General features: G+C 56.8%; 93 protein-coding genes, 3 tRNA genes and 2 other RNA genes (1 of these 98 running past the window's edge). 57 read left to right on the forward strand and 41 right to left on the reverse strand.

The features are described 5' to 3' along the window. Positions 1-169: 169 nt before the first annotated feature. A complete protein-coding gene (locus CHR62_RS02615) occupies positions 170-451 on the reverse strand; it encodes a Maf family protein (RefSeq protein ID WP_123659951.1) in 282 nt (93 codons plus the stop codon). A gap of 31 nt (positions 452-482) precedes the next feature. Next, on the reverse strand, positions 483-1,148 hold the full coding sequence (locus CHR62_RS02620; protein ID WP_233574840.1) for a trimeric intracellular cation channel family protein: 666 nt from the start codon (positions 1,146-1,148) through the stop codon (positions 483-485). 95 nt (positions 1,149-1,243) lie between these two features. Here CHR62_RS02620 and CHR62_RS02625 point away from each other — a divergent pair, with 95 nt between their 5' ends. Continuing rightward, positions 1,244-1,609 (forward strand): hypothetical protein, encoded by a 366-nt coding sequence (locus CHR62_RS02625; protein WP_093970569.1) that lies wholly within the window; start codon positions 1,244-1,246, stop codon positions 1,607-1,609. A gap of 107 nt (positions 1,610-1,716) precedes the next feature. Here CHR62_RS02625 and CHR62_RS02630 read toward each other — a convergent pair whose 3' ends face one another. Next, positions 1,717-1,989: an SWIB/MDM2 domain-containing protein gene (locus CHR62_RS02630; RefSeq protein ID WP_093970570.1), complete on the reverse strand. Its 273-nt coding sequence runs from the start codon at positions 1,987-1,989 to the stop codon at positions 1,717-1,719. 172 nt (positions 1,990-2,161) lie between these two features. On the opposite strand from CHR62_RS02630, the gene pyrC reads away from it, so the two are divergent. Beyond that, positions 2,162-3,226 (forward strand): dihydroorotase, encoded by a 1,065-nt coding sequence (gene pyrC / locus CHR62_RS02635; RefSeq protein WP_093970571.1) that lies wholly within the window; start codon positions 2,162-2,164, stop codon positions 3,224-3,226. 35 nt (positions 3,227-3,261) lie between these two features. On the opposite strand, the gene CHR62_RS02640 is transcribed toward pyrC, so the two are convergent. Continuing rightward, complete coding sequence (locus CHR62_RS02640; protein ID WP_123659952.1) at positions 3,262-5,097, reverse strand: ATP-binding cassette domain-containing protein; 1,836 nt, start codon at positions 5,095-5,097, stop codon at positions 3,262-3,264. Positions 5,098-5,200: 103 nt separating this feature from the next. Here CHR62_RS02640 and rnpB point away from each other — a divergent pair. From rnpB to lpxC, 16 genes are all read left to right on the forward strand, one after another. Next, positions 5,201-5,608, forward strand: an RNA gene (gene rnpB / locus CHR62_RS02645) — RNase P RNA component class A. Positions 5,609-5,978: 370 nt separating this feature from the next. Beyond that, positions 5,979-6,407 (forward strand): division/cell wall cluster transcriptional repressor MraZ, encoded by a 429-nt coding sequence (gene mraZ, locus CHR62_RS02650; protein ID WP_093970573.1) that lies wholly within the window; start codon positions 5,979-5,981, stop codon positions 6,405-6,407. Between the two features lie 8 nt (positions 6,408-6,415). Beyond that, positions 6,416-7,489: a 16S rRNA (cytosine(1402)-N(4))-methyltransferase RsmH gene (gene rsmH / locus CHR62_RS02655; RefSeq protein ID WP_123659953.1), complete on the forward strand. Its 1,074-nt coding sequence runs from the start codon at positions 6,416-6,418 to the stop codon at positions 7,487-7,489. Then, positions 7,486-7,791, forward strand: a complete 306-nt coding sequence (gene ftsL, locus CHR62_RS02660) for a cell division protein FtsL (RefSeq protein WP_093970575.1) — start codon at positions 7,486-7,488, stop codon at positions 7,789-7,791. Before rsmH ends, ftsL begins: the two co-directional genes overlap by 4 nt. Continuing rightward, complete coding sequence (locus CHR62_RS02665; RefSeq protein WP_093970576.1) at positions 7,788-9,527, forward strand: penicillin-binding protein 2; 1,740 nt, start codon at positions 7,788-7,790, stop codon at positions 9,525-9,527. The genes ftsL and CHR62_RS02665 overlap by 4 nt, the downstream gene beginning before the upstream one ends. After that, a complete protein-coding gene (gene murF, locus CHR62_RS02670; RefSeq protein ID WP_123659954.1) occupies positions 9,524-12,316 on the forward strand; it encodes a bifunctional UDP-N-acetylmuramoyl-L-alanyl-D-glutamate--2,6-diaminopimelate ligase MurE/UDP-N-acetylmuramoyl-tripeptide--D-alanyl-D-alanine ligase MurF in 2,793 nt (930 codons plus the stop codon). Before CHR62_RS02665 ends, murF begins: the two co-directional genes overlap by 4 nt. Beyond that, positions 12,306-13,481 (forward strand): phospho-N-acetylmuramoyl-pentapeptide-transferase, encoded by a 1,176-nt coding sequence (mraY, locus tag CHR62_RS02675; RefSeq protein WP_093970578.1) that lies wholly within the window; start codon positions 12,306-12,308, stop codon positions 13,479-13,481. Before murF ends, mraY begins: the two co-directional genes overlap by 11 nt. Before the next feature lie 4 nt (positions 13,482-13,485). Further along, the gene (murD, locus tag CHR62_RS02680) at positions 13,486-15,012 is read left to right on the forward strand and encodes a UDP-N-acetylmuramoyl-L-alanine--D-glutamate ligase (RefSeq protein WP_123659955.1); all 1,527 of its coding nucleotides are present in this window, start codon (positions 13,486-13,488) and stop codon (positions 15,010-15,012) included. Further along, positions 15,009-16,202, forward strand: coding sequence for a putative lipid II flippase FtsW (gene ftsW, locus CHR62_RS02685; protein ID WP_093970580.1), 1,194 nt, complete (start codon positions 15,009-15,011; stop codon positions 16,200-16,202). The genes murD and ftsW overlap by 4 nt, the downstream gene beginning before the upstream one ends. Beyond that, complete coding sequence (gene murG, locus CHR62_RS02690; RefSeq protein ID WP_093970581.1) at positions 16,199-17,272, forward strand: undecaprenyldiphospho-muramoylpentapeptide beta-N-acetylglucosaminyltransferase; 1,074 nt, start codon at positions 16,199-16,201, stop codon at positions 17,270-17,272. The genes ftsW and murG overlap by 4 nt, the downstream gene beginning before the upstream one ends. Continuing rightward, positions 17,269-18,675 carry a UDP-N-acetylmuramate--L-alanine ligase gene (gene murC, locus CHR62_RS02695; protein ID WP_123659956.1) on the forward strand — a complete coding sequence of 469 codons (1,407 nt, stop codon included), beginning with the start codon at positions 17,269-17,271 and terminating at the stop codon, positions 18,673-18,675. The genes murG and murC overlap by 4 nt, the downstream gene beginning before the upstream one ends. Continuing rightward, positions 18,672-19,619, forward strand: a complete 948-nt coding sequence (locus tag CHR62_RS02700) for a D-alanine--D-alanine ligase (protein ID WP_123659957.1) — start codon at positions 18,672-18,674, stop codon at positions 19,617-19,619. The genes murC and CHR62_RS02700 overlap by 4 nt, the downstream gene beginning before the upstream one ends. A 10-nt stretch (positions 19,620-19,629) precedes the next feature. Then, positions 19,630-20,418, forward strand: a complete 789-nt coding sequence (locus CHR62_RS02705; RefSeq protein WP_093970584.1) for a cell division protein FtsQ/DivIB — start codon at positions 19,630-19,632, stop codon at positions 20,416-20,418. Between the two features lie 6 nt (positions 20,419-20,424). Further along, positions 20,425-21,651, forward strand: coding sequence for a cell division protein FtsA (gene ftsA, locus CHR62_RS02710; protein ID WP_123659958.1), 1,227 nt, complete (start codon positions 20,425-20,427; stop codon positions 21,649-21,651). A 161-nt stretch (positions 21,652-21,812) separates the two neighbouring features. Beyond that, positions 21,813-22,985, forward strand: coding sequence for a cell division protein FtsZ (gene ftsZ, locus CHR62_RS02715; RefSeq protein ID WP_093970586.1), 1,173 nt, complete (start codon positions 21,813-21,815; stop codon positions 22,983-22,985). Between the two features lie 243 nt (positions 22,986-23,228). Beyond that, a complete protein-coding gene (lpxC, locus tag CHR62_RS02720) occupies positions 23,229-24,152 on the forward strand; it encodes a UDP-3-O-acyl-N-acetylglucosamine deacetylase (protein ID WP_093970587.1) in 924 nt (307 codons plus the stop codon). 80 nt (positions 24,153-24,232) lie between these two features. On the opposite strand, the gene CHR62_RS02725 is transcribed toward lpxC, so the two are convergent. After that, entirely contained in the window at positions 24,233-24,715 is a 483-nt protein-coding gene (locus tag CHR62_RS02725; RefSeq protein ID WP_123659959.1) for a DciA family protein, read from the reverse strand. An 18-nt stretch (positions 24,716-24,733) separates the two neighbouring features. On the opposite strand from CHR62_RS02725, the gene CHR62_RS02730 reads away from it, so the two are divergent. Together CHR62_RS02730 and secA are read left to right on the forward strand one after the other, a co-directional pair. After that, complete coding sequence (locus CHR62_RS02730) at positions 24,734-25,729, forward strand: M23 family metallopeptidase (protein WP_233574842.1); 996 nt, start codon at positions 24,734-24,736, stop codon at positions 25,727-25,729. Between the two features lie 47 nt (positions 25,730-25,776). Next, complete coding sequence (gene secA / locus CHR62_RS02735) at positions 25,777-28,518, forward strand: preprotein translocase subunit SecA (protein ID WP_123659960.1); 2,742 nt, start codon at positions 25,777-25,779, stop codon at positions 28,516-28,518. A 128-nt stretch (positions 28,519-28,646) separates the two neighbouring features. Here secA and mgtE read toward each other — a convergent pair whose 3' ends face one another. The 3 genes from mgtE to CHR62_RS02750 are packed head-to-tail and all read right to left on the reverse strand — an operon-like array spanning position 28,647 to position 32,221. Continuing rightward, on the reverse strand, positions 28,647-30,134 hold the full coding sequence (gene mgtE, locus CHR62_RS02740) for a magnesium transporter (protein ID WP_123659961.1): 1,488 nt from the start codon (positions 30,132-30,134) through the stop codon (positions 28,647-28,649). Positions 30,135-30,149: 15 nt separating this feature from the next. After that, complete coding sequence (locus tag CHR62_RS02745; protein WP_123659962.1) at positions 30,150-31,346, reverse strand: M20 aminoacylase family protein; 1,197 nt, start codon at positions 31,344-31,346, stop codon at positions 30,150-30,152. Beyond that, positions 31,343-32,221 carry an inositol monophosphatase family protein gene (locus tag CHR62_RS02750; protein WP_093970592.1) on the reverse strand — a complete coding sequence of 293 codons (879 nt, stop codon included), beginning with the start codon at positions 32,219-32,221 and terminating at the stop codon, positions 31,343-31,345. The genes CHR62_RS02745 and CHR62_RS02750 overlap by 4 nt, the downstream gene beginning before the upstream one ends. 80 nt (positions 32,222-32,301) lie before the next feature. Between CHR62_RS02750 and CHR62_RS02755 the strand changes: the two genes are divergently transcribed. The 3 genes from CHR62_RS02755 (at position 32,302) to CHR62_RS02765 (ending at position 36,704) form a co-directional block, all read left to right on the forward strand. After that, positions 32,302-34,107 carry an FAD-dependent oxidoreductase gene (locus CHR62_RS02755; RefSeq protein ID WP_123659963.1) on the forward strand — a complete coding sequence of 602 codons (1,806 nt, stop codon included), beginning with the start codon at positions 32,302-32,304 and terminating at the stop codon, positions 34,105-34,107. Between the two features lie 172 nt (positions 34,108-34,279). Next, a complete protein-coding gene (locus CHR62_RS02760) occupies positions 34,280-36,493 on the forward strand; it encodes a glycoside hydrolase family 31 protein (RefSeq protein ID WP_123659964.1) in 2,214 nt (737 codons plus the stop codon). Between the two features lie 135 nt (positions 36,494-36,628). Then, a tRNA-Lys gene (locus tag CHR62_RS02765) sits at positions 36,629-36,704 on the forward strand. Between the two features lie 208 nt (positions 36,705-36,912). Here CHR62_RS02765 and CHR62_RS02770 read toward each other — a convergent pair. From CHR62_RS02770 to CHR62_RS02780, 3 genes are all read right to left on the reverse strand, one after another. After that, complete coding sequence (locus CHR62_RS02770; protein ID WP_123659965.1) at positions 36,913-37,617, reverse strand: hypothetical protein; 705 nt, start codon at positions 37,615-37,617, stop codon at positions 36,913-36,915. A gap of 89 nt (positions 37,618-37,706) precedes the next feature. Beyond that, positions 37,707-38,414 (reverse strand): N-acetylmuramate alpha-1-phosphate uridylyltransferase MurU, encoded by a 708-nt coding sequence (gene murU / locus CHR62_RS02775; protein WP_093970597.1) that lies wholly within the window; start codon positions 38,412-38,414, stop codon positions 37,707-37,709. After that, a complete protein-coding gene (locus CHR62_RS02780) occupies positions 38,414-39,466 on the reverse strand; it encodes an aminoglycoside phosphotransferase family protein (RefSeq protein ID WP_093970598.1) in 1,053 nt (350 codons plus the stop codon). The genes murU and CHR62_RS02780 overlap by 1 nt, the downstream gene beginning before the upstream one ends. 139 nt (positions 39,467-39,605) lie before the next feature. On the opposite strand from CHR62_RS02780, the gene CHR62_RS02785 reads away from it, so the two are divergent. From CHR62_RS02785 to rsmA, 3 genes are read left to right on the forward strand one after another with little or no spacing between them, the layout of a single operon-like run. Then, positions 39,606-42,026 carry an LPS-assembly protein LptD gene (locus tag CHR62_RS02785; RefSeq protein ID WP_370318035.1) on the forward strand — a complete coding sequence of 807 codons (2,421 nt, stop codon included), beginning with the start codon at positions 39,606-39,608 and terminating at the stop codon, positions 42,024-42,026. Further along, positions 42,023-43,507 (forward strand): peptidylprolyl isomerase, encoded by a 1,485-nt coding sequence (locus tag CHR62_RS02790; protein ID WP_370318037.1) that lies wholly within the window; start codon positions 42,023-42,025, stop codon positions 43,505-43,507. Before CHR62_RS02785 ends, CHR62_RS02790 begins: the two co-directional genes overlap by 4 nt. Positions 43,508-43,524: 17 nt before the next feature. Next, positions 43,525-44,295, forward strand: a complete 771-nt coding sequence (gene rsmA, locus CHR62_RS02795) for a 16S rRNA (adenine(1518)-N(6)/adenine(1519)-N(6))-dimethyltransferase RsmA (protein WP_123659966.1) — start codon at positions 43,525-43,527, stop codon at positions 44,293-44,295. A gap of 98 nt (positions 44,296-44,393) precedes the next feature. Here the strand turns inward: rsmA and CHR62_RS02800 are convergent, their stop codons facing one another. The 7 genes from CHR62_RS02800 to glyQ are packed head-to-tail and all read right to left on the reverse strand — an operon-like array spanning position 44,394 to position 51,280. Then, entirely contained in the window at positions 44,394-45,623 is a 1,230-nt protein-coding gene (locus CHR62_RS02800; RefSeq protein WP_123659967.1) for a nucleoside recognition domain-containing protein, read from the reverse strand. A 35-nt stretch (positions 45,624-45,658) separates the two neighbouring features. Further along, positions 45,659-46,054, reverse strand: coding sequence for a lactoylglutathione lyase (gloA, locus tag CHR62_RS02805; RefSeq protein WP_093970602.1), 396 nt, complete (start codon positions 46,052-46,054; stop codon positions 45,659-45,661). Between the two features lie 11 nt (positions 46,055-46,065). Continuing rightward, entirely contained in the window at positions 46,066-46,986 is a 921-nt protein-coding gene (locus CHR62_RS02810; protein WP_123659968.1) for a M48 family metallopeptidase, read from the reverse strand. Beyond that, complete coding sequence (locus CHR62_RS02815) at positions 46,973-47,701, reverse strand: 1-acyl-sn-glycerol-3-phosphate acyltransferase (RefSeq protein ID WP_123659969.1); 729 nt, start codon at positions 47,699-47,701, stop codon at positions 46,973-46,975. Before CHR62_RS02815 ends, CHR62_RS02810 begins: the two co-directional genes overlap by 14 nt. A 2-nt stretch (positions 47,702-47,703) precedes the next feature. After that, positions 47,704-48,240 carry a D-glycero-beta-D-manno-heptose 1,7-bisphosphate 7-phosphatase gene (gene gmhB / locus CHR62_RS02820; protein WP_123659970.1) on the reverse strand — a complete coding sequence of 179 codons (537 nt, stop codon included), beginning with the start codon at positions 48,238-48,240 and terminating at the stop codon, positions 47,704-47,706. Continuing rightward, positions 48,237-50,378 (reverse strand): glycine--tRNA ligase subunit beta, encoded by a 2,142-nt coding sequence (glyS, locus tag CHR62_RS02825; protein ID WP_123659971.1) that lies wholly within the window; start codon positions 50,376-50,378, stop codon positions 48,237-48,239. Before glyS ends, gmhB begins: the two co-directional genes overlap by 4 nt. Next, positions 50,375-51,280, reverse strand: a complete 906-nt coding sequence (gene glyQ, locus CHR62_RS02830) for a glycine--tRNA ligase subunit alpha (RefSeq protein WP_093970607.1) — start codon at positions 51,278-51,280, stop codon at positions 50,375-50,377. Before glyQ ends, glyS begins: the two co-directional genes overlap by 4 nt. 237 nt (positions 51,281-51,517) lie before the next feature. Here glyQ and CHR62_RS02835 point away from each other — a divergent pair, with 237 nt between their 5' ends. Together CHR62_RS02835 and CHR62_RS02840 are read left to right on the forward strand one after the other, a co-directional pair. Further along, positions 51,518-52,285: a crotonase/enoyl-CoA hydratase family protein gene (locus tag CHR62_RS02835; protein WP_093970608.1), complete on the forward strand. Its 768-nt coding sequence runs from the start codon at positions 51,518-51,520 to the stop codon at positions 52,283-52,285. An 81-nt stretch (positions 52,286-52,366) separates the two neighbouring features. Next, complete coding sequence (locus tag CHR62_RS02840) at positions 52,367-53,890, forward strand: fumarate hydratase (RefSeq protein WP_093970609.1); 1,524 nt, start codon at positions 52,367-52,369, stop codon at positions 53,888-53,890. Positions 53,891-53,908: 18 nt separating this feature from the next. Here the strand turns inward: CHR62_RS02840 and folK are convergent, their stop codons facing one another. From folK to hda, 3 genes are all read right to left on the reverse strand, one after another. Then, positions 53,909-54,397 (reverse strand): 2-amino-4-hydroxy-6-hydroxymethyldihydropteridine diphosphokinase, encoded by a 489-nt coding sequence (gene folK, locus CHR62_RS02845; protein WP_123659972.1) that lies wholly within the window; start codon positions 54,395-54,397, stop codon positions 53,909-53,911. A gap of 64 nt (positions 54,398-54,461) precedes the next feature. Continuing rightward, a complete protein-coding gene (pcnB, locus tag CHR62_RS02850) occupies positions 54,462-55,823 on the reverse strand; it encodes a polynucleotide adenylyltransferase PcnB (RefSeq protein WP_123659973.1) in 1,362 nt (453 codons plus the stop codon). Positions 55,824-55,905: 82 nt separating this feature from the next. Next, complete coding sequence (hda, locus tag CHR62_RS02855; protein WP_123659974.1) at positions 55,906-56,610, reverse strand: DnaA regulatory inactivator Hda; 705 nt, start codon at positions 56,608-56,610, stop codon at positions 55,906-55,908. Positions 56,611-56,688: 78 nt separating this feature from the next. On the opposite strand from hda, the gene purM reads away from it, so the two are divergent. Continuing rightward, positions 56,689-57,738, forward strand: a complete 1,050-nt coding sequence (gene purM, locus CHR62_RS02860) for a phosphoribosylformylglycinamidine cyclo-ligase (RefSeq protein ID WP_123659975.1) — start codon at positions 56,689-56,691, stop codon at positions 57,736-57,738. A 1-nt stretch (position 57,739) separates the two neighbouring features. On the opposite strand, the gene miaA is transcribed toward purM, so the two are convergent. Genes miaA through tsaE form a run of 4 tightly spaced genes read right to left on the reverse strand, consistent with a single transcriptional unit; the run spans position 57,740 to position 62,455 of the window. Next, a complete protein-coding gene (gene miaA / locus CHR62_RS02865; protein WP_123659976.1) occupies positions 57,740-58,696 on the reverse strand; it encodes a tRNA (adenosine(37)-N6)-dimethylallyltransferase MiaA in 957 nt (318 codons plus the stop codon). Continuing rightward, positions 58,693-60,594: a DNA mismatch repair endonuclease MutL gene (gene mutL / locus CHR62_RS02870; protein ID WP_123659977.1), complete on the reverse strand. Its 1,902-nt coding sequence runs from the start codon at positions 60,592-60,594 to the stop codon at positions 58,693-58,695. The genes miaA and mutL overlap by 4 nt, the downstream gene beginning before the upstream one ends. 11 nt (positions 60,595-60,605) lie before the next feature. Beyond that, entirely contained in the window at positions 60,606-61,967 is a 1,362-nt protein-coding gene (locus CHR62_RS02875; RefSeq protein WP_123659978.1) for an N-acetylmuramoyl-L-alanine amidase, read from the reverse strand. After that, positions 61,901-62,455 (reverse strand): tRNA (adenosine(37)-N6)-threonylcarbamoyltransferase complex ATPase subunit type 1 TsaE, encoded by a 555-nt coding sequence (tsaE, locus tag CHR62_RS02880; protein ID WP_123659979.1) that lies wholly within the window; start codon positions 62,453-62,455, stop codon positions 61,901-61,903. Before tsaE ends, CHR62_RS02875 begins: the two co-directional genes overlap by 67 nt. Positions 62,456-62,656: 201 nt before the next feature. Here tsaE and CHR62_RS02885 point away from each other — a divergent pair. Then, a tRNA-Arg gene (locus tag CHR62_RS02885) sits at positions 62,657-62,731 on the forward strand. 113 nt (positions 62,732-62,844) lie between these two features. Here CHR62_RS02885 and CHR62_RS02890 read toward each other — a convergent pair. The 3 genes from CHR62_RS02890 to xerD all read right to left on the reverse strand — a co-directional run bounded on the left by CHR62_RS02890 (position 62,845) and on the right by xerD (position 68,773). Next, positions 62,845-66,144 carry an autotransporter domain-containing protein gene (locus CHR62_RS02890; RefSeq protein ID WP_123659980.1) on the reverse strand — a complete coding sequence of 1,100 codons (3,300 nt, stop codon included), beginning with the start codon at positions 66,142-66,144 and terminating at the stop codon, positions 62,845-62,847. A gap of 120 nt (positions 66,145-66,264) precedes the next feature. Continuing rightward, complete coding sequence (locus CHR62_RS02895; protein ID WP_123659981.1) at positions 66,265-67,824, reverse strand: diguanylate cyclase domain-containing protein; 1,560 nt, start codon at positions 67,822-67,824, stop codon at positions 66,265-66,267. Between the two features lie 34 nt (positions 67,825-67,858). Next, positions 67,859-68,773, reverse strand: a complete 915-nt coding sequence (gene xerD, locus CHR62_RS02900; protein ID WP_123659982.1) for a site-specific tyrosine recombinase XerD — start codon at positions 68,771-68,773, stop codon at positions 67,859-67,861. A 47-nt stretch (positions 68,774-68,820) separates the two neighbouring features. Here xerD and CHR62_RS02905 point away from each other — a divergent pair, with 47 nt between their 5' ends. The 6 genes from CHR62_RS02905 to recR all read left to right on the forward strand — a co-directional run bounded on the left by CHR62_RS02905 (position 68,821) and on the right by recR (position 78,201). Beyond that, complete coding sequence (locus tag CHR62_RS02905; RefSeq protein ID WP_233574844.1) at positions 68,821-71,538, forward strand: PD-(D/E)XK nuclease family protein; 2,718 nt, start codon at positions 68,821-68,823, stop codon at positions 71,536-71,538. Continuing rightward, entirely contained in the window at positions 71,531-74,860 is a 3,330-nt protein-coding gene (locus tag CHR62_RS02910; protein WP_123659983.1) for an exodeoxyribonuclease V subunit beta, read from the forward strand. The genes CHR62_RS02905 and CHR62_RS02910 overlap by 8 nt, the downstream gene beginning before the upstream one ends. A 22-nt stretch (positions 74,861-74,882) precedes the next feature. Then, positions 74,883-74,980, forward strand: an RNA gene (ffs, locus tag CHR62_RS02915) — signal recognition particle sRNA small type. Positions 74,981-74,999: 19 nt separating this feature from the next. Continuing rightward, positions 75,000-77,180 carry a DNA polymerase III subunit gamma/tau gene (locus CHR62_RS02920; protein ID WP_123659984.1) on the forward strand — a complete coding sequence of 727 codons (2,181 nt, stop codon included), beginning with the start codon at positions 75,000-75,002 and terminating at the stop codon, positions 77,178-77,180. 63 nt (positions 77,181-77,243) lie between these two features. Continuing rightward, positions 77,244-77,570 (forward strand): YbaB/EbfC family nucleoid-associated protein, encoded by a 327-nt coding sequence (locus CHR62_RS02925; protein ID WP_093970621.1) that lies wholly within the window; start codon positions 77,244-77,246, stop codon positions 77,568-77,570. A 22-nt stretch (positions 77,571-77,592) separates the two neighbouring features. Next, positions 77,593-78,201, forward strand: a complete 609-nt coding sequence (recR, locus tag CHR62_RS02930) for a recombination mediator RecR (protein ID WP_123659985.1) — start codon at positions 77,593-77,595, stop codon at positions 78,199-78,201. Here recR and tal read toward each other — a convergent pair. After that, positions 78,198-79,157: a transaldolase gene (gene tal, locus CHR62_RS02935; RefSeq protein ID WP_123659986.1), complete on the reverse strand. Its 960-nt coding sequence runs from the start codon at positions 79,155-79,157 to the stop codon at positions 78,198-78,200. The genes recR and tal overlap by 4 nt on opposite strands. 166 nt (positions 79,158-79,323) lie before the next feature. Here tal and carA point away from each other — a divergent pair, with 166 nt between their 5' ends. From carA to CHR62_RS02950, 3 genes are read left to right on the forward strand one after another with little or no spacing between them, the layout of a single operon-like run. Next, positions 79,324-80,478 carry a glutamine-hydrolyzing carbamoyl-phosphate synthase small subunit gene (gene carA, locus CHR62_RS02940; protein ID WP_370318036.1) on the forward strand — a complete coding sequence of 385 codons (1,155 nt, stop codon included), beginning with the start codon at positions 79,324-79,326 and terminating at the stop codon, positions 80,476-80,478. A gap of 9 nt (positions 80,479-80,487) precedes the next feature. Beyond that, entirely contained in the window at positions 80,488-83,715 is a 3,228-nt protein-coding gene (gene carB / locus CHR62_RS02945; protein WP_093970624.1) for a carbamoyl-phosphate synthase large subunit, read from the forward strand. Positions 83,716-83,733: 18 nt separating this feature from the next. After that, positions 83,734-84,498: an SDR family oxidoreductase gene (locus CHR62_RS02950; RefSeq protein WP_093970625.1), complete on the forward strand. Its 765-nt coding sequence runs from the start codon at positions 83,734-83,736 to the stop codon at positions 84,496-84,498. Here CHR62_RS02950 and CHR62_RS02955 read toward each other — a convergent pair. Next, positions 84,495-84,917: a YchJ family protein gene (locus CHR62_RS02955; RefSeq protein WP_123659987.1), complete on the reverse strand. Its 423-nt coding sequence runs from the start codon at positions 84,915-84,917 to the stop codon at positions 84,495-84,497. The genes CHR62_RS02950 and CHR62_RS02955 overlap by 4 nt on opposite strands. A gap of 103 nt (positions 84,918-85,020) precedes the next feature. On the opposite strand from CHR62_RS02955, the gene CHR62_RS02960 reads away from it, so the two are divergent. Continuing rightward, the gene (locus tag CHR62_RS02960) at positions 85,021-86,337 is read left to right on the forward strand and encodes a solute carrier family 23 protein (RefSeq protein ID WP_123659988.1); all 1,317 of its coding nucleotides are present in this window, start codon (positions 85,021-85,023) and stop codon (positions 86,335-86,337) included. Positions 86,338-86,527: 190 nt separating this feature from the next. Further along, on the forward strand, positions 86,528-87,004 hold the full coding sequence (gene greA / locus CHR62_RS02965) for a transcription elongation factor GreA (RefSeq protein WP_093970628.1): 477 nt from the start codon (positions 86,528-86,530) through the stop codon (positions 87,002-87,004). A gap of 121 nt (positions 87,005-87,125) precedes the next feature. On the opposite strand, the gene CHR62_RS02970 is transcribed toward greA, so the two are convergent. After that, on the reverse strand, positions 87,126-87,740 hold the full coding sequence (locus CHR62_RS02970; RefSeq protein WP_123659989.1) for a YhbY family RNA-binding protein: 615 nt from the start codon (positions 87,738-87,740) through the stop codon (positions 87,126-87,128). A gap of 17 nt (positions 87,741-87,757) precedes the next feature. On the opposite strand from CHR62_RS02970, the gene CHR62_RS02975 reads away from it, so the two are divergent. From CHR62_RS02975 to CHR62_RS02995, 5 genes are all read left to right on the forward strand, one after another. Continuing rightward, a complete protein-coding gene (locus tag CHR62_RS02975) occupies positions 87,758-88,393 on the forward strand; it encodes an RlmE family RNA methyltransferase (protein WP_123659990.1) in 636 nt (211 codons plus the stop codon). 99 nt (positions 88,394-88,492) lie between these two features. Then, positions 88,493-90,418: an ATP-dependent zinc metalloprotease FtsH gene (gene ftsH / locus CHR62_RS02980; protein ID WP_093970631.1), complete on the forward strand. Its 1,926-nt coding sequence runs from the start codon at positions 88,493-88,495 to the stop codon at positions 90,416-90,418. A gap of 27 nt (positions 90,419-90,445) precedes the next feature. Next, on the forward strand, positions 90,446-91,285 hold the full coding sequence (folP, locus tag CHR62_RS02985) for a dihydropteroate synthase (RefSeq protein ID WP_093970632.1): 840 nt from the start codon (positions 90,446-90,448) through the stop codon (positions 91,283-91,285). Next, on the forward strand, positions 91,282-92,631 hold the full coding sequence (gene glmM / locus CHR62_RS02990) for a phosphoglucosamine mutase (protein WP_123659991.1): 1,350 nt from the start codon (positions 91,282-91,284) through the stop codon (positions 92,629-92,631). Before folP ends, glmM begins: the two co-directional genes overlap by 4 nt. 65 nt (positions 92,632-92,696) lie before the next feature. After that, positions 92,697-93,476: a GNAT family N-acetyltransferase gene (locus CHR62_RS02995; RefSeq protein WP_093970634.1), complete on the forward strand. Its 780-nt coding sequence runs from the start codon at positions 92,697-92,699 to the stop codon at positions 93,474-93,476. Positions 93,477-93,593: 117 nt separating this feature from the next. On the opposite strand, the gene CHR62_RS03000 is transcribed toward CHR62_RS02995, so the two are convergent. Next, positions 93,594-95,075: a Ppx/GppA phosphatase family protein gene (locus CHR62_RS03000; RefSeq protein WP_093970635.1), complete on the reverse strand. Its 1,482-nt coding sequence runs from the start codon at positions 95,073-95,075 to the stop codon at positions 93,594-93,596. A 207-nt stretch (positions 95,076-95,282) separates the two neighbouring features. Between CHR62_RS03000 and ppk1 the strand changes: the two genes are divergently transcribed. From ppk1 to pstB, 5 genes are all read left to right on the forward strand, one after another. Next, positions 95,283-97,367, forward strand: a complete 2,085-nt coding sequence (gene ppk1, locus CHR62_RS03005; RefSeq protein WP_123659992.1) for a polyphosphate kinase 1 — start codon at positions 95,283-95,285, stop codon at positions 97,365-97,367. A 103-nt stretch (positions 97,368-97,470) separates the two neighbouring features. Further along, the gene (gene pstS / locus CHR62_RS03010) at positions 97,471-98,514 is read left to right on the forward strand and encodes a phosphate ABC transporter substrate-binding protein PstS (RefSeq protein ID WP_093970637.1); all 1,044 of its coding nucleotides are present in this window, start codon (positions 97,471-97,473) and stop codon (positions 98,512-98,514) included. 139 nt (positions 98,515-98,653) lie between these two features. Beyond that, a complete protein-coding gene (gene pstC / locus CHR62_RS03015) occupies positions 98,654-99,592 on the forward strand; it encodes a phosphate ABC transporter permease subunit PstC (protein WP_093970638.1) in 939 nt (312 codons plus the stop codon). 27 nt (positions 99,593-99,619) lie between these two features. Beyond that, positions 99,620-100,480 (forward strand): phosphate ABC transporter permease PstA, encoded by an 861-nt coding sequence (gene pstA / locus CHR62_RS03020; protein ID WP_093970639.1) that lies wholly within the window; start codon positions 99,620-99,622, stop codon positions 100,478-100,480. Between the two features lie 3 nt (positions 100,481-100,483). After that, on the forward strand, positions 100,484-101,260 hold the full coding sequence (gene pstB, locus CHR62_RS03025; RefSeq protein ID WP_093970640.1) for a phosphate ABC transporter ATP-binding protein PstB: 777 nt from the start codon (positions 100,484-100,486) through the stop codon (positions 101,258-101,260). 74 nt (positions 101,261-101,334) lie between these two features. Here pstB and CHR62_RS03030 read toward each other — a convergent pair whose 3' ends face one another. The 5 genes from CHR62_RS03030 to CHR62_RS03050 form a co-directional block, all read right to left on the reverse strand. Further along, a complete protein-coding gene (locus CHR62_RS03030; protein WP_123659993.1) occupies positions 101,335-102,201 on the reverse strand; it encodes an alpha/beta hydrolase in 867 nt (288 codons plus the stop codon). Between the two features lie 263 nt (positions 102,202-102,464). Continuing rightward, on the reverse strand, positions 102,465-103,235 hold the full coding sequence (locus CHR62_RS03035) for an ABC transporter permease (protein WP_093970642.1): 771 nt from the start codon (positions 103,233-103,235) through the stop codon (positions 102,465-102,467). Next, a complete protein-coding gene (locus CHR62_RS03040; RefSeq protein ID WP_093970643.1) occupies positions 103,236-104,021 on the reverse strand; it encodes an ABC transporter ATP-binding protein in 786 nt (261 codons plus the stop codon). A 33-nt stretch (positions 104,022-104,054) separates the two neighbouring features. Next, entirely contained in the window at positions 104,055-105,062 is a 1,008-nt protein-coding gene (locus tag CHR62_RS03045; RefSeq protein ID WP_123659994.1) for an ABC transporter substrate-binding protein, read from the reverse strand. Positions 105,063-105,254: 192 nt separating this feature from the next. Beyond that, positions 105,255-106,055 carry a metallophosphoesterase gene (locus CHR62_RS03050; RefSeq protein WP_093970645.1) on the reverse strand — a complete coding sequence of 267 codons (801 nt, stop codon included), beginning with the start codon at positions 106,053-106,055 and terminating at the stop codon, positions 105,255-105,257. Positions 106,056-106,174: 119 nt separating this feature from the next. Between CHR62_RS03050 and CHR62_RS03055 the strand changes: the two genes are divergently transcribed. Then, entirely contained in the window at positions 106,175-106,507 is a 333-nt protein-coding gene (locus CHR62_RS03055) for a multidrug efflux SMR transporter (RefSeq protein ID WP_093970828.1), read from the forward strand. 25 nt (positions 106,508-106,532) lie between these two features. Here CHR62_RS03055 and CHR62_RS03060 read toward each other — a convergent pair whose 3' ends face one another. From CHR62_RS03060 to CHR62_RS03070, 3 genes are all read right to left on the reverse strand, one after another. Then, positions 106,533-107,321, reverse strand: coding sequence for an HpcH/HpaI aldolase/citrate lyase family protein (locus tag CHR62_RS03060; RefSeq protein WP_123659995.1), 789 nt, complete (start codon positions 107,319-107,321; stop codon positions 106,533-106,535). 136 nt (positions 107,322-107,457) lie between these two features. Continuing rightward, positions 107,458-107,534 (reverse strand) — tRNA-Pro (locus CHR62_RS03065). A 53-nt stretch (positions 107,535-107,587) separates the two neighbouring features. Continuing rightward, entirely contained in the window at positions 107,588-109,480 is a 1,893-nt protein-coding gene (locus CHR62_RS03070) for an LTA synthase family protein (protein ID WP_123659996.1), read from the reverse strand. 102 nt (positions 109,481-109,582) lie between these two features. Between CHR62_RS03070 and CHR62_RS03075 the strand changes: the two genes are divergently transcribed. From CHR62_RS03075 to CHR62_RS03095, 5 genes are all read left to right on the forward strand, one after another. Beyond that, positions 109,583-110,071, forward strand: a complete 489-nt coding sequence (locus CHR62_RS03075) for a MarR family winged helix-turn-helix transcriptional regulator (RefSeq protein WP_093970648.1) — start codon at positions 109,583-109,585, stop codon at positions 110,069-110,071. 255 nt (positions 110,072-110,326) lie between these two features. Next, complete coding sequence (locus CHR62_RS03080; protein WP_093970649.1) at positions 110,327-111,535, forward strand: ABC transporter substrate-binding protein; 1,209 nt, start codon at positions 110,327-110,329, stop codon at positions 111,533-111,535. A gap of 67 nt (positions 111,536-111,602) precedes the next feature. Next, positions 111,603-113,513 (forward strand): ABC transporter permease, encoded by a 1,911-nt coding sequence (locus CHR62_RS03085; RefSeq protein WP_093970650.1) that lies wholly within the window; start codon positions 111,603-111,605, stop codon positions 113,511-113,513. After that, positions 113,510-114,286, forward strand: coding sequence for an ABC transporter ATP-binding protein (locus CHR62_RS03090; protein WP_093970651.1), 777 nt, complete (start codon positions 113,510-113,512; stop codon positions 114,284-114,286). Before CHR62_RS03085 ends, CHR62_RS03090 begins: the two co-directional genes overlap by 4 nt. Continuing rightward, positions 114,283-115,032 carry an ABC transporter ATP-binding protein gene (locus tag CHR62_RS03095; protein WP_093970652.1) on the forward strand — a complete coding sequence of 250 codons (750 nt, stop codon included), beginning with the start codon at positions 114,283-114,285 and terminating at the stop codon, positions 115,030-115,032. The genes CHR62_RS03090 and CHR62_RS03095 overlap by 4 nt, the downstream gene beginning before the upstream one ends. A gap of 82 nt (positions 115,033-115,114) precedes the next feature. Here CHR62_RS03095 and CHR62_RS03100 read toward each other — a convergent pair whose 3' ends face one another. Then, a protein-coding gene (locus CHR62_RS03100; RefSeq protein WP_123659997.1) for a c-type cytochrome crosses the window boundary here: on the reverse strand, positions 115,115-115,343 show its 3' end. 2,597 nt of this gene lie beyond the right edge of the window; the window shows 229 of its 2,826 coding nt (coding positions 2,598-2,826); its start codon lies beyond the right edge, outside the window; it ends in the stop codon at positions 115,115-115,117.

Consider the following 115,343-nt stretch of genomic DNA (forward strand, 5'->3'; position numbering starts at 1 on the left):
GTCTGTGAAAGTAGGTCATCGTCAGGCTTTTATTCTAAAACGCCCCGCAAATAACTTTGCGGGGCGTTTTTCTTTGTGCGCTACATTCGCGAAACGCGATTCCCCAGTAATATGCCACTATGTCGTTGAATCGAGCCGGAAATCGCTCTGTGATGCGTACCGTAGACCGTCACTCCTGGACTGCGACAGGCTGCGTAAGCAAGCCGTGTGCCTTGAGCAGCTGCGCGGTCTCGAATACCGGCAGCCCCATCACGCCGCTATAACTGCCCGCGATACGCTGGATAAACATCGACGCCTTGCCTTGGATGCCGTAGCCGCCTGCCTTGCCCCAAGGCTCCGCGCTCGTGCAGTACACTTGGACTTCGGGTGCGCTCAGCGGTGAGAGGGTGCGTTCAGCGGTGAGAAAGTGACTGTAGTGGTTGGCCCGGACAGTAGGTAGAGCAGTAGGCAAAGATCAATGGGTAAAGATCAGTGGGTAAAGATCATTCCCAGCGTTGCTGGTACGAAAACACAGGCAAACGCCAATGGAAACGGATGGCCAACATGCGAAACGCCACACCGCAGCCAAAACAGACCAGCATCGTGATGTTCTCGCCAACGCCTACCCATTGCATGAGCAAGAATAGAACACATACAAACAACGACACACTGGCGTAGAGTTCGCGGCGAAACACTACCGGTACCTGGTTGCACAATACATCGCGCATGACGCCGCCGCTAATGCCTGTCAGCATGCCCGAAATAATGACAACCACAATGGGGTAGTCGAGCGTCAGCGCAATGGTGCAACCAATAACCGAAAATGCAACCAGCCCTAAAGCGTCCAGCATCAGAAACAATTGCTTGAGCCGAAGCATGTATCTTGCAACTAGCGTCGTCAGCAGTCCTGCTGACAGCACGATATAGACATACTCGGGGTGTTGGGTCCAACCTATGGGGTAGTTGCCCAACGTAACGTCGCGGATAGTCCCGCCGCCTAAGGCGGTCACAAAAGCAATTACCGCTACACCAAAAATGTCCATACGTCTGCGCCCTGCGGCCAGCGCACCCGACATTGCTTCGGCAGTAATCGCGATCAAATAAATGATCAACATCATATTGATGTCGAGATTGCTAAAAGGGTGCAGCGCGCTGGATAGACTGTCCATGAGGGTTCTGGGTAAGTTGACGAGTATCAGGCCCGTAATAGAAGGGCAGGTTAAAATATACTGAAATTAATTGCTACTGATGATTTGGAGGGTCTATGACCGAAGCACTACCGCCGGAAGAAAACAAAGGCTTGTCACTCAAGTGGCTGACGCACATTATTTATGGCTTGTTCGCCTTGGGTGTGCTTAGTGCCGGTTTTATCGGTGTAGCTACAATCGCGGCCATGGTGCTGGCTTATCTAAAGCGCAGTGATGCCGCAGGCACAATTTATGCCGTGCATTTCGACTGGGTCATTAAAACATTCTGGTGGGGTCTGCTCTGGGTCATTGTCAGTGCTTTGCTGACCTTTGTTTTTATCGGCTGGCTTACTGGCCTGGCTGCTGTGATTTGGGTGGTTTATAGGCTGATTAAAGGCTGGCTGGCCCTCCTTGAAGGCACTGCCCCCAGTCCCGAAATCTAACGCACTTTTTGGCCCCAAAAAAACTTCACCCCAAAGGTTGGCATAATGTCCAACGTTTGGGGTGAAGTTCGTGGTGCAGGCTTGTTAACGCAAACCTGTGCCGCTGTTTACTTCAAATGGGCGCTGACCAGCTTGGTCATTTCGAACATAGAGACCTGGTCTTTACCAAAAATAGGGCGCAGTTTGTCATCGGCATTGATGTTGCGACGGTTTTTGGGGTCTTGCAAATCGTTCTTTTTGATGTAGTCCCAAAGTTTTTTAGTAACTTCGGTACGCGGCAACGGTTCGGCGCCAACAACAGCAGCCAAAGTAGCGCTGGGGGTAAGGGGCTTCATGAATGCTGCGTTGGGTTTACGCGCGGTTTTTTCGGTGGTTGCCATATGTTATTTGCTCCTGTTAGTAAAGGTCAGGCACGAGCATAACGCTTCTTGAGCCCGACAGCAAAAGTGTTTGTACCTTATTTTTCTGAATTGCGCATCGGGAAATTCTTTTGGTTAGCCCCTGCAACGTTACCATACGCGGTGCTTTCGACTAAATATTAACGAGGTTTTCATGAGTTCCGACATTTCGACATTGACCATTACACGTCCCGACGATTGGCACTTGCATCTGCGTGATGGCGAGATGCTGCAGTCGGTGGTGGCCGATAGTGCCCGCCAATTTGCGCGGGCCATTGTCATGCCGAACCTTACTCCGCCTGTGACCACAGTGGCTGCTGCTCGGGCTTACCGCGAACGCATACTCCAGGCGCTAGCGGCAAACGGCTTGTCTGGCGACGCTTTCCAGCCGCTCATGACGTTATATCTCACGGACAATACCTCACCCGAAGAGATTCGTCTTGCAGCCGATAGTGATGTTGTGTTTGGTGTGAAGCTGTACCCGGCTGGTGCAACGACCAACTCTGATGCCGGTGTTACCGATTTGCTGGGCCATTGCGTTAAGGCGCTGGAAGCGATGCAGGACAAGGGGCTGCCGTTGCTAGTGCATGGCGAAGTCACTGATCCGTCTGTCGATATCTTTGATCGCGAAGCTGTCTTTATTGACCGCGTCATGATTCCGTTACGCAAGGCGTTTCCGCAACTTAAGGTGGTGTTTGAGCACCTGACGACGCAACAAGGCGTTGAGTACGTTCGCGATGCCGAGGGCCCGGTCGGCGCCACAATTACGGCGCACCACTTGCTCTACAACCGCAATGCGCTTTTCCGGGGCGGTATGCGCCCGCATTGGTATTGCTTGCCGGTTCTCAAACGCGAGCAGCACCGTTTGGCGCTTTTGCAAGCCGCGACAAGCCAAAGTAATCGTTTCTTTTTGGGTACCGACAGCGCACCTCATGCCCGAGGCCTGAAAGAAAACGCTTGTGGTTGTGCTGGCTGCTACACCGCTTTGCATGCCATGGAGCTTTACGCGATGGCTTTTGACTCGGTTGGCAAGCTCGACCGTCTTCAGGCTTTTGCCAGCGAAAACGGCCCAGCGTTCTACGGCTTGCCGCAAAACAAGGGCACGCTGACACTTAGGCGCGAAGGGTTTACGGTGCCCGAAGCCTTGCCGGCCGCGGGTACAAGCCTGGTACCTTTGGCGGCGGGTGAGCAACTGTCTTGGTCAGTCGCCTACGAATAAGGCGCGGCCACGCCGCGGCCTCATCGGGGTCGTGATTATTCAGAACCGGCCTGTTTGGCTTCGAGCGCTTCCCAACGCTCGAAGCTTTTACTAAGTTCGGCTTCGATGGTGGCCAGTTCTGTATTAATGTCGTGTACGCGGTCAGGATCTTTTGTATAAATCTCGCCGTCGGCTAATGCCTCTACCAGGGTGCTTTGGCGGCTTTCCAGAGCGGCAATGGTCTCGGGAAGCGCATCCAGCTCTTTTTGCTCCCACGATGTAATACGACTTGCTTTGGCGGGTTTGGCGCGCGATGCCGGCTTGTCTGCGGGCTTCGCTGCCGAAGCGTCGCGCTCTGCACCCGATTTAGACTCATCATGGGAAAAGACGGGTACCGCAGCTGGGCGTTGCTCGAGCCAGTCGTCGTAACCACCCGCATATTCGCGCCATAGGCCATCCCCTTCCCAGGCCAGTGTCTGGGTGACCACATTATTCAAGAAGGCTCGGTCGTGACTGACCAGCAAGACGGTGCCCGGGTAGTCTTGCAGCAACTCTTCAAGTAGTTCCAGGGTTTCGATGTCAAGGTCGTTGGTGGGTTCGTCGAGCACCAGAATATTTGTAGGTCGGGCAAACATTCGGGCCAGCACCAGCCTGGCTCGTTCGCCACCCGACAAACTGCTGACCGGCGAACGTGCGCGCGCCGGTGGAAACAGGAAGTCTTCGAGGTAGCTCATGATGTGCTTGCGTTGGTCGCCGATTTCGACCCATTCGCTGCCGGGGCTGATCGTGTCGGCCAAGGTTGCGTTTTCGTCTAGCTGCGAGCGCATCTGGTCGAAGTAGCCAATAGTGAGGTTTGTGCCTAGCTTCACGATGCCTTCGTTGGGGTCGAGCTTGCCCAGAATGATCTTGAGCAGTGTTGTCTTTCCGGCGCCGTTGGGACCAATCAGGCCAATGCGGTCTTTGCGCAGGATGACAGTCGTCAGATCGTTGATGAGGCGTTTGTCGCCGTACCCGTGTGACACGTGCTGGAGTTCGGCAACCAGTTTGCCCGAACGCTGGCCTTCGACAACGGCCAAATTGACATTGCCGGACCGTTCTCGGCGTGCGGTGCGTTCGCGTCGCAGTTGTTCCAGTCGGCGGACCCGACCTTCGTTACGTGTCCGGCGGGCTTCGACGCCTTTCCGGATCCAGACCTCTTCTTGTGCCAGGAACTTATCGAATTTTGCGTTTTGTTCTTTTTCGGCTTCTAGCCATTCGGCCTTGCGTTGTTGCCACTGCGTGAAGTTACCCGGAAAACTGAAGAGTTTGCCGCGATCGAGTTCGACGATGCGCGTGGCGACGGCGTCAAGGAAGCGGCGGTCGTGCGTGATGATGACCACGCTGCATCGGGCGTTCTGCAGTAACTTTTCGAGCCAGGCGATCCCGATGAAATCAAGGTGGTTGGTAGGCTCATCAAGCAAAAGCAAATCGGGTTCGTCGGCGATTGCTTTGGCCAGGGCAACGCGCTTGCGTGTGCCGCCCGAAAGTCCGGCGATGAGCGCGTCGGCGTTCAGGCCAAGCTCGGTGATCAGGGCTTGTGCGCGCGCTGGCCGTGCCCAGTCTTCGGTTTCTAGGTAGTCGGCGCACAGGACATCGAGTACGGTCGAGTCGGCTGGAAGGTCGGGCTCTTGCTCGACGGTGGCTATTTTTAGGCCGCCTACACGCATGATGTCGCCGTCATCAGGTGCATTGCGTCCGTCAATTAGTTTTAGCAGCGATGACTTGCCAGCACCGTTGCGGCCGATCAGTCCGACGCGTTCGCCGGTTGATAGCGTGAGGTCGGCATGATCGAGCAAGGGATGATGGCCATAGGCCAGTTGAATCTGGGTAAGGGTAACTAAAGGTGTGGCCATATATTTACTGCGCAAAAGAGCTCAAAAAGAAACAACAGCTATTGTCGCAGTTTGTGGCGATTTGTTCAGTGACCATGGGTTAAAGGGGCTACAATGCCGTGGCGGGGCAGGCTGGGCAATCGCGGTATCGTGTATATCGAGGAAGGTCCGGACTCCACAGGGCAGGGTAGCGGCTAACAGCCGTCCGGCAAGCGGGCGTGAAAATGCCTTCAAGCCGAGGAACAGGGCCACAGAGACGAGTCTGTTGCATGGGCGTGCATTGCACGCACCGATACGGCAACTTCCGTATGGCGCGGTCGGGTAACCGTTCGCAATGCAGCAGGGTGAAACGCGGTAACCTCTATCCGGAGCAACACCAAATAGGCATACGACGAGCTTTCGGGCTCACAGGGCGGCCCGCCCGAGTATGCGGGTAGGTGGCCAGAGCGCGTCAGCAATGGCGCGCCCAGATGAATGATTGCCCGCCGGGTTTCCCGGCGTACAGAATCCGGCCTACAGGCCTGTCCCGTCTCTTTGCATTTTTCTGCATCTAGTCCCGCAGCCAAAGACACGCGCGCGTGTCTGCGCGTCGGGTTACGGTGTAATTTCCCGCGTTCATATCGTCGGCCCCCGCTGGGTCGGTCTGCTGGCGCGTCCATATCCGCCATGTTTTGCTAAATAGCCGTCTTGCGTTCTTATCTGCACGAAATTTCCGAATAAACCACTTCCAGTTGCAGCTGCAATCTATTGATTTAACGGACTATTTTTTTCAAAGGAATTCTTCTTTTTGGCTCTAAGTGCTTGTTGTCATTGAAAAAAATGCAATTTAGCGCTTGACCGCCCCTGTTTGATGTCGTAGAGTGGGAAAAAGTAGGATAATGTGCAAAAAAGTGGGGTAAAACGTGTTCCAGGGTTGTAGCGCACTTACGCTCGATGCTAAAGGGAGGGTCTCTATACCCACCCGGCATCGTGACGCGCTCGTTTCCCAGGAAGGCGGCAGCCTTACGCTGACGCGTCACCCCGACGGCTGTTTGCTGGTCTATCCTCGTAGTGTTTGGGAAGCTCGTCGCGAGCAAATCGCGCGGTTTCCGATTTCGGCGCGCGCCTTGCAGCGTTTGCTGTTGGGTAATGCGCTTGATGTCGACATGGATGGCTCGGGGCGCATTTTGGTGTCGCCCGAATTGCGCCAGGCCGCGGGCTTGACGCGCGAGGTCATGCTGCTCGGTATGGGCAGTCATTTCGAGTTGTGGGATGCCGAAGCCTGGGCACGGAATGAGGCCGAGGCGTTGTCTAAGGGCATGACCGATGCCCTCGATGACTTCTCTTTCTAAGGGCCGCTATGACATTTGTCCACCTGCCCGTGTTGCTCGAACCCACGGTCGATGCGCTCGTTAGCGAGCCCTTCGGTCGCAAGGGGCGCTCGTCGGTTCAGGTGGGTACGCGCCCGGCGTGCGCCAATGGCATTTTTGTTGACGGCACATTCGGGCGTGGCGGGCACAGCCGGCTGTTGTTGTCTCGTCTTGGCCCCGACGCCCGACTTATTGTTTTTGATAAAGATCCCCTTGCTATCGAGACGGCGCTGACGCTGCAGCGCGAAGATGCGCGCGTAACCGTCGTTCACCAGGGGTTTGCGTCTATGGCGCAGGCGTTTGCCGAACTGAATATCGACCACGTTGATGGGGTCATGCTCGATCTCGGGATTTCTTCCCCGCAAATCGACGACGCCGGGCGTGGTTTTTCTTTTATGCGCGAAGGTCCTCTGGACATGCGCATGGATACGAGCAGGGGCTTGACTGCTGCTCAATGGCTGGCGCAAGTCAGTGTTGAAGAACTTAAGGAGGTCATAGCAAAATATGGCGAAGAACGGTTTGCTTTCCAGATTGCAAAGGCGGTTGTTGCTCGCCGCGAATCCAGGCCGCTGCGCACAACGCTCGACCTCGCCGAGCTCGTCGCCAGTGTCGTCCGCACGCGCGAAAAGGGTCAACATCCGGCCACTCGCACCTTTCAGGCTATACGGATTCACATCAACCAAGAGCTTGAAGAACTCGCGTGCGCCCTCGAGGCAGTTTTAACCTTACTGGCACCAGGTGGTCGCCTCGCGGTGATCAGTTTCCATTCGCTCGAAGATCGAATGGTCAAGCAGTTCATCACTGCCGCTTCTCGTCCTCCCGAAGCGACGGCCCGATTGCCTATTCCTGAAAAAGATATGCCGCAGCCCGTGTTGGTGTCGCTCGGGCGTGTGTTGCCATCCGACGAAGAAGTGGCAGCCAACGCGCGTTCGCGTTCAGCGGTATTGCGTGTGGCCCAACGCACAGAAACGCCCGTTTTGCCGGGTGAAGCTGCCGGGTACGTCAAGGCGTTGCGCCTTTCTACTAATGACAGTGGCTCGTCTCATAAACGGAGGCGGGCATGAATCGTTTGTCATTGTTGTTTGCCGTCGTCTTGATGTTGTCAGCCATTTCCTTGGTGACGGCGCGCTATCAATCGCGGCAGTTGTTTATTGCCTCCGAGCGGTCCACCGCGCGAACACAAGAGCTGGATATCGAGTGGCGGCGTCTGCAACTCGAGCGTGCCGAGCTGGCGCGCAATGCCCGTGTTGACGAACTTGCCCGGCACGATCTGCAAATGGTGGTGCCCCGTCCCGTAGGCACCATTTATATTAAAGAGAACCGGGTAGTGGCGAACCCCTTCATGAAAAGCGGGGCCAAGCCATGAAACGCTTCCGCTTTTACGATAGCCCTGTCCTGAACATTCAGATGCCTCTGTGGCGATCGCGTTTGGTGCTGGTGTTGATGCTGCTGGGTTTTGTGGCCCTGATCGCCAAGGCTTTGTATTTGCAGGGCTTGTCTAATGACTTTTTGCAGAAGCAGGGCGAGCGACGCTACGAAAAGACGCTCGTGTTGCCTGCCATGCGCGGCAAGGTGTTTGATCGAACAGGTAAGGTCGTACTGGCCTCCAGTGTGCCGGTCAAGGCCATCTGGACAGTACCTGAAGACGCCCAAAACGTGCGTCCCGAGCAGCTGGCGCAAATGGCGACATTGCTCGATATGCCGGTGGTCGACATCAAGGCTCGCCTTGCCAACGTCGACAAGAATTTTGTGTATATCAAGCGTCAGGTGGCCCCCGACGTTGCCGAGAAAATTCGTCAGCTGAAAGTCCCCGGTATCTATTTACAGGACGAAGTGCGCCGCTTTTACCCCGAGGGCGATATGACCGCCCACGTACTGGGCTTTACAAACATCGAAGACCGCGGCATTGAAGGTATCGAGCTGACGTTCAACGATGCGCTTTCCGGGCAGCCAGGTAGCCGTCGTGTAATCAAAGACCGTTTGGGGCGTGTCGTCGAAGATGTGCAGGCAGCCGTGCCGCCCATGCATGGCAAAGACCTGTTCTTGTCGCTCGATGTTGGTCTTCAGTTCGATTTGTACTCTGCGTTGAAAAGTGCAATGCAAGAGCACAAGGCAACGGGTGCGGCGGGCGTGGTCATTGATGTGCGTACGGGTGAAATTCTGGCGCTGGCCAACTTGCCGGCGTATAACCCGAACGATCGCGGCAGCCGCTCAGGGAACGAGTTGCGTAACCGAGCCATTGTCGATACGTTCGAGCCGGGCTCGATCATGAAGCCGTTCACCGTGGGGCTGGCGCTCGACCTGGGGCGTATTCGCACTACCACCCAATTTGATACCGGCGATGGTAAATATCGCTATCACGGTGCAACTATTTCTGACGTGTCCCGTAATGGGGTGATTGATGTGGCCGGGGTGTTGCGCCGCTCAAGCAATATCGGAATGACGATGATTTCCGAGAAGCTAAGCTCGCAAGAAATGTGGACCAAGTTCACGCAATTGGGCTTTGGGCGCGCGCCGGACGCAAATTTTCCGGGTGTTGCCGCAGGTCGGTTACGTCCCTGGGAGCGCTGGCGCCCGATCGAACGGGCCACCATGTCCTACGGATATGGTCTGTCGGTGTCGTTACTTCAAATTGCGCATGCTTACAGCGCATTTGCTCGTAATGGCGATATGGTTTCAATGACCCTTTTGCGTCGTCAGGGCAAGCAGCCCACCAGTGTTCAGGTATTTACCCCTGAAACGGCTAAGTCGGTTCGAGCCATGCTCGAGGCAGCAGCCGGCCCCGATGGGGCGAAACTGGCGCAGGTGCAAGGCTACCGTGTGGCGGGCAAAAGCGGTACGGCGCGCAAAATTGTGAACGGCAAGTACAGCACCAAGCAGTACCGCAGCTCGTTTGTCGGTTTTGCGCCGGTTTCAAATCCGCGCATTGTGGTGGCGATTTCTATCGATGAGCCGCAGTCGGGTGTTTATTACGGTGGGCGTGTTGCCGCACCGGTGTTTGCTAATGTAGTGGCCAGCAACTTGCGTCGTATGGGGGTGCAGCCCGATGCACCAATCGATTCCTTGGTAGCGGTAGGCCCGAAAGAAGGAGCCGCCCGATGATCGCCCAGGATCTCGTCAAACAACTCAAGTCTATTGCCGGCGACCAGGCACATCTTTGCCTCGATTCGCGTCAGGTAGGCGCAGGCGATATTTTCTTTGCCTGCCCGGGTCGTGCTTCCGACGGGCGCCAATTCGTGAGTCAGGCCGTCCAGGCAGGTGCGGCCGCCATTGTCGTTGCCGATGTGTCCAGCGACGCCTATGCCGGCTACAAGGTCCCAGTCATTACAGTGCCTGACGTGCAAGATATGCTGGGGCAGATCGGCCACGAATGGTACGGGCAAGCGTCTGCTGCGCTGACGGTTGTCGCAGTGACCGGTACCAATGGAAAGACCTCAACGGTTCAGTGGTTGGCCCAAGCCTTAAATGCCGAGGGTGTAGCTTGCGGCACGATTGGCACATTGGGCGTGGTGTTGCCCGATGGCACCAATTTGGGGGCCACGCTGACGACGCCTGATGTCTTGTCCGTCCATCGCTGCCTCGCGGCGTTGCGCGATGCTGGCGCTCGCGTTGTGGCAATTGAGGCCTCGTCGATTGGGCTCGAGCAAGGCCGATTGCAGTCGGTTTGCATCGAAATTGCGGCCTTTACGAATTTGTCTCATGACCACCTCGATTACCACGGTACCGTCCAAGCCTACGCCGCGGCCAAGCAGCAGCTTTTCGCCTGGCCCGGTTTGCGCACTGCCGTTATTAACGCCGACGATGCTGTAGGCAGGCAGTTTGCCCAGTCGTGCCGGGCGCCGCAAATTGAGACCTACTCAATTGAAGGGGATGTCGCTGCAAGCCTGCGTGCCACTGATATACAGACGGGTTCGCACGGGGTGATTTTCAATCTGGCGCTGGCGCATGGCGTTGCCCAGATCATGACGCGTTTGGTGGGTCGACATAATATTTCGAACTTGCTGTTGGTGGCTGGCGTTTTGCAGGCGCTCGGCTGGCAGCTGTCAAAAATTGCCCGGGTGTTGGGGCAGCTTAAATCCGTTGAAGGTCGTTTGCAGTTGGTCGAGCCACATAACTGTGGGGCGCCCGAGATGGCTTTGCCCATGGTGGTTGTCGACTACGCACATACGCCCGACGCTTTAACACGCGCGCTGGATGCGCTTCGCGATGTCGCGAAAACGCGTTCAGGCAAACTTGTCGTGGTGTTCGGTTGCGGTGGCGACCGTGACCGTGCCAAGCGTCCTATGATGGGCGACATTGCCGAGCGACTGGCCGATCACGTCATCCTGACCAGCGACAATCCGCGCACCGAGTTGCCCGGGCAAATTCTCGAGGCGATTGCATCGGGTATGCGGGATCGGCCTGTCATTATTGCCGATCGGGCCGATGCCATTTTGTCGGCAGTCTGGCAGGCGAACGCAGCCGATGTTGTCTTGTTGGCAGGTAAGGGCCATGAAACTTATCAAGAAATTGATGGTGTCAGGTTGCCGTTCGATGACCGGGAGTGGGCGCAGGCGGCCTTGGCATTGCTGCAGGGAGTCTCAGTTTCGACTGACTCGCGCGCTATCGAACCCGGGCAGCTTTTCGTAGCGCTTAAAGGCGAGACCTTTGACGCACATGATTATCTGGACCAGGTTGCGCGGGCGGGTGCCTGCGCGGCAATTGTCGCTGTTCGCCGGGCTGACCTTGCCATACCGCAGATTGTGCTGGGCGACACTCATGCGGCGCTTACGCGCCTGGGCCGTGGCTGGCGTCGTCGCTTTAACTTGCCTGCAATTGCGGTTACCGGCAGTAATGGCAAAACCACGACCAAAGAAATGGTCGCCTCGATTCTACGGGCCTGGGTGGGTAATGACGATGCGCTGGCAACGTCGGGTAACTACAACAATGACATTGGCGTACCTTTAACGCTCTTGCGTTTGCGTGCCAATCATAAGGCTGCCGTTTTCGAGTTGGGGATGAACCATCCGGGCGAGATTGCGCATCTGGCCGAATTAGCCCAGGCGGACGTGGCGCTGGTCAACAATGCACAACGAGAACACCAAGAGTTCATGCATACGGTCGAAGCTGTTGCGCGTGAAAACGGTGCGGTGATTCAGGCGTTGCCGGCTGATGGCGTAGCCGTTTTTCCGGGCGATGACGCGTACAGCGCCTTATGGTCGGAGTTTGCCGGTCAGCGCCGCAGCTTGCAGTTTGGCTTGGCCGATACCTTTGAGGTCTACGCTGACCATATTCATGCCGAGCCGGCTGGAACGCGGTTTACCTTGCACACGCCGGGCGGTACGGCGACGGTCCAGCTGTCGGCGCCGGGTCGCCATAATTTGAGTAATGCTTTGGCAGCTGCAGCATGTGCTGTTGCGGCCGGTGCAGGGCTTGATGCGATAGTAGAGGGCTTGCAAGCGTTCAATCCGGTCAAAGGACGTATGCAACCCCATCTGCTACTCGATGGTCATCAGCTTATCGACGACAGTTACAACGCGAACCCCGACTCGGTGCGTGCCGCCATTGATGTGCTTGCCAGTTTGAAGGGGGGCAAGGTGCTCGTCTTGGGTGGAATGGCCGAGGTCGGCGAGAACGGACCCGCAATGCATGCTGAAGTTGGCGCATATGCACGGTCGCAAGGTATTGAGCATTTGCTGACACTGGGTGGTGCCGCACGTGACTGTGCTATTGCGTTCGGGTCGGGTGCAGAAACGTTCGACAACGTCGACGACTTGGTCTCACGTTTGGTGGCGCTGACGCCAGCGCATGTGCTGGTCAAGGGGTCGCGCAGCAGCCGCATGGAGCGGGTTGTTCAGGCATTTCAAAAACAAAAAGTATCTGTAAACGAGGGATCTGATCATGCTGCTTGAGCTTGCACGCTGGTTGTCCGAGTCGCCGCACTTCCGTGCCCTTGGTGTTTTCGAATACATCACTCTGCGTGCCTTGTTGGCTTGCGCCACGGCCTTGTTGATCGGCCTTGTCGCCGGGCCGGCAGTAATTCGCAAACTTACCGCACTGAAAATCGGGCAGGCCGTCCGTAGTTATGGGCCCGAAACCCATCTGGTTAAGACAGGCACCCCCACCATGGGCGGCGCCTTGATTCTGATTTCAATCGCTGTCAGTACCTTGTTATGGGCCGACTGGACGAACCGTTTTGTATGGGTCGTGCTGTTGGTGACTTTCGGCTTTGGCTGGATAGGTTGGGCGGACGACTATAAAAAGGTCGTGCATCGCGACCCCGAGGGCATGTCGTCGCGCCAGAAGTTTTTTTGGCAGGCGCTGATTGGCATCGTTGCTGCCGTCTATCTTGCCTTTGCGGTGTCGGCGCCGGCCAATGCAGAGCTTTGGCCGCTGTTTCGCGATTGGGTGGCGAGCGGGTTTACCATGTCTTTGCCCACGCGCGCTGACTTGATCGTGCCGTTTTTCAAGAGCGTAAGTTATCCGCTGGGCGTATTCGGCTTTGTGGCGCTGACCTGGTTCGTGATCGTGGGGTCGAGTAACGCGGTCAATCTGACTGACGGCCTAGACGGCCTGGCCATCATGCCCACCGTCATGGTTGGAAGCGCGCTGGGTATTTTCGCGTATGTCGTGGGTCGCGTCGACTATTCCAAGTATTTGCTTTTCCCTTATATTCCGGGCGCTTCAGAGCTCATGGTATTGTGCGCGGCCATTGCCGGTGCCGGTCTGGCGTTTTTGTGGTTCAACACCTATCCGGCCCAAGTTTTTATGGGTGATGTCGGTGCGTTGGCGCTTGGCGGTGCGTTAGGCACAATCGCCGTTATCGTGCGTCAAGAAATCGTACTGTTCATTATGGGTGGCGTCTTCGTCGTCGAAACGTTGTCGGTCATGATTCAGGTCACGTATTTCAAGTACACCAAACGAAAGTACGGACAAGGGCGACGAGTATTTCGAATGGCGCCGTTGCACCATCACTTTGAGGTCGGCGGCTGGAAAGAAACCCAGGTGGTCGTTCGGTTCTGGATCATCAGCATGATGCTGGTGCTGATCGGTTTAGCTACTTTGAAGTTACGTTGAGCTCATGAGCGAATTCGATTTTCCCTCCATCCCTGTCGAACAGCCAACGCTTGTGCTTGGCCTGGGCGAAACAGGTATGGCCGCAGCACGCTGGTGCGCCCGTCATGGTGCGCCGTTGCGTGTGCTCGATACGCGCGAGAGTCCTAAAGGCCTCGATGCATTCAAGACAGCCCTGTCAGGGTACGCTGTTGAGTATCAACTGGGCGTCAATGCGCTGGTCCCTGCGGCGCTAGAGGGTGTTGCACAAATTGTTGTCAGCCCCGGCCTTTCGCCGCTCGCCGAGCCGGTGTGCGGGTTTCTTAAGGCCGCACGCGAGGCCGGTATCGAGGTGCTGGGCGAGATCGAGTTGTTTGCGCGCGCGTTGGCAGACATGCGCGGGCAAGGTTATGCACCCAAGGTATTGGCGGTCACTGGCACCAATGGGAAAACGACAGTTACGGCCATGACACGCCATTTGTTGGCGGGTTGCGGTATCAGTACGCGTGCGGCCGGCAATATCAGTCCGGCCGCATTGACCGCCCTGATGGACGCCATGGACAACGATGCGTTGCCTCAGGCCTGGGTTCTGGAGTTGTCGAGCTTTCAGTTGGAAACCACCCATTCATTGGCGCTTGATGCTGCGGTAGTGCTCAACGTGACACAAGATCATCTGGATTGGCACGGATCAATGCAAGCCTATGCCGATGCCAAGGCACGCTTGTTGAGCATGGCGAGTGTGGCCGTGATCAACCGTGACGACCCTGCTGTGTCCCAGATGGTAGGTGCATTGGAAGATGTGGCAGTGCGGTCTTTTGGCCGCGCCACGCCGACGTTGACCGGTGATTTCGGATTGTCGTCTGATCATGGTGTCAACTGGTTGTGTGTGGCTGAAGCGGCTGACTTCGATGCGCCATCGGCGCCGCGACGTCGCAAACAAACAGAGCCGCAACGACGCGAGGTTGGCCGTCTCAGTCGCCTGATGCCTGTTGATGCATTAAAGATTCGTGGCATGCACAATGCCCTGAATGCCCTAGCTGCGCTGGCGCTGGCGCGCGAAGCAGGGTTAGGTTGGGCGCCGTTGTTGCACGCATTGCGCGATTATGCCGGCGAGCCTAATCGCACCGAATTTGTTCGTACTGTGGCTGGCGTAGATTTCATTAACGACAGCAAGGGCACAAATGTCGGCGCAACGGTTGCCGCCCTCGAAGGCCTGGGGCAAAACGTAGTGTTGATTGCCGGCGGTCTTGGCAAAGGCCAAGATTTTTCTGTGTTGGCGCCGGTTGTGCGCGCCTACGCGGCCGGGGTTGTGCTTATTGGCCAAGACGCCGCGCGTATCGAGCAGGCATTGGCAGACACTGGCGTGCCCGTGGTACATGCGGCAACCATGGACGATGCAGTCAGGCAGGCCATGCTGTTGGCCAAAGCAGGGCAGGCCGTGCTGTTGTCACCGGCATGCGCCAGTATGGATATGTTCAACGATTACGCGCATCGGGCGCGTGTGTATATTGACGCGGTCAACGAGCTGGCTATGGATCACGGAGAGGTGGTATGAGCTTGTTCGCCGACCTGACATCCGGTATCAACTCGGTCAAGCCGGGGCGCACCAGTATGCCCAGCTTCGACTTTAGTGTTTTGGCTGTCACGCTGGCGCTGGTGTTGTTCGGCTTGTTAATGGTGTATTCGGCTTCGATTGCGCTGGCCGACGGGCCACGTTATGCCAACTACGGTCGCTATTACTTTGTCGTGCGTCATGGCTTGTTCCTGGCCGTCGGGCTTGTGGCTGCCGTCATGGCCTTTAGTATTCCACTCCGGGTTTGGGAAAAAATCGCTATTCCGCTTTTCCTGGTGTGTTTGTTTTTGTTGTTGGTCGTCCTGATTCCCGGCATTGGGCGGGAAGTGAACGGGGCGCGTCGCTGGCTACCGCTTGGGCCGATTAATTTTCAGCCGTCCGAACTGATGAAGGTGGCTATTTGTTTGTTTGCGGCGTCTTATACCGTGCGTAAGCAGGCACATATGCAAAGCTTCTTGCGGGGGTTCATGCCTATGGCGGCGGCATTGGCCATGGTCGGCATGGTGCTGCTCCTCGAACCAGACCTTGGTGCGTTCATCGTCATTGTGGCCATTGCCGTGGGTGTGTTGTTTATTGGCGGGCTGAACGGCAGACTGTTTTCGGCCTTGCTAGGCATTCTATTGACCAGCTTCCTGATGCTGATATGGCTTGCGCCGTGGCGTCGCGAGCGTTTGTTCGCTTATCTCGACCCCTGGAATCCTGACAATATGTATGGCAGTGCTTATCAACTTTCGCACTCCCTGATCGCGTTGGGGCGGGGCGAGTGGTTTGGCGTGGGTTTGGGCGCCAGTGTTGAAAAGCTCCATTATCTGCCCGAAGCGCATACTGACTTTATCGTGGCTGTTATTGGCGAAGAGCTTGGCTTTGTGGGTGTCTTGTGCCTGATTCTCGGCTTTGCCTATGTGATCTGGCGGGCCTTCGATATTGGCCGTCAGGCCATCGCCATTGAGCGTGTCTTTAATGGTCTGGTCGCGCAGGGCGTGGCAATGTGGTTTGGTATTCAGTCGTTTATCAATATTGGCGTTTGCGTGGGTTTGTTGCCCACGAAGGGGCTTACCTTGCCGCTCGTCAGTTACGGGGGCTCGGGTATTGTGATGAATATGGTGGCGGTTGCGATATTGCTGCGCGTCGACTACGAAAACCGGAACCTGATGAGAGGTAAACGGACATGACGGCGCGTACGTTAATGATCATGGCGGGTGGTACAGGCGGGCACATCATGCCCGGTTTGGCGGTTGCCCACGAAATGCAGTTGCGCGGCTGGCGCGTCGTTTGGCTGGGTCACCCTGAGCGCATGGAGGGTCGTTTGGTGCCTGCGCATGGGCTGGCGCTCGAGCCGTTGCGTTTTGCTGGTGTACGAGGCAAAGGGCTCAAGGCACTGGTGACATTGCCATTCAGTTTGCTTCGGGCTAGCTTGCAAGCCCGGTCTGCGCTCCTGCAGGTCAAGCCCGATGTGGTGCTTGGTATGGGCGGCTATGTCGCGTTCCCCGGCGGTTTGGCCGCTTGGTTAAAGCGCATCCCTATGGTCATACACGAACAAAATGCGGTGGCCGGCACGGCTAATCGTTGGTTAGCCAAAATGGCTGACAAAGTATTGGTCGGCTTTCCCGGTGCGCTGCCTGGCGCCCTAATGGTCGGTAACCCGGTTCGCGCTGAATTAATGCAAATAGATGCCGCTGATCAGCGTTATGGCCGCCGAGAAGGGCCGTTGCGGCTATTGGTGGTGGGTGGGAGCCTAGGGGCTAAAGCCTTGAACGAAACATTGCCAGAAGCGTTGGCTTTGTTGGCTCCAGATCAACGGCCTATTGTCGTGCACCAAACCGGCGAGCAGCATCTTGATGCCGTAAGACAAGCTTATGCGAGCGCGGGTGTTGACGCACAGTGTCACGCATTTATTACCGATATGAAAGCGGCGCTTGCCGATGCCGACTTGCTGGTGTGCCGGGCCGGCGCAATGACGGTGGCCGAGGTCGCTGCCGTTGGCGTGGCTGCGTTGTTTGTACCATTGCCGCATGCCATTGACGATCATCAAACGGCTAACGCCCGCTACCTTAGCGAGTGTCACGGGGGGTGGTTGCAGCCTCAGTCCGAGCTGACACCGCAATGGTTGTCCAGCTGGTTGCAGCAGCGTTCGCGCGCCGAGCTGGCCGGCATTGCGCGCCATGCTCATGAGCATGCCAGTCTGAACGCGACTCAGGCGATTGCGGACGCATGCGAGTTAGCCGCCGGGAGGGGCGCATGAAACATAGAGTTCAAAGTATCCATTTTGTCGGTATTGGTGGCTCCGGGATGAGCGGCATTGCCGAGGTTTTGCTGAACCTGGGTTACGCCATCAGCGGCTCCGACATTCAGGCGTCTGCCGTCACGCGACGTTTGGAACAGTTGGGGGCGAAAGTAACGATTGGTCATCATGCCGACAATATCAAGGGCGTGGGGGCTTTGGTGACCTCCACCGCCGTATCGGGCGATAACCCTGAAGTGCTTGCCGCCCGTGCCGCCCACATACCGGTTGTACCGCGCGCCCTGATGCTGGCCGAACTCATGCGGCTCAAACGCGGTATTGCAGTTGCCGGAACCCACGGTAAAACCACGACAACCAGTCTGGTGGCCAGTGTGCTTGCCGGGGGTGGGTTGGACCCAACCTTTGTGATCGGCGGGCGGTTGACGTCGGCCGGCGCGAATGCCCGCTTGGGTCAGGGTGAATTCATCGTTGTTGAAGCCGATGAATCGGATGCGTCGTTTCTGAACCTGCTGCCGGTGATGGGCATCATCACTAATATCGACGTCGACCACATGGATACCTACGGCCATGATGTCGCCCGGCTGAAAAGCGCGTTCATAGAATTCACGCAGCGCTTGCCGTTTTACGGCAGCGCCATTGTGTGTGGTGATGATGCTTACGTCCGCGAGATTATTCCCTTCATTTCGCGGCCCGTAACAACTTACGGTTTTGGTGAAGACGTTCTGGTCCGCGCTGTGAATGTGCGTCCTGAAGGCACGACGATGTGCTTTGACGTTGTTCGCAAATCTGTTGACGGCCAATTGCCCTTGTTGTCGGTGCGCCTGAATTTACCAGGTCGTCATAATGTGCTGAACGCCTTGGCAGCGATAGCCGTTGCCACTGAGTTGGGTGTCGAAGACGCAGAAATTGCCCGAGCGCTGGCCGAATTCAACGGCGTTGGTCGCCGGTTTACCCAAGTGGGTGATTTTGCGGTGCCTCAGGCGCACGGTGGTGGCAAATTTACCCTGGTTGATGATTATGGTCATCACCCGGTCGAAATGGCCGCGACATTGTCGGCTGCGCGCGGCGCCTGGCCCGACCGCCGAATCGTTCTGGCCTTCCAGCCACATCGTTACACCCGAACCCGCGATTGCTTCGAAGATTTCGTCAGGGTGCTCAGTCAGGCCGATGCGGTATTGCTTACCGAGGTCTATCCGGCGGGCGAAGCGCCGTTGGTTGCTGCCGATGGCCGCGCCTTGACCAGGGCCGTGCGGGTGGCCGGAAAGGTTGAGCCCTTGTTTATAGAGAACGTGGCAGATCTGCCGCAAGCCATTGTTGATTTTGCACGCGATGGCGATGTTGTGATTGTTATGGGTGCCGGTTCGATCAGTAAAGTTCCGGCACAGTTAGGAGATTTGGTATGACCAAGGCTTACGGACGCGTTGGCGTGTTGTATGGCGGTTCTTCGGCCGAGCGCGAAGTGTCATTGATGTCCGGTGAGGGTGTGTGCTCAGCCTTGCGTAGCGCCGGCGTTGATGCACACTTGTTCGATACCGGCACACGTAGTCTGCAAGAGCTTGTTGTCGCTGGTTTCGATCGGGTGTTTATTGCGTTGCATGGCCGCTATGGTGAAGACGGCACGGTGCAGGGCCTGCTGGAGCTGATGGGCGTGCCTTACACCGGAAGCGGTGTGCTGGCCTCCAGCCTGGCCATGGACAAGATCATGACCAAAAAAATCTGGATCAACGTCGGGCTGCCAACGCCCGGGTATGCGGTCGTCCAGCACGAAGACGAGCTCGAAGCGGCCGGACGCGAAGTCGGTTACCCCCTGATGGTCAAGCCGCCCCACGAAGGGTCTACGCTGGGTATCACTAAAGTGAGCGACGAAAGTGAGCTTTTGGCTGCATATCGGTTGGCCGCCCGTTTTGATGACGAGGTCTTGCTGGAAGCTTTTGTGCAGGGCCGCGAACTGACTGTGCCAGTGCTGGGTAAAGGGCGCGAGGTTCGCGCGCTGCCGGCGATCGAGATCATTGCGCCTGGCGGCAACTACGATTACGAACACAAATACGTCTCTAACGATACCCGTTACGAGTGTCCGGCGCCCGTAGAGAAAAAGACAACCGTTGAACTGATCCGGTTGGCAGAGCAAGCCTATACCGCGCTGGGTTGTGAAGGTTGGGGGCGTGCCGATTTTATGCTCGATGCGCAGGGGCAGCCCTGGTTGCTAGAAATGAATACATCGCCTGGCATGACTAGCCATTCTTTGGTACCCATGGGGGCCAAAGCGGCGGGCATGACATACGCCGAATTATGTCTGGCTATCCTTGATACGGCGTCGTGCAAAGTGCGCGCACCCGAAAACGCATAAGGACCTGAACGTGTTTAACGACGCCCGTCTGATCAACTTCATTGCGAATACGCTGGCGATGCTGGCGTTGTTGGCTATGGTTGTGGGCGTTGTCGTTTGGGTGGTTCAGCGGCCTTACTTTGCTATTGCGCAAGTTCAGATCAAGCCCATGGACGAGCAAGCGTTGGGCTATGTGTCGGCGGCGACGGTCCAGGCGACCATTGCCGGCAAGTTGATGGGCAACTTTTTCAGTGTAAATCTGGATGAGGCCCGGCGCCTGCTTGAAACTGTGCCGTGGGTGAGAAACGTCAGCATTCGTCGCGTCTGGCCCAATACTTTGCAGGTCGAGTTCGAAGAGCAGCAGCCTTTGGCACTATGGAATGAAGATCAGATGATCAATACCTGGGGTGAGGCATTTCGGGCCAACCAGGGTGAGCTGCCCGACGATGCTGCACTGCCTGAGTTTTCGGGCCCGAAAGACGCTGAGCGGCTGGTCGTGCAGCGTTACGCTGAACTGGTGCGCTGGTTTGCTCCCTTGGGTCTGACCGTACGCGAAATTCATCTCAGCCCGCGGTACGCGTGGTCTGTGAAGCTGTCTGATGGCCTTTTGCTTAACCTGGGGCGAGATCCGGCTGCCGACGTTGCGGATCCGCACGGGCGTTCAGGGGCGTTGCCGTTTGCCAAGCGCATAGAGCGTTTTGTGCAGGCTTGGCCCGTGTTAGCTCAGCAGCTCAAGCAAAAAGTGGCCAGTGCCGATTTGCGTTACCCAGATGGGTTTGCCGTTACTTTGGCGCCCGTTTCCTCTTCTTCTTCTGAATAAAACATTATGACGCGTGACATCAAAGATCTGATTGTTGCCCTGGATATCGGTACCAGCAAGGTGGTTGCGGTGGTGGCCGAAATTTTGCCGGAAGGTCGCTTCGAAGTGATCGGCCTGGGGCAGCATGAATCGCAGGGCATGCGCAAGGGTGTTGTGGTCAACATCGAGGCAACGGTTAACTCGATCCAGCGAGCACTTGAAGAGGCCGAACTCATGGCCGATTGCAAGATCCGTGAGGTATACACGGGCATTGCCGGCAGCCACATTACCAGCTTCAATTCCAGCGGGATGGTGGCCGTCAAAGACAAAGAGGTCACCCCCACCGATGTCGCACGCGTTATCGAAACTGCTAAGGCCGTCAATATTCCGACCGACCAACAAGTTTTGCATGTACTGACGCAAGAGTTCATTGTCGATAACCAGGACGACATCCGCGAGCCTATCGGCATGAGCGGCCTGCGGCTTGAAGTGCGAGTGCATATCGTGACCGGTGCTGTCAGTGCGGCACAAAATATTGTCAAGTGTGTGCGCCGCTGTGGGCTCGAGGTGCAAGACCTTATTTTGCAACCTTTGGCCTCCAGCATGGCGTGCCTGACCGCCGACGAAAAAGAGTTGGGCGTTGTTTTAGTGGACATTGGCGGGGGTACGACTGACATAGCCATTTACACCGGCGGCGCCATTCGCCATACTGCCGTGGTTCCGATCGCGGGTGATCAAATTACCAGCGATATCGCGGCCATGTTGCGCACGCCAACGCCCGATGCTGAAGAGATCAAGTTGCGTTACGGGATAGCCAAGCAAGTGCTGGCCAACCCCGAAGAGCACATCGAAGTGCCGGGTTTGGGCGACCGCCCGAACCGGCATGTGAAGCGTCAGGCGCTGGGTGCAGTCATCGAGCCGCGCGTTGAAGAGTTGTTTACGTTTGTACAGCAGGTGGTTCGCGAGTCGGGATACGAAGATTTGCTGGCGTCAGGGGTGGTGCTTACGGGTGGCACAGCCTTGTTGCCTGGGGTGGTAGAGCTGGCCGAAGACGTTTTCCTGAAGCCTGTGCGCGTTGCCGTGCCGGCCTACGAGGGCAGTTTGGCCGATGTGATGCGCAATCCAAGGTTTTCTACGGTTATGGGGCTGTTGACCGAAGCGCGTGTGCAGCGCGTTCGGGGCAAGAAAGTGGCGCAGCAAAAAGGCAGCGTCAAAACATTGCTGGCCCGCATGAAAGAGTGGTTCATGAATTAAGGCGCGTAAGTGCCTTGATGGGCAGGTCGGGTGGCCTGTTCAAAGAAGACGTTTCAAATCAGATGCGAACAACCAGTTGGCATTTCCTTTGAAGCGATTTCTGAAAATAGCGGTATTGGGGAATTTTGAAAACTAATTTTTGAACATGTGAGGGAGTCAACATGATGAATTTCGAAATGCTCGACAACAATAACAGCGGCACCGTTATCAAGGTCGTCGGTGTTGGGGGGGCCGGCGGTAACGCTGTGGCCCATATGATCCGGTCCGGTATCAGCGGTGTCGATTTCATTTGCTGCAATACCGATGCGCAGGCCTTGGCTGCTACTGAAGCGCCTGTGCAGATCCGTCTTGGCCGCACCGGCTTAGGCGCTGGCGCCAAGCCCGAACAGGGGCGTGCCGCGGCTGAAACAGCCCGCGAAGAGATCCGTGCCGCCCTGAACGGTGCGCACATGGTCTTTATCACTGCCGGTATGGGTGGCGGTACAGGTACGGGGGCAGGTCCGGTTGTAGCCGAAGTGGCTAAAGAGCTCGGTATTTTGACGGTCGGTGTGGTAACCAAGCCGTTTTCGTTCGAGGGCCACAAGCGTCTGCGCATGGCCGAAGAGGGCATTTCCGAGTTGTCACGTCATGTGCACTCCCTGATCGTCGTACTGAACGAAAACCTCTACGACCTGATGGATGATGACGCCACCCAGGAAGATTGCTTCAAGGCTGCCGACGACGTATTGCACAATGCATGCGCCGGTATTGCCGAGATCATCAACGTCGAAGGCAACGTCAACGTCGACTTCGAAGACGTTAAGACCATTATGGGTGAGCAGGGTCAGGCCATGATGGGCACTGCGATTGCAGCCGGTGCAGATCGTGCGCGTGTGGCTGCCGAGCAAGCCATTGCTTGCCCGCTGCTCGAAGGTGTTGACCTGCATGGTGCCCGTGGCATGCTGGTTAACATTACCGCTAGCCGTACGCTCAAAATGCGTGAAACGCGCGAAATCATGGATACCATCCGTGGCTTTGCCGCAGAAGATGCCACCGTTATTTACGGAACGGCTTACGACGAATCTATGGGCGAGAACCTGCGTGTGACCGTTGTGGCCACAGGCTTGGGCCGTGCAAATGCACGTCCTCAGTTGGTGCAAACCCAGCACGAAGCGCGTCGTACTGGTACCGACGACGCGCCGTTCGCAAGCGGTCACGATTTTTCGGGTGCAGCCGAAGTGCCGGCGGTTATTCGCAACCCGCGTAGTCAGGCTTCGGCTCAGGTGCGCGCCCTCGAAACGGCGGGTATGGATCACTTTGATATCCCCGCGTTTTTGCGCAAGCAGGCCGATTAAACTCCTCGGCACGCTGTAGCGTAAAAACGACTCTCACATGTAGGGGTGTGGTTTAGCCCTGGCGCAGCCCGCCCGCCGGCCTGTTGTTCCCCAGAACAGGCCGGCGGGCGGGCGCGTGTGCTTGAAATTTTCAGATTGTTTCAGGGGCAGTACAAAAAGCTTAACGTTGCCCGATAAGCGGTTACAATAAAAACCTCGTCGTGAATACATCACGGCGCTAAAAATAGCACCATAAATATCATCATGTTACGTCAGCGCACCCTGCAAAAACCCATCAGTACGACCGGGGTTGGTCTTCATTCCGGCCGTCGGGTCGAGCTCACATTGCGTCCAGCCGAACCCAACACAGGTATCGTGTTCCACCGAACCGATCTGCCTCAGGTCGTCGACTTGCCCGCCCAGGCTAGTCTGGTAGGGGGCACGCGCATGGCGTCTGTTTTGCAGAAAGATAATGTCAGGGTCTCTACGGTTGAGCATCTGATGTCGGCGCTCGCCGGTCTGGGCATCGATAATTTGCACATCGACCTCAACGCCGAAGAAGTCCCCATCATGGACGGCAGTGCTGGTACCTTTGTTTATTTGCTGCGTTCGGCCGGCCTCGAAGAGCAGCAGGCCGCCAAAAAATTCATTCGCGTACTCAAGCCCATCGAGGTTCGAGAGGGCGAGGGCAACGACCTCAAATGGGCTCGCCTCGAGCCCCACGATGGCTTTGCCTTGTCGTTTTCCATCGACTTCCGTCACCCTGCTATCGATGCTACCGCCAACTTTGCTGAAATCGATTTCGCAAAAGAGTCTTACGTCAAGGCGATTGCGCGCGCGCGCACCTTCGGCTTCGTTAACGAGCTCGAGGCCTTGCTTGCCGCAGGTCTGGCACGGGGTGGCAGTCTTGATAACGCCATCGTCATGGACGAATATCGGGTGCTTAATTCCGATGGCCTGCGCTACGAAGACGAGTTCGTCAAACATAAAATTCTCGATGCCATCGGCGACCTGTACCTTATCGGCAAGCCATTAGTGGCCCGCTATGTGGCGTGCAAATCGGGTCACGGGCTTAATAATCAGTTGGCCCGTGCATTGTTGGCCGACGAATCTGCCTGGGAAATCGTCACCTACGAGTCTGCTGCCGCTGCGCCCAAGGCTCTGGTCCACGAATGGAAACTTGCATAAATTCAATCGGTTAAACTAACCGGTATGGCAATAAAAAACGCTGCCCTTTGCAGCGTTTTTTATTTTGCAGTGGCATCGGGTTACGGCTTGTGGCGCGCAATAAGCCGCGCCAAGGCGTCCGACAGCGGCCCCTCGGGCGTGTTTTTGCGCAAGTGTTCAAAGGCCTCCAGGGCTTGGGCATCCAGTGGGATCACATCTTTTTCCCGTGCTGTTTTTATCTCGCCCTGTAACAGGTTTGCTTGAACCTTGACGCTGATTTCGTTAACGTTCCAGCCAGTTTGTATCAGCAACTGAACGATTCTTGGGGCGAGCTGTCGAAGCTTCGAGGCATGAGAGGCGCTCGGTACCGCGAGTGTCACTTTATCGCCTTCTATGCGAGCAACGCGGCAGCTGCTGGCCAGGGCCGGTGGCAGTGCTTTCTGTGTTGCGCGCTCAATTTGCAGCAGTTGTTGCGCTGTTGCCAGTACGTTGACCCCCCGCTGGTCATTGTTCAGCCAATCGTAGGCTGTATGACCCGTCTTGCGCCCAAAAAAGGCACTTGCGCGGCGTGGTGTGTCTGACATATGCAGGATAAGTAAGGAATGACAGTTGTGAAAGAATTGAAGTCTGAAAAGCAAGACCCCGTCAGTGCGCATTCTAGCGCCAAAGACAAACGGCTTTGGGTTTGGGTGCCGGCGGCGCTTGCCCTGATGGTAGGCTCGGCAGGCGCTGGGGCCTGGGGTTACGCACAATTGGCTCAGGCCGACAGCGTGATGCCTACGCACAGCATGCCGCAGAACTATCAGGTCGCTGCGCGCGACAGCGGATTGCTGCGCGCTAACCTGGGGCAGTTGGCCGCAAAGGTCGGCGAGCTTCAGGCGCGGGTTATTGAAATGAACGGGGTGAGCAAGCGGGTTGCGCAGGCGGCAGGTGTGTCGTATACCGACCCGGAAGTGCAAGCGAGCCTCGAAGAGGGGGTGCATGTGCTTGATGAGCCGGGCGGGCTGGCTGTGCCTTACGAGTCTGCTGAAACCCTGGGGCGCGAATTGGACTTGCTGGAACGCCGGCTGGCCATGCAGCGAGACAGTTTTGCCATGCTTGACCTTGTCATGACAAAGCGTGCGGGGATCGAGGCCAGCATGCCTTCTTACTCACCTGTTAATTATCCTTATCTCAGTTCGTCGTACGGCTGGCGTCGTCACCCGATATCGGGGCGTCATACGATGCACGAAGGGCTGGATTTTGCAGCGCCCCATGGTGCGCCTATTTATGCGGCCTCTGGCGGTGTGGTGACCTTATCGGGTAATCAGCCCGGTTACGGTAAAACCATCGAAATTCAGCACGGTCACGGTTTGGTAACCCGATACGCGCATGCGTCGCAGCTCGGCGTCAAGGTTGGTGACCTCGTCGAAAAAGGTCAGAAAATCGGGAAGGTGGGTTCTACGGGTCGTTCTACGGGCCCGCACTTGCATTTCGAAGTCAGAATCGGCGGCCACCCGCTTGATCCACGACTTTTTTTAAGCCAGCCTGAGGTTGAGAAAACCCTTGTGGCCAGTGCAGATGACGACGTCAAAAACGTGCGTTCTCAGGTGCGTTAAACTGTATTGTTTTCCTGCGGCGCGGCCGCCAACTCATACGAAGAACTATGGTTTCTCTGCTTAAAAAGCTTTTAGGTTCCCGCAACGACCGGATCCTCAAACAGTATCGAAAGCTGGTCGGGCAAATCAATGCCCTCGAACCGTCGCTTCAGGCGCTGTCCGACGACGAGCTCCGGGAAAAAACAACCCAGTTCAAAGCGCGGTTGGCCGAAGGTAAAACGCTCGACAGCTTATTGCCGGAAGCATTTGCCGTGGTTCGCGAAGCCAGCAAGCGTGTTTTTGGCATGCGGCACTTCGATGTCCAGATGCTCGGGGCTATTGCCTTGCATAACGGCAAAATTGCCGAGATGCGCACTGGCGAAGGTAAAACCCTCATGGCCACCCTGGCGGTTTACCTGAATGCCCTGGCGGGTAAGGGTGTTCATGTGGTTACCGTGAACGATTACCTTGCACGTCGCGATGCCGGCTGGATGGGACGTTTGTATAACTTCCTGGGGCTGTCTGTGGGCGTTGTCGTGCCCCAGCAAGAAAACGACGAAAAAATTGCAGCATATGCCGCTGATATTACGTACGGCACCAACAACGAGTTCGGCTTCGATTACCTGCGCGACAACATGGAGTATCGCTCAGAAGATCGGCGTCAACGTGGCCTGAATTTCGCGATTGTCGACGAGGTCGACTCGATTCTTATCGACGAAGCTCGTACGCCGTTGATTATCTCCGGTCAGGCCGAAGATCACACCGATCTTTACATTCGCATGAATGCGGTACCGCCCATGATGGTGCGCATGGCCTCCGAGCCAAAGCCCCACGAGCCGGAGCCGGAAGGCGATTTCTGGGTCGACGAAAAAGGCCAGCAGGTGCACTTGTCTGAGTCGGGCATGGAGCACGCCGAAGAGATCTTGTCGCGCATCGGTTTGCTCCCCGAGGGCGAGTCTTTGTACGACCCGCGTCATATTTCTCTTATTCACCATTTAATGGTTGCGTTGCGGGCGCACAATTTGTTCCATCGCGACCAGCATTATGTGGTGGCCGACGACGAAGTCGTTATCGTCGACGAGTTCACCGGTCGCCTCATGGCGGGCCGTCGCTGGTCCGATGGTCTGCACCAGGCAGTCGAGGCCAAGGAAGGCGTAAAGATCCAGAACGAAAACCAGACACTGGCTTCCATTACGTTCCAGAACTATTTCCGTATGTACGAGAAGTTGTCGGGCATGACGGGTACCGCCGATACCGAAGCCTACGAGTTTCAGGAAATTTACGGTCTTGAGACCGTACTGATCCCGACCAATCGTCCTATGCTCCGTATCGACCAGAACGATCAGGTGTTCAAAACTGACGACGAAAAGTACAACGCCATTCTGGCCGACATCAAAGACTGTCAAGAGCGTGGTCAGCCGGTGTTGGTCGGTACGACCAGCATCGAAAACTCAGAGCGCCTGTCGACCTTGCTGGGTAAGGCCGGGCTGGTTCACGAGGTGCTGAACGCCAAGCAGCACGCGCGCGAGGCCGAAATTGTTGCCGAAGCAGGTAAGCCGGGTCGTATTACCATCGCCACCAATATGGCAGGTCGGGGTACCGATATCGTGCTCGGCGGCAGCATCGACAAGCAGGTCGATCTGATCCGTGCCGATGAATCATTGTCTGAAGACGAAAAGCAGGCTCGCGTCCAGCGGGTCAAGCAAGAGTGGCAACCCCTGAACGAGCAAGTTAAGACAGCAGGGGGTTTACGTATTATTGGTACCGAGCGCCACGAGTCACGGCGAATCGACAACCAGCTGCGTGGCCGTGCCGGTCGTCAGGGTGATCCCGGTTCTTCGCGTTTTTACTTGTCCCTCGAAGACTCCCTGATGCGGATTTTTGCAGGCGATCGCGTGCGTGCCATTATGGAACGTTTGCGTTTGCCCGAGGGCGAGCCTATCGAAGCGCGCATGGTGTCTCGCTCCATCGAGTCTGCACAGCGCAAGGTAGAGGCACGTAACTTCGATATCCGCAAGCAGTTGCTGCAGTTCGACGACGTATCCAATGATCAGCGCAAAGTGCTTTATGCTCAGCGCAACAATGTGCTCGACGCAGCGGATGTCGGCGACACGGTGGTCAATTTGCTCAATGCCACCATCGTGGAAACGTTCCGCGCCTATGTGCCTGAAGAGTCAGTCGAAGACCAGTGGGATATCGCCGCGTTGCAGGCAACGCTCGAGTCCGACTGGGCTATTGTCCTGCCCTTGGCCGATATGCTCGAGAAAGAGCCCAATCTTACCGATGAGGATCTGCTAGAGCGCGTGCAGGCCGAAGCGCTGCGGTTGTATCAGGCCAAGGTTGAGCTTGTCGGTCGCGACAACTGGGCGCCGTTCGAACGCTCGGTGCTGCTCCAGGCCATCGACACCAACTGGCGTAACCACTTGTCAGCCCTCGATCACTTGCGTCAGGGTATTCATTTGCGGGGTTATGCTCAAAAAGATCCTAAGCAAGAATACAAACGCGAAGCCTTCGAGCTATTTTCCGATATGCTCGACCGGGTGCGTACGGAAGTGGTTCGGGTATTGATGACTGTACGTATTCAAACGCCCGAGCAAGTCGAGGTTGCCGAGCCCGAGCCGTCTGGCGTGGGTAGCGTCACCTACCATCACTCCGACTATGATGCCGCACTTAGCGGTACAGACCCTGGCTTGGAAGAAGAGCCTGCGTCGATGGGGGCGTTGGGTGGTGTACCTAAAGTAGGGCGAAATGATGCGTGCCCTTGCGGTAGCGGTAAAAAGTACAAGCACTGCCACGGCAAGTTAAGTTAACGCGCGGTCAGGCTAATAAATTACACCCCAAGAGCTGGAGGCTAATCCAGATTTTGGGGTGTTTTTTTATGGCGATATGTGAAGGGGCGTTGTGCAGTGGCAAGGCTTTTAGGGCCTGTCACCCTAGCTTAGAGCAGAAACAAAGACGCCAGGCCCAGGAAAATAAAGAAGCCTAACGAGTCGGTGGCAAAGGTGAGCAGCACCGAAGAGCCCATGGCGGGGTCTTTGCCGAAGCGGTCGCGCAGCACCGGGATAAGTACACCCAGCGCGGCACCAATAAGCATGTTGCCGATCATGGCGATCATCATGACCAGAGCAATGGCCCATTCGCCGGAAATCCACCAGGCAAAGCTGGCGGCGACCAGACTGCCGCAAGCGCCCACCATGAAGGTGACTTTTAACTCGCGTTGGACCAGTCGCCAGGCCGAAGAACCGGTGACGCGCCCCATGGCCAGCGCCCGGATGACCATGGTCATGGTTTGGTTGCCCGAGTTGCCGCCGATACCGGCGACGATGGACATCAAAAACGCCAGAATGACAATGTGGCTGACGGTGTCTTCGAAGCGGGACGCGACGAATGACGCGACCGATGCGGTAATCAGATTGACCAGCAGCCAGGGTGCGCGGTTGCGGATGGCGCTGACCACCGGCGCGAACATGTCTTCTTCTTGCAGACCGGCACGAGACAGTGCCTGCTCTTGTGAGTCTTCTTGAATCACGTCAACCACTTCGGCGATGGTGACACGACCGATCAAGCGGCCCTGGTCGTCGATGACGGGGGCCGAGACCAGATCGTAGCGTTCGAAAGCCCCTGCCGCATCGGCGTCGGAGTCGAGCGGGTTGAGCGTGAGAAAGTCGGTATGCATGACCTCTTTCACATCGACTTCGGGTTCGCTGACCAGTAATCTTGAAACCGGTAAAACGCCTTGCAGCTTGTCTTGCCGGTCGACCACAAAGATCTGGTCGGTGTGGTCGGGGAGCTCTTGCAGGCGGCGCAGGTAACGCAACACGACCTCAAGCGAGACATCTTCGCGCACCCGGACCATTTCGAAGTCCATGATGGCGCCCACCGTGCCTTCGGGGTAACCCATGGCCTCGATGAGTTGCGCCCGCTCTTCGTCGGTCAGCCCTTTTTGGACTTCGGCAACGACGTCGGGTGGCAGATCGGCGACCAGGTCGGCGATCTCGTCGGCATCCATCGCCTCGGTGGCGGCCACGAGGTCTTTGCGGTCCATCGACTTGATGAGAGACTCACGCGCCCAGTCATCGATTTCGAGCAGAACGTCGGCGTCGAATTCGGGGTTGACCAGTTGCCAGACGGCCTGGCGCTCGTCGACGGGCAGGGATTCGAGAATGAAAGCAATATCAGACGGATGCAGGTCGTTGATAATGTCTTTGATTTCGCTTTCGTGCTGACGATGCAGAATCCCTTCGAGCAGGTTGGATTTGTCGTCTTCTTCGTACTGGCGATGCGCGAGGGCCTCGACAACTTCTTGTCGTTTCAGGATGCCCTGAAGCTTTTGCAGCGCTTGCTGGGCGTCTTCGGGGTCGAGGCGCCGCGGGATGATGATGGGCTCGTTGACGGGTTGCTGTGCGGGAGGTGGTGTTTGCTGCATGGGTAGGCGCGACCTTCAGTTGGCCTGGCGAAGCCAGCGGCAAGCCAGTTCGACCCAGTAGCTGGCCCCGATGGGCAGCAGATTGTCGTTGAAGTCGTAGCTCCCGTTGTGCAGCGTGCAAGGCCCAAGACCGTGGCCCTTGGTGCGATGGTCGCCGTCGCCGTTGCCTATCCAGACATAACAGCCCGGCTTTTCTTTGAGCATGAAGGCGAAGTCTTCGGCGCCCATAGAGGGTCGGATGTCTTGAAATACCAGGTCATTGCCGACGATGTCGCGAGCCACGTCGGCGCAAAGAGCCGCCTCTGCCGCGTGGTTGACCGTAGGCGGGTATTTTCGGGCAAAAACAAAGTTTGACGCGCAGTTGAAGGCTTCAGCCGTGTGCCTGATGATGTCGTCCATGCGTTGTTCGATAAGGTCGAGTGCAGCTTCGGACAGCGTGCGTACCGTGCCTCGAATTTCGGTGGTGTCGGGTATGACGTTGTCGGCGGTGCCGCCATGAATTTGCGTCACACTTAAGACGGCTGGCTCGAGTGGGTCGAGGTTGCGGGTAATCGTGGTTTGCAGCGACTGCACAATTTGTACGGCCGCCATGATGGGGTCGTTGCCCAAGTTTGGCATGGCGGCATGGGCGCCTTTGCCTTGTAGGGTGATTTCGAAATTGTTGCTGCCGCCCATGATGGGGCCTGGGATGACCCCGAAACTGCCCGCAGGCATGCCGGGCCAGTTGTGCATGCCGAATACGGCATCGATCGGGAACAGGTCGAACAGGCCATCGTCGATCATGCGTTTTGCGCCGCTGAAGCCTTCTTCTGCAGGCTGGAAAATGACATATACCGTACCCGGGAAATCGCGACTTTGTGCGAGATATCGGGCTGCCGCCAACAACATGGCTGTATGACCATCGTGGCCACAGGCGTGCATTTTGCCGTCGTGTTTGCTGGCATGCGCAAAGCTGTTGGTTTCTTGCATGGGCAAGGCATCCATGTCGGCGCGCAACCCTACAGCTTTACCCGGTCTGTTGCCTGTAATGGTGCCAACGACCCCTGTAACGCCCAGCCCACGGTGTACCGGGATCTCCCACTTTGAGAGTAGCTCGGCCACGACATCGGCCGTACGGAACTCTTCGTAGGCCAGTTCGGGGTGTGCGTGGATGTCGCGACGAATGGCGGCGATTTCGGGTTGCCAGCTGACCAAAGGTTCGACAAGCTTCATGATGTTTGCCCGGATTGACTGGATGGATTGGATGACGCGAGTTTGCCTTGGGCCAATTGCTGCATGGGCTGGGCCAACCGCTTGTTGGCTGCATAGATATTGCCGCCAATAGGCCACGGGGTATGGCCGTTGATGTCGTCGGCCACGCCGCCGGCTTCACGGACCAGCAGGGTGCCTGCGGCGACATCCCATGAGGCCAGGCCCATTTCCCAGTAGCCGTCGTAGCGGCCGCACGCTGTCCAGGCCAGGTCGAGCGCCGCCGAACCAAAGCGCCGAACCCCGCGGGTATTGTGCATGGCCTGGGTTAGCGTGGGCATGTACGAGTCGTAGAAACTGAAGTCGCGAAAGGGCAGGCCTGTGGCCAACAAGGCTTCGGTCAGCGTGTCGGTATGCGAGCAGTTAATACGATGACCGTTTAGCCATGCGCCACTGTCGTGTAGTGCAGTGAAAAGCTCTTCGCGGCACGGGTCGTAGACGACCCCGATGACCGGCGTATCTTGGGTCAGCGCGCCCACGCCTGGCAATTGCGTGCCAATGTGCGCGACCAGGGCAATAGAAACGGCGTAATGCGGGATGCCATGCAGAAAGTTGGTTGTACCGTCGAGCGGGTCGATGTACCAGGTGGCCAGGCCGTTGACGTCGCCGCCGGTTTCTTCAGCCACAATGCCAAATTGTGGTGTGTCGGTTTTAAGAACCTCTAAAATGGCTAGCTCTGCTTCGCGGTCGGCCTGCGATACGAGGTCGTTACGGGCCTTTTTGTCGATGATCAGGTCTTGTCGACGATGCGCATACGACTGCAGTATTGCAGCGCCAGCGCGGGCTGCGCGCACAGCGGTCTCGAGGTTTTCGCCAAGGTGGAGTGATTGTGTATTCATGCCGATTTTTACTGTTGCCTTCGACCTATAAGTTTACGCAACATTATGCGTGCCGTCTCTGACAGAATTAATAAAACGTAATGAGTGATTCTCCCTGCAGCCTGGCAATACCGACGCAGGCATGGTTGTCGGCAAGCGGCTTACCGGTCGGGTGGCGGGGGCGTTCGTCATTTACGGTGTGCGACACAGCGTTCGGCGCCGGGCATCGATTCATTTCAACCTGGTCGACTTGGCGTAGCGATGCGAATCGTTCTGAGCGATTGCATTACGTGGGATTTTGCCCGGCCGACGTCAACCCGGCTGGCGACCCATGGCTTTTTGCGTCCGACGATGAGGCAGCGTGTCATGAAGCGCTGCGCGTTGCGCAATCTGTCTATGCGCCGTTGCCGGGTGTCAGTCGCCTCGATTTTGAGGGTGGGGCGGTCACATTGACCCTGTTCCACATGCCGCTTTGGAAGGCGCTGATGCAGGCCGAGGCCCGTGTTGATCATTATTTTGTCGATGCGATGCTGGCCACCGTCGGTGCGCAAACCGGTGGGTATTCCCCTTACGGGCAATTGGCCCGCATGGCGGCACGCGAGGCCAGTGTGGCATTGCCGGCCGTCGATGTTTCCAGTGATCTCGGAAAAGGACTCAAAAAGGCAGGGTTTATTGTGCCGACGGCAAGCGGCGATCTTGCTGAGGTTTGTGTGGCGAGGTTGCGCCCCGGCATTTTTCATGGCGCCCATCTTGCGTTCCCCGAACAGGGCAGAGCCTTGTCTGTGGCGCCGGTGATGGTCATTGGCGGCGGTATTGCCGGGGCCGCTGTCGCATGGGCGTTTGCCTCCCGGGGTCGTAAGGTAAATATTATTGATCCTGCTTTTTCTCGATCAGCACAAGGAGTTCACGCAGGGCATCTGGCGGCAGCGGCCACACCGGTGGTCTCGCGCGACGACGATTACCGGGCGCGTCTGACGCGGTCAGGCGTTCGTCTGGCGTGGCAGCGCTGGCAAGCGCTCGCGGCCGACGCCAGGCCGCTTCAAACCGGGACGCTCGGTTTGGCCGGTGATGCCGATGAGGTTGATCGTGTGCGTGCGGCGCTGGAAGGCGGAGGCTTTCCCGCGGGCTGGGCCCGCTGGCAAACTTCGCTTGCCGCATCGCTTGCCGCGGCTGTGCCTTTGTCGGTGCCGGGGGTATTGTTTGCCGATGGTTTGCTCATCAGACCAGGGGCGCTGATCGCCGCACTAACGTCATCGCCACTTGTGCAGCGCATTTCGGCCGCTGGGCACCGGCTTGAGCGGGCCGATGATGGGGGCTGGTTGCTGCGCAGCGCCGGTGATCATGTCCTGGCTCAGGCTGCCACCGTAGTTGTGGCGAATGCCGCTGGTGTGGTCCCTTTCTTGCAACGCAGTGGGTTGTTGGATCGGGCGCCGCGATTGCGGCAATTGCAGGCTATTGCGGGCCAAGTCAGCTACTTCGACACACAGCGCACTGCCGCCAATCCGAACGTAGTGATTGACGGCCCCGGCTATTGGCTGCCATCGGTCGATGGAGTTAATGTGGCCGGCGGGACTTACGCATTGGGTGCTGAAACGCCCGCTGTGACGCAGGCAGGCCACGACGATATCATTGAAAAGTTGGGCGCGTTTTTGTCGGCAGAAACAATACAACGATTACCTGATGCGGTCGTAGGCGGGTGGTCGGGCTGGCGGGCGGTGGTGCCCGGTAGGTTGCCCGTTGTGGGTGAGCTTTTGGGGGCAAACGGCGTTTGGGTGGCCTGCGCGTATGGGTCCAGGGGGTTGAGCTGGGCGGCGCTTGCTGCCGAAATTATCGCTGCGTCGGTCTGTTGCGAACCGCTGCCACTAGAGCGCGAACTGTTGATGGCCATTGCGCCTGGCAAGCGTTAAAAGTTGCATCGGTTAGTGATAACGGCCCCATAATATGCCGGGTCACCAGAAAATCGGTGTCTTGAGTGGCGGGATTAGGTCGAAAAACAAGAAACGATTTTGTTTTATAGCGTAAATCCGTCAAAATAACGTCTTTTGAATGCTTTGAGGCTTTAAGCCCAGGGAATGCGCTGTGTCGCCAAAGTCTGACCTTGAAAACGTGAAGCCCATCGATCTTCTGAAATTTATAAGCGCAAAATCAACGACGGTTGATTTTCAGATCGCCGATACCGATTCGTATCTGCGCATCGAAGCCCATGCGCCGGGCGTGTTCCGCCTGCAGTGCGGCGCGCTGGCATTGCTGTCACCCGAAAAGCCGTCCGCGCGTGCCGTGCGACACGCCGAGATGTTGCTGGTGCGCCCCGAGCCCGTAAGCGAGCTTGCGGTCAGCTCAGTGCTCGATGGCGGTGGCAACGCATGGTGCATCGAGCAGGGCGATATTTCGCTTGAAATCCAGTCCAACGGCTGCTGGTCGTTACTGCGGGGCGAGCACCTGCTGCTTGCTTCTGGTACACCAGCGCTAGCGCAATGTGGCACCGATGCGGGCCTTGTCTGGCATGCCCACTTCGAGCTCGATGATGAAGAGTCATTATTCGGCTTGGGCGAAACCGCTGGCGACTTCGACCGCAGAGGACAAACACTGATCAGTGACTTGCCCGATAGCCGCGCACTGCCGTTGTTGTGGTGCCCGACCGGTTGGGGGGTGTATGCCAATACGCTTTCGCGTGTTTGTCACGACCTGGGCGATACCGATCCTGGGCTGTATACGCTGGCACTTCACGACGATGTCCTCGATGTGTTTCTGTTTGCGGGTGATCCGTCCGAAATTCTCAACCAATACACTGCCCTGACAGGGCGTGCAGGCCAGCCCGGCCTGTGGCCCATGGGCGTCTGGCTTGATCAGGCGCCGGGTCAATCCACTGCTGAACTGCTGTCGGTGGCACGCAAGCTTCGCGACGCCGCTTTTTCGTTTGATGCGGTTCGTCTCACGGGTCCGGCACCTTACGGGTTTCAGGCCGACAAACCGGTTTTCGAGTGGGACGCCGGGCGCGTGCCCGACCCGAAAGCCTTGATTGCCGAATTTGCAAAACTGAATGCGCAAGTGGCTGTGCCTACCTTCCCGGGTGTGCTAGCCGATACCGTATTGTTCGAAGAGTGGGAAGACCGCGGTTGGTTACTGATCAATGACGACGACGGCAATGCGCATGTCTTTGACGGCACGCCGGCCAGCGCCGGGCGACCGTTCGGTTTGCTTGACCTGACCAATAAAGATGTCTATAAGGCCTGGTCCGAACGTCAGCGTCAGGTTTTTGATGATGGCATCGGCGCCCCAGTGTGCGACGCGCAGTTTAATATCCCAGACGGCATTACGGCACGCGGGGGCGAGTCCGGGGCGCAGCTTCGAGTTGTCTACCCCTTGCTGGCTCGCCGTGCCTTGTTCGATGCCGTAGCGGGTCACAAGACACCGCAAGAAGGCGTGGTGTTCAGCAACGACCTTTTCCCTGCGGTGCAGCGGTTTGCGTGGCAGTCGGGCCCAGCGGTTTCCAACGATTGGGCGGGCTTTGAGCGTTCGCTGCGTACGGCGCTTTCGGTTGGGGCCAGCGGCGTGCCGGTGCAAATGCATGCGTTGGGCAACGCGGCGGCATCTGTGGCCAACCTGACACCAGAACTTTACGTGCGTTGGTTGGCCACGTGCGTGTTCTCGGCTAATTTCAGTTTTCAGGCGACAGAGGCTTTGTTGCCGCAGGCGTTCGATGCCCAGACACAGGCGTTGGTTAAACATTGGTTGCAGTGGCGCTATCGTTTGGTGCCTTACGTGCTTGGCATCATCGAAGATGCTGTGCGTACAGGTTTGCCGGTTCAACGCACGATGGCCATGGTGTTTCCCGATGATGTCGTTGCCCATGCTTGGGACACCCAATATATGCTGGGGCCGGCATTGCTGGTTGCGCCCGCAACGCAGCCTGGTCGCCAGGTAAAAGTGTACTTGCCCGAAGGGGCCGCCTGGTGGGATCTGAACACGGGGTGGCGCTACGAGGGCGGGACAACGCTGTTGGTCGATGCCGGGCTTGATACTTTGCCGGTATTTGGTCGCGAGGGGCAAATGCTGTGCTTGGGGCCGGTGGCGCCGCATACCTCCGAATTCAATTCAGCACGTTTGCTCGAAGAGGTCTGGTTGTTTGGTATGCCCGAGCATAGCCCTGCCGTTATGCGCAATAAGATTCGAGTCATGCAGATGCAAGGGTCCAGTTATATCAAGGGTCTTGAAGGCTTGAAAATCTTGCCATCCGAGGGCCTTGAGGTAAAACGTCGCGGCGCCGAAGTACGAATCTCAAGAATGAGGTAAACTAGCGCCCTTCGGAAATAAAACGACGTTTTTTTGTCGCCATGTTTTCCGGAGTAAAAACCAAAAAAATTTAAAATTTCTTGGTTTTTATTTGACAGACCGATAAAGTTTATGTCATAATTTAATTCTTCGGTCGGGTTGGTAGCTCAGTCGGTAGAGCACCGGACTTTTAATCCGTTGGTCCTGGGTTCGAATCCCAGTCAACCCACCACAAAATTCAAAGGGCCGCGTCCAAAAGACGCGGCCCTTTTCGTTTGCGCGCTAGCCGTGGTTGCACGCTTTGCATCCATTGCCGCGGGGCACGTTCGCTTTGGCACAGATGGGGCGCTGCCTGCTGAAAAAAAAGCGCCGGGAAACCGGCGCTTTTTTTATGTGGAGGTCGCGTTGCAGCGGGCGGTTGTATAGCCCGATAGACGGATTTAGCGTGTTACCCGAATGGTACGCGTTGCCGCCAGCTTGTCGGCCTGGTCGCGAATACGTATCGTGACTTGTACAGGCGTAAACGCGCGTGGCAGTTCGGCGGCCCCTGTTAGGGCCGTGTAGTGGCCGATTTCTACTGTGCTGACGGGTATATCGACCGTGGTTGAGTGCCCGTTGGGGTAGCGTCCTTCAACGGCGAAATCCATCTTGCCTTGAAATGCTGGCGCTTCGGCGCTGTTTTGCATGACCAGCAGCTTGTAGGCCAGCTGGCCATTGACAAGGGTAAAGTCGGCAGCCCGTATGCCCGGTGATGTGCCGCGAGGGTCGGCCGGCACCGCATCTGCAAGCACTTGTAGGCTTTCGCTAAGTTGCTTGTAGTTTTTTTCAGCGCTGTCGGCCCGCACTGTCTGTTTTTCAAGTGCGCTACGCAACTCGTCGAGTTCGTGAGTTTGGCGGTCAACCTGTGTTAGCAGGCGCTGTTTGTCCAGATTTGTGCTGTTTAGATCCTGGCGAAGCTGGTCGGCTTGTTCGACCGTCAGCAAGGTCGGGCCGTAGCTTTTTTGTATAAACAGCAGTCCGCCGGACCCCAACACCACACCGGTCAGCATCAAAATCAGCCAGCGTGGCACGCGGCGTTTTTTGCGCGTTGAGCCATAGGGCGTGGGTTTGAAAGCTGTGCGTTTAGAGGAACCGAATAGTGCCATGTTTTACTTCCTGTGATTGGCAGACGTGATATCAAGGGCTTCGGGCACGGTGCTTGCGCCCGCGCCAGAGTGTGTTTACGTGAGTGAGCTCAACCCCGTGGTTGAGCGACCAGTTGCTGCTCAAGTGCAGCCAGCCGTTCGGGTGTGCCAACGTCGACCCAAGCGCCATTGTAATGCGTGCCGATGACTTGTTGCTTTGCCATGGCAGCCCGCAGCAAGGGCGCCAACGGTGCGGGTTGGTTAACAGGCAACTCGTTGAACAGCGCGGGGGCGTAAACACCTATGCCGGAAAACGTAAGCTTACCTGTAATGCCGTCTGAAGGGTCGGGACGAATGTGGCCGTTTGTTTCAAGATAAAAGTCGCCTTGAGGGTGGTGGTCGGGGTTGTTGACCAACAGCAGCCAGGCTTGTTTGCTTTGCCCGGATAATTGATCGGCCATATGTTGGGCCGATTCAAATGGCCAGTTGCACCATACGTCGCCATTAACAACCAGAAAGGGAGCTTCGCCCAGTAGAGGCAGCGCTTTGGCAATGCCGCCAGCGGTTTCTAGGGCAGTGGGCTCGGGCGAATACTGAAGGTGCGCACCCAAGGCATGACCTGTTCCTAGCGCAGCTTCTATTTTATGGCCAAGCCAGGCATGATTAATGACGATTTGCGTTATGCCGGCCTTGACCAGACGTTCGATGTGCCATTGGATAAGCGGCTTGCCCGCAACGCTCAGTAACGGTTTGGGCGTGTGGTCAGTAAGCGGCCGCATGCGTTCGCCACGGCCCGCCGCTAAAATCATGGCACGCATCAGAATGTATAACCTTCTATGACTTTGCGGTTTTCAAGCCGGTCGAGCATACGCAGCAAGGGGATGAAGACCCCGTAACGCGAGGCTACCTGGCGCACGTAATTGCTGACGCGCGGCATATGATCTAGGTAGTGGTGTTTGCCGTCGCGGTGGGATAAGCGGGCGAAGACCCCCATAATGCGCAAATTGCGTTGCAGGCTCATCCATTCGTAGGCCCGATGGAAGTCGGCAAAGTCGGCGGCGATGGGCAGGCCGGCTTTGCGTGCCATTTCCCAGTATCTGATCGCCCAGTCGAGTTGTTGCGGCTCTTCCCAGGTGGTGCGGGCATCCATGACCAGCGATGCGATGTCGTAGGTAATGGGCCCTGCCAGGGCGTCTTGATAGTCGATGATCCCGGGGTTGGCGCCGTAGCGTGCCTCGGTACACAGCATCAGGTTGGGTGAGTGGAAGTCGCGATGGACCAGTACCGTACCCTGCTTGACGTTGTCCTCGAGTAGTGTCTCGAAAATGACCGAAAGTTGCTGCGACTCTTTTTCGGTGAGTTCAGCTTTGCAGTGCCGGGCGACGAACCATTCGGGGAAAACAGAAAGTTCTTGCTGCAAACGGCTTTTGTCGTAGGCGGGCAGGTTGGTAGTTTGGGCCCCCTGCATTTGCACCAACGCCGCCAAGGCTTCGCGATAACGCAGCTGAAGTTCGGTATCGCTCAGGCCCGACTGTATGGCTTGGTAATAAGTTTGTGGGCCCAGGTCTGACAGCAGCAAAAAGCCTTGGTCGATATCTTGCGCCAGAATCGATGGCACGTTAAGGCCGGTATCGCGGAGCAAGGACGTTACGTGTATAAAAGGGCGGCAATCTTCGTTGGGCGGGGGAGCGTCCATGACAACCAGCGTGCCGTTGCGCGCCTGCAGACGGAAATAACGACGGAAACTGGCATCGGCCGAGGCTGTTGCCAGGGTGTCGAGGTCAAGGCCGTGTGCTGGCGCAAGTGCCTGTAGCCAGCTTTTTAGTGCATTCAGGCGGGTTTGATCATGTGTATGCAGCGATGAGTTCATTGGGCAGACAATAAAGTGTCGAGTCAAGTTATAGTGTCGTGATCTTCGGCAGACCGGCTTCTCCTATAATACCGGGTTGCAAATATTTGTTGCGGCCTGGTGGCCAAAATCATAATCCGTTTTCTGGGGCGATACTCTCGTGCGTTTTGTTGGGTGGGCAGTTCTTTTGGCGATGACCAGCGTGTCGGCAGCACAGGCCAGCGGGCGTGACGCCACCATGCCTGTGCCCAAGCTAACCATTACCGAAATACCAGCTGAGGCGCAGCCCCAGTTGGCCGAATCAAGTCAGTTGCGTGTACATGGTGGCCTTAAAGACGACGACAAAACGTCATTCATTGTGGCTGATCAGGTCGAAACCGACCCAGACGGCAAGTTGACCCTGACGGGCAAGGCCCAGGTGCGTCGCATCGATTCCGTGGTCAAGGGTGACCGCATCGATTACCAACGCAATACCGGACAGGTCGACGTCTGGGGCGATGGCATGATGATGCGTGATGGCAACATCATCCGTGGCCCCGAACTGCATTACAACTTCGACAGCGATACCGGCGAAATCACTACGCCCGATTTCTGGCTGGGCGCGGGGGGCGGCTCCGGTACTGCCGAGCGCGCGCAAATATTCAGCCGATCGCAGATGCGGCTTACCGACATGACCTACGCGGCCTGTCCGTGCCCCGATCCGGCCTGGTACATATCGGCCCCTCGGGTCGACTTCGATACCGAAGAAAATGAGGGTGTGGCCCGAAATGGCGTGCTGTACTTCAAAGGGGTGCCTATCCTGGCGTCGCCTTATTTGTCGTTTCCGCTGCGCAAAGAGCGGAAATCCGGTTTTCTCATCCCCAGTTATGGCGGGTCCAGTAATTCGGGCTATGAATTCGCGCTACCGTATTACTTTAACCTTGCACCTAACTACGACTTGACCGTCACGCCGCGCTATATGTCGAAGCGGGGCGTTCAATGGGGCGCTGATTTCCGTTACCTGGGGCAGTCGTACACCGGCCAGTTGGCCGGTTCTTACCTGGCCAACGACAAAGAAACGCAAAACAAGCGCTGGATGTATTCGTGGCAGCATACCCAGACGTTCGGGCACGGGTTCTACGCGTCGGCTGACATCAATGCGGTGTCCGATGACAACTACTTTCGCGACTTCTCTACGATTGGCATTAACCAGGCTTCAATCGATTACCTTCCGCGGATATTGACGGTAGGGTGGGCCGGCAGCCCGTATTGGTCGGCAACGGTTCAGCATTACACCTATCAAACCCTGCAAGACACAACTGGGGGTGCGGCTTATCGTACGCCGCCCTACAACAAAGAGCCCGAACTTAATATTGTCGGCGCGCGCTACAACTGGAACGGGCTCGACATGGTGTCTTCAAACTATGTCACCCGGTTTGTATTGCCGCGTTACGACGGCGGCGGTTACGCCGGTTATGTCGATGGGCAGCGACTCGGGCCTGACGGCACGCGCTTCAAGTCGTACAACACGGTGGCCTTGCCCATCGTGCGCTCGGGTTGGTACGTGACCCCCAAAGTGGGCGTACATTTAAGCCAGTACAACACCGAGTGGTATACCCCCAGCCAGTACGGCGCCACAGGGTATAGCTCTTATCCCCGCACGCAGTCGCGGGTCGTGCCCATCATGTCTCTTGATTCCGGCATGACCTTCGAGCGCGATGCCAGCTTTTTCGGGAAGGCTGCCGTTCAGACGCTCGAGCCTCGTTTGTATTACCTCCGGGTGCCTTATCGCGATCAATCCAGTATTCCGGTATACGACACCGGTGTGGCCACCTTCAATTTTGGGCAAGCGTTTGACGAAAACTACTTCAGCGGTGGCTGGGATCGTATCGCCGACGCCAATCAGCTGACCCTTGGTTTGACGTCACGCTGGCTGGATGCGAATTCGGGTGTCGAACGTCTGTCGTTGTCGGTTGCTCAGCGACGCTATTTTGCCGACAGGCAGGTAACGCTGCCCGGTGGCAAGCCCCGGGTAGACCAAAAATCTGATTATCTGGTGGGTGTATACGCTGCGCTTACCGACAAACTCAATGTGCGCTTCGATGCGCAGTTCAATCCCGAATCTAACGAGCGCAATCGTATGACGGCGGGCTTGCGTTGGCACCCCAAGCGCCTGGCGACATTGTCGGCCACGTATCGCTACGAGCGCGATCCAGAGCAAATCAGCAACCCCAACGGGTTCAATATTCCAGGCTACATCGACCGCTCCAAAGAAAATCTGGTCGTGTCTACACAGTGGCCACTGACGCAAAAAGTTTATGCCATGGGGCGTGTCGATTATTCCATCCAGGAAAAGCGTTCGACACAAACCATTATGGGGCTTGAGTACAAAGGCGATTGTTGTTGGGCAGCGCGTGTGGTGTTCCAGCGGTATTCGGTGTCGCTGGGCGACAAAAATACCGCGCTGTTCCTGCAACTCGAGCTGACTGGCCTAGGGTCGCTGGGTACTGACCCGCTGAATTTCCTGGGTCGAAACATTCCGGGTTACGAGCCGGTCACGCCGCCGATACCCAACAAAACCACCTTCGAGAGGTACGAATAATGCGTTGTGTGCACATCAATCGCCGGCTTGCCGTGCTGATGATTCCGGTTGTCGGGCTGTTTTCTTGGCCCCAGGCGGGCAGCGCCCAGCCAAGGTCAGCCGCAGCCCCTGCTGCCGCGCCGCAGCCACAACGTTTTGCCGACGGCATCGCCGCTGTGGTCAACAAGCAAGTGATTACGTTGCAGCAGGTCGATGCCGAAGTACGGGTAGCGCGTAAGCAGCTTAAGGCCCAAAACATTCAGGTGCCTGACGACGAAATTTTGCGTCGCCAGGTGTTGCAGCGCATGATCACCGAAACCTTGGTGCGTCAGGAAGCCGAGCGGTTGCGCATTGACGTTACCGATAAGCAGCTTCAAGAGGCTGTGAGCTCTGTTGCGCAGCGTAACAACATGACCAAAGAAAAGCTCCGAGCCGAGATCGAAAAAACCGGCGTGGCCTGGTCTTATTATCTTGATTCTTTGCGTCAAGAAATGTTGACCGACATGGTGCGTCAGCGTGCTGTCGACAGCCGTATTGTTGTTTCCGATGCCGAGGTCGATGCTTTTTTGAACAGCCAGGGCCGTTCGGGTAATTTATTGGGCGGCGCACAGCGTGGCGCGGCGGCGCAGCAAACGGTACCGCGCGAGCTGGGCTTGGCCCAGATTTTGGTTCAAGTTCCAGAAGGCGCATCGACACAGCAAATTCAAGACCTGCGGGCTAAAGCCGAAAGCTTGCTGGCTCGCGTGCGCGGGGGTGCCGATTTCGCCAGTGTGGCAGCGGCCTCATCCGATGGCCCCGAAGCCCTCGAGGGCGGCAATATGGGTGTACGCCCCACCGAGGGTTGGCCAGACATCTTCTTGCGTGCTGTCAGCAACGTGGCTACCGGCGCCGTCAGCGACATCGTTCAAAGTGGCAACGGGTTCCATATTCTCAAGGTCACCACGCGCGGCCCCGAACCGGGGCAGTCGCAAGCTGCCAGCGCAGGGGTACCTCAACCTCAGCAAGAAATGTTTGCACAAGAAGGGCCCATGATGGTGACCCAGACGCGTGCGCGCCATATTCTTATCAAGATCGATCAGGTCACCTCCGAAGAGCGTGCGCTCACGCGTATTCGCGATTTGCGTCAGCGTATTGTCATGGGTGAAGATTTCGCCGAAGTCGCACGTCGCTCTTCTGACGATGCATCCGCGCCTGAGGGCGGCGACTTGGGCTGGTTGACGCCGGGTGAAACTGTACAACCCTTCCAGCAGGCTATGGATGGGCTGCAACCGGGGCAAATCAGTGAACCCGTGCTGACGCAATTTGGCTGGCATATTATTCAGGTCGAAGAGCGTCGGACACGCGACATGGAAGACGAGTTCAAACGCATGCGTGCGCGTCAGGCATTGTTCGAGCGTCAGGCCGGCCCGGCATTCGAAGACTGGTTAAGCCAGATTCGCAGCCAAGCCTACATTGACAACCGTCTGGTACCACGCGCCAGCAACAACCGTTTTAACCGATAGGCGGCACAGAACCGGTTATGGCGCAACATCAGGCCCGCAAACGTTTCGGCCAGAATTTTCTGGTCGATGCTTCAGTCATTGAGTCAATTGTTCGGGCAATCGCGCCTATGCCTGCTGAGCGCATTGTCGAGATTGGCCCGGGGCTGTCTGCTCTGACGGGGCCGTTGCTTCAGGCGCTCGATCATCTTACGGTCATCGAAATCGATCGTGATTTGGCTGCGCGGCTACGCAACCGCTACCCAGCAGGCCGCTTGACGGTGATTGAGGCCGACGTCCTTACCGTAGATTTTTCGACGCTGGGCAGTGGTCTGCGTGTTGTAGGAAATCTGCCCTACAACATCTCCAGTCCGTTGCTTTTTCAGCTCATGAATTATGCTGATCACATTATTGATCAGCACTTTATGTTGCAACGCGAGGTTATCGACCGCATGGTCGCGGCACCCGGCTCATCCGACTATAGCCGCCTGACCGTCATGCTGCAGTCGCGATATCGCATGGAAAAGCTCTTTGATGTTCTGCCCGAGGCGTTCGACCCCCCGCCACGCGTTGTGTCGGCGATTGTGCGTATGGTGCCCTTGCCGGCCGACAGGCCGCAACCAAAAGATCAGGCATTGTTCGAGCAGGTCGTGACCAAGGCATTTGGCCAGCGTCGCAAAATGTTGCGCCGAAGCCTGTCAGATTGGTCGGGGCGCATTCGGTGGGACGAGCTAGGTATACCCGAAACGGCACGCGCTGAAGATCTTTCAGTCGCGCAGTTTATGGCGTTGGCCGATTCGCTGGTTGGTTAAACAAGCGCGCCTGGAGACGCACAGCTGGCGCTGTCAGGCAGCATGCGCGGTGACGTTAGGCGTGCTGTCTTAAAGCAAGGCTTCAGCAGGGCCTCTGGTTAGCCGAAAAACCAATAGCAAACCGCAATGGCTGCGGTAATTCCGGCTACATCGGCGACCAGCGCACAGCCTACCGCATGCCTGACGCGTTGAACTCCCACCGCTCCAAAATAGACGGCCAGTACATAAAATGTGGTCTCGGTACTGCCCTGTACGGTGGCGGCCAATAAGCCCTGGAAGCTGTCAACGCCAAAGTGCTGCATGGTTTCGAGCATCATGGCGCGCGAGGCACTGCCCGAAAAGGGCTTGGTTAACGCCGTAGGCATAGCGTCGATAAACCTCGTATCGAGCCGGCCAGCATCTGCCAGCCAGCGTAATCCGTCAAGTAACGCATCAAGAGCCCCTGAGGCCCGCATCACGCCTATGGCACATAGCATCGCTACCAAGTACGGCAGCAGGCTTTTTGCCACATCAAACCCTTCTTTGGCGCCTTCGATAAATGCATCATAAACCGGCACTTTTTTCCAGGTGCCAGCAATCAAAAATGCAATGATTAGGCTGAACAGCGTCAGGTTGCCCATGAGTGACGACAGCGCGGCCATTGCTGTCGCGCTGAGGGTGGCCAGAAAGGCCATGAACAGGCTGAGTGCGACGATTATCGACCCCAGCCATAGCAAAAGAACGGGATCAGTCAGTTTGATGCGTTGTACCGCGATGACCGCCAGCAAGCCCGCCAGCGAAGAGGCGGCTGTGGCCAGCAAAATAGGTAAGAAGACTAGGGAGGGATCTGGGGCGCCTTGTTGGGCGCGGTACATGAAAATGGTAACGGGCAACAACGTCAACGACGAGGTATTGAGCACCAGAAAGAGGATTTGTGCGTTGGTGGCTGTGTCGGGACGGGGGTTCAGCGTTTGCAGCGCACGCATGGCTTTCAGGCCAATGGGGGTTGCGGCGTTGTCCAGGCCTAAGCCGTTCGCAGCAAAGTTCAGGGTGATCAAACCCAAGGCGGGATGGCCCCGGGGTACACCGGGCATGAGGCGCGCAAACAATGGGCTTAGCCAGCGCGATAATACGTCAACCAAACCCGCCGCTTCGGCAATACGCAGAAAGCCCAACCAGAGCGTCAAGGTGCCAAACAGCAGCACCATGATATTGACGGATAGTTCGGCCATGCCGAACAGGCTTTGCACGATGCGTGCAAAGACGTCGGGGTCGGCCAGGACCAGCCAATGGTAAAGGCCGCTGGCAGCACCGATTAAAAAAAAGGCCAGCCAGAGTGTGTTCAGCATGGTGACTGCGCAGGGGTGAGCATACTCGTCAGGACTTAATCCTGGCGACCCTTGCGTTCGATCAGTTCAATTTTGTAGCCGTCCGGATCTTCGATGAAAGCGATAACTGTGGTGCTGTGTTTCATGGGGCCGGCTTCGCGGACGATCTTTCCCCCTCGCGCACGAATTGCGTCACAGGTGGCGTAGGCGTCTTCGACCTCAAGGGCAATGTGACCATAGCCTGTACCCAGGTCATAGTGGTCAGTGTCCCAGTTGTGGGTCAGTTCAATTACGGCACCTTCGTCTTCGGGCTGATAGCCCACGAACGCCAGGGTGAATTTGCCTTCGGGATAGTCTTTCCTGCGCAGCAGTTTCATTCCCATGACTTCGGTGTAGAACGCCAAAGATTGATCAAGATTGCCGACGCGCAGCATGGTGTGCAACATACGCATAACAGGTCTCCTTAGAGCAAAGGTAGTGAGGCTGGATCGTGGCCACGTAAAAAGTCACGTGCCGATTTAAATGGAGGACAAAGCCGCTCGACCTCCTGCCAGAAGTCGCGGCTGTGATTCATGAACCGCAAATGGGCCAGCTCGTGGGCGATGACATAGTCGATGATGGCCGGTTCGAAATGAACCAGGCGCCAATTGAGCATAATATGCCCCGCCGAGTTGCAAGAGCCCCAACGGGTAGCGGCGGCAGACAAGCGCCATTGTTTGGGCATAACGCCAAACTTTGCATGAAAGTCGTCAAGGCGCAAACCAAACCAGTGCCGGGCGCGTGCCTGAAGCCAGGTATCTACGCTGTCGCGAATACGGGTGTGGTCGGCGTGGGTGGGCAAGTTAAGATGCAATACATTGCCGGGCGCCGGCTGCAGGTCGTTACCCTCGAACTGATGGGGTGCTGTGCCTGGATGGCCGAGCGCCAGTGTGATTTGCCTGCCCAGATACGCGATCTGCCCGCCGCCGCGCCACTGGGTTTGAGCCATTGCCAACCGTTGCTTGCGGTTTTGGTAATGGGCCAGCTTGGATAAGATCCAGGCAGCTTTCTGGACCACGGCATCGTCGATTTGCCCCAAACCGACCCATTGAGGAGCCGTAACGCGCAAGCCATCATCGGTAATTTGCAAACCGATGCTTCGCCGTTTGGATCGAACCAGTGTAAAACCGATCGCTTGATGGGGGGTGTCGATTTCGCGCCATTTTGCGCCCGGGGGGAGCGAGGGCGGCGGTTCGGTTTTGATTTGGGTGCTGCGGTTGGGGGTGCTGTGCCTGGAAGGCGTTATTAGGTCGTGGGTCGGCCCAAGCGTGCCGCCAAATGCCGCAGGCGTTTCCGAGAGGGCATAGCCCGCGTCAAAGAGCGGCAACTGCTCAGTTTTTGCCATATCGCTCCGGATTCAACACACGCATTTCCGATTCAATCCAATCTTGCACTTTCTGGTTTAGCGTATCGGCATCCAGGCCGGTGCTGTCGATGGCGGGGCCGATAGAAACTGTGATGAGTCCTGGCTTTTTAATGAAGGCGTTTCGGGGCCAGCACTCACCAGCGTTCAGGGCAACCGGAATAACGGGGGCGCCGGTTCGGGTAGCCAAAATGGCGCCGCCCGATTTGTAGCGGCCCGTTTTTCCCGGGGCTATTCGGGTGCCTTCAGGAAACAATACGGGCCAGCGCCCCTCTTGCAGACGAAGCTTGCCAACCTTGACCACTTGCTCGAAGGCGTCGCGGCCTTTTGCTCGATCGATCGGGATCATTTTTAATAGCGCCAGACCCCAGCCAAAAAAGGGAACACGATGCAGCTCTTTTTTGTAAACAAAACAGGCTTGACGCGGTAAATAAGCCGGCAGAAAGAGCGTTTCCCAGGCGGATTGGTGTTTAGAGAGGATGATGGCAGGACCGTCGGGGAAGTGTTCTGCCCCTTTGATTTCCCAGCGTATGCCGACGATGACGCGGGCCCCCCATACCGCCAGCCGGGGCCAGCCCATGGTCAGCCGGTAACGCCATTTAAGCGGTAACGGCGACCAAATTAGGCATGCAAATGCATAAGGAATGACCGTGACGATCAGGAACAGCATGTAGAGTGCAGAGCGGATACCGGCCATGATTACCCTTCGAGCCAGGCGTCGACGACTTCGGCCAGGTTCTCGCGCACCTGTGTACCGCTGGGCAGATCGCCTTTGTCCCAGGTTTTTCGGCCGTTACCGGTAAGTACCAGCCAGGTTGCGCAACCAATGTTGGCGGCGGCTTGCAGGTCGCGCCACGAATCGCCCACTGCAGGTACATTTTGCATGCTGATGTCGTAGCGTTTGGCGATGTCGAGGAACATGCCCGATTTTGGCTTGCGGCACTCGCAGCCGTCGTCTGGGCCGTGTGGGCATATAAAAATGGCATCGACCTGCCCGCCCACTTGAGCCAGTTCATAGCGAAGCTTGGCGTGAATAGCGTTGAGTGTTTCAACGCTGTACAAGCCGCGAGCCAGCCCCGATTGGTTAGTCGCCACCACCACGCGCCATCCCGCCTGCGATAAGCGGGCGATGGCCTCGAGGCTACCTGGAATGGGAATCCATTCGTCGGGGCTCTTGATGTAGGCGTCGCTGTCGTGGTTGATGACGCCGTCACGGTCGATGATGGCGAGTTTCACTGGGCTAACCTTGAAATGTCGGCAACCTGGTTCATCAATCGCCCTAATTGCCCGAGCAGGGCCAGTCGATTGTTACGTACTTCGAGGTCTTCGGCCATGACCATGACATCGTTGAAGAACTGATCGACGGCGTTGCGGGTGTGCGAGAGTGTTGCCAGTGAACCCGCAAAATCGCCGTCGGCAAACTGCCGGCGGGCTTCGGGTTCTACCTGCGCGATTTGCGCAGCAAGCGCCTGCTCAGCCGGTTCTGCGAGCTTGCCCGTGTCGACGCTATCTGGCACGTGGTCGGCTTTTTTCAGCAGGTTGGTGATGCGCTTGTTGGCAGCGGCAAGACTTTGCGCTTCGGGCATTTGTGCAAAGCTGGAACACGCTGCGACGCGTGCCTGAACTTCGTGCAGGGGCGGCTCGAGGCTTAACACCGCATCGACCACATTGCGGTCGTGGTCGGCGCCGAGCTGGTTGCGATATCGCTCGTAGATGAAGCTGGTGACGTCGTCTACGGTATTGGCGGCCAGCCCGAACTGGCTGAAAGTTTCGGCAGTTTTGTCGAGCAGGCTGCGCAGGGCCAATGTCCCTGTCTTACCTGGGCCGATATAGTCGCCTGCGGCAAGTTGCTCGAAGGCGCTGATCAGGCCCAGTGCAGCGCGACGCAAGCCATAGGGGTCGCGTTCGCCGCTGGGCACAAGGCCTATACCCCAAATGCCCACAAGCGTTTCGGCGCGTTCAGCGATGAATAGAATGGCACTGGTCAGGCTGCTGGCGTTGACGGGTTCGTCGAGGCGAATGCGGTATTGTTCGCCAATGGCAGTGACGACGTCGGCGGGCTCGTTATCGCCTTGGGCGTAGTAGGCGCCCATAATGCCTTGCAGTTCGGGGAACTCGCCGACCATATTTGAGTTCAGGTCGGCCTTGGCCAATAGTGCGGCACGGTCGGCATGTTGTTCGTTGCCGCCCAGTTGTGCTGCAACATAGCGGGCTATGGCGCGAACCCGTTCGATGCGGTCGCGTTGCGAACCCAGCTTGTTGTGATAGACACGGTTGGCCAGCGACTCGACGCGGCTTTCGAGCGTGCTTTTGCGATCGGTATCGAAGAAGAACTGGGCGTCGGCCAGGCGAGGGCGCACGACGCGTTCGTTACCTTCAATAATGTGGCGCGGGTCGGCCACCTGCATGTTGCTGACGATCAGGAACCGGTGCGTGAGTTTGCCGGTGGTGGGTTCGAACAGCGGAAAGTACTTTTGGTTCAGGCGCATCGTCAGGATCAGGCATTCGGACGGTACGGCCAGAAATTTAGGGTCGAATTGACCGGCATAAACGGTGGGGTGTTCGACCAGCGCGGTGACTTCGTCGAGCAGCGCATCGACCTCGGGGCCTTGCCCGATAGTGCCGCCCAGCGCGGCGGCCTGTGCGGCCAGCTGTTGGGTAATGGCGGAGCGACGATCATCGAAGCTGGCAATGACTTTGCCTTCGTCAGCCAGTTGCGCCACATAGGTGTCTGGCGACGTGATGGACAACGTTGCTTTGCCCATGAAACGATGACCATTGCTGACGCGATCGGCATTGAGCCCCAGCGTGGCAATGGGCACGACGTTGGCGCCATGTAGGGCCACCAGATGATGGGCCGGGCGCACAAACTTGACGCTGGTTTTGCCGTCGTCTAGCTGATAGCGCATGACCTTGGGTATCGGCAAGCCGGCAATGGCGGCCTCGAGGGCCTCTTGCAGTGACTCGGGTAGCGAGGCGCCTGGCGCAGTGCCTTTGGCATAAAGGTAGTCTTGCTTGCCGTCAGACTCACTGATCAGATCAGCCGGTTGCAAGTGACCCAGCCCTTTACTTTCGAGCTTCTTAACCAATGCGGGGGTCGCCTGACCGTCGGGCGTGAGCCCGACTTTGGCGGGCATGAGCTTTTCGGTAAAGGCTTGTTCGGGAGCCTGGTCGAGGACGTGGCTGAGGTGCACGGCCAGACGGCGAGGCGTGGCGTAATCGATAACCTTGCACTCGGCCGACAGTAGCTGCTTTTTAGCCAGCACGCTGCTAATGCCCTCGGCAAAGGCTTTGCCCAGTTTGTTCAGTGCTTTTGGGGGCAGCTCTTCGGTGACCAGTTCGACAAGAAGAGGGTGTACTTGGGCTGTGGTCATTGCGCAGCCTCTGTGGTTTGATCAAGCATGGGGAAACCGAGTTTTTCGCGTGAATCGTAGTAGGCCTGTGCGACAGCGCGCGACAGATTGCGGATGCGGCCGATATAGGCGGCCCGTTCGGTAACGCTGATGGCACCGCGTGCATCAAGCATATTGAAAGTGTGCGCCGCTTTCAGGGCGGATTCGTAGGCCGGCAGGGCCAGCGGAACCTGAATGAGCTTTGTCGCCTCAGCTTCGTAGTCGTTGAAGTGCGCAAACAACATGTCGGTCGAGGCGTGCTCGAAGTTGTAAGTGGATTGCTCGACTTCGTTCTGATGGAATACGTCGCGGTAAAGCACTTTGCGGCCGTCCGCAGTTTGTGTCCAGACCAGATCGTAGACGCTTTCTACGCCTTGCAGGTACATGGCCAGACGCTCAAGCCCGTAGGTGATTTCGCCCGTCGTCGGTGTGCAATCGAGGCCCCCTACTTGCTGGAAGTAGGTGAACTGAGTGACTTCCATGCCATTGAGCCAGACTTCCCAACCTAGACCCCAGGCGCCCAGCGTGGGGTTCTCCCAGTCGTCTTCAACGAAACGGATGTCGTGCTCGTTGGGATCGATACCTAGCGCTTTGAGCGAGTTGATGTAGAGATCGAGAATGTTTGACGGGGCGGGCTTAAGCACAACCTGATACTGGTAGTAGTGCTGCAGGCGATTGGGGTTTTCGCCATAACGGCCGTCTTTGGGGCGGCGCGAAGGCTGTACGTAAGCCGCACGCCAGGGCTCGGGCCCGATAGCCCGCAAAAATGTGGCGGTATGTGAAGTGCCGGCACCAACTTCCATGTCGTAGGGCTGCAGCAGGGCGCAGCCTTGTTGGTCCCAGTAGTTCTGGAGCGTCAGGATAATTTGCTGAAACGTGAGCATGTGTGAGAGCCAAAAGCGCGAGAAATCCGCAAAAGGGTTCAATTTTAGCGTGCTTCGAAGAAGCGTCGTTCGCCCGGTTGGGCTTTGTGTCCATTTTCAACCCGCAGAACGGGGATTTGACCTTTCGGATGGGCAGTTTAGGCGCCATTCGATTTTTGGTTGAAGCCTGAAAGGTCGTATGATATTGAGTTATCGATTGTTTTCAATAGTGCGTTTTTTGCGCAGGAGCTTTTGTACATGACAGATCTGGTTAAAACCGAAGTGGTCGGCCGTGTAATGGTCATTACCATTAACCGCCCCGAGGCCCGTAACGCCATCAACTTTGAAACCGCACACGAAATGGCCAAGGCCTTTGATGCGCTTGATGCCGATGACAATGTCGTGATTGGTATTCTGACAGGTGCGGGTGGTTCGTTTTCGTCGGGGATGGATCTGAAAGCTTTTGCCAAAACCGGCCAGCGCCCGCTGGTGCCCGGCCGTGGCCTGGGTGGTCTGTGCGAAAAAAGCCCCAAAAAACCACTGATTGCCGCCGTCGAGGGTTACGCCCTGGCAGGTGGCTGCGAGCTGGCTTTAGCTTGCGACATGATTGTTGCAGCCAACAACGTTAAATTTGGTTTGCCTGAAACCAAACGTGGTTTGGTGCCCAGCTCGGGTGGTATGTTGCGTTTGCCCAAGCGCATCCCGTATCACATTGCCATGGAATACATCTTGACCGGCGAAATGCTGCCCGCCGATCGCGCCTACCATTTTGGTATGGTGAACCGTCTGGTTGAGCCGGGTAAAGCCATTGAAGGCGCCCTGGAACTGGCCACCATTATTGGTGAAAACGGCCCCCTGGCTGTCCAGATGGCCAAGCGCATCGTGCTCGAGTCCCAAGATTGGCGTCAGTCCGATATGTTCGACCTGCAGCGCCCGCGTGTTCAGCCTATTTTTGAATCGGCCGACGCCAAAGAAGGCGCGACCGCTTTTGCCGAGAAGCGCAAGCCTGTCTGGCAAGGCAAATAATTATCGGGTTGGGTGGCTCCGGCCTTGTTGGCGTCACCCGGCTCGACACGTTTTCACACTTACCACGTACCGTAACCTGCCATGACTACTCTTATTAAAGAAGACGATCTGATCCAGTCGATTGCCGACGCAGTCCAGTTCATCAGCTACTACCACCCCGCCGATTACATTCAGCATCTGGCCCGTGCCTACGAGCGTGAGCAAAGCCCCGCTGCCAAAGACGCCATTGCGCAAATTCTGACGAACTCGCGCATGTGTGCCGAAGGGCATCGGCCCATTTGCCAGGACACGGGCATTGTCAATGTCTTCCTGAAAATCGGCATGAACGTGCGCATCGATTCGCAGCGCTCCATGCAAGAGCTTTGTGACGAAGGCGTGCGCCGGGGCTATCTGAACCCTGACAACCCGTTGCGGGCATCGGTGTTGTCCGACCCGTTGTTCACGCGCAAGAACACGCGCGACAATACGCCCTGTATTGTGGGCGTCGAGCTGGTGGCCGGCGATACCGTCGATGTGCAGGTTGCGGCCAAAGGCGGCGGTTCCGAAAACAAATCCAAATTTGTCATGCTTAACCCCAGCGACTCTCTGGTGGACTGGGTACTTAAAACAGTGCCTACCATGGGTGCTGGCTGGTGCCCGCCGGGCATGCTGGGTATTGGCGTCGGTGGTACTGCCGAAAAAGCCATGCTGATGGCCAAGCAGGCGCTGATGGAAGACATCGATATGTACGAGTTGTTGGCCCGCGGCCCGCAGAACAAGCTCGAAGAGCTGCGTATCGAGCTGTACGAAAAGGTCAACGCGCTGGGGATCGGCGCTCAGGGCCTGGGTGGTTTGACTACTGTGCTTGACGTCAAGATCAATACGTTCCCCACCCATGCAGCGTCTAAACCCGTGGCCATGATCCCCAATTGTGCTGCAACGCGTCACGTGCATTTCGTGCTCGACGGCTCGGGGCCTGCTGCGCTTACACCGCCAGCCTTGTCCGATTGGCCCGATGTGAACTGGGCGCCCGACTACAACAAATCGACCCAGGTCGACTTGAACACGCTGACCAAAGAACAGGTCGCCAGCTGGAAGCCCGGTCAAACGCTCTTGCTCTCGGGCAAGATGTTGACTGGTCGTGACGCGGCTCATAAGCGCATTCAAGAAATGCTGGAGCGTGGTGAGTCGTTGCCGGTCGAGTTCAAGAACCGTGTGATTTACTACGTTGGCCCTGTTGATCCGGTTCGCGACGAAGTCGTCGGCCCGGCTGGTCCGACCACAGCTACGCGCATGGACAAATTCACCGATATGATGCTGGAAAAAACCGGCCTGATCGCCATGATCGGCAAGGCCGAGCGTGGTCCGGTGGCTATCGAATCAATTCGTAATCATCAGTCGGCTTATCTGATGGCAGTAGGTGGTTCTGCTTACTTGGTCTCTAAAGCCATTCGTGGTGCCAAGGTTGTCGGTTTCGAAGACCTGGGCATGGAAGCCATTTACGAGTTCGATGTAAAAGACATGCCGGTTACTGTAGCGGTAGATTCAACCGGTACGTCGGTGCACCAGACCGGGCCTAAAGAGTGGCAGGCGCGCATCGCCGATATCGCCATTCAACCGGTTTAACGGTTGCCAGCGGCCAGATCAGGGCAGTGGTTCAATGCCCTGATCTACGCACTTGGCCAGTAGTGTGTCTATCGAACCTTGCGCCAGCATCAAGTCTGGCGCAAGGTTTTTTAATGGCTGCAATACAAACGCGCGTTCGTGCATGCGGGGGTGGGGCAGCGTTAGTGACGGGTCGTTCAGTGTGACGTTGTCATACAGCAGCAGGTCGAGATCGAGCGTGCGCGGTGCATTGCGCCAGGGGCGTTCGCGGCCGAAATCGAGCTCTATTTTTTGCAAAGCGGCTAACAGGTCGTGTGGCGACAGCAAGGTTTGCAACTGAATGACGGCGTTGACGTAATCCGGGCCAGATGAGTCGACAGGGGCGGTTCGATAGAAGGGCGATGACGCGACAGCGCGAACGCTGGACAGCCCGGTAAGGGCCTCGCGAGCTTGTATCAGTGTGGATACGGCATTACCCAGATTGGCACCCAGGCCAATGTAAGCCGTTGCCCAGTGCGTTGCGGTCATTATGTTGTACCGAGGGTGATAGGTCTGGTCGACCCGAAAGAGTAAGAAAAGGCCGACCGATGGCTTAATGCACTTTGGCTGCCGCGCCCGCAGGGTTGCGGCGTGGGCGCCGACGGCGCCTAGACCGGCTTGCCGCACCGCCTTCGTTGCGGTTGCGTACTTGGTATTGCTCAATCAGTTCACCGCGGTCTTCGGGGTCGGCATTGGCCAGATCCATCCACCACTGGGCCTGAACGCTGTCAACTTCGTGCGACGCTGCCCGCAATTGCAGGAAGTCGACTGCTGCGCGAAAGCGAGGGTGTTCGATCATGCGCCAGATGGCTTTGGGCGTGGCTCGCTCGAAGCGTGGCTGCATGAACCAGATCTCGCGCATATCGCCCTGGAAGCGTTTTTGGATGGCCATACGCCCCGATTGTTCTTCGACAACGAGGTCGGCTGCCGTAACCAAAGCCTGCATGGGTGGCTCGCCGTCGAAAATACCTTGTTTCCAGCGTTTGTCGACCATGCGCCAAAGCAGGGCTGCAAACAGGAAGCCCGGGCTGATAGTTTTGCCGGCGCGTACGCGCACATCGGTGCGTTCGAGCGCCAGTTCGAGAAACTTGCGGTCGTCGGCGTCGTTGAGCAGCGTGTCGATGAACGGGAGCAGGTGACGATGTAGGCCAAGTGCGCGTAGCTGCTGCAGGCAATCCATGGCGTGGCCGCAGGTCAGCAGTTTGATGAGTTCATCGAAAAGTCGTGAGGCGGGCACGTTTTCGATGAGGTGGGCCATGGACTTAATAGGCGCCAAAGATGCCGGGTCGATATTGGCGTTGAGTTTTGAGGCAAAACGTACGGCCCGCAGCATGCGCACCGGGTCTTCCCGATAGCGAGTTTCGGGGTCGCCGATCATGCGCACAACTTTCTTTTTCAGGTCGGCTACACCGTGGTGGTAGTCGATGACTTCTTCGGTAAGCGGGTTGTAATACAGAGCGTTAAGGGTGAAGTCGCGGCGCGCTGCATCTTCGGCGTTGGTGCCGAATTGATTGTCGCGCAAAATGCGCCCGTGTTCGTCGGTTTCTTGATCTTCAGAGGCAGGCGCCCGGAAGGTGGAGGTTTCGATGATCTCGGGGCCGAACACGACGTGAACCAGCTGGAACCGTTTGCCGATGATACGTGCGCGCCGGAAAAGTGCCCGGATCTGGTTGGGCGTTGCATTGGTGGCTACGTCGAAGTCTTTGGGTTCAAGACCAACAATCAGGTCGCGTACAGCGCCGCCCACAATGTAGGCATCGTATCCGGCCTGGTTTAGTACTTCGCAAACCTTGATGGCATGACGTGAAACGTTGCGCCGGTCTATGCCGTGCTTTTCGGGTTTCAGGCGTTCGGGGCCACGGGCCGGCGATGAAAAGAGTCGGCCGACAAAGTTTTTTATTGTTTCGGTAAGCATGGACGGTATTTTAGGGCTTTGCGCACGGCATGTCTGGAAATTTCATGTGGCGACCATGGTGTTGCCGGGCACAGGGTGGTGATCAGGGCGTGGCGAGTGCTGCAGCGTCTTCATGGGTCAGGAATTCGCGTAGTAGCGGCAGCGTGATGGCACGCTGCTTTGCCAGCGAATAGTGATCCAGCGCATCAATCAGGTGACTCAGCCGGTTCATGTCGCGGGCGTAGTGGGTGAGAATCCAGTTGATGACTTCGGGCGACAGGTGCAGCCCGCGCTCGGAAGCACGGGTCTGCAGGGCCTGGCCACGCTCATCGTCTGAAAGCAGTTCGAGCCTGAAGACCAGGTCCCAGCCCAACCGTGTGCGCAGATCTTCGCGGACAGGCATATGCATGGGGGCGCGATCGCCAGCCACCAGCAGGGCAAAGGCATGTGTGCTGGATGCCGACTCGCGCCAACGATTGTAAAGCGCGAACAGGGCGGCCTGGGCCTCGTCGTCGTAGCGTTCGACCCCATCGACCGCAATGCGTCGGTAGTCGATGACATCGGCTTCGACCACGCTTTGGAGTAGTCTGTTGGCGTTATTGTGGTGAATGTACAGGGCGTGATCGGCAAACCCCAGTGCCTGCAGCAAGTGACTGCGGCCGGCGCCGGGCGGCCCCCATAGGTACACCGCCCGACCCGGCTCACAGCCCTGCAGGGCTGCAATAGCGGCCTGATTTTTACCCGGCACGTAGTTGTCCAGTGTGGGCACAGGTGCGGGCAGCAGGTTGAGGATCAGTTGTTGGGTCATCGATGGCGGTAAAAAGCGTAAAATGCGCCTTGGTATTTTATTTAAGACGCAATTCTTGCACATCCCACGGCTTTTCTCATGACAAACAATCAATCCACCTCTTTAACGTACCGCGATGCGGGTGTCGATATCGATGCAGGCGACGCGCTGGTCGATCGCATCAAGCCGCTGGCGGCCAAAACCATGCGTGCCGGCGTTATGGCCGGGATTGGCGGGTTTGGTGCATTGTTCGAAGTGCCCAAAAACTACAAAGAGCCGGTTCTGGTGTCGGGTACCGACGGTGTGGGTACCAAGTTGCGTCTGGCGTTCGAATGGCAGCGCCACGATACGGTCGGTATCGATCTGGTCGCCATGAGTGTTAACGATATTCTGGTGCAGGGCGCCGAGCCGCTGTTTTTCCTCGATTATTTTGCCTGCGGTAAGTTGTCGGTAGATACCGCCGCAGCCGTAGTCGGGGGTATTGCCAAAGGCTGCGAACTGGCCAATTGTGCCCTTATCGGCGGCGAGACTGCCGAAATGCCCGGCATGTACCCTGATGGTGAATACGACCTGGCGGGGTTTGCTGTAGGCGCCGTCGAGAAATCGCTCATCATCGATGGCAAGTCCATTAAAGAGGGCGATGTCGTTCTGGGGCTGGCGTCCAGCGGGGCGCACTCCAATGGTTTTTCTTTGCTCCGTAAAATTATCGAAACCACCGGCGCCAAGCCGGAAGATGACCTGGGTGGTCGGCCTTTGGGCGATGTTGTTATGGCGCCTACGCGCATCTATGTGCGCTCGGTACTGGCGGCGTTAAAGGCGCACGGCGCGGCAATTAAGGGGCTGGCACATATCACCGGGGGTGGTTTGCTCGACAACGTCCCGCGCATTTTGCAGCCTGGCCTGTCGGCCCGGTTGTATCGCGATGCCTGGGAAATGCCCGAACTATTCAAGTGGTTGCAAAAGGGCGGTAATGTAGCCGACACCGAAATGCATCGCGTGTTCAACTGCGGTATTGGTATGGTTATTGTTGTTCCTGCTGACCAGGCCGATGCAGTTGCCGCCACACTGGCGTCGCATGGCGAAAATGTCAGTCGCTTGGGCGAAATCGTTGTCCAAACCGGTGATATGCCGCAAACCGTTGTTGTTTAATTCATCGATGGGCGTAAGGTGTTGACCATACGCCCATCGCTGCATCCAGCACCTGGGCGACGACATCGGGTGCAAGGCAATCAATAATTTGACGGTCGGGTTGGGCACGTAGCCACGTCAGTTGCCGTTTGGCCAGTTGGCGGGTTGCGGCAATGGCCTGTTCAATCGCCTGGGCTTTGCTAGTCTTGCCGTCCAGATAGTCCCACAGCTGACGATAACCTACGCACCGTATCGACGGCAGGCCGGGGTGCAGGTCGCCCCGCGCATACAGTCGTTCAACTTCATCCATCAAGCCTTGCTCTAGCATGAGCTCGTAACGCAGCGCGATGCGTCGATGCAACGCGAGGCGGTCTGATGGTTCGAGGCTTAGCGTGATGAAGTGTCGGGGCGTGCCGACAGGCTGAGATTTTTGTTGTTGCAGCAATACCGACATCGGCTGCCCGCTAAGGCGCCAGATTTCCAGGGCCCGTTGAATGCGCTGGCTGTCGTTCGGCGCAAGTCGCGCTGCCGTAGCCGGGTCGACTTCGGCCAGGCGCGCATGTAGCGCCGGCCAGCCTAGCTGTTTTGCATCGGCTTCAAGCTCAGCCCTAACTGCCTGGTCGGCTTGGGGCAAGTCGTTCAGCCCCTCGCGCAGGGCTTTGTAGTACATCATGGTGCCGCCGCAAAGCAACGGGATGCGGCCCCGGGCAAGAATCTGGTCAATAAGTGTGGTTGCGTCGGTGCAGAAATCGGCGGCTGAATAGCTTTCGGCGGGGTCGCGGATATCAAGCAGGTGTTGGGGTACCAGGGCTTGCTCGGCGGGTGTTGGCTTGGCGGTGCCGATGTCCATTTCGCGGTAAATAGTGGCCGAATCGACGTTGATGATTTCGATGGGCCAGCGTTTGGCCAGCGCCAGGGTCGAGGCAGTTTTACCGGCAGCGGTGGGGCCGGCCAAGCACAATATTGGTAGGGGATTCATTGGCCGCGTAAAAAGAATTTGTCGAGTTCGGTCAGGGACCAGTGCACCCAAGTGGGACGTCCGTGATTGCATTGGTCGGCACGCTCGGTTTGCTCCATTTTACGCAGCAAGGCATTCATCTCGTCGAGTGTGAGGCGTCGATTGGCTCGAACCGACCCATGGCAGGCCATGGTGGCCAGCAAGACGTTACGTTGCTCAAGCAACTGCGCCGACGAACCAACAGATGACAAATCGTTCAAGACATTGCGGGCCAGCGATTCAATGTCGCCGCCGGCCAGCAACGCGGGGACGGCACGCACCATGAGTGTTGCCGGCCCGGCCGGGCGCAGGATCAGGCCCAGGTCTTCAAGTGCGTCGGCGTGCTCATCGGCGATTGCGACATCTTTTTCACTTGCCTGAAATACAACAGGTACAAGCAGTTCTTGTCGTGGCAGGTCGCGCATATCTATGGCACGTTTGAGCTGCTCGTAGACGACGCGCTCGTGGGCTGCATGCATGTCGACCAGAATTAGCCCATTTGCCGTTTGCGACAGAATATAAATACCGTGCAGTTGGGCCAGTGCCATGCCCAGCGGGAACTCGTGATTAGGCAGGGCCGTCGGCTGTGCGCGTGCAGTGTGGGTAGGTGCTGTCGGGGGCGCTAGCGGGCGATACAACGTTTGCCAGTCGGTACCCTGCGCTTGACCAGGGCGGCTATCGCGCAGGTTAAGGGCGTGTTGCCCGTAGGGTGCAAATGGGGGCGCGCGGTACTGCTCTGTCGGTGCAGGCGTACCGAACGACATCAAGGACGGTGAGCTTTCGTTGCTTGTATTGACGGGTTCTGGTTGCGGGCGTGCATTGTGCTCGGACAACGCGCCAGGAGAGCCCTGGCCTTCGGCGTATGCGGCGTCGACAGCTAGAGGCTGGCCACCGGCCGTTTGGGCCAATACTTGCGACAGCGCTCGCGCAACAAATTGGTGTACTGCACCGCTGTCGCGAAAACGGATCTCGTGCTTGGCCGGATGCACGTTGACATCGACCGCATTGGGGTCGATAGACAAAAACAAGACAAACCCGGGTTGGCGATCGCCATGAAGGACGTCGGCGTAGGCCTGACGGATGGCGTGCGAGACCGTTTTGTCGCGGACGTAGCGCCCGTTGACGTAAAGATACTGACGATCGGCCCGGGCGCGCGCGTAGGTGGGGCGCGTAATCATGCCGTCGAGCCTGATCAACCCCTGGTCGACACTGACGCCCAAACCCTGGCTGACGAATTCGCTGCCGAGAACATCGAGTATGCGCTGGGCGATATCGCCGGCCCGCCAGTGCCGTTGCGGCTTGTCGTTATGAAACAGCCGGAACGCAACGTGGGGGTGGGCCAGTGCAATGCGTTCCAGAATATCGACGCAATGTCCGTATTCGGTTGATTCGGTACGCAGGAATTTCCGGCGGGCCGGTACGTTTTCAAAGAGTTGGCGAACGTCGACCGTCGTGCCTTGCGGGCCGGAGGCTGCGGTGATGTCGGGTTGCTGGGCAGTGATTTGCCACGCGTGAGGAGCGTCGTCGGTACGCGAGGTCAGCGTCAGTCGAGCCACCGCGCCAATGGATGCCAGCGCCTCGCCTCGAAAGCCCATTGAGGCGACCGACTCGAGATCATCCAACGACTTTATTTTGCTGGTGGCGTGCCGGGTTAACGCAAGGGTCAGTTCGTTTTGAGCAATGCCGCAACCGTTGTCGGAAACGGCGATGCGTCGAATGCCACCACCGTCAAGACGAACCTCGATGCTGGACGCGCCGGCATCGATAGCGTTTTCAAGAATCTCTTTCAGCACCGAGGCGGGTCGTTCGATGACCTCGCCGGCGGCGATTTGGCTGATGAGAAGATCGGGGAGGGGGGCAATTACGGGGCGTTGCGACATCGTAGGGGCAATTATGCCCGACGCGCGAGCCCCGGGCTAGTTGCGAAGTAGTCGTTAATGCCTTTGAGCATGGCCGTGGCGATTTTGTCTTGGTGCCCGGCACTGCGCAGCAGGCGTTCTTCTTCGGGGTTGCTGATAAATGCTGTTTCGACCAGGATGGACGGAATGTCCGGCGCCTTGAGGACGGCAAACCCTGCGCGTTCAACATATTTTTTGTGCAATCGGTTGATTTTGCCGATTTCACTCAGGACGCGGTCGCCCACTTTGACCGAGTCGTTAATTTGCGCTGCCGTTGACATATCCAGCAGAACTTGCGCTACCTGCTGGTTGTGCGACCCTAGGTTAATGCCACCGATCAGGTCGGCGTCGTTTTGGTTTTTGGCCAGCCACCGGGCCGCAGCACTAGAAGCCCCGTTTTGCGACAAGACAAAAACCGAAGACCCCCGTGCGCTAGGTTTGACCCAGGCGTCAGCATGTATAGATACAAACAGGTCGGCCTTTACGCGCCGGGCTTTTTGCACCCTGACCTGCAGGGGTACGAAAAAGTCGCCGTCGCGGGTCAGGTAGGCGCGCATATTGGGCTGGGCGTCGATCAGCTTCTTGAGTCGGCGGGCGATCGCCAGCACGATGTGCTTCTCGTATGTGCCGCTGGGGCCGACTGCCCCGGGGTCTTCACCGCCATGGCCAGGGTCGAGCGCAATCAGAACCGGACGATTGGGGCGCTCGGCGTCGGGAAGGGCAGGGGCGGCCGGGGGCGCTGGCCGTTTCTGGGCAATAGGAGGTAGTTGCTGGCCGTCAACCGACGGGATGGGGGCTGAGGGCGAGCCTGCCTGCGCTAAGTTTTCAAGAACTTCGGCCAACGGGTCGCTATCTTCCCCTATTTTGCTAAGCGCCAACAGCGGGTCTTGCGCAATTTTTGGGTACAGGTCAAGCACCAGGCGGTACTTGTACTCGCCAATGGGCTTGAGTGTGAAGACCTGCGGGGCGATAGACTGCTTCAGGTCAAAAACCAGACGAATGACGTCAGGCCGGTTTTGCGCTACGCGCACGGAGGCAATGTACGGGTCGTTAGGTTTGACTTTTGAAACCAGCTCGTTAATGGCCTGGTTCATGGTCAGCCCGTTGATATCGACCACCAGACGGTGCGGCCCTTCAAGGGTGAAGTGCTCGGCTTTGAGTTCGGTGTCGAGTTCCAGGGTGACGCGGGTGTATTCGTCGGCAGGCCAGGTACGGACCGCCAGAATGGTTGCTGCCTGGGCCATTTTCGGGATGACAGGCAGCGCAAACAGCGTGGTAGCGGTTGCGATCAGACGCCGGCGGACGCGCCCGGCGGGTGAGATCCCCTCGGTGGAAGCACTAGTCTGGTTAGCCATGATTGTCCTTTGTTGCTATAGGCGATTAATCGTGCTTGTCGTCCGGATTCTGCGTAGCTCAGGTTGATTTCAAGGTCGGGCAAAGGGAGTAGCCCGCCGGCCTGTTCCGGCCATTCGATGAGCACAACTGCTTGTTTTTGCAGGATATCTCGGAACCCAGCATCTATCCATTCTCGTGGATCGCTAAATCTATAAAAATCAAGATGATACAAGTATAAGTTAGAAACTTTATAGCTTTCAAGCAAAGCATAGCTCGGGCTTTTGATTCGGCCGGTGACGCCGCATGCCCTCAGCAAGGCGCGGGCAAAGCTGGTCTTGCCTGCGCCGAGGTCGCCACGAAGATGAATGCGTCCGCCTTGCGGTGTGCCCGGATGATCAGGGTCGTCGGCCAGCAACAAGGGCGCAATTTGCGAGGCCAGTGCAATAGTGCTGCTTTCATCCTCTAAAAAAGTTTCAACTTCGCCCAAAATACGGTTTTCTGTCGTCATGATGGTTTACCTGATAAGGTCGGCGGCATTGTAGTGCATGCCAGCTTGGTGGCGGCATCGGTTAGGGTGCCGCTGTATCGTCTGCGGCCAGAAAGGCAACAGCACTTGCATTGTCCGGGAATGCAAGTGCTGTCATTAAAAATTCGCGTTAATACTGAGACAAAAATACAACACTACATGCTGCTAAAATGGCGGCGCTGCGTCTCCGTAGTTAAATGGATATAACTTTCCCCTCCTAAGGGAAGATTACAGGTTCGATTCCTGTCGGGGACGCCACGTTTACGATCGTTTAACGCCCCTTGCTGGGTGCACTACGGCAACCAAGTGGTCAAATCGCCTATTGCCGTGCGATGGATTTGATTGGATTAGATTTTAGCCGGCGTCGGGCTCTAAAACGTCCAACTGAAATTCGCCTGCCCCTGCAGCGACGAATAGCCACTTCCCAACTGGGCGCTTAGAGTAGCGCCGACCGACAAGCCCTCGCTGCGCTGCCACGTCAGACCTGCCCGCATGCCCATCGTGTTGCGAGGCAGCACGTTATTGATGGTATTAAACGTTGTATTCGTGGGAGCAATCACAAAGTGCGCCGCCTGAGTCAGGTCGCGATTCAGCCATTCGCGATCCCATCTGATGTCGAAATGCATGGCCAGGGTACTGCCATCACTACGAGCGCTACGCCATGATGTCGCCAGGCCAAGGCTGGACCGCAACGCGTCGATGCGCATGCTGTCCAGATGAAGGCGTGTTGCCGCATTGCCTGACTCGTCGATAGATGGCCGTGACAATAGAGCATAGTTCATGCTGACAAATGGCCCTGCCGAGAGCGCAGGGTTTAGGCGCCAGAGGTAACCTGTGCCTGCGTCAAGCGACAGGCTACGGCCAGTCCAGTCGGACGAGTGTGTTGTTTGGTAATTACCGATGGAAATCTGCCTACGCATATCGACCTGGTCAAGGCCCAGGCGCAGGCCGCTGAAAGCAAAGAGGCCCTGCGTTGAATCCGGACGGTACTGAAGATGAGCCGTAATGCCGCCTGCGGTGGCTTTGCTTTTGCCAAGGTAGGGGGCGTCGGGTCTGACCGAAAGCGTTGAAATATCAAGTTGGGCACCGACCGCGAAGTCGGATGCCGAGGCGAGCCTGCGACCGGTGCCAACGACCAGACCATAGAGCTTGGCATCGTAGCCAATCATGGACTCACCTGCGTCTTGATCGGCCTCTGAGCCGAACGCCGTGGCGTAGCCTTGCCAGTCGGTACCGGGGCGTTGCGTGCTCTGGCTCAGGCCTTGATGAGCCGTTTGCATAATCGTACGCTCACGCATCAGGGAAGCGGCCATCAATGCACTGTAGTTGGCCGGCGAAAGCTGGGCTAAAGCGTCAGGTATCTGCGAGCCGTCGCTGGCCGAGAAATCGATCTCCCGAAACAGTGTTTGCGCGTCCGCAGGCCCTGCGGACGCCAGGTTGAACAAGGCGCGCCCGGCTGCTCGCTGGTTGTCGTCACGGCCATATTGACTGTAGGCGTCTTGGGCTCGCGTGGCCGACAAGCGGTAGCGCTCGTCGCCCAGAGATACCGCGCTAAATTGCAGTATTGGCGATAGACGGGTGATCTGAGTGGCGCTGAAACTGCCGCTGCGGCTGGCCGCTTCTACTAAAGTGCTTGTGTCGACCGACCAAGTGTTTTGATACCAATCGGCCAAAGGCGCCAGTTCCAGGGTGCCTGTCAGGTCAACATTGCCGCTTACGGCAAGCACGTCGTGGGCGCCGTTACCGTCAAATTCGGCTACTAGGCGCCCTGTTGCTGTTTGCCGATAGTCCCCGCTTACGCTGATGCGCCCGATTGAATTGCCGGGTGCCAGCGTGCCAGCGTTGATCAGGGCACTGCCGGTGGCCAGATCGAAGCGGGCATTGCCTCCCAATGTGGCCGTTTCCTGGACTTTGGCGCTATAAACTTGCAACGTGCCATCAAGCCGGGTTTCGCCGCCGTCAAATGACAGGGCCAGATTATCTTGGCCAGTGATGTTGCCTGCGTAGCTCAGGCGAAATGCCGCATCGGGTTGGCCTGTGGCGCGGCCCAGGCTGTCGGCGGCCTGACCAAAAGACAGTGTGGTCAGGCGCAGTTCGTTATTGCCGTCGCGTTGCGCATAATGCGAAATAATGTCGCCTTCAATACGGGCGCCTTGCATTAGGTTGATGCGTTTGACGTAGGCATTGTCAGATATAAGGATGGCTGCTTGCCGGCCTGCGACTCGGCCCGTGATGTCTGCTTGCTCAACCAAGGGGCCGTCAAGCTCGGGCAGTAGCGGCCGATCGACGCCATCGACGCTGTGTATGTAGGAGCCACGATTTTCAACTGCGCTGCCCAGTGCGTTGGTGCCAAAATCAAAACGCAGGCCTACACCCTGAGAGCCGGTTGCCTGGATGTCGCCCCGGTGAACCAGCGTGTGACGGCGACCGTAGGCAAACTGTATACCTTGTCCATTTAACCCGTTCGCGTGAATTTTGACGCCGGGGTCAACGATAACGGTATTGTTCTCCCCATCGACCCGTATGCCCGCACCACCCGACCCGGCGGACAGTAGATCAGCCGCTTGCCGGATATGGTTGTTGCTGCCGTAAATATGCAGGCCCAGCCCCAGCGTGGCCTGGTTGTACCTACCCGGACGATACTGCGTACCAGCGGCGTTACGCTCAAAAAAACCTTGTGTATTAACCAGCTCAAGGCCGTCACCGTAGACTGAACGCCCGAAAAAATTTGCTCGGTCAATCGTGAAACCCAGATCTTGCAGCACAGCCAGCTCAGCTTCCATGAAGCCCGTGTAGTTGCGGTAATCCTGGTGGCTCATGACACTGTTTCGAAGCTCAATATGGCTCATGTAGTTAGGGTCTACATTGCCAGCGTCGTCCAGTATCTTTACAGGCACGCCACGCAGGCCGCCGGCCAATACCTGGTTGATGTGGGTTCCGATCAGTACGGCTTTATCCTGGCGCATGTCGAATGCATCAGGGTCGTACGCGTTATTGCAGCCGTTGCAAAGTATCTTCTGACCCGCCCGTGCCGGGTTCCCGTTATCGTCGATCAGCAGCTGCGACCAACGGTTCAGGCGGCTTTCGAAATACGGTTCAAAGACATCTATGGCGCCTTTGTCTTCTACGCTGCTGCCAACGCCCAGCCCATGGGCAACTTCGTGTATAGCCGTCAGGAACACACTGTCTTTACCGGTCAGTGGCGTTTGCGTGAACGCTGGGTTCAACGCGTAGTCATCTTGCCCCAGACCAAAAAAACCATGCCCGCCCAAAGGTAGCGTGCCAGTTGCAGGCAATAGCCCAAAAATGTTCTGCTGCATTTGCGTTAACGCGCTTTGGCCACCGTTTGCGCCGGGTGAGCCCCCATAGGCATTGCCCGGCATATTCACCGTGCCAATATTCACGATGGTCGCGGGGTTATTGCCTTGGGGCTGCAGAATTTCTGCCCAATAGCTTAGGCCATCGACAACTTGGTCTTTGTAGGCCTGATAGCCCTGCCAGCTCCAGAATGACGTATTGTCATCGTCGAACGAGCCGTCTCCAGTGTCGAAGAACCGAGCGACAAAGACGGTGCGCCCCGACGCATTTTCTATAGACCTGTCTTCCAGGGCGTAAGCAAACAGTGGTGCGATGGCAAGCGCCAGCGCGGCGCACATTTTTGTAAGTTTCATAGCGGAGCAGATATCGAATGCGCAGAGTATCGTGCGCGCATAGTACCGTCTTGCCAGGATCTCGCGAGGTTTGTGACGGAAAAATTTAATGCGCTTGGTTTTTTACTATTGAGAGTACGCTCAACGCGCCATTTCAACCCGGTTACGTCCATTTTTCTTGGCGTTATATAACGCATCGTCAGCCCGTTTCAGTGCAACTTCTACGCTGCCGCCTTCGGGCGACCAATAAGAAACGCCCAAAGAAATAGTAATGTGCCCCGGCCCGGGTAGGCCGTGCCACGTATCAACGTGGGTGCGCAGACGTTCGGCGACGTGCTGGGCGCCTTCTGGCGGCGTTGCGGGCAGCAGCATTAAAAATTCTTCGCCGCCGCTTCTGCACAGCAGGTCTTCATCGCGCGAGCAAGTGCGCATGGCGTCAGCAAGGAACTGCAGGATCAGGTCGCCGGTGTCGTGCCCCCAGGTGTCATTGACGGGCTTGAAGTGGTCGATGTCGACCGCAACGATCGAGAAGTCCTGGCGGCTTTGCTCCAGAGCGGCCAGGGCCATTTCCTGGCCTCGGCGATTTAACAGGCCTGTGAGGGCATCGGTTTGCGCATCAAGATTGAGTTTGACTATACGGTGATGAAAAGTGTTCATGCTTTCGAGCATGGCCTTTTTCAGCTGGCTGGCTTCGTAGTACCAAGGTTCGACTTGAGCGATTTTTTCAGCGGTTTCGGGTTGATCGAGGGCGCGGGCGCCTTGGGCCAGTTGCGATAGCGGCCGGGAAATCAGGCGGGCCATCCACCAGGCCAGGCCAAGAATGATCAGTGCCGGCACGGCCGTGTCTTGGAGTACGCCGGCCATCAGGGCGCCAAGGGGTTCAAGTGCCGCATTGGTGGGGGCTTGGGCCACAATGCCCCAGCCGGCAATTGTCAGTGGTGCATAGCCTGCCAGCATTTCTATACCTTGGCTGTTGCGAGCCTGCATGTAGCCGGTTTCTCCGGCCAGCACGGCATCGACGACCGGGTTTTGACCAACCGTGGTGCCCACTCGGCGCGACTCGGGGTGGTAGATTAATTGTCGATCTTGATCGACGGCGAACAGGTAAGACCCATCGCTGTAGTAGTGTTCGCTGAGTAACCGGTCAAGACTGTTGGCTTGCCCTAGGTAAATACTGCCGCCGATATAGCCCAGGTATTTTCCTGAAGCCGAAAAAATAGGTTGGGACAACACAATGATCCGATTGCCGCTGACGCCGGTGTAAGGCTTCGAAATAACAGGGCTCTGAAGCTTTAAAGCTTCTATTGCTCCGGGGGAGTGCAGTGTTTTGCCGACTAGCGTATCGAGGGGGGCGGTGGCCAGCACCTTGCCATTAGTGTCTGTGACCAGCACGGAGTCAAAGCTCTCGGTTTGCCTGTATACACGCGATACCTCGGTCTGCAACGCCTGAGGAATGTCCATGAGTTTGCTGACTTCTTTGGCGCTGTAGCGAAGTTGTTGCATGGCTGAGGCGAGATAGTCGCTGGTGGCCGAAGCTACTTTGGTGGCATAGGCGTGATTAAGTTGCAGCCGGTTCTTGATGAGGATTTGTTCCTGTGCTTTGTAGCTGGCATAAAAACTGTTGGCGAGCATGATCAGGCCGGTAATAACGGCCAGAGAAATAATCAGTCGGCGCAGGTCAAGCTGTTTGAGTCGTGTCATTAGGTTTGGCTGTTTACCTTCGTACTTTCAAGGCTTAACCCCGCGGGTGATGTTGTGCATGCAGGGTTTTTAAACGTTCGCGCGCCACATGGGTGTAAATTTGCGTGGTCGAAATATCAGCATGACCTAACAGCAACTGCACAACGCGCAAGTCGGCGCCATGGTTCAGCAGATGGGTGGCAAAAGCGTGACGCAGTACGTGCGGCGATAACGGCACGGTGATGCCCGCTCTGAGCGCATATTTTTTGACAATAAGCCAGAATGACTGGCGGGTCATTGCGCTGCCTCGCGTCGTGATGAAGAGTGCATCGCTGCGCTTCGCGCCGAGCAAAGCAGGGCGTCCGTCCCCTAGATAGCTTTGCATCCAGTGTACCGCCTCGGCGCCAAGCGGAACCAGTCGGTCTTTCCCGCCCTTGCCCATCACTACTCGGACTACGCCTTCGTCAAGGTTGACATCCAGCAGTTTCAGCGAAACCAGTTCGGTGACTCGAAGGCCTGTGGCGTAGAGTGTTTCCAGCATTGCCCTGTCGCGCATGCCAAGCGCAAGATTGGTGTCGGGCGCGGTCAGCAAGGCGTCGACGTTGGCTTCGGAAAGCGTTTTTGGAAAACGAGTTGGCTGCCGCGCGCTTTTCAGCGTAAGGCAGGGGTCATGCTGTACATGATTTTGCCTTTTCGCCCAAAGAAAAAATCGTCTCAACGTGGCCAGGCGACGGTTGGCTGTGGTGGCTTTGGACGTCGCGTGCTGGCTGGCAAACCAAGCTTGGATGTCGGACGTTTGCGTGTGGATGAGCGTTTTGCCCTGTGTGTCGCCCAGCCATTGGGTAAACGCAGACAGGTCTCGCCGGTAGGCGGCAAGGGTGTTGTTTGCCAACCCGTCTTCAAGCCACAGGGCGTCAAGAAAGGGCTGAATCAGGGGCGAAGGGAGAGGCGAGGTTCGGGCAAGACTCATGAGGAACAACTCGTAGGCAAAATGATCTGGCCGGGAAGCGAACGACCATGAACGACACGGTAAACTGCCGGTTTCTGAACCGGGCCGCAGCCATGCAAAGTACTGTAACTGATTTGGATTCATTGGACATCACGACGCTTGCACAATTGTTGGAAATGGACAGCCAGCAGACGTTAGTGTTGACGGTAAACAACCGGCATGCCCGTCGTTTGTTATCTGAGCTTTCGGATTCGCTGCGCGATGATCGGCGTGTGATGCCCTTGCCCGCCATAGTGCCGCTGGCGGCGTGGTTCCGGCAGGCGGCAGATCAGTTATCGTTTTTGCCTCAGGCCGGTACACCTGCGCACTATCTTGATGTTTTTGCGGCGCGCGGTCTTTGGCAGCAAGTCATCGAGTCGGTTGAGGGTGACGATACGTTGCTGGATACGAGTATGGCGGCACGACTGGCCGCCGAGGCCGACACGCTGATGAGTGAATGGCAGCTTCATGTTGATACCGCCGCCGAGACGCACGATTTTCAGCGGTTTGCGCTTTGGCAAAGCCGTTACGCCGAATGCCTTGCCGAACGTGATGCAGAGGATGTGAACGCTAGCATTGGGCGGGTCTGTGATGCCGCTGCAACGGGGGTGTTGCCGCTTGATTTTACGACCCTGGTATTGGCTGGTTTCAATGAGTTGTCCCCCCGGATGACCACTTTGTTGTCAGCGCTTGCACATCGTGGCGTGCATTGCTTGGTGTTGCAGGGCAGGCGGTCGTCTGCGGGTGCGCGGATGCGCTACGTTTTACCCGACACCGACCAAGAGTGGTGGGCCGCTGCACGTTGGGCCAAGCATCGGTTACAAGAAAACCCCCACGGCCGTTATGCCATCGTGGCCAGCCGCCTTGAGACGGATATCGCATTGGCGCATCGCGCGTTGCGACTGACTTTGCCGCCTGCCGAAGGCTACAACGTCGCTGTAGCGCGTCCGTTGGCGCAGTGGCCGCTGGTACGAGCTGCGTTGGCATGGCTCAGTGTGCTTGCCGATTTTCGTATTTCAGGTGTTTCTACACCGCGTCAACTGGGCGCGGCGCTTTTGGCAGGCGCTTGTGTGGGGGCTCATGCCGAAGCCGCGGCGCGCGCACGGCTCGATGCCGATTGGCGTCACAAATCGGTTATCCAGATATCGTTACCCCAGTTCACCGGCATGTTGGCCAATGTCACGCCGCAATTGCATCAAGCCTGGTTGGGGTGCGTTGATGTACTCATGGCTGATCGCAGCCGTCTGGGTTTGCATGCCTGGGCGGCGAAATTTCGTGACCTGTTGGGTAGGTTGGGGTTTCCCGGGCAGTCCCCAGGCAGCGCCGCGTTTCAAACCCTCGAAGCTTTTGACCGCGCCTTGGGGCAGTTAGGCCAGTACGACGTCGTCTGGGGCGAAGTGTCCTTTGCAAAGGCCGTTGGTTTGTTGACTCGATTGGTGAACGAAACCTTGTTTCAGCCCCAGCGCGACCCATCGGCTCGTCTTGATGTGTTGGGTCTGCTCGAAGCCGAGGGCGGCAGTTGGGACGGCGTTTGGGTACTTGGCCTGACCGATGAGATTTTACCGGCGGCCACGCGTCCGAACCCTTTGCTGCCGGCCCATGTGCTGCGCCATGCGGGTGCGCCTCGCGCTACGCCCGAACGAGAGTTGCAATGGGCGGGGGTACTGTTCGAGGACTTGTGCCGCTTGGCGCCGCAGGTGTGTTTCAGTCATGCAGAGCACGAAGGTGAGCGCGAGTTGCGGCCAAGTCCCTTCATTGCGCAAACTTATGAAGCCGCAATACCCGATTATCTTCAGCCTTTGCCTTTAAGCGTGGGCATCCGCCTGGAGTCCGTGGTCGACGACCTGGGTCCTGCGTTGCAGGCCGACGCGGTCGTGCCAGGAGGGATATCACTCATTGATTATCAATCGCGTAATCCGCTCTGGGCCTTCGTCAAGTATCGACTAGGGGCGTCGCAGTTGCCTGACTATGGACAATTGGCAGATCAGAATGCACGAGGTTTGTTCATGCATCGGGCGCTGGAGCTTGTCTGGAAGCGTTTGGGTCATCAAGATGCCCTTCATGACGCCGTAATACAAGGGCAATTGATATCGATTGTTGATGAGGCCACGGCTGTTGCGGCCCAGGAGTATCTGGCGGGTTATGGCGATACGTTGAAGCGGCTTGAGCAAGGGCGTGGGTGCGCGGTTGTGCTGCAATGGCTCGCGTTGGAGCAGGCCCGTACGCCGTTTGCCATCGAAGCGCTTGAGCAGCCGGTGGTCTGGCAGTTTGGCCCGCTTGGTTTGAAGCTCCGGCTTGATCGTATCGATCGAATGCACGATGGCAGTTTGGCTATCCTCGATTACAAAACGGGTAACGGCAATATCGACCCTAAAGCTAACTGGTCGCGTCTGCGATTGGTCGATTTACAGTTGCCGTTTTATGCAGCAGTCATGGGGGCTGCCGACAACGATGCCCAGGTGGGGGCGTTAGTGCTGGCGCAGTTGCATGCCAAAGGCTGTCAGGTCCGAGGCTTGGCTGACGCCGACGTTGGCGTGCCCGGTCTGGCGTCAGTTTCCGATTGGCCCGCACTCGAGGGCTTGGATTGGTCTGCTGTGCTGGCACGCTGGCGTCAGGCCATCGAGGGTCTGGCCAGCGACTTTATTCGAGGCGATGCCCGTAACCGGTTCGAGAAGAAGACCGATCTTGATTACTGTGATGTGTTGCCCTTTTTAAGATTGAATGAGGACGGGGTTGCTAATGTCTGAGCCCATTCACGATGCCGCTGCGCGACAGCAAGCGCTCGATCCGCAACGTTCGTTCCTGGTGCAGGCGCCGGCAGGCTCCGGAAAAACCGAACTATTGACCGATCGTATTTTGGCTTTGCTGGCTACGGTTGAGCGACCAGAGGAAATTGTTGCCATTACCTTTACGCGTAAGGCCGCCTCGGAAATGCACGCCCGTGTGTTATTGAAGCTGGGGCAAGGCTTGGGGCCGGAGCCGCCCGAGGCGCATCGCCGTGAAAGCTGGCGGCTGGCGCGTGCGGCCATCGAGCGTGATCGTCAGATGGGGTGGCAATTGCTGCAGTATCCAGCACGGCTTAGCATCCGGACGATCGACGCATTCTGCGCGCATTTGGTCAGGGGTATGCCATGGCTAAGCACAATGGGCGGAATGCCTGGGGTGTGTGATGACGCCGGTCGGTATTACCGCGAAGCGGCGCAGGCAACGATAGGACTGGTTGACGATGTCGAGTCAGTGGCGCGGGTGCTGGCGCACCTCGACGTTGATCTGCGCGCGGCCGAGACTTTGCTGGCCGAAATGCTGGGCAGTCGCGACCAGTGGATGCCGTTGCTCGATGCCGGCAGTGACGCGAGGTTGTTATCCAGGTTTCTGGCTGAAACTATTGACGAAGACGTCGCGCGCCTGGCCGTGCTTATGCCGGTGGGGTGGTCGCACGACTTGGCAGTGCCTTGCCGAACTGCAGCAGACATTCTGGCTCAGGAGGGGAAGATGCCAGAGGTCTTGCCGTTGGTGGACTGGAGTGGCGCGCCGTTTGACACATCGCAGGCCGATCTGCCTCGATGGCAGGCCTTGGCTGCATTGTTGCTGACCAAAGACGGGCGTCTGCGCAAGACAGTCAACAAGGCAACCGGCTTCGAGGCCAAGTCGGATCACCGAGCCGCCTTTATGGCCTGGCTTCAGCATTTTGACGGCACTGAGCCTTGGGTGTCTGCGCTGGCTGAAATCCGGACGGCGCCTGCTCAGGGGTATCAAGACTGGCAGCTTGACGTGCTGAGTGACCTGCTTGAGGTGCTTCGGTTGGCCTGGGCGCAACTGATGGTTCAGTTTTCACAGGCGGGCGAAGTCGACTTTATCGAGGTTTCTCAACGGGCGCTGCGTGCGTTGGGTAGCGCCGACGACCCGACTGACTTGTTGCTGTCCCTAGACGGCGCTATTCGCCATTTGCTGGTGGACGAATTTCAGGACACCAGCCAGGCGCAGATAGAGTTGCTGGAACGCCTGACGTCGGGGTGGATGCCCGACGACGGTCGGACCCTCTTTTTGGTGGGAGATCCCATGCAGTCCATTTATCGGTTTCGTAAGGCCGAGGTTGGGCTGTTCTTGAAGGTGCGAGAAGCGGGCTTGGGACAGGTGCCGTTGACGTCGCTTCAATTAACGACCAATTTTCGCTCCCAAACGTCAGTTGTTGATTGGGTCAATAGCGTCTTCGGGCCCTTGTTCCCGGCGGCGCCTCATATTGGCCTAGGGGCGATTCCTTATTCGTCTTCTGTGGCATTCAATCCGCCGCTTGATGGGTTGGGCGTTTCCCTTCATCCGGTATGGTCGGTTGGCGAGGAAGGCGCTGACGAGTCGGGCATGCAGGAAGCCGCTCAAACAGTCGTGCAGCTCGCGCGTGACGCCTTGGCACGCAACCCAGACAGCGGGCATCCCGTCGCCATACTGGTGCGTGCGCGCAGCCATTTAAAAGACGTTGTCCGTCAATTGACAAGCCAGGGTATCCCGTGTCGCGCTGTTGAACTGGTGTCATTGAAGACCCGTCAAGTGGTGGCCGATCTGGTGCAGTTGGCGCGTGCGTTGTCTCATCCGGGTGACCGGCTGGCTTGGCTTTCGGTGTTGCGTTCGCCCTTGTGCGGCTTGCGTTTGCACACCCTGCATGCGCTGTTTGGTCAAGAGGCTTCTAGACCTGCGCCGTTGATGCTGGCCGACTATGTGCGTGACGACGATCCGGCCGCCTGGGGGGTGGACCAGGATGAGCATCAGCGCGTGCTGCACGCGGCGGCCGTGTTGCTTGACCGGACTAACGATGAGGGCGTTGTACCGTTTGCTTCCTGGCTGCAAACGGCTTGGCAGCAGCTGGGCGGTAGCGTGGTTTATGCGACCCAGGACGACGAGGCCGACAGCCAGGCTTTTTTCCGTCTGATCGAAAGGCTGGCTCCGTTTGGCGGGCTGGACCCTGCCGAGCTTGAAATCCAGTTGGATAAACTGTTCGCTAAACCAGGGCATCAGGCCGGCCCTGCGGTTGAGGTCATGACGATTCACAAGTCAAAAGGCTTGCAATTCGATACCGTCATTTTGATGGGGTTGCATCATGGCGCGACCAGCGATAGTCAGCGACTGGTGCATTTCGAGTTCAGCGAAGGGCGCTTGTTGATTGGTCCGATCCGGCCCAAGGCGTCCGAGCAGGCCGATCCGATTACGACTTATTTGCGTGAGCGCGAGAAAAAAAGATCGGCGTATGAAATTGACCGTTTGTTGTATGTGGCGGCCACCCGTGCCCGGCATCAACTCTGTCTTGTCGCCCAGCTTTCGCTCGATAAAAACGGCGAAGTGGCGGCGCCCAGGGCGGGTAGCTTGTTGAGCCGGCTTTGGCCCTATATTTCACCGCCGTCAGCACCCGAGATTACGGCGATGTCGCCCGGTAGTTTCGCGGGCGTCATTGATGCAGCTACCGATGGCCGACCGTTGTTGCGCCTGCCGTCGAGGGCGTTGCCGGCGCCCGACAAGTCGGTATTTGCTTTATCGAGCGATGCTGGTCGGCCCTGGGAATGGTCGCAGGCGCTTAATGAAGATGCACTTGTCGGGACGGTGGCACACGCCTGGCTTGAGCGCTTGGGCAAAGCGGGTGCCGACACGTGGACCGTCGAGGGTGTCAGGGCGCAGGAGCCTGTGGTTCGGCGTCAGTTGTCGCGAGCCGGTGTGCCCGGCGATCGCCTTGATGCCACCGCGGCCGCAGTTTGTGAAACATTGGAAGCGACCTTGAGCAGTGCGCGTGGCCGCTGGCTGCTGGGTTTGGCCAAAGCGTATCGCGAATGGTCTTTACTTGACGTCTCGGGGCGCGTGTCGGTTATCGACCTGGCTGTATCCGACGAGCAGGGCTGGTTGGTTGTAGACTATAAAACCGGCCGCCCTCAAGACGGCGAGTCTGCCGATCAGTTTGCCGACCGCATGCGGGTACGCTACGCCGAACAGATGGCGCGCTACCGTGCTCAGGTCAGTGCGCTCGATGGTCGGCCCGCACGTTCGGCACTTTATTTTCCGCGCGCCGACATTTGGATCGACGATTGAAAATCCTGTTAAACTGCTTGTTGGCGGGCCCCTTCGCATGGTTCGACGGCAAACCTGGTCAGGTCGGGAACGAAGCAGCCATAGTCGTTCAGAACCAGTGCCGAAGTCAGGCTCGCCTCTTCATTGATACGTACACTTAATGACATATCTGGTACTGGCGCGCAAATGGCGGCCCCGCTCGTTTGACACCCTCATTGGCCAGGATCATGTGGTCAGGGCCCTTACCCACGCCCTCGAGACCCAGCGTCTACATCATGCGTGGCTGTTTACCGGCACGCGTGGCGTTGGCAAGACAACGCTGTCCAGGCTGCTGGCTAAATCCCTAAATTGCGAAACCGGCATTACGGCGAATCCGTGTGGCCACTGTCGCGCTTGCGTCGAAATCGATGAAGGCCGGTTCGTAGACTATGTCGAACTCGATGCAGCCTCGAACCGCGGCGTCGACGAAATGACGCAGTTGCTCGAGCAGGCGGTATACGCGCCGAGCGTGGGGCGGTTCAAGGTTTACATGATCGACGAGGTGCACATGCTGACCGGGCATGCGTTCAACGCCATGCTCAAAACCCTCGAAGAGCCGCCCGCTCACGTCAAATTCATTCTGGCAACAACCGACCCGCAAAAAATTCCGGTGACGGTGTTGTCGCGTTGCTTGCAGTTCAATCTTAAGCAAATGACCGCCGACGCCATCGTTGGGCATTTGCAGGGCGTACTTCAGCACGAAAACATTCCCTTCGATGTGCCCGCTTTGCGCCTTATTGCGCAAGCCGCCTCTGGTTCCATGCGCGATGCCTTGTCGCTAACCGATCAAGCTATCGCCTACAGCGCGGGCCAGTTGTCGGCCGATGCGGTACGTGGCATGTTGGGCACTATCGATCAGCGTTATTTGGTACGTTTGTTGCAGGGTTTGGTGGCCGGTAGTGGTCAATCGGTCCTCGAAGTGGCTGACGAGCTCGCAACCCGTGGTTTGTCGTATTCGGGTGCGCTGGCCGATTTGTGCATTTTGTTGTCGCGTATTGCGATCGAGCAACGCGTACCCGGGGTTGCGCCGGCCGATGACCCGGTTGCGTCCGAGCTGGCTGCCCTGGCCGCCGGCATGCCGCCCGATCTCGTCCAGTTGTTTTACACCGTAGCGGTTCATAGTCGTTCCGAGCTGGCGCTCGCGCCCGACGAATACGCGGGCTTTGTCATGGCGTGCCTGCGCATGCTGTCGCTTGCGCCGGCCAATACTGGCCAGCCTTTGCCGCCGCCGTCCGGCCCTTCTACCCGTGCAGATAGCTCCGCGGCATCTGCAATGTCCCAGTCCGCGCCATCGCCGGTAGACATCAGCCGGGCAGCGCCGACACCCGCCGTGTCGCCAGTGTCGGCTAGCAACGCTGCGCCTGCATCCAGTGTGTCGCCTGTTGCCAGTAATGCGGCGCAGTCAGACGTCCCTCCGGCCGTCGACGACTCCGTCAGGTCGGACGATACGGCTGTATCGGTGGCGTTGCCTACCCCAGAGTCTCAAGCGATGCCGGAGCGCGATGCCGAGGCTGATACCGAGGCCGAGATCGAGACCGCTTTGGTGCAAGCCCCCCGGTCGGTGTCTGCACCGGTAGCCGCGTCTGCTCCTGCTGTCTCTGCCACGCACGGCCTCGCGCCAGCGGCGGTTTCTGCCGAAGACGGCATTCCGGCCTGGGAAGATATTCCCTCAAACGACACCGTTGATCCTCTTCCCGAGGATGACTTCGAAACCATGGTTGCGGGTGGCGCCTACGACGACGCTGCCATGATGGGGCAGGGGTACGATGCTGGTGTAGACGAGAACTATGACGATCTCGCTTTGTCGCGCGACCCGGGCGACGATATCAATCCTATACCCGCCGACGTTCTGGCCGGTTTGTCCGCCGACGCGCCGACACGGCGCGGCCGGGCACCTCGGCTGTCCAGTATGGACAGCAAAGCCTGGGTGACGCTCGTCGCGTCGCTGCCGGCTACCGGGGTGGCCTCTGAACTGGCCCGTCAAAGCGAATGGGTCGGTGTCAAAGACAACGAAATTCATTTACGTGTCGGTATTCGCATGTTTGCTGACAGCGCCGGCCAGGCGCGCTTGTGTACACTGCTGTCCGAGCACTTTGGCACGGTTGTCCGGCTCAAGGTCGAGTATGGTCAAACCGGCGACGATACCGCGCATGCCGTCGAGCAGGCCGAACTTGCGGCCCGTCAGCGCGATGCCGAGGCGGCAGTCGATGTCGACCCGCTGGTGCAAGCTTTGGTTACCGATTTCGGCGCCAGGGTGATACCGGGCTCCATTCGTCCTTTACCGCAAAGCAAAGCGGCCTAGTCGCCGGCATTGTTTTGCGGTACCTATGAATCCATTCAATTTCTATCTCAGGAAGTTCATGCCATGATGAAAGGTCAGATTGCCGGCTTGATGCGCCAGGCACAGCAAATGCAAGAAAACATGAAGAAAGCCCAGGAAGCGCTGGCAGACATCGTTGTTGACGGTGCTTCGGGCGGCGGCCTGGTCAAGGTCTCCATGACGTGCCGCCATGATGTCAAACGGGTACAGATCGACCCCAGTTTGCTGGCCGACGACAAAGACATGCTCGAAGATCTGGTGGCTGCCGCGTTCAACGATGCCTTGCGTAAAGCCGAGGCGACATCGCAAGAAAAGATGGCTTCGGTCACCGCCGGCATGCCCTTGCCCCCCGGCATGAAGCTGCCGTTCTGATTGTCGCAGTCGCTTACCCCTGATGGACGTTCAGCTACCCGAACCCGAGCCCCTCAAGGCCTTGGTCGACGCTTTGCGTCGGTTACCAGGCGTTGGGGTGCGCTCGGCACGGCGCATGGCCTATCATTTGCTGCAAAACGATCAGGCCGGCGCACAACGATTGTCGCAGGCGCTTGCCTCGGCCCTGCAGCAGCTTCAGCATTGTCAGCGCTGTAATAACTTTACCGAAGACGATCTGTGCGCAACCTGCGCCAATCCCCGACGCGATCCGTCTTTGCTGTGCGTTGTCGAAAACCCCGCCGATCAGAATACGCTTGAATCTACCCACGGTTATCGGGGGCTGTATTACGTGCTGATGGGTAGGTTGTCACCGCTAGAAGGTGTTGGCCCGGTCGAGCTCGAATTCGAGCGCTTGTTGAAGCGGGCCTGTGACGGCGAGGTCAAAGAGGTTATTTTGGCCACCAACTTTACGCCCGAGGGCGAAACTACGGCCCACTACCTGACCGAGCTGCTGCGCGCCCGCGGGTTGACGGTGTCGCGTTTAGCCCGTGGTGTGCCGGCAGGCAGTGAGCTTGAATACGTTGATGCCGGCACGTTGGCATGGGCACTGCTCGAGCGTCGTAACGCCTAGGCTGCCCGCGCCGCGTTCAGTAGTGCGTCGAGCTTGATGGCGTCGGCGACAAACAACCTGATGCCTTCAGCCAGTTTTTCGGTGGCCATGGCGTTTTCGTTAAGTTGTGTCCGAAATGAAATTTCGTCACACGCTAGCGCGGGCACGGCCTGTTTGGCGGCTGCGGCGCTGTCTAGTATTTTTGCGAGCGGTTCTGTGCTGTCTGCAAGTTGGCTCAGGAGTTCGGGGCTGATGGTCAGCAGGTCGCAGCCTGCCAGAGCTCGTATTTGATCAATGTTCCGGAAGCTTGCCCCCATGATTTCGGTGGCAATACCGTGATGCTTGAAATAATTGAAAATAGCCGTGACCGACTGAACGCCAGGGTCGTTGATGCCGCCGCTTGCAGCTTCGTCCCATTGGGGGCCGGCAGCTTTTTTGTACCAATCGTAGATGCGTCCCACGAAGGGCGAAATAAGTTGCACTTTGGCATCAGCACAGGCAACGGCCTGGGGTAGCGAAAAAAGCAATGTCAGATTGCAGGCAATACCTTCGGCCTGCAGTATGCGTGCAGCCTCGATACCTTCCCAGGTTGATGCAATTTTGATCAGAATGCGTTCGCGCGGTATGCCTGCTTGCGCGTACAAATGGATGATGTCCCGTGCGCGGGCCAGGGTGGCTTGTGTGTCGAACGACAGGCGGGCGTCGACTTCGGTGGAAACGCGGCCGGGCACGATCGCCAGAATTTCGCGGCCAAACGCCACCAGTAGCCGGTCGGTCAGTTCGGGCAGCGTTGCGTGGGGAAAGTCTTGTACGGTGCGCTCGAGCAGTGGCCGGTAAGTGTCTTTTTGAACGGCTTTCAGGATGAGTGACGGGTTCGTGGTGGCATCGGTAGGTTGATGCGCGCGCATGGTTTCGAAATCGCCGGTATCGGCAACGACCGTGGTGTACTGGCGCAGTAATTCAAGTTGGCTGGGCATGGGTGATAACAATTGGCTTGGCTTCGAAAAGCGGGTGAGCAGACCCCGCGGGCGCGGGGTGACGGCACAAACTAATATCGGTTGATTTTAGCGGCAACTGAAAGGCTGTGCTTCTTCAAGGTATAATTCCAAGGTTTACTTATCGACTTTATAACCGGGGTTCACTGTGCTGCCGTCTCTACTTCCCGAGGGGATTACATCGTCCTCTCCTGCGATCTTGGCTTTGGCGGACGGTACCATCTTCAAGGGTGTCTCTATCGGCGCCGATGGACATACCGTCGCCGAGGTTGTTTTCAATACGTCAATGACCGGGTACCAGGAAATTCTTACCGACCCGAGCTACAGCGGTCAAATTGTCACCTTAACCTACCCGCATATCGGCAATACCGGGGTCAACCCCGAAGATGTTGAATCCGACCGTGTGCATGCGGCTGGTCTGGTCGTGCGCGATTGCTCGCTGCGTGTTTCCAACTTCCGTGCCACGCAGTCATTGCCCGAATACCTGCGCGCTCAGGGTATCGTGGCTATTTCGGGTATCGATACCCGTAAGCTCACCCGCATTTTGCGCGAGGGCGGCGCCCAAGGGGCGTGTATTTACGTGGGCACCGATCACCACGAGGCTGTGCGTCTGGCAAAAAGCTTTGCCGGCATGGCGGGTCAAGATCTGGCCAAGGTCGTTTCCACAAAAAGCCAACACGAATGGACGCAAGGTACCTGGCAATTGGGTCAGGGCTTTGCCAAGCCAGAAGGCAATCAGTATCACGTTGTAGCCTACGACTTTGGCGTCAAATCGAATATTTTGCGTTTGCTGGCCGATCGCAATTGCCGTGTAACGGTCGTACCGGCGCAAACGCCGGTCGAGCAGGTGCTGGCCCTTGATCCCGACGGCATCTTTTTGTCGAACGGCCCAGGCGACCCAGAGCCTTGCGACTACGCCATTCATACCGCGCAAGTCGCCATCCAGAAAAAAATACCGCTGTTTGGTATTTGCCTCGGGCATCAAATCATGGGTCTGGCCCTTGGCGCGCAAACACTAAAAATGAAAACCGGCCATCACGGTGGCAATCACCCCGTGCAAGACCTTGATTCGGGCCGTGTTTTTATTACGAGCCAAAACCACGGCTTCGCCGTCGAGGCCGCCAGTTTGCCGGCTAACGCGCGTGCCACTCACGTTTCGTTGTTCGACGGCACGTTGCAGGGCTTCGAGCTCACCGATGCGCCGGCATTTTGCTTCCAGGGTCACCCCGAAGCCAGCCCCGGCCCACACGACATCGTGGTGCTCTTCGATAAATTCATCAGCCTTATGGCCGGTCAAAAGTAAATCAGCATTATGCCCAAGCGTACAGACATAAAAAGCATTCTTATCATCGGTGCCGGCCCCATTATCATTGGTCAGGCCTGCGAATTCGACTATTCGGGCGCACAGGCCTGCAAATCGCTCAAAGCCGAAGGCTATCGCACGATTCTGGTCAACAGCAACCCGGCCACCATCATGACCGACCCGGAAACGGCCGATGTCACCTACATCGAGCCCATCACCTGGCAGGCCGTCGAGAAAATCATCGAAGTCGAAAAGCCCGATGCCTTGTTGCCCACCATGGGTGGCCAGACCGCGCTTAACTGCGCGCTCGACCTCGAACGTCACGGTGTTCTGGCCAAGCATGGCGTCGAAATGATCGGCGCTAACGCCCATGCCATCGACAAGGCCGAAGACCGCCAGAAGTTCAAAGAAGCCATGACGAAGATTGGCCTCGAATCGGCCAAGTCGGGCGTAGCGCATTCTATGGACGAGGCCTGGGAAGTACAGCGCCGTATCGCCGAAGATACCGGCACGTCTGGCTTTCCGACGGTTATCCGGCCTAGCTTTACCATGGGTGGTTCGGGCGGCGGTATTGCCTACAACCCCGAAGAGTTCGAAGCCATTTGTCGTCGCGGTCTCGAGGCCTCGCCGACCAACGAACTGCTTATCGAAGAGTCGTTGCTGGGCTGGAAAGAATACGAAATGGAAGTGGTGCGCGACCGCGCCGACAACTGCATTATCGTGTGCTCGATCGAAAACCTCGACCCTATGGGTGTGCACACGGGCGACTCGATTACCGTCGCGCCTGCCCAAACCCTGACCGACAAAGAATATCAAATCATGCGTGACGCCTCGATTGCGGTGTTGCGCGAAATTGGTGTTGATACCGGCGGTTCGAACGTTCAGTTTGCGGTCAATCCCGATAACGGTCGAATGATCGTCATCGAAATGAACCCGCGTGTTTCGCGTTCGTCGGCGCTGGCGTCCAAGGCAACGGGCTTCCCTATTGCCAAAGTTGCTGCGCGCCTGGCCGTAGGTTACACCCTCGACGAACTGCGCAACGAGATCACCGGCGGGGCGACACCGGCGTCTTTCGAGCCCTCCATCGACTACGTCGTCACCAAGGTTCCTCGTTTTGCTTTCGAGAAATTCCCCCAGGCCGACTCGCGCTTAACGACGCAAATGAAGTCGGTGGGCGAGGTTATGGCTATTGGCCGTACATTTCAAGAATCATTCCAGAAGGCCCTGCGCGGCCTCGAGGTCGGTGTTGATGGCCTTAACCAAAAAACCACCGATCGTGAAAAGCTGCAAATCGAGTTGGGTGAGCCCGGCCCCGAGCGTATCTGGTACGTGGGTGATGCTTTCGCCCAGGGTTTCAGTCTCGAAGAGGTTCACCAACTGACCAAGATCGATCTCTGGTTCCTGTCGCAAATCAAAGAAATTGTCGACATCGAATTGGCGCTCGAACAAAAGACGCTGGCCGACCTTGGCCAAGACACCATGCGTGAACTCAAACGGCGCGGCTTCTCCGACCGTCGTTTGGCCTTTTTGCTCGACACCTCCGAAGCCGAAGTGCGCAAGGTCCGTCATCAGTTGGGTGTTCGCCCGGTTTACAAGCGCGTCGATACCTGCGCAGCCGAATTCGAAACCAAAACAGCGTACATGTACTCGACCTACGAGGAAGAGTGCGAGTCCGAACCCACTGACCGCAAGAAAATCATTGTGCTGGGTGGCGGCCCCAACCGTATCGGGCAGGGTATCGAGTTTGATTACTGCTGCGTTCATGCGGCACTGGCGTTGCGCGACGATGGTTACGAAACCATTATGGTCAACTGCAACCCCGAAACGGTTTCCACCGATTACGACACCTCCGATCGTCTTTACTTCGAGCCGCTTACCCTCGAAGATGTACTCGAGATCGTTCACAAAGAAAACCCGGTCGGGATGATCGTGCAGTATGGCGGGCAAACCCCTCTGAAACTTGCGCGCGCGCTCGAAGCCAATGGTGTGCCGATTATCGGCACCAGCCCAGAGTCCATCGACGTTGCCGAAGACCGCGAGCGTTTCCAGAAGCTTCTGACCAAGTTGGGTCTGCGTCAGCCACCCAATCGCACAGCACGTACCGAGGGCGAAGCCCTGGCCCTGGCTTCCGAAATTGGTTATCCGTTGGTGGTTCGTCCTAGTTATGTGCTGGGCGGTCGTGCCATGGAAATCGTTCACGAACAGCAAGACCTCGAGCGCTACATGCGCGAGGCGGTCAAGGTCAGTAACGATTCCCCCGTATTGCTTGATCACTTCCTGAACAACGCCACCGAGGTCGACGTCGATTGCATCTGCGATGGCGAGCGCGTGTTTATCGGCGGCGTCATGGAGCATATCGAACAGGCGGGTGTTCACTCGGGCGACTCGGCGTGCAGTTTGCCGCCTTATTCGTTGTCGGCCGACGCCATTGCCGAAATCAAGCGCCAAACAAGTCTGATGGCGCGTGCACTTAATGTCAAAGGCCTGATGAACGTTCAGTTTGCCATTCAGGACGGCGACGTTTACGTGCTCGAAGTCAACCCGCGCGCATCGCGTACCGTGCCTTACGTTTCCAAGGCCACAGGGCTGCAATTGGCAAAAATTGCGGCGCGGGCCATGGCAGGCAATACCCTGGTTAATCAGGGTGTCACCGAAGAAGTCGTGCCCAAATATTTCTCGGTCAAAGAGGCCGTGTTCCCGTTCGTCAAATTCCCGGGCGTCGACACGATTCTTGGCCCCGAAATGAAGTCAACCGGCGAGGTCATGGGTGTGGGCGAAAGCTTTGGCGAAGCCTTCGTCAAGTCTCAAATGGCGGCTGGTGTGACGTTGCCCGAATCGGGTACTGCATTCATCAGCGTCAGGGCTCAAGACAAGCCCAAGGCCGTCGAAGTAGCGCGCGGTCTTGTGGCGTTGGGTTTCAAAATCGTGGCTACCCGTGGTACAGCAGCCGCCATTGCCGATGCTGGAATCCCCGTACAGGTGGTCAACAAGGTCACCGAGGGTCGCCCGCATATTGTCGACATGGTTAAAAACCAGGAAATCGCCCTGGTCATTAATACGGTCGAAGAACGGCGCAACGCTATTGCCGACTCGCGTCATATTCGGACTGTAGCGTTGGCGTCTCGCGTGACCTTCTTCACCACTATCGCCGGTGCGCGTGCAGCGGTCGAAGGTCTGCAGTATATGCGTCAGGGCGAGGGCCTCAAGGTCTACAGCCTGCAAACCATGCATGCTTAAGCCGGGTTAAACCAGCGCATGCAGCGTGTGTTCATCACGGGGGCGAGCAGCGGCATAGGTGCCGCGCTCGCCCGTTTTTATGCGGCCCGCGGCTGTCAGCTTGGTCTGGTGGGGCGTCGTGCCGATGCCCTTGAAACCTTGGCCGATGCGCTTCCGGGCGTGCATAAAGTCTATGTCCTCGACGTGATCGATCGCGATGCGCTGCATCGGGCCGCAAACGATTTCCTGTCTCTGGGGCCCGTCGATGTTGTTATCGCCTCGGCCGGTATAAGTGTAGGCACACTCACCGAAGAGGCCGAGGACTTCGATGTCTTTCAGCGTGTCATGACCACTAACGTGGCCGGTACGGTTTCTACATTCGAACCTTTTGTGGCCGCCATGAAGGCGCAAGGGCGGGGCACTTTGGTAGGGGTGGCCAGCGTTGCTGCCGTGCGGGGCTTGCCGGGTGCAGGCGCTTACAGCGCGTCTAAAGCCGCTGTGCGAAATTATTGTGAAAGCCTGCGTGTTGAGCTTTACGGTACAGGCGTTAAGGTGGTGACTTTGGCGCCGGGCTTTATCCGTACACCAATGACCGCGAAAAATCCCTACAAAATGCCATTTTTAATGCCCGTCGATGCTTTTGCCCGGCGGGCGATACGCGCTATCGATAACGGCGTGTCGTATATTGTGATCCCCTGGCAAATGGGATGGGTTGCAAGGTTACTGCGCTGGGTGCCAAATAGTCTGTACGATCGCGTGGCATCACGACGCGAGCGCAAGCCTCGCCAGACGTCTCAGCCTTAAACGGCATTTTCGATTATCCCGTCTACGTAAAGCCACTGGCCGTTTTCTTTGATGAAGCGGCTGGTTTCGGTCAGGCGGTGCGCCCGTCCTGCTTCGCGGTACCTTGCGGTAAAACTTACTTCCGCATGTGTTTCGTCGATTTCGCGAAAGGCATGAACGGTCAGCCCAAGCCAGCGCGTTCCGTGCGGGGCATCCGGTGCGTCGAGCACCAGTTCGGTTGGCCGGGTGTCAGGGTGCCAGCTTGCCCTTAGGTAGTCGGCGCGTGCCAGGGTATAGGCGGTATATCGTGACCGCATCAGGTGTTCGGCGCTTGGCGCAATATGTCCGGCGTCGATGTACTGTGCGCAACATTGGTCGTAAGACGAACCCGTCGGTAGTCCGCCGCATGGGCAACCCTCGGTCGCATTTTTTTTCTTCATGACTTATTCCAGCAATTATTTGTTGCGAACGGGTCGAGCCTACCCGTAAACTTTCGGCTTTGTGAGAAGCTCCATTTCATAACTACTTCAAGAAGGCATTTCAATGTCAAACTCATATTTTCCGCGGTGGCGCCAGGTTAACCCCGACGCCTCGGGCGGGGTCGTACAGCCCGACGAACGCTTGTCGTGGCCTCAGAACGTTGCCATGGGCGCCCAGCACGTGGTGGCTATGTTCGGTTCTACCATTCTTGCGCCGTTACTCATGGGTTTTGACCCGAACGTCGCTATTTTAATGTCCGGCATCGGCACGCTTATTTTCTTCTTGTTTGTGGGTGGACGTGTGCCCAGCTATTTGGGCTCTAGCTTTGCATTTATTGGGGGTGTGATTGCGGTCACCGGGTATGCCGGCGGCGGTGCCAACGCCAACATCGGTGTAGCGCTGGGGGCTATCATTATCTGCGGTCTGGTTTATACCCTTATTGGCCTGGTGGTGTGGTGGCTTAATGCCCGTTCAGCCAATGGTTCCGACTGGATCGATGCCTGGATGCCGCCCGTGGTGACGGGTTCTATCGTTGCGGTCATCGGTCTTAATCTGGCGCCTATTGCCGCTAAGGGCGCCATGGGCGGGTCAACCTTCGAAGCCATCATGGCGCTGATCACGGTGCTGTGTGTTGGTGGCGTTGCAGTTTATACACGCGGCGTCACACAACGGCTGCTGATTCTGGTCGGGCTTATCCTGGCCTGCGTTATTTATGCCATTTTGGCTAATGGCTTCGGGTTGGGTAAACCCATGGACTTCAGCGGTATTGCCGGCGCGGCTTGGTTTGGCCTGCCGACATTCTCCAGTCCAGTCTTCGAAGTCGGCGCCATGAGCGTCATCGTGCCTGTCGCCATAATTCTAGTCGCCGAAAATTTGGGCCACATCAAGGCGGTCAGCGCTATGACGGGCCAAAACCTCGATAAATACCTGGGCCGTGCGTTTGTGGGCGACGGTGTGGCCACCATGGTGTCGGGCTCGGTGGGCGGTACCGGCGTCACAACCTACGCTGAAAATATCGGGGTTATGACTGTCACCCGCATTTACTCTTCAATCGTATTTGTGGTTGCTGCGTTTATTGCTATTTTCCTGGGCTTCTCGCCCAAGTTCGGTGCGCTCATTCAACTCATTCCTGGCCCAGTTCTTGGGGGGATGTCGATTGTTGTATTTGGCTTGATTGCTATTGCCGGCGCCCGCATTTGGGTGGTCAACCAGGTCGATTTCAGCGACAACCGTAACCTCATCGTCGCGGCCGTAACATTGGTGTTGGGCGCGGGTAATTTCTCGCTCGAACTTGGTGCCTTCCGTTTGGACGGTATTGGCACGGCTACTTTTGGTGCAATTATTCTTTACGCACTGCTAAGACAGTCAAAACGCGGCTAACTACCGGCTATTTTTGGTTTTTTAGCAATTTTTGCCCAAGGGCTTGCTTTTTGGGCCAACTTTGCCGACAATAGGTTCAAATCCCCGGTTGTCACCGACCGGGGATTTCCTTTGTACCTTGCAGTATTAACGTTTTACCAATCGGGCGCTCCTTTGGGGCGTCTTTTTTACTTTTTATTCAGGAAGCATTATGTCTGCGATCCCGTTGACGGTAAGTGGCGTTGAGCGCTTGCAAAAAGAACTACATCGACTGAAAACAGTCGAACGCCCCGAGGTCATTAACGCTATTGCCGAGGCGCGTGCTCAGGGTGATTTGTCTGAAAATGCCGAATACGACGCGGCGCGTGAGCGTCAGGCGTTTGTAGAAGGCCGTATCCAGGAGCTTGAGGGTACGCTATCGAATGCGCAGGTTATTGATCCGGCTGCACTCGACGCTGAAGGCAAGGCGGTATTTGGCGCTACCGTAGAAATTGAAGAGTTGGAATCGGGCAAACGTGTGGCCTACCAAATTGTGGGCGACATCGAAGCCGACATCCGTGAAAATCGTATTTCAGTATCCAGCCCAGTCGCCCGTGCCCTAATCGGCAAAAGCGAAGGCGATGTTGTTGAGGTACAGGCGCCCGCCGGTGTGCGCGAATACGAAATTCTTTCTGTCAGCTACGTCTGATTTTTGCGCCGGCTGGCTGGCGCCCCTAATGTAAAGCCCGAGCGAGTTTTGCCGGGCTTTTATTTTTTCCTTGCCACTACAGGCGCCTGCAACATGAGCAGCAGGCCAGACGCGTAGCGTTTTAACGAATTTTTGGCCGAGCCACAGCAGAGCGGCGGGCGCCGGCCTTGAGCGACAAGGCGCTGCCGCCACGACGCGGAATACCGTGTGCAGCACCGGCAGCGGGTTTGGCGGCCGTTTTGCGTGCTCCCGATGCCACTGTGCCGGGCGTTGATGCGCGGCGTACCTTTGGGGCTGCATTTTCGAGGCGTTCGGTTTTGCGCGCCGAACGTTCGGCGATGCCGGCCTTGCGGGTTTTGGTGACCCCTGCAGCAGCCAGTTTTTTGGGTGTGTGCGGCTCGGTGGGTTTGCGCACCGCGCGCGTGGCATTAACGCTTTCTTCTTCGGCCCGGCGCTGTTTTGGGTCGGGGCGGAACAAGATAAGTGTTTTACCCAGGTGGTGTACCGGGGCGCATGACAATTGCTCGCACAATGATGCGAGCGAAGCTTCACGCTCGTCGCGCTCTTGGCCGGCCATTTTGACCTTAATGAGCTGGTGCGCGGTAAGATTACGGTCGATCTCTTGAATAACCGATTCCGTCAGGCCACGGTCGCCGACGAGGACGACAGGGCGTAAAGGGTGGGCGCGGGCGCGAAGGGCGCTGCGTTCTTGCGAAGTAATGTCTAATTTGGGCATATTTGAATTGTACGGGAATGGCCAAGAAAAAATTCTCAAAAGAGTGGGTTCAGCAACACATTAATGATCCCTATGTGAAAATGGCGCAACAAAAAGGCTATCGAGCCCGCGCTGCGTTCAAACTTATCGAAATTCTCGACACCGAAAAGCTCATGCACAAGGGCGATATCGTTGTTGACCTTGGGGCCGCACCGGGCAGCTGGTCGCAGGTGGCTCGCGAGCGCCTGGTAGGCGCCGGTGGTGTTATCGACGGGCGGGTCATAGCGCTTGACCTGCTTCCCATGGAGCCTATTGCCGGGGTCGAGTTTTTGCAGGGCGATTTTCGCGAAGACACGGTTTTGCATCAACTTGAAACCATGCTTGAAGGTAAACAGGTGAATCTTGTAATTTCAGACATGGCCCCCAACTTATCAGGCGTAGGGTCTGCTGATTCAGCTCGTATTCAGCATGTTTGCGATTTAGCGTTAGAATTTGCTGTGAATCATCTCAAGCCCGATGGCGCGCTGATTGTCAAAGCGTTTCATGGCAGTGGTTTTTCGCAAATCGTCGAGTCGTTCAAAAGACATTTTGTCCGGGTTGTCGAGCGCAAGCCCAAGGCATCGCGGGGCAAGTCGTCCGAAACTTTTCTGGTCGGCCAGCGTCTCAAGTCTTGAGCCACACTTTATTATTAACGGGTTAGAATGACCTGTTAACCGTATTATTGGGGCCGCCTTATATGTTCCCCGCAAGCCGCAGTTTCTAGGAGGTTGGCTTTGAACAACTCGTTTTCCAAAGTAGCGATCTGGATGGTGATTGCGCTGGTGTTGTTTACTGTTTTTAAACAGTTCGACGGCCGGCCTGCCACCAGCGATTCCGTGACCTACACTCAGTTCATGGATGAAGCGCGCGCGGGGCGCATTTCCAAAGTCGACATCCAGGGCGACACCATTTTCGTTACGCCCGATTCCGGCCGACCCTATAGCCTGACGTCTCCTGGCGACCTCTGGATGGTTCCAGAACTGGTCAAGGCTGGCGTACAGGTGTCTGGCAAAGCTCGCGAAGAGCCCTCGTTCTTGACCAGTGTGTTCATTTCCTGGTTCCCCATGCTGTTGCTTATCGGGGTCTGGGTCTTCTTCATGCGTCAAATGCAAGGCGGCGGCAAGGGCGGGGCTTTTAGTTTTGGTAAGTCGCGTGCTCGCATGCTCGACGAAAACACCAATAACATCACGTTTGCCGATGTCGCCGGGTGCGACGAGGCCAAAGAAGACGTCAAAGAATTGGTCGACTTCCTGCGTGACCCCACAAAGTTTCAGCGCCTGGGTGGTCGTATTCCCCGTGGCGTGTTGCTGGTAGGCAACCCCGGTACAGGTAAAACCTTGCTTGCCAAGGCTATTGCTGGCGAAGCCAAAGTACCGTTTTTCAGTATTTCTGGCTCCGACTTCGTCGAAATGTTTGTTGGGGTGGGCGCTGCCCGCGTCCGCGACATGTTCGAAAACGCCAAAAAGCAGGCACCTTGCATTATCTTCATCGACGAAATCGATGCGGTCGGCCGTCAACGCGGTGCAGGCCTGGGTGGCGGCAACGACGAGCGCGAGCAAACCCTGAACCAGTTGCTGGTTGAAATGGACGGCTTCGAAACAGGCCAGGGCGTCATCGTTATTGCGGCGACTAACCGCCCCGACGTCCTCGACCCCGCCTTGCTGCGTCCCGGCCGTTTCGACCGCCAGGTGGTCGTGGGCTTGCCTGATATTCGTGGTCGCGAGCAAATTCTTAAAGTGCATATGCGCAAAGTACCGTTGGCGTCCAATGTAGATGCTATGGTCCTGGCGCGCGGTACGCCCGGGTTTTCGGGTGCCGACCTGGCCAATCTGGTCAACGAGGCTGCCTTGTTCGCTGCGCGCCGTAGTGGCCGCACTGTCGATATGCAAGACTTCGAGAAAGCCAAAGACAAAATTATCATGGGTGCCGAGCGCCGTGGTTTGGTCATGCCCGAAGAAGAGCGTCGCAATACGGCTTATCACGAGTCCGGTCACGCACTGGTCGCGCGTTGCTTGCCTAAAACTGATCCTGTCCACAAGGTCACCATCATTCCGCGTGGCCGTGCCCTGGGCGTTACCATGCAGTTGCCCGAAAGCGATCGCTACAGTATGGACAAAGAGCGTTTGCTCAATATGATCGCGGTTCTGTTTGGCGGTCGTATCGCTGAAGAGGTCTTCATGAATCAAATGACGACCGGCGCGTCCAACGACTTCGAGCGTGCCACGGCCATTGCCCGCGACATCGTTACCCGTTACGGCATGACCGATACGCTCGGGCCTATGGTGTACGCCGAGAACGAGGGCGAGGTCTTCTTGGGCCGCAGCGTGACCAAAACCACGCATATGTCCGAGTCCACCATGCAAAAGGTCGACCAGGAAATCCGCGCCATCATCGACCAGCAGTACACGGTTGCCCGCAACCTCATCGAAAGCAATCGCGACAAAATGGAAGCGATGGCCAAGGCGCTGCTCGACTGGGAAACCATCGACGCTGACCAGATCAACGACATCATGGAAGGTCGTCCTCCCCGTCCTCCCAAAGACCTCGATGATCTGTCTTCTTCGGGTGGTGCATCAAGCGGTGGCACACCCTCCGAAGGCGTCTCGTCATCCGACGGAAAAGACAAGGGCGCTGCCGATACCGCTGCAACGCCTGTGTAATTCACTTTATCGCCGCGTGCTCCCTACATGACGCAACGTCTCCAATGCGGGCGCTTCGAACTGACCTTCGAGCGCCCGCTTGTCATGGGTATCCTTAACGTTACCCCCGACTCCTTTTCCGATGGCGCCCTGCATTTTGCAACCGAAGATGCCATTGCTCACGCGCGTCAGCTCATTGCCGACGGCGCGGACATTATCGATATTGGTGCCGAGTCTACCCGGCCGGGCGCACAACCTGTCGAAGCCGACGAAGAGTTGTCGCGCCTGTTACCTGTCATCGAGGCGTTACGGCCGCTGGGCGTGCCCCTTTCCGTCGACACGTTCAAGCCCGATGTCATGCGCTGCGTCATCGATGCGGGCGCCGACATGATCAACGATATATTTGGCTTTCGGCAGCCTGGTGCGATTCAGGCGGTCGCGGGGTCGCAGTGCGGGTTGTGTGTCATGCATATGCAGGGTGAGCCCCGCACGATGCAGCAAGCCCCCAGTTATATCGACGTCGTTGCCGAGGTACGTGCGTTTTTGAACGAGCGGGTGCAGGCCCTGCGGGCCGGTGGTGTGGCCGCTTCTCGAATTTTGCTCGACCCAGGTTTCGGTTTTGGTAAAACAGCAGCTCAAAATTACCAGTTGCTTAAGCAACTTCACGATTTACAATTCGACGATTATCCTTGGTTGGTGGCGCTGTCCCGCAAGTCCATGATTGGTCATGTGACCGGGCGTCCGGCGCACGAGCGTCTGGGCGGCAGTGTGGCAGGTGCCCTTGCCGGGGTAATGCGGGGTGCAGCCATGGTGCGTGTTCACGACGTTGCGCCCACCCTCGATGCCATCAAGGTCTGGCAAACAATAGAAAATGGAATAGAAGAATGAGTCAGCGCAAGTATTTTGGCACAGACGGGATACGCGGGGTTGTTGGTGGTGCCACCATCAACCCCGAGTTTGCCTTGCGATTAGGTTATGCAGCGGGTCAGGTGTTGGCCAGGCATCACACGCACGGGCGCGGCCGGCCTACGGTGGTTATTGGCAAAGACACGCGTATTTCAGGCTATATGCTCGAGTCGGCACTCGAAGCCGGGCTCTCGGGGGCCGGTGTCGACGTCTTGTTGGCCGGGCCAGTGCCTACGCCGGCTGTGGCTTACCTTACGCGGGCCCTGCGTCTGACGGCGGGTATCGTCATCAGTGCGTCGCACAACCCTTATCAAGACAATGGCATCAAGTTTTTCTCGGCACAGGGCATGAAGTTGCCTGACGATATCGAGTCTGAAATCGAATCGGCAATCGATGCGCCGCTTGGGTGTGTGTCATCCGAGGCCCTGGGCCGTGCCCGTCGCATCGACGACGCGGCAGGGCGGTATATCGAGTTTTGCAAAAGCACCTTTCCCAACGAGCTCGACCTTTCGGGCATGAAAATCGTGGTCGATGCGGCGCACGGTGCGGCGTATCACATCGCTCCCCATGTGTTCCGCGAACTGGGCGCTGAGGTCATTGCCATTGGCTGTCAGCCCGATGGTTTCAATATCAACGAGGGTGTTGGCGCATTGCACCCCGAAAATCTGGCGCAGACGGTTCGCGAGCACGGCGCTGATCTGGGTATCGCACTAGACGGCGATGCCGATCGACTGCAGATGGTTGACCGCGAAGGCCGCGTTTACAACGGCGACGAACTGCTTTACGTGATTGTGGCCGGGCGTCACAAGGCGCATGCGGTCGAGGGCGTCGTCGGCACGCTGATGACCAATTTTGGTTTCGAAAAGCGTATGGCCGATATGGGTATTGGCTTTGCGCGTGCCAATGTGGGCGATCGCTATGTGCTTGAGCTCATGAAGCAGAAGGGTTGGCTGTATGGTGGCGAAAGTTCGGGACATTTGTTGTGTCTCGATTGCCACACGACAGGCGATGGCATTATTGCCGCGCTGCAAGTGCTGACTGCCTTGCGCCGTTCAGGTCATACGCTCCCGCAACTGGTTGCCGACCTGAAAATGTACCCGCAAAAAATGGTGAATGTGGCGCTAACGCCCGGTTTGCAATGGCAAACTCATCAAGGTTTGCAGCACGCACGCGAAGCCGTCGAGGCGCGTTTGGGAAATCGTGGGCGGGTTTTAATCCGTGCTTCGGGTACCGAACCCAAGCTACGCTTGATGGTCGAGGCTGAAGAGGCTGACTTGGCTGAGCAATGTGTGCGAGAATTGGTTGCAGTTAATTTAACAAAGCAGTAACGTAATTGGCGAATACTTGAAACATTACCCGGTCATAATCGCTGCATGTTTGTGGAGTAATGTCTATGCTCGAGCTTGTGCGTGTTAACGCAAACGTCGATACCACTGCTGTATGGTCAGCTCCGGCTGAAAGCCTTGTCATGGGTTTGGCGCGTACCAACGAAGAACTCGAGGCCATACAGCGCCTAAGGTTTAACGTGTTCACCGAAGAAATGAACGCGGTTTTCCCTGATGCTGTCGATGGTCTTGACGCCGATCGCTATGATCCATGGTGTGAACATGTCATGGTCAAAGAGGCTAATTCCGGTCGCGTGGTTGGCACCTACAGATTTTTGTCGCCCGCCAACGTGGCCAAAGCCGGTGGGTATTACTCTGAGTCCGAGTTCGATATCAGTGCTTTGCAAGGGCTGCGCTCGAACATGGCCGAAGTCGGTCGTTCGTGTATTCATGCCGATTACCGGAACGGCTCGGTCATTATGTTGCTCTGGTCTGGTATTGCTACCCTGGTCAAGCAGCATGGCCTTCGGTACGTGCTGGGGTGTGCCAGTGTTAGTCTGCGCGACGACGGCGTTACGGCTGCCGAAGTCTGGCGTTCGGCTAAAAAAGAACTCGATGCAGCGCCCGAGATGCCGCGAGTCATTCCCCGTCATCGCTACCCGGTTGAGCGTCTCAACAGCGAGCTTCCTGCCCGCGTGCCTCCGCTTATCAAGGGGTATTTGAAACTGGGCGCCACTATTTGCGGCGAACCTGCCTGGGACCCCGACTTCAACACAGCCGACTTCCCTGTGTTGCTCGATATGACCCGCATGGACGATCGCTACCGTAAGCATTTTGGTCTGGCTTAGTCGCTAACCGATTACTGCAGACAGCGTCGTTAACAATGCAAAAAGCCTGTCGGCATACCGGCAGGCTTTTTGCATTGGCTGGCGCTGCTTTACGCTGCGCTTATTTTTGGGTGGCGTTTATTCCAGAACGACGTTAAAGCCTGTTTTTACCCATTCGGTTACTTCGTTTTCAAGTGAATAGGCCGTGAGCGAATGATTGGCCATCCAAACTTTGTTGGTAATGATGCGCAGGCTGTTGTCGTCGAGTTCGATACGCATGGGCAGGCGCTGCAGGCTTTCGCGGCGGCGCATGAGTAGCACCGCAAGGCGCAGGCAGAGCAGCGCAGCCCATTGGTTACGTGTTGGCTTGCGCGATTTAAGCTTGCCCAGTTTGCCCAGGTGTCCAAGCACCAACCACGATAGTGCGGCTTGTTCGTCGTTTGAAAACCCAGGCATATCGGCGTGTTCTAGGATATACGCGCTGTGCTTGTGATAGTGGTCGGCGGTGATGGAAAAGCCGATCTCGTGAAGTTCGGCGGCCCAGCCCAGTGATTTTTGCAGGTCTTCTTTTTGTTGCGGGTCGATGTTCAGGGGTTCGAACAGTTTGAGCGCAGCCTGGCGGACGCGCGATGCTTGCGCAGTGTCGACATGGTAGCGGCGCATGAACTGTTTCGAGGTTTCGTCGCGTTTGTCGTGCGCGGACTCTCGCCCCAGCAGGTCGTAAAGCACGCCTACCCGCAAGGCCCCTTCGCCAGACCACATGCTTTCGATTTTAAGCTCGTGGAAGGCCGCCAGCATGATGGCCAGGCCGCCGGCCAAGACGTTGGCCCTGGACGCTTTGAGCCCAGGTAGTTGGTCGACCACAACCTTGCCATCTGAGACCAGCTTGGCGCGTAGTTTTTCGAGCCCTTCCAGCGTGATACCCTGGCGTGACATGTTTGAGTCGGTCAGGACCGCGAACAATGCCTTGGCAGTGCCGGAAGAGCCGTAGGCTTCTTGCCAACCTGTTTTGCGAAATTTGCGAGAGATGGTTTCAAGCTCGCGCCGGGCGGCAATTTGCGCGCGATCCATGCGGTCGGCGGTAATTTTGCCATCTGGGAAAAAACGCTGCGTGTAGCTGACGCAGCCCATGAGCAGCGACGACAGTTGCAGGGGTTCAAACCCGCATCCGATGATGAATTCGGTTGAGCCGCCGCCAATGTCGATGACCAGGCGGCGATTTTGCGAGGGGGGGAGTTCGTTGGCCACCCCAGAAAAGATAAGCCGGGCTTCTTCCTGGCCTGCAATGACTTCGATGGGAAACCCCAGCGCCTCTTCGGCGAGGGGCAATAACACATTGGCGTTTTTGGCGACCCTGAAGGTGCTGGTGGCGACGGCACGTACGCGGTCGGGATGGAAGCCGTCCAGACGTTCGCCATAGCGGCGTAAGACGGTAATGGCCCGGGCGATTGATGCATCGTCGAGGATGTCGTCGGGCCCCAGGCCGGCAGCCAGCTGTACTGACTCTTTCAGCCTGTCGACAGCGTAGATATGGGCTATGTCGTCTTGCTGGACGACGCGGCCAATAGAAAGCCGGAAGCTGTTGGAGCCGAGATCGACGGCGGCAAGTAGGTGGTCCATTCGTGGTTATCCGTTGTGTGGCTCCTGGATTATAAATTCTGTTTGGGCTCAAACCGGCGGCGGGTGCAAAGGTTTATTGTGTCGCGGCGTTGTCATCGGTCAAGTCGGCACGGGGTAACGGCTTGAATGTACCGTTGCAGGTTGTCATAATCCTGTCAAGAAACTGACGTATAAGTCTGGCAGCCCCCCTTGTAACCTGGATTCCGTATGCCTTCGATTGTCCCGTTAAATGGTGATCAGCCCACTCTGCTGAATCGTGAGTTGTCTTTGCTGAAGTTCAACGAGCGTGTTCTGGCCATGGCCGACTACGCCACTACTCCGCTAATCGAACGTTTACGTTATGTTTGCATCGTCAGTTCGAACCTTGACGAGTTTTTCGAAATACGGATTTCCAGTCTTAAAGAGCAAATGGCCCGCAATGCCAATGTGGTGGGGCCCGATGGCTATAAGCCAACGGAAGCCTTCGAGCGCATTCAGGTTGCCGCCCGGGGGTTGATCGAGCGTCAGTACCATCTGTTGACTACCGAAATTTTGCCGGCCTTGGCCAAAGAGGGCATTACGCTGTCCGACCCTCACCACTGGACAGACGAGCAACGGATGTGGGCGCACAATGTTTTCATGCGCGACGTCATGCCGTTGCTCACGCCGATTGGTCTGGATCCGGCGCATCCGTTTCCCCGGGTGTTTAATAAAAGTCTGAACTTTATTGTGTCGTTGTCCGGCGAAGACGCATTTCGCCGTCAGGGGCAAATTGCTATCGTGCAGGCGCCTCGCGCTTTGCCGCGCGTCATGCGCGTACCGCCCGAAATTTCCGGGGTGCAGCACGGGTTCATCCTGCTCTCTACGCTTATTTCAGAGTTTGTGGGCGAACTGTTCCCAGGGCTTGAGGTAGGGGGCTGTTATCAGTGGCGAGTTACGCGCAACAGCGACCTGTTTGTCGACGAAGAAGAAATCACCAACCTGCGTCTGGCATTGCAGGGCGAGTTGTCGCAGCGCAATTTCGGGGCGGCAGTGCGCCTTGAAGTCGATCACGTGATGCCGCAAAAGCTTATCAACTTCCTGCAGCAAGAGTTTTCTCTCGAGCCGCACGATACCTATCGTGTGAACGGGCCGGTCAATCTGTCGCGTCTTATGCAGGTATGCAGCGCAGTCGATCGTCCCGACCTGCAGTTCTCCGAGTATCGGCCCAAAGTACCCGAGCCCTTTGCCCATTTGCATAACGACCCGGCGGGCGTGTTCGACGCTATCAGCGTCAAAGACCACTTGCTACACCATCCCTATCAGTCATTTCAGCCTGTACTCGATTTTTTAATTGCCGCAGCGCGTGATCCCGATGTTGTCGCCATCAAGCAAACCATTTACCGTACCGGCGAAGACTCCGAGTTGATGGCGGTGCTGTTGGCCGCTGCCAAGGCCGGTAAAGAGGTCACGGTAGTCGTTGAGTTGATGGCGCGTTTCGATGAGCAAACCAATATCAACTGGGCCGCCCGCCTCGAAGAGGTTGGGGCGCACGTCAGTTACGGCGTCGTTGGTCATAAAACGCACGCCAAAATGGCACTGGTGCTGCGACGTGAAAAGGGGCATATCAGGCGCTATGGCCACCTGGGCACGGGTAACTATCATGTGCGTACGTCGCGTCTGTACACAGACTTTGGGTTGCTGACGGCTAACCAGCGGATGTGCGAAGACATGGATAAGGTGTTTTCGTTGCTTACCGGGCTGGGCGCGCGCCGACCGCTCAAGTTGCTGCTGCAGTCGCCGTTTACATTACACGACACGGTGGTTGAATTTATTCGCCAAGAGGCCGAAAACGCCCGCGCGGGTAAAAAGGCCCGGGTCATGGCAAAAATGAATTCGTTGCTCGAACCCCGAGTGATCGACGAACTGTACAAAGCCAGTCAGGCCGGCGTAAAGGTTGACCTGGTTATCCGTGGCGCCTGCGCATTGCGTGCCGGGGTGCCCGGGTTATCTGAAAACATCCGGCTTCGGTCAATCGTCGGACGCTATCTCGAACATTCTCGTGTATTTTATTTTCATGCCAACGGCGAAGAAAAGGTCTATTTGTCGTCCGCCGACTGGATGGATCGCAATTTTTTCCGCCGTGTCGAAGTGGGGTTCCCCATCCTGGACAAAGCCCTTAAAAAACGGGTTATTACCGAGGCCTTTACCTGGGCGCTGCGCGACAACGTGCTGGCGTGGCGTGCCCAGCCCGACGGGTCGTACCTGCGCGTCAAGTCGCGTGCCAGCCGTATAAACATGCAAGAAAAGCTCATGGCATTGCTGGGGCATTAAAAAAACGGTCGCTGTCACGAACATGTCATATTGGGCTCGTACGATATCGACTGTGCAAGTTGTTGCATGTGTCAATTCTTAAACAGTCCAAGAGGATCACTCGATGTTTAAACGCGTTTTATTGCAAGTTTCCGTTGGTATCGCCTTTGGCGCCGCCTCGCTGGCCGCCCACGCTGCCGATATCACAGGCGCTGGTGCTTCGTTCCCGTACCCCATTTATGCCAAATGGGCAGCCAAGTACCAAGAGGTAACCGGCAATCGTGTTAACTACCAGTCCATTGGTTCGGGTGGTGGTCAACAGCAAATTATTGCCAAGACCGTAGACTTCGGTGCCTCCGACGATCCAATGAAGGCCGATCTGCTCGAGAAGCACGGTTTGTTCCAGTTCCCCGCGATTATTGGCGGTACGGTGCCCGTCATCAACGTTGACGGCGTTAAGCCTGGCGAACTCAAGCTGACGCCTCAGGTTTTGGCTGACATTTTCCTGGCTAAAATCACCAAATGGGACGACGAAGCCATCAAGAAAATCAACCCCGACGTTAAATTGCCTTCGGCTTCTATCGTTGTGGTACACCGTTCCGACGGTTCGGGCACGACATTTGGCTGGACAAACTATTTGTCCAAAGTATCGGCCGAATGGAAAGAAAAAGTTGGCGAAGGCAAAGCCGTTAAATGGCCTACCGGTCAGGGTGGTAAGGGTAACGAAGGCGTTGCCGCCTATGTTCGCCAGTTGAAGAACTCGATAGGTTATGTTGAGTACGCTTACGCCAAGCAAAATAACCTGTCCTGGACAGCGCTGCAAAATAAAGACGGCAAGTTTGTACAGCCCTCGCAAGAAGCGTTTGCCGCTGCAGCAGCTAACGCCGACTGGAAGAGTGCGCCTGGCATGGGCGTTGTCCTGACTGATGAACCTGGCGCTGAGTCCTGGCCCGTTACCTCGGCTTCGTTCATTCTGGTTCACAAAGCTCAAGACAAGCCCGAAAACGCCAAAGAAGTCCTGACATTCTTCAATTGGGCCTTCGAAAACGGCGCGAGCATGGCTGCAGAGCTCGACTACGTGCCTATGCCCAAAGCGGTTACAGACCAAATTCTGGCCGGCTGGAAAACAGATATCAAAGCAGCTGATGGCTCTGCTATCTGGAAGTAAATTTTGGGTGTAACGCGTTGATCGTGTGACTCAAACCTGACGGACGGTGTCGCAGTACCTGCGGCACCGTCTTTATCGTGTGTAAATATTGGTCATTTGGCGCCTCGCCGCCAAAGGTCGTAATCGGCTAGAAACAAACATGGCAAACAGAACCGGCACCTTGATGGATATTGCGTTCAAAAACCTGACACGCACATTTGCTTTTTTGGTTTTCATCCTGCTGGCTGCAATCATGGTGTCGCTGATTTACGGCAGCCAGGAATCCATCGCAAAGTACGGCATCAGCTTCTTGTGGACCAATGAATGGAACCCGGTTGAAGACCAGTACGGGGCATTGGTACCTATTGTCGGTACGTTGCTCAGCTCGGTAATTGCGCTGGTTATTGCTGTGCCTATTTCTTTCGGGATCGCGATGTTCCTGACTGAACTGTCGCCCACCTGGTTGCGTCGCCCTTTGGGTACCGCCATTGAAATGTTGGCCGCTATCCCTTCGATTATTTACGGGATGTGGGGCCTGTTTGTTTTTGTGCCCCTGTTCCAGGAGTTCATTCAACCCGGCCTGATTTCGTTCTTCGAACCTATCCCTGTCCTGAACCAGTTTTTTGCGGGCCCTCCGTTTGGTATTGGTGTGTTTACCGCCGGGCTCGTGCTGTCCATCATGATCATCCCGTTTATTGCGGCGGTGATGCGCGATGTGTTTGAACTGGTGCCGCCATTGCTCAAAGAGTCGGCATATGGCCTAGGGGGGACCACCTGGGAAGTTGTCTGGAAGGTGGTGTTGCCGTTCACCAAAAATGGCGTGGTCGGCGGCATTATGCTGGGCCTGGGGCGTGCCCTGGGTGAAACCATGGCAATTACCTTTGTTATTGGTAACTCGTACAACCTGCCCAGTTCCATTTTCTCGCCCTCTAATTCAATTGCGTCAGCATTGGCTAACGAGTTCAACGAAGCCGGTGGGATGCAAAAGTCTGCATTGCTCGAGTTGGGGCTGATTCTGTTCCTGATCACGACCGTTGTGCTGGCATTGTCAAAAATGATGCTGCTGCGTCTGGGTAAGAACGAAGGAACGGCGCACTAACGCCCAACGAATACGAGAGAAACCTTAATGTTTAATTCTGACTCCATCGTTACTGTCGACAACCCGGTTTACCGCAAGCGCCGGGTATTCAACAAGATCATGCTGGTGCTGTCGATGGCTGCGCTGCTTTTCGGCCTGTTCTGGTTGTTCTGGATCATCGGCACGCTGGTATTCAAGGGGGGCAGTGCCTTGTCACTGACGCTCTTTACCGAGCCCACGCCCGCGCCCCGTGCGGTAGGTGGACTGCTGAATGCCATTGTTGGCAGCGTGATGATGGCCACTGTGGGTACGCTGATCGGTACACCGATTGGCGTTCTGGCCGGTACTTATTTGGCCGAGTATGGCCAGCGGGGCTGGCTGGCGCCGGCAACGCGTTTTCTTAATGACGTCTTGCTGTCAGCGCCTTCCATCATTATTGGCTTGTTCATTTATGCCGTATATGTGGCGCAGGTGGGCCACTATTCAGGTTGGGCCGGGGCCGTCGCGCTGGCGATCATCGTTATCCCGGTTGTGGTGCGCTCTACCGACAACATGTTGTCGTTGGTGCCTAATAGCTTGCGCGAAGCCGCAGCAGCCCTGGGTTGCCCGCAATGGAAAATCATTTCATTCATTTGCTACCGCGCAGCGCGCTCGGGCATTGTGACCGGTATTTTGCTTGCGGTGGCCCGTATTTCGGGTGAAACGGCGCCGTTGCTGTTTACCGCCCTGAACAACCAGTTCCTGTCGTTCAACATGAACGCGCCCATGGCGAACTTGCCCGTTGTCATTTTCCAGTTTGCGGCCAGCCCGTTTTCTGACTGGAACGAACTGGCCTGGGCCGGTGCCGTACTTATTACTTTGCTTGTGTTGGGTATCAATATCCTTGCGCGTGCGCTTTTCCGGAAATAAATCATGAACAGCAATGTCTCTGACGAGCGCGTGAAGCTCGAAGTCAAGAACCTGAATTTTTACTACGGCAAGTTCCACGCCATTCGCGATGTCAATATGTCGATTCGCGAGAACAAGGTGACAGCGTTTATTGGCCCATCGGGGTGTGGCAAATCTACGCTGTTGCGAACATTCAACCGTATGTTCGAGCTGTATCCCGGCCAGCGGGCCGAAGGCGAAATTTTGCTGGGTGGCGAGAACATCCTGATGTCCAAAATGGACATTTCCCTGATTCGCGCCAAAATCGGCATGGTGTTCCAGAAGCCAACGCCGTTTCCCATGAGCATTTACGAGAACATTGCCTTTGGTGTGCGCCTCTTCGAAAAGCTCAGCAAGGGCGAAATGGACGAGCGGGTGGAATGGGCGCTGACTAAAGCCGCCTTATGGAACGAAGTGAAAGACAAGTTGCAGCAAAGCGGCAATAGCTTGTCGGGTGGGCAACAGCAGCGTTTGTGTATTGCGCGCGGTGTGGCCATCAAGCCCGAAGTGTTGTTGCTCGACGAGCCATGTTCGGCGCTTGACCCGATTTCAACGGCCAAAATCGAAGAGTTGATTACCGAGTTGAAAACCGATTACACCGTGGTTATCGTAACGCACAACATGCAGCAGGCCGCGCGTTGCTCTGACTACACCGCCTACATGTATCTGGGCGAACTGATGGAGTTCGGTGAAACGGACAGCATCTTCGTCAAGCCGCAGCGCAAAGAAACCGAAGACTATATTACCGGTCGTTTCGGTTAAGGTATACGAAACGGCCCTGTCGCGTCGTATGTGACAGGGCCGTTTTCATTGTGCTCAGGTGGTCAGGCCTGGTTTCAGCGAGAAGCCGTTACAGCGTTAATAAACGTTGTGACGGCTTCGTCGTATCCGGTTGCCCGGCTTGCGCCGGAGTGTGATGCGAGCTCGAACTTGACCAGGCGGCTGGCGGGGTGCGATGCGGGTTTTATTGCCTCGAACAGTCGGTCGCTCATGCCATGAGGGACGACGCTGTCGCCAGTGCCGTGCATGATCAGGGTAGGCAGGCGTTGCCGCGTCAGCGCCCTTTCTGTGTCAAATGGTTGGGTGACCAACCATTCAAGCCCGGGTATGTCTGCCCACTGACTGGTCTCAATCATGTCTTTGATATTGGTAAATGTCGACTCCAGAATCAGCCCTGCGATGGGCGGGCGTTCAGACTGTGCAGTCGCGATGGCGGCGATTGCGCCACCCAGACTATGTCCGTACACAAAACGCTGAGTTGGGTCGGGCTGCAGGCGGGCAAGTTCGTTGATAGCGGCTAACGCATCTTCGACGGCGCTGCTTTGTGAGGGCAGGCGAGGGGTGGATTCACCGAACCCTCGGTAATCAATGGCTAATATGGCATAGCCCATGTCCAGCCAGCGCTCGATTCTGAAGACGCTACTGTTCAAGTTCCAGCGCGACCCATGCAAGTACAGCACAGTGGGTGCGTCAGCGGACTTCCCCGCAACGTACCACGCATGGATCTTTTCTTTATTTGGTGTTTCGAGGAAGTAGGCCTGCGTTCCTGCCGGGGCTTCGCGCGCCCAGCGCGCTTCACCCAGTTCAACCGAAAAAATGGTGGCGCGTTGCCAGCGATCGAGTGCGGTGTAGCCGGCGGCAACCGCCACCACGAGCAAAAGACCAATGAGATACAGCAGGCGTCGTCTGAAACGTATGGGCATGTCTGGGTATTAAGAAAATGAGTGCTTTATACAAGACTGCCTGGCGTTGGAAAAGTTCGCCCGATGGGCGCGTACGATTGGGTCGTACGGAAGGTTTGATATTTGTGAGGTGAGTGACTGGGCATGCGGATGCCGGCCCGGCTTTGGATATAAAAACACCCCGGAAACCTTGATGCGGTTTGCGGGGTGAGTATGGGTGGCGTTTGCTGCTTTTTTGACAGCCGCGCCGTTGGTGGTGTGACGATGCTTATAGCACCTTGGATTTAACGGTTTTGACCGCGGAACGCCCAACCTGTAAAACGCTGTTCGACCAGCGCTGTAGCCACGTACAAAACAATACCCAGGAAAGCCAGCACCAGCAGGCCGGCAAATACGATTTGTACCTGGAAGGCGGCCTGAGCATCGAGCATGAGTTTCCCAATGCCTTTGTTGGCCCCGACGGTTTCAGATACAACCGCGCCTACAAACGCCAGCGTGATGGCTACCTTTAGCGAACCGAAAAAGTACGGTAACGCCCCTGGGATGCCGACTTTGCGCATGATGTCGAGCTTGGAGGCGCCAAGGGCGCGCAATACGTCTTCGAGCTCGGGGTTTGTGGTGGCCAGGCCGGTTGCGACGTTGACCACAATGGGAAAGAACGAAATGAGAAAGGCCGTAATGATGGCGGGAATTTCGCCCAAGCCGAACCACAAGATAAGAATGGGTACGACGGCGACTTTAGGCACCGAGTTAAAGCCCACCAGCACAGGGTAGATAGCCGAGTAGATGTTTTTATGCCAGCCCACGGCAATGCCCAGAAGCAGTCCGCCAATGGTGGCCAGTAAAAAACCGACCAAGGTTGTCCAGAGGGTGACCCAGGAGTTTTCGGCGATGGGCACGCGGTATTGCCACAACGCGATGAAAATGTCGGAGGGTGCCGGCAAAATGGTTAGTGGAATGGCGAAGCCTTTGCAGATCACTTCCCAGACAACAAACAAAATGATGGTAAATGCCAGTGGCGGCAAGACGTTTTGAAGAATTTCGTTGCGCTGCATTTAGTGTTTCCCCCCGATCATTGACCGTAGTTCGTGGACAATGTCCTGGAATTCCTGGGTGTAGGTCACGTCGAGGTCGCGTGGGCGCGGGATATTGACCTCGCATTTTTTAACAACCTTGCCCGGGCGGTCGGACATCACGTAAACCGTGTCGGCCAGGAAAACGGCTTCGCGCAAATCGTGTGTTACCAGCATGACAGTGACTTGCCGTTGGGCCTGGATGTCGCGCAGGGCGCACCAGAGCTCTTCGCGGGTGAAGGCGTCGAGCGCCCCGAAGGGCTCGTCGAGCATGAGGATTTCGGGTTCGTGAATGAGCGCGCGGCAAATGGAGGCACGCTGTTGCATGCCCCCTGAAAGTTGCCAGGGGAATTTCTCGGTAAACCCCTTGAGCCCGACGGAATGCAGCAGATCTTCGGCCTTCTTTTTGTACTCGGCCCGGTTGGATGAGATTTTGCTGCGATACGGTTGAACGATTTCAAGGGGCAGCAATATATTGTCGACGCAGGTGCGCCAGGGCAACAGGTTGCTGGCCTGAAAAGCCATACCGACCGACTTCAGTGGGCCGTTGACGGGCTTGCCTTCGACAGCCAGCTTGCCCGACAGCGGCGCATGCAGACCTGAAATCAGTTTCATGAGCGAGCTTTTGCCGCAGCCTGACGGGCCGACCACGGCAATGAATTCGCCTTTGCGGATTGATAATGTGACTTCTTGTATGGCCAGAACGGCGGCTTCGCCTTTGCCATACGCCATAGATACATTATCGAGTTCAACCAACATTTCCGTCATGGGGACTCCTGTGAAACCAGTTGTTGTTATGAATTACTTGACCATGCGCTGATCAAGCGGCGGCAGGAACTCGTTGGTGAAGACGTCTGATACTTTGGGCTTGTTGGTGTACTTGAATGTCAGGCCGATCTGGTCGATAGCTTTTTCGAAGCGTGCAGTGTCAACATCACCCAGCCCGTTTTTAAGTACGTCGGGCGACACAAAGTTACGCTCGAGCGACATTTTGAGGCGCTGTAGCTCGACATCACGGTTGGCAATGGCATTGCGCTTCATGAGCGCATCAATCGCCGACTCTGGGTCTTTGATGGTTTCTTGAATACCTTTGATGGTGGCTTTGACGAACCCGGCGACTGCTTTCGGGTTGTTTTTGGCAAAGTCGGGGTTGGCCATGAGGGCATTGCCGTATAGGTCGACGCCAAAGTCACGCATGAGCAAGACCACGATGTCTTCGTCTTTGACGCCGTTGGCTTTAAGGTTCATGTACGACGAAAACCAGAAGCCGGTAATGGCGTCGACTCTGCCTTGCGCCAGCATGGGCTCGCGCACCGGGAAGCCGATGTTCTCGATTTTGACTTTTGAAGCATCGATGTTGTTTGCGGCGACGAAGATTGGCCACTGGGCGTACGCACCGTCTGGGGCGGGGGCGCCCAATGTTTTACCTTCGAGGTCTTTCGGCTTGCTGATGCCTTTGTCTTTAAGGGTAACGATAGAAAACGCCGGCGTGTCGTACACCATCATGACCGCCTTGACCGGCGGGTTTTGCGTGTTGTCGCGGTACTTGACCAGCGAGTTGATGTCGGCAAAGCCCATTTGGTAGGTGCCGGTGGCGACGCGATTGATGGGCTCGACTGAGCTGGCGCCCGGATCAATGGTGACATCGAGCCCTTCGGCCTTGTAATAGCCTTTGTCGAGCGCCACAAAATAGGGCGCGGCGGGGCCTTCAAAGCGCCAGTCGAGCGCGAAACGCACAGCCGTTTGTGCCATGGCGGCACTTGAGCTTAAGGCAATGGCTGCTGAAAGGATGAGTCGGGAAACGCGCATACTTACCTCCGGTAGTGGAACGCCGGCTAAATGGCCGGCGCGTCGAACAAGGTCATTGAACGGGTGCGTAGCTGGCTAATTTCTTATGCGTGCGCTTGAACAATTTTTATATTGATCAGGCTGACTCAATAGTATTCAAATCCATTACAACTTAGCCCTTAGTAGTTTCCCGATAAATCGGGCTTTTTAGGCCTAAAGTGTCAGACAATAAAAGGAATTAAAGTCATTATTCTCTTGCGTGCCGTCTGGATTACCTACGCCGCGGGGGTTGGTGACTACGCGTGTACCTTGTTTTTCGGTGCCTATCCGGTAATCGAAAGAGTCATGCGAGTGTCCGTGAATACATAACATCGGCGGTGCTGCCAGAATGAGGCTTTCGAGGTCGCTGATGAAGCCGCCATTAGAGGCTTGGCCTGCCCACTTTGGGTGTATAGAGCCGGGTGAGATGCCATGATGGGTGACCAGAACTGTCTTTTCGTTGCGGGCATGTAAAGAGGCCAGCGTGGCGCTGATCCAGCGTCGTGCCAGGTGGTGGGCCGTGAACTGATGCTCGGGTGTTAAAGGTTCGGGTGAGCTTGGCGCTTCGCGATATTGCGTATGGATGAAGTCGGGCGAGAACTTCAGGCACGCGGCCAGGCAGTCTGGGTCGAGATCGTAAAAGTCGGTCCAGAGTGTGGTGCCGGCAAAGGTGATGTCGTCAATTTTGATTGTTGTGTTTTCAAGTACATGCAGGTTGGCGGGCAATTGCCATTGACGCAGCGTTTTCCGGCTGTCCGGGAAGTCGCCTTCGTAGTATTCGTGGTTGCCCATGACGTAAATCACATGGGAAAAACGCGCCGCCGCGTTACGCAGGAACGGTTCAAGGATTTCGCGTTGGCTAATTTGCCCGATGTCGCCGGCCAGGACCAGTGTCGACGTGTTGTCATCGGGGAGCGGCGGGATTTCGAAAGGGCAGTATTCAAGATGAAGATCTGACAAAATACGCAGTTTCATGACGGTACCTCGGCGAGTTTCAAAGGCGGGGTGCGGCAAGCGGGCTCAATGCGCTGCGACCGTTGCCGGCAACCGTAATCGGTTTTTTTGTCATTATGGGCGCAACACAGGAAACTTTCATGCACAACTGGATCTATCTGCTGTTGGCCATCGTGGCCGAAACCGTTGCAACCTCGGCATTAAAGGCCAGCAATGGTTTTACGCAGCTTTGGCCTTCAGTCGTTACGGTCGTAGGCTACGCCATTGCGTTTTATTTGTTGGCGCTGACTTTGCGTACCATTCCGGTGGGGGTGGCCTATGCTATTTGGTCTGGGCTGGGAATTGTTCTAATTACCGGTGTGGGGTGGGTGGTATTCAAGCAAACGCTCGACGCGCCGGCGCTGATCGGTATCGGGCTGATACTGGCCGGGGTGATTGTGATGAATGTATTTTCGAAGTCGGGCGCGCACTGACACTGAAATGCGCGGCCACGTGCAGCTACAGGTTCTGGCGGGCCGTTGCGGCCAGCTGTACCGCTGCGTTGCGCAAAAGAGCGGTATCGGCACCCAAGGCCATGAAGCATGCACCTGCTGCGCGATAAGCAGCTACTTGTCCTGGGTTGCCGCAAAATAACCCGGCGGCGGTGCCTTGTTGGTTAATGCGGCTTAGGGCTAATGTAATTGTGTTTTGAACGTCGGGGTGTTGCGCGTTGCCTAAATGACCTAGCGCTGCAGCAAGGTCGGATGGCCCGATAAACACACCGTCTACGCCATCAACCGCGCAAATCGCCTCGAGGTTATCCAGCCCCTGAATCGACTCGATTTGTACGACCAGGCAAGTATTGCTCTCGGCGTGCTTAACGTAGTCGGTAACGGCGTTCCAACGGGCTCCGCGCTCGAGCCCTGTTCCAACGCCTCGTGTACCCCGAGGGGGGTAATGCAAAGCCTGCACTAATTGTTCGGCCTGTGCTGCGGTATCTACCATAGGCGCCAGAATGGTTTGTACGCCCATGCCTAACAATTGCTTTAGGGTCGCGGGGTTGTGATCAACCGGGCGAACCAGTGCCTGCGTCGGGTAGGGTGCCATGGCTTGCAGTTGGGCTTGCACTGTAGGCATGTCGTTAATGCCGTGTTCGCAATCGATCAGTAAAAAATCAAAACCGCATGTCGCGAGTATTTCGGCGCTGACCGGGTTGTTCAGCCCCATAAACATGCCCACTTGGGGGCGATGGCTGTGCAGGGCGTGTTTGAAGGTGTTGACGAGCGGAGCAAGCTGGGCGGAGGACATGAGGCACTCGGAAAACGACAGAGGCCTTAATTATGTCATGGCCGGTTGGGCTCGTGCCTGACGCAGGCACGACTGGCGTGTGCAAAAACAAAAAGGGCTGATGCTTTTGGCATCAACCCTTTTTGCTTAAAAATGGTGGTCGGGGCGGCGGGATTCGAACTCGCGACCCTCTGGTCCCAAACCAGATGCGCTACCAGGCTGCGCTACGCCCCGACAAGACCGCAATTATGACACATTCAAAAGACTTTGTGCAAATTTTTGCGTGTTTATTGTTTAACCATTAAATGCGGCAGTGTGTACTGCCCTTGCTTGTATACCTGGTTGGGCCAAAGGGCATGCGCCAGGGCTTCGCGATGCAGTGCTTCATCGAGCGGTTGGGGCGCGTAAGTGTCGCCGCCGCTATACGTGAACTGGCTGGCCGGGCGGTGCGGTTCGAGGACAACCAGTTGGTTGTCTTTGAGGTAACCGTAGTTTTCGCTAAATTGCATCATGGCACGGCCTCCTGTGCGTGGCTGATTCAGATCTTGGCCGATCATGGGGTGGTCGAGGTTGACGCCCGCTAGCGATAACAATGTGGGGGCCAGGTCGATCTGGCTCACCAGGCGGTCATCTTGTTTGGGCGCGATGGTGCCGCCCAGGAAAAGCGCCGGGATATGAAAGTGTTTAAGGGGTATCAGGCTCATGCCGCCAACACGCGCATCGTGGTCGGCTGCAATAAGAAAAACGGTGTTGTCCCAGTAGGCGCTTTGACGGGCCTTTTCGAAAAACTGGCCGATGGCCCAGTCTGCGTATCGAATGGTGTTGTCGACTGTGGCAGGGTCGCCATCGGGAACAATCCGGCCTTGGGGGTATTCCCACGGTGAATGGTTGCTGACGGAAAAGGCCAGTGTGAATGTGGGTGATTCAGACGGCGTGCTTAGATGACGGTGCAGTTCGTTGAACATGTCTTCGTCGCTAGCGCCCCAGGTACCCACAAAGGCGGGGTTCTGGAAGTGTTCGCGTTCGATGATTCTGTCGAACCCGTTGCCCAAAAAGAAGCTTTTCATGTTGTCGAAGTGGGCCTCGCCGCCATAAATGAACGTGCTTGAGTACCCTTGCAGGCGTAGTGCCTGAGCCAGCGTGAAAAAACGTGATTGCGCGCCGGGTAGACGAAGGGCGGCATCGGAAACCGTTGGGGGGAAGCCGGCCGACAAGGCTTCGAGACCGCGGACTGAGCGGGTGCCGGTGGCATAGGTGCGCGTCAGATTCCAGGCTTGTCTCGATAGCGCATCGAGCTGTGGAGTGAGGCCTTGGCCTTTCAGGTAGCCCGTGAACTGCGCGCCCAGACTTTCTTCGACGATGATGACAATGTTAAGAGGCTGTGTGTGCGTATGCGCGGCCGTCTGGTGATGCAGTGTTGGAATGCTGGGGGTTGTATTTTCTATGCCCGCACATTCGCGTACAACAGCGCTCACCTCGTCGGCAGACATGTTGCCGTATACATCGGCTGCGGAGCGTTCGTTTTTCTTGCTGTAAATGGCGTAAATAACGCTGTACAGCGAATTGAGCGGCAGCGTGTTGAGCATGCTGTCGCCGCAGTAAGCTACGCTGGACGGGTTGATGGGCCGGTGTTTAAGGGTGCCGCGAATGGCCAGAAACACAATGACGGCAGTGACCAGCGAAAGCACGATGGCTTGCCACCAGACGACGGGGGTGTCGGGGGCTACCTGCCCGAACAAGACGTGCCCGCCCCAGCCGAACAGAGCCAATGTCCCAACACCGCCAAAAATTACCGGCTTGTAGCCCTTCCAGAGCATGCCGAATACTTCTTTTGGGTGTTGCAGGTATTGCACGTAAAGGCGGTCGGGTCGGGTGTCGTACTCATACACAAATTGTGGTGTTGACACTTCAAGTAGCACGAGCAGCAGCCAGGAAAACTGCAGCCAGAAACCCGTGATGTCGACGAACAAGGGGGAGTGGCCCAGCCAGGGTGCAAGCAGGGCAGGAATGCCGACCAGAACCGCAATTTGGTGCGCATCGATGCGTAAACCGCCAAGCATGATGGGGGCCAGCCCGCCGTTAAGGCGGACACGCTGCCATTGCCAAAGCGACAAGCACAGGCGGCTGGTCGACAGTAGCAGGAAGCTGGCGGCGATAAATATAAGGGTTTGTTCCTGCATACTTTTGGGTGCTTACGCTCGAAAATTTACCTTGCGTAATATATAGTGCGTAGGGCTAAGCGCATAGTGTTTTCACGTCTCATTAACAAAATAGAGCCTGTAATGTCTGATAACCACACCCGCAAACCCGCATCACCGTCCGGTGAGCCGCAATACGACTTTTCCCAGCAGGTGGGGCATTTGCTTAGGCGGGCCTATCAGCGCCATACGGCGTTGTTCCAGCAAATCATCCCTGACACCCAACTTACCGCAGCCCAATTCGTGGTGTTGTGTGCGGTGCGCGACTGCGGCGCGTGCTCGCTTAGCGAAATCGTCAAACGTACAGCGATCGATCAGGCCACCGTGCGGGGTGTTATCGATCGCCTCAAGTCACGCAAGCTGCTGGGCGTTCGTCACGACGACGCCGACCGCCGCAAGGTGTTGGTCAGTCTCACGCCGGCCGGCCTTAATCTGGTTGACAGCATGGTGCCGTTTGCTTTCGACATTACCGAAAAGACATTTGCCGGGTTTAATCCCGCCGAAAAGCTGGCGCTAGTGTACCTGTTGAACAAAATGTGTGAGTCAGATGCCGCAGACTCGTCTGGCAATTAAGCGTATGCGCTTTAATGGTTCATCTTCGCACCACGTTGCTACGGATTCGATCCTGCATTGTGCGCTGCGGTAAATATTTAGGTGGATTAGGCACCTATCGCAGTTTGATTTGCTTTTATAGTCAAGGGTTTATCCCTAGTAAAAACAGTCTTGTGGCTGAAAACTTAGGTGTGTACACTTGAAAGGTGCTATTACTCTTGCAATAGCGTTTTGCCGATATCCACCCGGCAAGGCGCGCCACATAGGAAACTAACAATGAAAGGCATGAAATTTTATTCATCGCTGCTGGGCCTGGCGCTCGGCGCGGCGGTAAGTACATCCGCCCTGGCTCAAGATGTTATTAAAATCGGCGAACTGAACAGCTATAAAACACAGCCGGCCTTCCTGGGGCCCTACAAAAACGGCATGGATCTGGCCATTAGCCAAATCAACGAATCCGGCGGCCTGCTGGGCAAAAAAGTCGAACTGATCATCCGCGACGATAACTCCAATACGGGCGATGCAGTTCGTGCCGCCGAAGAGCTCATTTCGCGCGACAAGGTCGACGTCCTGACCGGTACGTTCCTTTCGCACATTGGCTTGGCGGTTACCGACTTTGCCAAACAAAAGCAACGTTTCTTCTTGGCCAGCGAGCCGCTTACCGACAAAATCGTCTGGGGTGACGGCAACCGCTACACCTTCCGTCTTCGTACTTCAACTTACATGCAGGTGGCCATGCTGGTCCCCGAAGCGGTCAAGTTGAACAAAAAGCGTTGGGCGGTGGTTTACCCCAACTACGAGTACGGTCAATCGGCCGTCAATACCTTCAAAACGCTCATGAAGGCCGCCCAGCCCGATATCGAGTTCGTGGCCGAGCAGGCTTCGCCGTTGGGTAAGGTTGATGCTGGTAGCGTTATCCAGGCCTTGTCCGATGCCAAAGCCGATGCAGTCTTCAACGTGCTTTTTGCTGCCGACCTGGCCAAGCTGGTACGTGCCGGTTCGCAGCGTAACTACTTCGACAACGTGCCTGTAGTCAGCCTGCTGACTGGCGAACCCGAGTACCTCGACCCGTTGGGTAACGAGACGCCCGAGGGCTGGATCGTGACCGGTTACCCTTGGTACGCTATCGATACGCCCGAGCACAAGGCTTTCCTTGAGGCTTACCAGGCCAAGTTCAACGACTATCCTCGTTTGGGTACAGTAGTTGGCTACGCTGCAATCATGTCTCTGGCCGAGGGCATCAAGAAGGCCGGCTCGACCGATACCGAGGCGCTGATCAAAGCCTTCCGTGGTCTTGAGCTCATGTCGCCGTTTGGCCCCATTACCTACCGTCCGCAAGATCATCAGTCGACCATGGGTATTTATGTGGGTAAATTGGCCAAGAAAGATGGCAAAGGCATCATGACCGACTTCGTCTATGTTGACGGTAAAAGTGTTCAGCCTTCCGACGAGCAGGTAAAAGAGTGGCGTAAGGCTGCTGAGTAAAGCAATGCAACAAACCTCTGTCACCTGTTCCGGTGGCAGAGGTTTTTAATTTTCAGGTGGCAATCAAATGGATTTGTCGGGTTTTATCGTTCAGATGCTGAACGGGTTGGCCGAAGCGTCATCATTGTTTTTGGTGGCAGCGGGGCTTTCCCTTATTTTCGGCGTAACGCGCATTGTTAACTTTGCGCACGGTTCGTTGTACATGCTGGGCATTTATGTGGCTTTCACTATTGTCCAGTCGTTCGGAAGCAGTCCATTTGGTTTCTGGTTCAGTCTGATTGCAGCGGCATTATTGGTAGGCGCGTTCGGCGCGCTGGTCGAAATTATTCTGCTTAGGCGCATTTATCGCGCGCCCGAGCTCTTTCAGTTGCTGGCGACGTTTGCGCTGGTGCTGGTCATTCGTGATGCCACCTTGTTTTTGTGGGGGCCCGAAGACTTGTTAGGGCCTGTCGCCCCGGGTCTGAATGGCTCCATCATGATTCTGGGTAGCTATTTCCCCAAATACGACATCGTCCTGATTTTTATTGGTCCGGTTGTGTTGGGTCTGCTGTGGCTGCTGTTGACGCGTACCCGTTGGGGGACGCTGGTTCGCGCCGCGACTCAAGACCGCGAAATGCTGGGTGCCTTGGGCGTGAATCAAGCCTGGCTCTTTACGGCCGTTTTTGCTTTGGGTTCTTTTCTGGCCGCTTTGGGTGGTGCAGTGCAAATCCCGCGTTTGCCGGCTAACCTGACCCTCGACCTGAGTATCATTGGTGATGCCTTCGTGATCGTGGTGGTTGGCGGTATGGGTTCCATCCCTGGGGCCTACGTGGCTGCGCTTATCATCGCCGAGCTTAAAGCGCTGTGTATTGCGTTGGGTACGGTCAGCCTATTTGGCATCAGCTTCGAATTCCCTAAATTGACGCTCGTTGTCGAGTTTATTTTTATGGCGCTTGTGCTGGTGTTCCGTCCTTGGGGTTTGTTTGGCACTGTGTCCGCCGTCAGCCGCAACTCTGCACCGATCGAAGCGCCTATTCGACCGGCTACCATGCCGTTCAAGGTGTTCATTATGGTGTCGGTGGCGGCCATTGCAGCGCTGCCTTTGTTGTCCGATATCATGCCGTATGCCACGGTATTGGCGCTCGATATTATGGTGGCCTCACTGTTTGCGCTTAGTCTGCACTTCATGATGGGGCCGGGCGGCATGCACTCGTTTGGTCATGCCGCGTACTATGGTTTGGGTGCTTATGCCGCAGCGCTGTTGCTTAAAACTGCCGCGTTTTCGATGGGTTGGTCGATGGCCATAGCACCCATTATTGCGGGTTTCGGCGCACTGATTTTTGGCTGGTTCTGCGTGCGTCTGTCGGGTGTGTATCTGGCCATGCTAACCCTTGCCTTCGGTCAAATCGTCTGGTCCATTATTTATCAGTGGGACGACTTCACCGGTGGTTCGAACGGCATGATTGGTATCTGGCCGGCCGAGTGGCTGTCGGGTGATGCGTATTACTACTTTGCATTGACCGTGGTGGTGCTGTCGGCCATTGTCCTGCGCAGGCTCTTGTTCTCGCCGTTCGGTTATGCGCTGCGTGCTGCGCGCGACTCAACCTTGCGCGCCGATGCTCTGGGCATTGACGTCAAGCGGGTGCAGTGGGCTGCCTTCGTTATTGCGGGTGTGTTTGCCGGGTTGGCTGGCGTGTTGTATGTCTTCTCAAAAGGCAGTGCATCGCCCGAGATCATCTGGGTCGGCAAATCGGTTGATGGTCTGGTCATGGTGTTGCTGGGCGGTATTCAAACACTGATTGGCCCGGTTGTCGGCGCAGCCACCTTCAGTTTCTTGCAAGACTATTTCAAAGGCCTGACCGATTACTGGTTAGCGATGTTCGGTGGCGTTATTTTGCTGATCGTTCTGGCGTTTCCGCAAGGCATCGCGGGCTATATCAAAGAACTTTTTGAATACTGGGGCGCCAAGCGTGCCGCCCGCCAGGAGCAGCCACTATGAGTTTGTTGGAAGTTCGTAATCTCAGGAAGGCCTTCGGCGGCAATATCGCCGTCGATGGCGTCAATTTCGATTTGCAGGCCGGCGAGCTGCTTGCGCTTATTGGTCCTAACGGTGCCGGTAAAACGACAACGTTCAATATGGTCAACGGCCAGTTGCAGGCTACGGCAGGCTCGATCAAGCTTAACGGCGTCGAGCTCACCCGTTTGCCGCCGCGCGAAATCGCCTATCTTGGCGTGGGTCGCACGTTTCAGATCGCCGCGACATTTGCTTCGTTGACAGTGGTTGAAAACGTGCAAATGGCCTTGCTGGCACACAACCGCAAGGTGTATTCATTCTGGAAACCGGCTGCCTCGTACTATCGCGACAAAGCCATGGCCTTGCTTGCGCAAGTGGGCATGGACTCGCAGGCCGACCGCGCCTCCAGCGAGCTGGCGTACGGTGACGTCAAGCGTGTTGAACTGGCCATGGGCCTGGCCAACGACCCCAAGCTTCTGCTCATGGATGAGCCCACCGCCGGTATGGCGCCCAAAGAGCGCAATGATCTGATGGCGCTGACTAAAAAACTGGTGGTCGATCGCAACATGGCGGTGCTGTTTACCGAACACAGCATGGACGTGGTGTTTGCCTATGCCGATCGCATGATTGTGCTGGCCCGTGGGCAATTGATTGCCGAAGGCAGTGCCGAAGAAATTCGTAATCATCCCAAAGTCCAGGAGGTTTACTTCGGGACAGGTAAAACTTTCGAGAAGAAAAAAGCAGGGGCGCAAGCATGAGCAACACCCAATTCAACCCCGACGAAACGTTATTGACGGTATCGAAACTGAATGCCTGGTACGGTGCCGCACATATTCTTTTCGACGTCGATCTGAATGTCCGGCGTGGCGAGGTTGTGGCCCTGATGGGGCGCAATGGCGCGGGCAAGTCCACCACGTTGAAGTCCATCATGGGGCTGATGGAGAAATCCAAAGGCGATATCCATTTCATGGGCAAAAAAATCAGCGGACGCCAGCCTTATGAAATCTCCCGGGCTGGCATCGGGTTCGTGCCTGAAGACCGCCGTGTCTTTGCCGACCTGACCGTAACCGAGAACCTTGAAGTGGGTCGGCAGGCCGCGCGCCAATGGCCTGACGGCACCACTGCCTATACTTGGACGCCCGAGGCGCTGTACAAGCTGTTTCCCAATTTGGGGGCCATGCAAGATCGCCCGGGCGGTCAAATGAGCGGTGGTGAGCAACAAATGCTGACGGTAGCGCGTACGCTCATGGGCAATCCGTTCCTGGTGCTGCTCGATGAGCCCTCTGAAGGTGTTGCACCGGTCATTGTCGAGCAAATGGCCAACACCATTATTGCTCTGAAAGAGCATGGTGTCAGTGTTCTGCTGTCAGAGCAAAACATCCACTTTGCCGAACTGGTGTCAGATCGCGTGTATGTCCTCGAGAAGGGGCAAATCCGTTATGCTGCAACCATGGAAGAACTGGCCGAGAACGAAGAAATCCGTCGCAGTTACCTGACTGTGTAGCATCGTTGTTATTGGTCGTTTAAAACAATTCAGCCCGGGTGATCCCGGGCTGAGTTGTTTTTGGGTAGGCGGCTAATTGGGGTTAGGGCCCATGCATAGTGCGGATCGACGATATTTTTTCGTCGAGCCCTTGCCACTGGGGTTTGCCGGGCGCAAAGCGTGCTCGCATGTATTCGATCATTTCGCGAATTTGCTTGTCGTTCAGGCTGTCTTTGAAGCCTGGCATATAGCCCAGCCCCTGGCCGGTTGGGTCGTCGATGCCGTGCATCAAGACTTGGATCACGTTGTCGGGATGGTCGCTGTGTATGTTG

The organism is Pusillimonas sp. NJUB218, from assembly GCF_003788685.1.
In the GTDB taxonomy this organism is placed as follows: Bacteria; Pseudomonadota; Gammaproteobacteria; order Burkholderiales; family Burkholderiaceae_B; genus Neopusillimonas.

Bases quoted from the DNA above. Each gene is read 5' to 3' on its own strand.
- CHR62_RS02620 (WP_233574840.1), bottom strand. From the start codon at position 1,148: ATGGACAGTCTATCCAGCGCGCTGCACCCTTTTAGCAATCTCGACATC.
- CHR62_RS02625 (WP_093970569.1), top strand. From the start codon at position 1,244: ATGACCGAAGCACTACCGCCGGAAGAAAACAAAGGCTTGTCACTCAAG.
- CHR62_RS02630 (WP_093970570.1), bottom strand. From the start codon at position 1,989: ATGGCAACCACCGAAAAAACCGCGCGTAAACCCAACGCAGCATTCATG.
- pyrC (WP_093970571.1), top strand. From the start codon at position 2,162: ATGAGTTCCGACATTTCGACATTGACCATTACACGTCCCGACGATTGG.
- CHR62_RS02640 (WP_123659952.1), bottom strand. From the start codon at position 5,097: ATGGCCACACCTTTAGTTACCCTTACCCAGATTCAACTGGCCTATGGC.
- rsmH (WP_123659953.1), top strand. From the start codon at position 6,416: ATGACATTTGTCCACCTGCCCGTGTTGCTCGAACCCACGGTCGATGCG.
- ftsL (WP_093970575.1), top strand. From the start codon at position 7,486: ATGAATCGTTTGTCATTGTTGTTTGCCGTCGTCTTGATGTTGTCAGCC.
- CHR62_RS02665 (WP_093970576.1), top strand. From the start codon at position 7,788: ATGAAACGCTTCCGCTTTTACGATAGCCCTGTCCTGAACATTCAGATG.
- murF (WP_123659954.1), top strand. From the start codon at position 9,524: ATGATCGCCCAGGATCTCGTCAAACAACTCAAGTCTATTGCCGGCGAC.
- mraY (WP_093970578.1), top strand. From the start codon at position 12,306: ATGCTGCTTGAGCTTGCACGCTGGTTGTCCGAGTCGCCGCACTTCCGT.
- murD (WP_123659955.1), top strand. From the start codon at position 13,486: ATGAGCGAATTCGATTTTCCCTCCATCCCTGTCGAACAGCCAACGCTT.
- ftsW (WP_093970580.1), top strand. From the start codon at position 15,009: ATGAGCTTGTTCGCCGACCTGACATCCGGTATCAACTCGGTCAAGCCG.
- murG (WP_093970581.1), top strand. From the start codon at position 16,199: ATGACGGCGCGTACGTTAATGATCATGGCGGGTGGTACAGGCGGGCAC.
- murC (WP_123659956.1), top strand. From the start codon at position 17,269: ATGAAACATAGAGTTCAAAGTATCCATTTTGTCGGTATTGGTGGCTCC.
- CHR62_RS02700 (WP_123659957.1), top strand. From the start codon at position 18,672: ATGACCAAGGCTTACGGACGCGTTGGCGTGTTGTATGGCGGTTCTTCG.
- ftsA (WP_123659958.1), top strand. From the start codon at position 20,425: ATGACGCGTGACATCAAAGATCTGATTGTTGCCCTGGATATCGGTACC.
- ftsZ (WP_093970586.1), top strand. From the start codon at position 21,813: ATGATGAATTTCGAAATGCTCGACAACAATAACAGCGGCACCGTTATC.
- lpxC (WP_093970587.1), top strand. From the start codon at position 23,229: ATGTTACGTCAGCGCACCCTGCAAAAACCCATCAGTACGACCGGGGTT.
- CHR62_RS02725 (WP_123659959.1), bottom strand. From the start codon at position 24,715: ATGTCAGACACACCACGCCGCGCAAGTGCCTTTTTTGGGCGCAAGACG.
- CHR62_RS02730 (WP_233574842.1), top strand. From the start codon at position 24,734: ATGACAGTTGTGAAAGAATTGAAGTCTGAAAAGCAAGACCCCGTCAGT.
- secA (WP_123659960.1), top strand. From the start codon at position 25,777: ATGGTTTCTCTGCTTAAAAAGCTTTTAGGTTCCCGCAACGACCGGATC.
- mgtE (WP_123659961.1), bottom strand. From the start codon at position 30,134: ATGCAGCAAACACCACCTCCCGCACAGCAACCCGTCAACGAGCCCATC.
- CHR62_RS02745 (WP_123659962.1), bottom strand. From the start codon at position 31,346: ATGAAGCTTGTCGAACCTTTGGTCAGCTGGCAACCCGAAATCGCCGCC.
- CHR62_RS02750 (WP_093970592.1), bottom strand. From the start codon at position 32,221: ATGAATACACAATCACTCCACCTTGGCGAAAACCTCGAGACCGCTGTG.
- CHR62_RS02755 (WP_123659963.1), top strand. From the start codon at position 32,302: ATGAGTGATTCTCCCTGCAGCCTGGCAATACCGACGCAGGCATGGTTG.
- CHR62_RS02770 (WP_123659965.1), bottom strand. From the start codon at position 37,617: ATGGCACTATTCGGTTCCTCTAAACGCACAGCTTTCAAACCCACGCCC.
- murU (WP_093970597.1), bottom strand. From the start codon at position 38,414: ATGCGTGCCATGATTTTAGCGGCGGGCCGTGGCGAACGCATGCGGCCG.
- CHR62_RS02780 (WP_093970598.1), bottom strand. From the start codon at position 39,466: ATGAACTCATCGCTGCATACACATGATCAAACCCGCCTGAATGCACTA.
- rsmA (WP_123659966.1), top strand. From the start codon at position 43,525: ATGGCGCAACATCAGGCCCGCAAACGTTTCGGCCAGAATTTTCTGGTC.
- CHR62_RS02800 (WP_123659967.1), bottom strand. From the start codon at position 45,623: ATGCTGAACACACTCTGGCTGGCCTTTTTTTTAATCGGTGCTGCCAGC.
- gloA (WP_093970602.1), bottom strand. From the start codon at position 46,054: ATGCGTATGTTGCACACCATGCTGCGCGTCGGCAATCTTGATCAATCT.
- CHR62_RS02810 (WP_123659968.1), bottom strand. From the start codon at position 46,986: ATGGCAAAAACTGAGCAGTTGCCGCTCTTTGACGCGGGCTATGCCCTC.
- CHR62_RS02815 (WP_123659969.1), bottom strand. From the start codon at position 47,701: ATGGCCGGTATCCGCTCTGCACTCTACATGCTGTTCCTGATCGTCACG.
- glyS (WP_123659971.1), bottom strand. From the start codon at position 50,378: ATGACCACAGCCCAAGTACACCCTCTTCTTGTCGAACTGGTCACCGAA.
- glyQ (WP_093970607.1), bottom strand. From the start codon at position 51,280: ATGCTCACGTTTCAGCAAATTATCCTGACGCTCCAGAACTACTGGGAC.
- CHR62_RS02835 (WP_093970608.1), top strand. From the start codon at position 51,518: ATGACAGATCTGGTTAAAACCGAAGTGGTCGGCCGTGTAATGGTCATT.
- CHR62_RS02840 (WP_093970609.1), top strand. From the start codon at position 52,367: ATGACTACTCTTATTAAAGAAGACGATCTGATCCAGTCGATTGCCGAC.
- folK (WP_123659972.1), bottom strand. From the start codon at position 54,397: ATGACCGCAACGCACTGGGCAACGGCTTACATTGGCCTGGGTGCCAAT.
- pcnB (WP_123659973.1), bottom strand. From the start codon at position 55,823: ATGCTTACCGAAACAATAAAAAACTTTGTCGGCCGACTCTTTTCATCG.
- hda (WP_123659974.1), bottom strand. From the start codon at position 56,610: ATGACCCAACAACTGATCCTCAACCTGCTGCCCGCACCTGTGCCCACA.
- purM (WP_123659975.1), top strand. From the start codon at position 56,689: ATGACAAACAATCAATCCACCTCTTTAACGTACCGCGATGCGGGTGTC.
- miaA (WP_123659976.1), bottom strand. From the start codon at position 58,696: ATGAATCCCCTACCAATATTGTGCTTGGCCGGCCCCACCGCTGCCGGT.
- mutL (WP_123659977.1), bottom strand. From the start codon at position 60,594: ATGTCGCAACGCCCCGTAATTGCCCCCCTCCCCGATCTTCTCATCAGC.
- CHR62_RS02875 (WP_123659978.1), bottom strand. From the start codon at position 61,967: ATGGCTAACCAGACTAGTGCTTCCACCGAGGGGATCTCACCCGCCGGG.
- tsaE (WP_123659979.1), bottom strand. From the start codon at position 62,455: ATGACGACAGAAAACCGTATTTTGGGCGAAGTTGAAACTTTTTTAGAG.
- CHR62_RS02890 (WP_123659980.1), bottom strand. From the start codon at position 66,144: ATGAAACTTACAAAAATGTGCGCCGCGCTGGCGCTTGCCATCGCACCA.
- CHR62_RS02895 (WP_123659981.1), bottom strand. From the start codon at position 67,824: ATGACACGACTCAAACAGCTTGACCTGCGCCGACTGATTATTTCTCTG.
- xerD (WP_123659982.1), bottom strand. From the start codon at position 68,773: ATGAGTCTTGCCCGAACCTCGCCTCTCCCTTCGCCCCTGATTCAGCCC.
- CHR62_RS02905 (WP_233574844.1), top strand. From the start codon at position 68,821: ATGAACGACACGGTAAACTGCCGGTTTCTGAACCGGGCCGCAGCCATG.
- CHR62_RS02910 (WP_123659983.1), top strand. From the start codon at position 71,531: ATGTCTGAGCCCATTCACGATGCCGCTGCGCGACAGCAAGCGCTCGAT.
- CHR62_RS02920 (WP_123659984.1), top strand. From the start codon at position 75,000: ATGACATATCTGGTACTGGCGCGCAAATGGCGGCCCCGCTCGTTTGAC.
- CHR62_RS02925 (WP_093970621.1), top strand. From the start codon at position 77,244: ATGATGAAAGGTCAGATTGCCGGCTTGATGCGCCAGGCACAGCAAATG.
- recR (WP_123659985.1), top strand. From the start codon at position 77,593: ATGGACGTTCAGCTACCCGAACCCGAGCCCCTCAAGGCCTTGGTCGAC.
- tal (WP_123659986.1), bottom strand. From the start codon at position 79,157: ATGCCCAGCCAACTTGAATTACTGCGCCAGTACACCACGGTCGTTGCC.
- carB (WP_093970624.1), top strand. From the start codon at position 80,488: ATGCCCAAGCGTACAGACATAAAAAGCATTCTTATCATCGGTGCCGGC.
- CHR62_RS02950 (WP_093970625.1), top strand. From the start codon at position 83,734: ATGCAGCGTGTGTTCATCACGGGGGCGAGCAGCGGCATAGGTGCCGCG.
- CHR62_RS02955 (WP_123659987.1), bottom strand. From the start codon at position 84,917: ATGAAGAAAAAAAATGCGACCGAGGGTTGCCCATGCGGCGGACTACCG.
- CHR62_RS02960 (WP_123659988.1), top strand. From the start codon at position 85,021: ATGTCAAACTCATATTTTCCGCGGTGGCGCCAGGTTAACCCCGACGCC.
- greA (WP_093970628.1), top strand. From the start codon at position 86,528: ATGTCTGCGATCCCGTTGACGGTAAGTGGCGTTGAGCGCTTGCAAAAA.
- CHR62_RS02970 (WP_123659989.1), bottom strand. From the start codon at position 87,740: ATGCCCAAATTAGACATTACTTCGCAAGAACGCAGCGCCCTTCGCGCC.
- CHR62_RS02975 (WP_123659990.1), top strand. From the start codon at position 87,758: ATGGCCAAGAAAAAATTCTCAAAAGAGTGGGTTCAGCAACACATTAAT.
- folP (WP_093970632.1), top strand. From the start codon at position 90,446: ATGACGCAACGTCTCCAATGCGGGCGCTTCGAACTGACCTTCGAGCGC.
- glmM (WP_123659991.1), top strand. From the start codon at position 91,282: ATGAGTCAGCGCAAGTATTTTGGCACAGACGGGATACGCGGGGTTGTT.
- CHR62_RS02995 (WP_093970634.1), top strand. From the start codon at position 92,697: ATGCTCGAGCTTGTGCGTGTTAACGCAAACGTCGATACCACTGCTGTA.
- CHR62_RS03000 (WP_093970635.1), bottom strand. From the start codon at position 95,075: ATGGACCACCTACTTGCCGCCGTCGATCTCGGCTCCAACAGCTTCCGG.
- ppk1 (WP_123659992.1), top strand. From the start codon at position 95,283: ATGCCTTCGATTGTCCCGTTAAATGGTGATCAGCCCACTCTGCTGAAT.
- pstS (WP_093970637.1), top strand. From the start codon at position 97,471: ATGTTTAAACGCGTTTTATTGCAAGTTTCCGTTGGTATCGCCTTTGGC.
- pstC (WP_093970638.1), top strand. From the start codon at position 98,654: ATGGCAAACAGAACCGGCACCTTGATGGATATTGCGTTCAAAAACCTG.
- pstA (WP_093970639.1), top strand. From the start codon at position 99,620: ATGTTTAATTCTGACTCCATCGTTACTGTCGACAACCCGGTTTACCGC.
- pstB (WP_093970640.1), top strand. From the start codon at position 100,484: ATGAACAGCAATGTCTCTGACGAGCGCGTGAAGCTCGAAGTCAAGAAC.
- CHR62_RS03030 (WP_123659993.1), bottom strand. From the start codon at position 102,201: ATGCCCATACGTTTCAGACGACGCCTGCTGTATCTCATTGGTCTTTTG.
- CHR62_RS03035 (WP_093970642.1), bottom strand. From the start codon at position 103,235: ATGCAGCGCAACGAAATTCTTCAAAACGTCTTGCCGCCACTGGCATTT.
- CHR62_RS03040 (WP_093970643.1), bottom strand. From the start codon at position 104,021: ATGACGGAAATGTTGGTTGAACTCGATAATGTATCTATGGCGTATGGC.
- CHR62_RS03045 (WP_123659994.1), bottom strand. From the start codon at position 105,062: ATGCGCGTTTCCCGACTCATCCTTTCAGCAGCCATTGCCTTAAGCTCA.
- CHR62_RS03050 (WP_093970645.1), bottom strand. From the start codon at position 106,055: ATGAAACTGCGTATTTTGTCAGATCTTCATCTTGAATACTGCCCTTTC.
- CHR62_RS03055 (WP_093970828.1), top strand. From the start codon at position 106,175: ATGCACAACTGGATCTATCTGCTGTTGGCCATCGTGGCCGAAACCGTT.
- CHR62_RS03060 (WP_123659995.1), bottom strand. From the start codon at position 107,321: ATGTCCTCCGCCCAGCTTGCTCCGCTCGTCAACACCTTCAAACACGCC.
- CHR62_RS03070 (WP_123659996.1), bottom strand. From the start codon at position 109,480: ATGCAGGAACAAACCCTTATATTTATCGCCGCCAGCTTCCTGCTACTG.
- CHR62_RS03075 (WP_093970648.1), top strand. From the start codon at position 109,583: ATGTCTGATAACCACACCCGCAAACCCGCATCACCGTCCGGTGAGCCG.
- CHR62_RS03080 (WP_093970649.1), top strand. From the start codon at position 110,327: ATGAAAGGCATGAAATTTTATTCATCGCTGCTGGGCCTGGCGCTCGGC.
- CHR62_RS03085 (WP_093970650.1), top strand. From the start codon at position 111,603: ATGGATTTGTCGGGTTTTATCGTTCAGATGCTGAACGGGTTGGCCGAA.
- CHR62_RS03090 (WP_093970651.1), top strand. From the start codon at position 113,510: ATGAGTTTGTTGGAAGTTCGTAATCTCAGGAAGGCCTTCGGCGGCAAT.
- CHR62_RS03095 (WP_093970652.1), top strand. From the start codon at position 114,283: ATGAGCAACACCCAATTCAACCCCGACGAAACGTTATTGACGGTATCG.